The 115,343-nt window shown below is 45.4% G+C and carries 119 protein-coding genes, 1 pseudogene and 1 riboswitch (2 of these 121 running past the window's edge); of the genes and pseudogenes, 34 read left to right on the top strand and 86 right to left on the bottom strand.

What is annotated here, in order from left to right; genetic code table 11:
* From DIC78_RS15185 to DIC78_RS15155, 7 genes are all read right to left on the bottom strand, one after another.
* Positions 1-1,948, bottom strand: the start of a protein-coding gene (locus DIC78_RS15185; protein ID WP_127696523.1) for an amino acid adenylation domain-containing protein. Its footprint begins 5,192 nt before the window's first position; 1,948 of the gene's 7,140 nt are visible here — the first part of the coding sequence; the start codon lies at positions 1,946-1,948; its stop codon lies beyond the left edge, outside the window.
* An 18-nt stretch (positions 1,949-1,966) separates the two neighbouring features.
* The gene (locus DIC78_RS15180) at positions 1,967-2,902 is read right to left on the bottom strand and encodes an isochorismatase (RefSeq protein ID WP_095713986.1); all 936 of its coding nucleotides are present in this window, start codon (positions 2,900-2,902) and stop codon (positions 1,967-1,969) included.
* A 25-nt stretch (positions 2,903-2,927) separates the two neighbouring features.
* The gene (locus tag DIC78_RS15175) at positions 2,928-4,547 is read right to left on the bottom strand and encodes a (2,3-dihydroxybenzoyl)adenylate synthase (protein ID WP_106019490.1); all 1,620 of its coding nucleotides are present in this window, start codon (positions 4,545-4,547) and stop codon (positions 2,928-2,930) included.
* Between the two features lie 28 nt (positions 4,548-4,575).
* Positions 4,576-5,772, bottom strand: coding sequence for an isochorismate synthase DhbC (dhbC, locus tag DIC78_RS15170; RefSeq protein WP_127696522.1), 1,197 nt, complete (start codon positions 5,770-5,772; stop codon positions 4,576-4,578).
* 25 nt (positions 5,773-5,797) lie between these two features.
* The gene (locus DIC78_RS15165; protein ID WP_024122707.1) at positions 5,798-6,583 is read right to left on the bottom strand and encodes a 2,3-dihydro-2,3-dihydroxybenzoate dehydrogenase; all 786 of its coding nucleotides are present in this window, start codon (positions 6,581-6,583) and stop codon (positions 5,798-5,800) included.
* Between the two features lie 187 nt (positions 6,584-6,770).
* Positions 6,771-7,634 (bottom strand): ferri-bacillibactin esterase BesA, encoded by an 864-nt coding sequence (gene besA, locus DIC78_RS15160; RefSeq protein WP_106019492.1) that lies wholly within the window; start codon positions 7,632-7,634, stop codon positions 6,771-6,773.
* A 212-nt stretch (positions 7,635-7,846) separates the two neighbouring features.
* Positions 7,847-8,443 carry a sulfite oxidase-like oxidoreductase gene (locus DIC78_RS15155; protein WP_095713990.1) on the bottom strand — a complete coding sequence of 199 codons (597 nt, stop codon included), beginning with the start codon at positions 8,441-8,443 and terminating at the stop codon, positions 7,847-7,849.
* A gap of 100 nt (positions 8,444-8,543) precedes the next feature.
* On the opposite strand from DIC78_RS15155, the gene DIC78_RS15150 reads away from it, so the two are divergent.
* Positions 8,544-9,146 (top strand): biotin transporter BioY, encoded by a 603-nt coding sequence (locus tag DIC78_RS15150; RefSeq protein ID WP_024122710.1) that lies wholly within the window; start codon positions 8,544-8,546, stop codon positions 9,144-9,146.
* 71 nt (positions 9,147-9,217) lie between these two features.
* On the opposite strand, the gene DIC78_RS15145 is transcribed toward DIC78_RS15150, so the two are convergent.
* Together DIC78_RS15145 and DIC78_RS15140 are read right to left on the bottom strand one after the other, a co-directional pair.
* Positions 9,218-10,546 (bottom strand): Na+/H+ antiporter family protein, encoded by a 1,329-nt coding sequence (locus tag DIC78_RS15145; RefSeq protein WP_127696521.1) that lies wholly within the window; start codon positions 10,544-10,546, stop codon positions 9,218-9,220.
* 144 nt (positions 10,547-10,690) lie between these two features.
* On the bottom strand, positions 10,691-12,193 hold the full coding sequence (locus DIC78_RS15140) for a leucyl aminopeptidase (protein WP_095713992.1): 1,503 nt from the start codon (positions 12,191-12,193) through the stop codon (positions 10,691-10,693).
* A gap of 155 nt (positions 12,194-12,348) precedes the next feature.
* Between DIC78_RS15140 and DIC78_RS15135 the strand changes: the two genes are divergently transcribed.
* Positions 12,349-12,825, top strand: a complete 477-nt coding sequence (locus DIC78_RS15135; protein ID WP_044158979.1) for a divergent PAP2 family protein — start codon at positions 12,349-12,351, stop codon at positions 12,823-12,825.
* 32 nt (positions 12,826-12,857) lie between these two features.
* Here DIC78_RS15135 and DIC78_RS15130 read toward each other — a convergent pair whose 3' ends face one another.
* The 4 genes from DIC78_RS15130 to DIC78_RS15115 all read right to left on the bottom strand — a co-directional run bounded on the left by DIC78_RS15130 (position 12,858) and on the right by DIC78_RS15115 (position 15,532).
* Positions 12,858-13,517 carry a 3D domain-containing protein gene (locus DIC78_RS15130; RefSeq protein WP_127696520.1) on the bottom strand — a complete coding sequence of 220 codons (660 nt, stop codon included), beginning with the start codon at positions 13,515-13,517 and terminating at the stop codon, positions 12,858-12,860.
* A 104-nt stretch (positions 13,518-13,621) separates the two neighbouring features.
* Positions 13,622-13,942, bottom strand: a complete 321-nt coding sequence (locus DIC78_RS15125) for a YuiB family protein (protein ID WP_024122715.1) — start codon at positions 13,940-13,942, stop codon at positions 13,622-13,624.
* Positions 13,943-13,993: 51 nt separating this feature from the next.
* Entirely contained in the window at positions 13,994-14,137 is a 144-nt protein-coding gene (locus tag DIC78_RS15120; protein WP_024122716.1) for a YuiA family protein, read from the bottom strand.
* Positions 14,138-14,311: 174 nt separating this feature from the next.
* Positions 14,312-15,532 (bottom strand): NAD(P)/FAD-dependent oxidoreductase, encoded by a 1,221-nt coding sequence (locus tag DIC78_RS15115; protein WP_029441137.1) that lies wholly within the window; start codon positions 15,530-15,532, stop codon positions 14,312-14,314.
* 330 nt (positions 15,533-15,862) lie between these two features.
* Between DIC78_RS15115 and yumC the strand changes: the two genes are divergently transcribed.
* The gene (yumC, locus tag DIC78_RS15110; protein ID WP_024122718.1) at positions 15,863-16,861 is read left to right on the top strand and encodes a ferredoxin--NADP reductase 2; all 999 of its coding nucleotides are present in this window, start codon (positions 15,863-15,865) and stop codon (positions 16,859-16,861) included.
* A 40-nt stretch (positions 16,862-16,901) separates the two neighbouring features.
* Here the strand turns inward: yumC and DIC78_RS15105 are convergent, their stop codons facing one another.
* Positions 16,902-17,042, bottom strand: a complete 141-nt coding sequence (locus tag DIC78_RS15105; protein WP_024122719.1) for a hypothetical protein — start codon at positions 17,040-17,042, stop codon at positions 16,902-16,904.
* A gap of 279 nt (positions 17,043-17,321) precedes the next feature.
* Here DIC78_RS15105 and guaC point away from each other — a divergent pair, with 279 nt between their 5' ends.
* A complete protein-coding gene (gene guaC / locus DIC78_RS15100) occupies positions 17,322-18,302 on the top strand; it encodes a GMP reductase (RefSeq protein WP_106019496.1) in 981 nt (326 codons plus the stop codon).
* 53 nt (positions 18,303-18,355) lie between these two features.
* Here the strand turns inward: guaC and DIC78_RS15095 are convergent, their stop codons facing one another.
* The 4 genes from DIC78_RS15095 to DIC78_RS15080 all read right to left on the bottom strand — a co-directional run bounded on the left by DIC78_RS15095 (position 18,356) and on the right by DIC78_RS15080 (position 21,361).
* Positions 18,356-18,718, bottom strand: coding sequence for a HesB/IscA family protein (locus tag DIC78_RS15095; protein ID WP_010331733.1), 363 nt, complete (start codon positions 18,716-18,718; stop codon positions 18,356-18,358).
* Positions 18,719-18,796: 78 nt separating this feature from the next.
* Positions 18,797-19,651: a diaminopimelate epimerase gene (dapF, locus tag DIC78_RS15090; protein ID WP_095713996.1), complete on the bottom strand. Its 855-nt coding sequence runs from the start codon at positions 19,649-19,651 to the stop codon at positions 18,797-18,799.
* Positions 19,652-19,773: 122 nt separating this feature from the next.
* A complete protein-coding gene (locus DIC78_RS15085; RefSeq protein ID WP_127696519.1) occupies positions 19,774-20,988 on the bottom strand; it encodes a NupC/NupG family nucleoside CNT transporter in 1,215 nt (404 codons plus the stop codon).
* Between the two features lie 136 nt (positions 20,989-21,124).
* Positions 21,125-21,361 (bottom strand): YuzB family protein, encoded by a 237-nt coding sequence (locus tag DIC78_RS15080; protein WP_010331736.1) that lies wholly within the window; start codon positions 21,359-21,361, stop codon positions 21,125-21,127.
* A 263-nt stretch (positions 21,362-21,624) separates the two neighbouring features.
* Between DIC78_RS15080 and DIC78_RS15075 the strand changes: the two genes are divergently transcribed.
* Positions 21,625-22,692, top strand: coding sequence for an NAD(P)/FAD-dependent oxidoreductase (locus tag DIC78_RS15075; protein WP_127696518.1), 1,068 nt, complete (start codon positions 21,625-21,627; stop codon positions 22,690-22,692).
* Positions 22,693-22,712: 20 nt separating this feature from the next.
* Here DIC78_RS15075 and DIC78_RS15070 read toward each other — a convergent pair whose 3' ends face one another.
* Positions 22,713-23,039 carry a YuzD family protein gene (locus DIC78_RS15070; protein WP_024122724.1) on the bottom strand — a complete coding sequence of 109 codons (327 nt, stop codon included), beginning with the start codon at positions 23,037-23,039 and terminating at the stop codon, positions 22,713-22,715.
* A gap of 101 nt (positions 23,040-23,140) precedes the next feature.
* Between DIC78_RS15070 and DIC78_RS15065 the strand changes: the two genes are divergently transcribed.
* Complete coding sequence (locus tag DIC78_RS15065) at positions 23,141-23,476, top strand: NifU family protein (RefSeq protein ID WP_174754433.1); 336 nt, start codon at positions 23,141-23,143, stop codon at positions 23,474-23,476.
* A 39-nt stretch (positions 23,477-23,515) separates the two neighbouring features.
* Here DIC78_RS15065 and DIC78_RS15060 read toward each other — a convergent pair whose 3' ends face one another.
* The 5 genes from DIC78_RS15060 to yutH all read right to left on the bottom strand — a co-directional run bounded on the left by DIC78_RS15060 (position 23,516) and on the right by yutH (position 30,104).
* Positions 23,516-25,492: a S9 family peptidase gene (locus DIC78_RS15060; RefSeq protein ID WP_127696517.1), complete on the bottom strand. Its 1,977-nt coding sequence runs from the start codon at positions 25,490-25,492 to the stop codon at positions 23,516-23,518.
* Positions 25,493-25,600: 108 nt separating this feature from the next.
* Complete coding sequence (gene thrB / locus DIC78_RS15055; protein ID WP_101860004.1) at positions 25,601-26,530, bottom strand: homoserine kinase; 930 nt, start codon at positions 26,528-26,530, stop codon at positions 25,601-25,603.
* Positions 26,527-27,585 carry a threonine synthase gene (thrC, locus tag DIC78_RS15050; RefSeq protein WP_024122727.1) on the bottom strand — a complete coding sequence of 353 codons (1,059 nt, stop codon included), beginning with the start codon at positions 27,583-27,585 and terminating at the stop codon, positions 26,527-26,529. Before thrC ends, thrB begins: the two co-directional genes overlap by 4 nt.
* Positions 27,585-28,886, bottom strand: coding sequence for a homoserine dehydrogenase (locus DIC78_RS15045; RefSeq protein ID WP_044158994.1), 1,302 nt, complete (start codon positions 28,884-28,886; stop codon positions 27,585-27,587). The genes thrC and DIC78_RS15045 overlap by 1 nt, the downstream gene beginning before the upstream one ends.
* A 204-nt stretch (positions 28,887-29,090) precedes the next feature.
* Complete coding sequence (gene yutH, locus DIC78_RS15040) at positions 29,091-30,104, bottom strand: spore coat-associated protein CotNH (RefSeq protein ID WP_127696932.1); 1,014 nt, start codon at positions 30,102-30,104, stop codon at positions 29,091-29,093.
* Between the two features lie 153 nt (positions 30,105-30,257).
* On the opposite strand from yutH, the gene DIC78_RS15035 reads away from it, so the two are divergent.
* Positions 30,258-30,758, top strand: coding sequence for a phosphatidylglycerophosphatase A family protein (locus DIC78_RS15035; protein WP_024122730.1), 501 nt, complete (start codon positions 30,258-30,260; stop codon positions 30,756-30,758).
* Positions 30,759-30,784: 26 nt separating this feature from the next.
* Here DIC78_RS15035 and nucF read toward each other — a convergent pair whose 3' ends face one another.
* Genes nucF through DIC78_RS15020 form a run of 3 tightly spaced genes read right to left on the bottom strand, consistent with a single transcriptional unit; the run spans position 30,785 to position 32,319 of the window.
* Positions 30,785-31,555, bottom strand: coding sequence for a 5' nucleotidase NucF (gene nucF / locus DIC78_RS15030; RefSeq protein WP_044158995.1), 771 nt, complete (start codon positions 31,553-31,555; stop codon positions 30,785-30,787).
* A gap of 29 nt (positions 31,556-31,584) precedes the next feature.
* Positions 31,585-32,019 (bottom strand): DUF86 domain-containing protein, encoded by a 435-nt coding sequence (locus tag DIC78_RS15025; RefSeq protein WP_105953817.1) that lies wholly within the window; start codon positions 32,017-32,019, stop codon positions 31,585-31,587.
* A gap of 24 nt (positions 32,020-32,043) precedes the next feature.
* Positions 32,044-32,319, bottom strand: coding sequence for a YutD family protein (locus tag DIC78_RS15020; RefSeq protein ID WP_003228682.1), 276 nt, complete (start codon positions 32,317-32,319; stop codon positions 32,044-32,046).
* A gap of 112 nt (positions 32,320-32,431) precedes the next feature.
* Between DIC78_RS15020 and DIC78_RS15015 the strand changes: the two genes are divergently transcribed.
* Positions 32,432-33,061, top strand: coding sequence for a YhcN/YlaJ family sporulation lipoprotein (locus tag DIC78_RS15015; protein ID WP_101864115.1), 630 nt, complete (start codon positions 32,432-32,434; stop codon positions 33,059-33,061).
* A gap of 15 nt (positions 33,062-33,076) precedes the next feature.
* Here the strand turns inward: DIC78_RS15015 and lipA are convergent, their stop codons facing one another.
* Positions 33,077-33,973 (bottom strand): lipoyl synthase, encoded by an 897-nt coding sequence (gene lipA, locus DIC78_RS15010; protein WP_010331747.1) that lies wholly within the window; start codon positions 33,971-33,973, stop codon positions 33,077-33,079.
* 237 nt (positions 33,974-34,210) lie between these two features.
* On the opposite strand from lipA, the gene lytH reads away from it, so the two are divergent.
* Positions 34,211-35,191 carry an L-Ala--D-Glu endopeptidase gene (gene lytH / locus DIC78_RS15005; protein WP_106019502.1) on the top strand — a complete coding sequence of 327 codons (981 nt, stop codon included), beginning with the start codon at positions 34,211-34,213 and terminating at the stop codon, positions 35,189-35,191.
* 27 nt (positions 35,192-35,218) lie between these two features.
* Here lytH and yunB read toward each other — a convergent pair whose 3' ends face one another.
* The 7 genes from yunB to DIC78_RS14970 all read right to left on the bottom strand — a co-directional run bounded on the left by yunB (position 35,219) and on the right by DIC78_RS14970 (position 41,351).
* Positions 35,219-35,986 (bottom strand): sporulation protein YunB, encoded by a 768-nt coding sequence (yunB, locus tag DIC78_RS15000; protein ID WP_106019503.1) that lies wholly within the window; start codon positions 35,984-35,986, stop codon positions 35,219-35,221.
* A gap of 71 nt (positions 35,987-36,057) precedes the next feature.
* Complete coding sequence (locus DIC78_RS14995; RefSeq protein WP_010331750.1) at positions 36,058-36,363, bottom strand: YunC family protein; 306 nt, start codon at positions 36,361-36,363, stop codon at positions 36,058-36,060.
* Between the two features lie 64 nt (positions 36,364-36,427).
* On the bottom strand, positions 36,428-37,816 hold the full coding sequence (locus tag DIC78_RS14990) for a bifunctional metallophosphatase/5'-nucleotidase (protein WP_106022005.1): 1,389 nt from the start codon (positions 37,814-37,816) through the stop codon (positions 36,428-36,430).
* Between the two features lie 20 nt (positions 37,817-37,836).
* A complete protein-coding gene (locus DIC78_RS14985; RefSeq protein WP_101860000.1) occupies positions 37,837-38,658 on the bottom strand; it encodes a sulfite exporter TauE/SafE family protein in 822 nt (273 codons plus the stop codon).
* A 17-nt stretch (positions 38,659-38,675) separates the two neighbouring features.
* A complete protein-coding gene (locus DIC78_RS14980; RefSeq protein ID WP_106019932.1) occupies positions 38,676-39,524 on the bottom strand; it encodes a DUF72 domain-containing protein in 849 nt (282 codons plus the stop codon).
* Positions 39,525-39,561: 37 nt separating this feature from the next.
* Positions 39,562-39,909 (bottom strand): YunG family protein, encoded by a 348-nt coding sequence (locus tag DIC78_RS14975; protein WP_106022028.1) that lies wholly within the window; start codon positions 39,907-39,909, stop codon positions 39,562-39,564.
* A gap of 98 nt (positions 39,910-40,007) precedes the next feature.
* Complete coding sequence (locus DIC78_RS14970) at positions 40,008-41,351, bottom strand: allantoinase (RefSeq protein ID WP_127696516.1); 1,344 nt, start codon at positions 41,349-41,351, stop codon at positions 40,008-40,010.
* A gap of 180 nt (positions 41,352-41,531) precedes the next feature.
* On the opposite strand from DIC78_RS14970, the gene pucR reads away from it, so the two are divergent.
* The 6 genes from pucR (at position 41,532) to DIC78_RS14940 (ending at position 48,132) form a co-directional block, all read left to right on the top strand.
* Positions 41,532-43,127 (top strand): purine catabolism transcriptional regulator PucR, encoded by a 1,596-nt coding sequence (gene pucR / locus DIC78_RS14965; protein ID WP_059292619.1) that lies wholly within the window; start codon positions 41,532-41,534, stop codon positions 43,125-43,127.
* Between the two features lie 200 nt (positions 43,128-43,327).
* Complete coding sequence (locus DIC78_RS14960) at positions 43,328-44,623, top strand: nucleobase:cation symporter-2 family protein (protein ID WP_420867035.1); 1,296 nt, start codon at positions 43,328-43,330, stop codon at positions 44,621-44,623.
* 6 nt (positions 44,624-44,629) lie between these two features.
* Positions 44,630-45,922, top strand: a complete 1,293-nt coding sequence (locus DIC78_RS14955; RefSeq protein WP_127696514.1) for a nucleobase:cation symporter-2 family protein — start codon at positions 44,630-44,632, stop codon at positions 45,920-45,922.
* 13 nt (positions 45,923-45,935) lie between these two features.
* On the top strand, positions 45,936-47,420 hold the full coding sequence (gene pucL, locus DIC78_RS14950) for a factor-independent urate hydroxylase (RefSeq protein WP_127696513.1): 1,485 nt from the start codon (positions 45,936-45,938) through the stop codon (positions 47,418-47,420).
* Positions 47,420-47,773, top strand: a complete 354-nt coding sequence (uraH, locus tag DIC78_RS14945; RefSeq protein ID WP_127696512.1) for a hydroxyisourate hydrolase — start codon at positions 47,420-47,422, stop codon at positions 47,771-47,773. Before pucL ends, uraH begins: the two co-directional genes overlap by 1 nt.
* A gap of 281 nt (positions 47,774-48,054) precedes the next feature.
* On the top strand, positions 48,055-48,132 hold the full coding sequence (locus DIC78_RS14940) for a YjcZ family sporulation protein (RefSeq protein WP_072175780.1): 78 nt from the start codon (positions 48,055-48,057) through the stop codon (positions 48,130-48,132).
* 578 nt (positions 48,133-48,710) lie between these two features.
* Here the strand turns inward: DIC78_RS14940 and pucE are convergent.
* From pucE to allC, 7 genes are all read right to left on the bottom strand, one after another.
* On the bottom strand, positions 48,711-49,271 hold the full coding sequence (pucE, locus tag DIC78_RS14935; RefSeq protein ID WP_127696511.1) for a xanthine dehydrogenase subunit E: 561 nt from the start codon (positions 49,269-49,271) through the stop codon (positions 48,711-48,713).
* Positions 49,262-51,499 (bottom strand): xanthine dehydrogenase subunit D, encoded by a 2,238-nt coding sequence (gene pucD / locus DIC78_RS14930; protein ID WP_127696510.1) that lies wholly within the window; start codon positions 51,497-51,499, stop codon positions 49,262-49,264. The genes pucE and pucD overlap by 10 nt, the downstream gene beginning before the upstream one ends.
* Entirely contained in the window at positions 51,500-52,333 is an 834-nt protein-coding gene (gene pucC / locus DIC78_RS14925) for a xanthine dehydrogenase subunit C (protein WP_127696509.1), read from the bottom strand.
* Entirely contained in the window at positions 52,272-52,937 is a 666-nt protein-coding gene (gene pucB / locus DIC78_RS14920) for a xanthine dehydrogenase accessory protein PucB (RefSeq protein WP_127696508.1), read from the bottom strand. Before pucB ends, pucC begins: the two co-directional genes overlap by 62 nt.
* Positions 52,934-53,935, bottom strand: a complete 1,002-nt coding sequence (locus tag DIC78_RS14915; protein ID WP_127696507.1) for an XdhC family protein — start codon at positions 53,933-53,935, stop codon at positions 52,934-52,936. Before DIC78_RS14915 ends, pucB begins: the two co-directional genes overlap by 4 nt.
* A 217-nt stretch (positions 53,936-54,152) precedes the next feature.
* Entirely contained in the window at positions 54,153-55,403 is a 1,251-nt protein-coding gene (locus DIC78_RS14910; RefSeq protein ID WP_127696506.1) for a pyridoxal-phosphate-dependent aminotransferase family protein, read from the bottom strand.
* Positions 55,404-55,419: 16 nt separating this feature from the next.
* Positions 55,420-56,658 (bottom strand): allantoate deiminase, encoded by a 1,239-nt coding sequence (gene allC, locus DIC78_RS14905; RefSeq protein ID WP_127696505.1) that lies wholly within the window; start codon positions 56,656-56,658, stop codon positions 55,420-55,422.
* A gap of 456 nt (positions 56,659-57,114) precedes the next feature.
* Here allC and DIC78_RS14900 point away from each other — a divergent pair, with 456 nt between their 5' ends.
* Positions 57,115-57,981 carry an endonuclease I family protein gene (locus DIC78_RS14900; protein WP_127696504.1) on the top strand — a complete coding sequence of 289 codons (867 nt, stop codon included), beginning with the start codon at positions 57,115-57,117 and terminating at the stop codon, positions 57,979-57,981.
* 33 nt (positions 57,982-58,014) lie between these two features.
* Here the strand turns inward: DIC78_RS14900 and DIC78_RS14895 are convergent, their stop codons facing one another.
* Positions 58,015-59,118: an ABC transporter ATP-binding protein gene (locus DIC78_RS14895; protein WP_106019517.1), complete on the bottom strand. Its 1,104-nt coding sequence runs from the start codon at positions 59,116-59,118 to the stop codon at positions 58,015-58,017.
* 183 nt (positions 59,119-59,301) lie between these two features.
* Between DIC78_RS14895 and frlR the strand changes: the two genes are divergently transcribed.
* Entirely contained in the window at positions 59,302-60,030 is a 729-nt protein-coding gene (gene frlR / locus DIC78_RS14890) for a transcriptional regulator FrlR (protein WP_024122756.1), read from the top strand.
* Between the two features lie 24 nt (positions 60,031-60,054).
* Here the strand turns inward: frlR and DIC78_RS14885 are convergent, their stop codons facing one another.
* The 7 genes from DIC78_RS14885 to DIC78_RS14855 form a co-directional block, all read right to left on the bottom strand.
* Complete coding sequence (locus DIC78_RS14885; protein WP_127696503.1) at positions 60,055-60,909, bottom strand: fructoselysine 6-kinase; 855 nt, start codon at positions 60,907-60,909, stop codon at positions 60,055-60,057.
* 13 nt (positions 60,910-60,922) lie between these two features.
* A complete protein-coding gene (locus DIC78_RS14880; protein WP_059334818.1) occupies positions 60,923-61,825 on the bottom strand; it encodes a carbohydrate ABC transporter permease in 903 nt (300 codons plus the stop codon).
* A gap of 3 nt (positions 61,826-61,828) precedes the next feature.
* Positions 61,829-62,707, bottom strand: a complete 879-nt coding sequence (locus DIC78_RS14875; RefSeq protein WP_101859987.1) for a carbohydrate ABC transporter permease — start codon at positions 62,705-62,707, stop codon at positions 61,829-61,831.
* A gap of 57 nt (positions 62,708-62,764) precedes the next feature.
* Positions 62,765-64,033 (bottom strand): ABC transporter substrate-binding protein, encoded by a 1,269-nt coding sequence (locus tag DIC78_RS14870; protein ID WP_127696502.1) that lies wholly within the window; start codon positions 64,031-64,033, stop codon positions 62,765-62,767.
* An 80-nt stretch (positions 64,034-64,113) separates the two neighbouring features.
* The gene (frlB, locus tag DIC78_RS14865) at positions 64,114-65,100 is read right to left on the bottom strand and encodes a fructosamine deglycase FrlB (protein ID WP_127696501.1); all 987 of its coding nucleotides are present in this window, start codon (positions 65,098-65,100) and stop codon (positions 64,114-64,116) included.
* A 215-nt stretch (positions 65,101-65,315) separates the two neighbouring features.
* Positions 65,316-65,690, bottom strand: coding sequence for a nucleotide excision repair endonuclease (locus tag DIC78_RS14860; protein ID WP_024122762.1), 375 nt, complete (start codon positions 65,688-65,690; stop codon positions 65,316-65,318).
* Between the two features lie 102 nt (positions 65,691-65,792).
* Positions 65,793-66,911 (bottom strand): NAD(P)/FAD-dependent oxidoreductase, encoded by a 1,119-nt coding sequence (locus DIC78_RS14855; protein WP_106019521.1) that lies wholly within the window; start codon positions 66,909-66,911, stop codon positions 65,793-65,795.
* A gap of 158 nt (positions 66,912-67,069) precedes the next feature.
* On the opposite strand from DIC78_RS14855, the gene DIC78_RS14850 reads away from it, so the two are divergent.
* Together DIC78_RS14850 and DIC78_RS14845 are read left to right on the top strand one after the other, a co-directional pair.
* Positions 67,070-67,219 carry a hypothetical protein gene (locus DIC78_RS14850; protein ID WP_003240873.1) on the top strand — a complete coding sequence of 50 codons (150 nt, stop codon included), beginning with the start codon at positions 67,070-67,072 and terminating at the stop codon, positions 67,217-67,219.
* A complete protein-coding gene (locus DIC78_RS14845) occupies positions 67,219-67,491 on the top strand; it encodes a hypothetical protein (RefSeq protein WP_127696500.1) in 273 nt (90 codons plus the stop codon). The genes DIC78_RS14850 and DIC78_RS14845 overlap by 1 nt, the downstream gene beginning before the upstream one ends.
* 358 nt (positions 67,492-67,849) lie before the next feature.
* Here the strand turns inward: DIC78_RS14845 and DIC78_RS14840 are convergent, their stop codons facing one another.
* The 4 genes from DIC78_RS14840 to DIC78_RS14825 are packed head-to-tail and all read right to left on the bottom strand — an operon-like array spanning position 67,850 to position 74,372.
* Positions 67,850-69,466: a type I restriction-modification system subunit M gene (locus tag DIC78_RS14840; protein ID WP_127696499.1), complete on the bottom strand. Its 1,617-nt coding sequence runs from the start codon at positions 69,464-69,466 to the stop codon at positions 67,850-67,852.
* 18 nt (positions 69,467-69,484) lie between these two features.
* The gene (locus DIC78_RS14835) at positions 69,485-70,690 is read right to left on the bottom strand and encodes a restriction endonuclease subunit S (protein ID WP_127696498.1); all 1,206 of its coding nucleotides are present in this window, start codon (positions 70,688-70,690) and stop codon (positions 69,485-69,487) included.
* A gap of 42 nt (positions 70,691-70,732) precedes the next feature.
* Positions 70,733-73,789, bottom strand: coding sequence for a type I restriction endonuclease subunit R (locus DIC78_RS14830; RefSeq protein WP_127696497.1), 3,057 nt, complete (start codon positions 73,787-73,789; stop codon positions 70,733-70,735).
* Between the two features lie 4 nt (positions 73,790-73,793).
* Entirely contained in the window at positions 73,794-74,372 is a 579-nt protein-coding gene (locus tag DIC78_RS14825; protein ID WP_127696496.1) for a restriction endonuclease subunit S, read from the bottom strand.
* 864 nt (positions 74,373-75,236) lie between these two features.
* Between DIC78_RS14825 and DIC78_RS14820 the strand changes: the two genes are divergently transcribed.
* A complete protein-coding gene (locus DIC78_RS14820) occupies positions 75,237-75,452 on the top strand; it encodes a hypothetical protein (protein WP_240671123.1) in 216 nt (71 codons plus the stop codon).
* A 232-nt stretch (positions 75,453-75,684) separates the two neighbouring features.
* On the opposite strand, the gene sufB is transcribed toward DIC78_RS14820, so the two are convergent.
* The 19 genes from sufB to DIC78_RS14720 all read right to left on the bottom strand — a co-directional run bounded on the left by sufB (position 75,685) and on the right by DIC78_RS14720 (position 92,482).
* Positions 75,685-77,082: a Fe-S cluster assembly protein SufB gene (gene sufB / locus DIC78_RS14810; protein ID WP_024713611.1), complete on the bottom strand. Its 1,398-nt coding sequence runs from the start codon at positions 77,080-77,082 to the stop codon at positions 75,685-75,687.
* A gap of 20 nt (positions 77,083-77,102) precedes the next feature.
* Positions 77,103-77,546: a Fe-S cluster assembly sulfur transfer protein SufU gene (gene sufU, locus DIC78_RS14805; RefSeq protein WP_003222809.1), complete on the bottom strand. Its 444-nt coding sequence runs from the start codon at positions 77,544-77,546 to the stop codon at positions 77,103-77,105.
* Complete coding sequence (sufS, locus tag DIC78_RS14800; RefSeq protein WP_095714025.1) at positions 77,536-78,756, bottom strand: cysteine desulfurase SufS; 1,221 nt, start codon at positions 78,754-78,756, stop codon at positions 77,536-77,538. The genes sufU and sufS overlap by 11 nt, the downstream gene beginning before the upstream one ends.
* Entirely contained in the window at positions 78,756-80,069 is a 1,314-nt protein-coding gene (gene sufD, locus DIC78_RS14795; RefSeq protein ID WP_095714026.1) for a Fe-S cluster assembly protein SufD, read from the bottom strand. Before sufD ends, sufS begins: the two co-directional genes overlap by 1 nt.
* A gap of 17 nt (positions 80,070-80,086) precedes the next feature.
* Positions 80,087-80,872, bottom strand: coding sequence for a Fe-S cluster assembly ATPase SufC (gene sufC / locus DIC78_RS14790; protein WP_010331788.1), 786 nt, complete (start codon positions 80,870-80,872; stop codon positions 80,087-80,089).
* A 177-nt stretch (positions 80,873-81,049) separates the two neighbouring features.
* Positions 81,050-81,202 carry a YuzK family famiily protein gene (locus DIC78_RS14785; protein ID WP_010331789.1) on the bottom strand — a complete coding sequence of 51 codons (153 nt, stop codon included), beginning with the start codon at positions 81,200-81,202 and terminating at the stop codon, positions 81,050-81,052.
* Positions 81,203-81,394: 192 nt separating this feature from the next.
* Entirely contained in the window at positions 81,395-81,772 is a 378-nt protein-coding gene (locus DIC78_RS14780) for a carboxymuconolactone decarboxylase family protein (protein ID WP_038954281.1), read from the bottom strand.
* Positions 81,773-81,854: 82 nt separating this feature from the next.
* A complete protein-coding gene (gene metQ, locus DIC78_RS14775) occupies positions 81,855-82,676 on the bottom strand; it encodes a methionine ABC transporter substrate-binding lipoprotein MetQ (RefSeq protein ID WP_095714027.1) in 822 nt (273 codons plus the stop codon).
* A 13-nt stretch (positions 82,677-82,689) separates the two neighbouring features.
* Positions 82,690-83,358, bottom strand: a complete 669-nt coding sequence (gene metP, locus DIC78_RS14770; protein ID WP_010331792.1) for a methionine ABC transporter permease MetP — start codon at positions 83,356-83,358, stop codon at positions 82,690-82,692.
* Positions 83,351-84,376, bottom strand: coding sequence for a methionine ABC transporter ATP-binding protein MetN (gene metN, locus DIC78_RS14765; RefSeq protein WP_105991683.1), 1,026 nt, complete (start codon positions 84,374-84,376; stop codon positions 83,351-83,353). The genes metP and metN overlap by 8 nt, the downstream gene beginning before the upstream one ends.
* A 105-nt stretch (positions 84,377-84,481) precedes the next feature.
* Positions 84,482-84,588: riboswitch (SAM riboswitch) on the bottom strand.
* A gap of 114 nt (positions 84,589-84,702) precedes the next feature.
* Entirely contained in the window at positions 84,703-85,047 is a 345-nt protein-coding gene (locus tag DIC78_RS14760) for an SCP2 sterol-binding domain-containing protein (protein ID WP_024122772.1), read from the bottom strand.
* A gap of 107 nt (positions 85,048-85,154) precedes the next feature.
* The gene (locus tag DIC78_RS14755; protein WP_024122773.1) at positions 85,155-85,475 is read right to left on the bottom strand and encodes a thioredoxin family protein; all 321 of its coding nucleotides are present in this window, start codon (positions 85,473-85,475) and stop codon (positions 85,155-85,157) included.
* 11 nt (positions 85,476-85,486) lie between these two features.
* Positions 85,487-85,840: a toprim domain-containing protein gene (locus tag DIC78_RS14750; protein WP_167492250.1), complete on the bottom strand. Its 354-nt coding sequence runs from the start codon at positions 85,838-85,840 to the stop codon at positions 85,487-85,489.
* A gap of 77 nt (positions 85,841-85,917) precedes the next feature.
* Positions 85,918-86,154, bottom strand: coding sequence for a YusG family protein (locus DIC78_RS14745; RefSeq protein ID WP_010331799.1), 237 nt, complete (start codon positions 86,152-86,154; stop codon positions 85,918-85,920).
* Positions 86,155-86,209: 55 nt separating this feature from the next.
* On the bottom strand, positions 86,210-86,593 hold the full coding sequence (gcvH, locus tag DIC78_RS14740; RefSeq protein ID WP_010331800.1) for a glycine cleavage system protein GcvH: 384 nt from the start codon (positions 86,591-86,593) through the stop codon (positions 86,210-86,212).
* 66 nt (positions 86,594-86,659) lie between these two features.
* Entirely contained in the window at positions 86,660-87,016 is a 357-nt protein-coding gene (locus tag DIC78_RS14735; protein ID WP_024122775.1) for an arsenate reductase family protein, read from the bottom strand.
* A 111-nt stretch (positions 87,017-87,127) separates the two neighbouring features.
* Positions 87,128-88,912: an acyl-CoA dehydrogenase FadE gene (fadE, locus tag DIC78_RS14730; protein WP_127696495.1), complete on the bottom strand. Its 1,785-nt coding sequence runs from the start codon at positions 88,910-88,912 to the stop codon at positions 87,128-87,130.
* A 14-nt stretch (positions 88,913-88,926) separates the two neighbouring features.
* Complete coding sequence (locus DIC78_RS14725; RefSeq protein ID WP_127696494.1) at positions 88,927-90,102, bottom strand: acetyl-CoA C-acetyltransferase; 1,176 nt, start codon at positions 90,100-90,102, stop codon at positions 88,927-88,929.
* 10 nt (positions 90,103-90,112) lie between these two features.
* Positions 90,113-92,482, bottom strand: coding sequence for a 3-hydroxyacyl-CoA dehydrogenase/enoyl-CoA hydratase family protein (locus tag DIC78_RS14720; protein ID WP_127696493.1), 2,370 nt, complete (start codon positions 92,480-92,482; stop codon positions 90,113-90,115).
* Positions 92,483-92,657: 175 nt separating this feature from the next.
* Here DIC78_RS14720 and DIC78_RS14715 point away from each other — a divergent pair, with 175 nt between their 5' ends.
* Positions 92,658-92,801 (top strand): YuzL family protein, encoded by a 144-nt coding sequence (locus DIC78_RS14715; protein ID WP_010331806.1) that lies wholly within the window; start codon positions 92,658-92,660, stop codon positions 92,799-92,801.
* 27 nt (positions 92,802-92,828) lie between these two features.
* Here DIC78_RS14715 and DIC78_RS14710 read toward each other — a convergent pair whose 3' ends face one another.
* Positions 92,829-93,737 (bottom strand): proline dehydrogenase family protein, encoded by a 909-nt coding sequence (locus tag DIC78_RS14710; protein WP_106019527.1) that lies wholly within the window; start codon positions 93,735-93,737, stop codon positions 92,829-92,831.
* Positions 93,738-93,836: 99 nt separating this feature from the next.
* On the opposite strand from DIC78_RS14710, the gene DIC78_RS14705 reads away from it, so the two are divergent.
* The 4 genes from DIC78_RS14705 (at position 93,837) to mdtP (ending at position 96,686) form a co-directional block, all read left to right on the top strand.
* The gene (locus DIC78_RS14705; protein WP_010331808.1) at positions 93,837-94,082 is read left to right on the top strand and encodes a hypothetical protein; all 246 of its coding nucleotides are present in this window, start codon (positions 93,837-93,839) and stop codon (positions 94,080-94,082) included.
* A 12-nt stretch (positions 94,083-94,094) separates the two neighbouring features.
* Positions 94,095-94,427: a spore coat protein gene (locus DIC78_RS14700; RefSeq protein ID WP_101864080.1), complete on the top strand. Its 333-nt coding sequence runs from the start codon at positions 94,095-94,097 to the stop codon at positions 94,425-94,427.
* A gap of 173 nt (positions 94,428-94,600) precedes the next feature.
* Positions 94,601-95,047, top strand: coding sequence for a MarR family transcriptional regulator (locus tag DIC78_RS14695; protein ID WP_024122780.1), 447 nt, complete (start codon positions 94,601-94,603; stop codon positions 95,045-95,047).
* Between the two features lie 25 nt (positions 95,048-95,072).
* Complete coding sequence (mdtP, locus tag DIC78_RS14690) at positions 95,073-96,686, top strand: multidrug efflux MFS transporter MdtP (RefSeq protein WP_106019528.1); 1,614 nt, start codon at positions 95,073-95,075, stop codon at positions 96,684-96,686.
* 34 nt (positions 96,687-96,720) lie between these two features.
* Here mdtP and DIC78_RS14685 read toward each other — a convergent pair whose 3' ends face one another.
* Entirely contained in the window at positions 96,721-97,104 is a 384-nt protein-coding gene (locus DIC78_RS14685; protein WP_101859977.1) for a tautomerase family protein, read from the bottom strand.
* Positions 97,105-97,124: 20 nt separating this feature from the next.
* Positions 97,125-97,865: an SDR family NAD(P)-dependent oxidoreductase gene (locus DIC78_RS14680; protein WP_127696492.1), complete on the bottom strand. Its 741-nt coding sequence runs from the start codon at positions 97,863-97,865 to the stop codon at positions 97,125-97,127.
* Between the two features lie 142 nt (positions 97,866-98,007).
* Between DIC78_RS14680 and DIC78_RS14675 the strand changes: the two genes are divergently transcribed.
* Entirely contained in the window at positions 98,008-98,874 is an 867-nt protein-coding gene (locus DIC78_RS14675) for a LysR family transcriptional regulator (protein WP_127696491.1), read from the top strand.
* Positions 98,875-98,918: 44 nt separating this feature from the next.
* On the opposite strand, the pseudogene DIC78_RS14670 reads toward DIC78_RS14675, so the two are convergent.
* The 4 genes and pseudogenes from DIC78_RS14670 to DIC78_RS14655 all read right to left on the bottom strand — a co-directional run bounded on the left by DIC78_RS14670 (position 98,919) and on the right by DIC78_RS14655 (position 102,608).
* Positions 98,919-99,207, bottom strand: a pseudogene (locus DIC78_RS14670) (YusU family protein).
* A gap of 27 nt (positions 99,208-99,234) precedes the next feature.
* Positions 99,235-100,062: an ABC transporter ATP-binding protein gene (locus tag DIC78_RS14665; protein WP_081638363.1), complete on the bottom strand. Its 828-nt coding sequence runs from the start codon at positions 100,060-100,062 to the stop codon at positions 99,235-99,237.
* A gap of 215 nt (positions 100,063-100,277) precedes the next feature.
* On the bottom strand, positions 100,278-100,715 hold the full coding sequence (locus DIC78_RS14660) for a YusW family protein (protein ID WP_095714038.1): 438 nt from the start codon (positions 100,713-100,715) through the stop codon (positions 100,278-100,280).
* A 108-nt stretch (positions 100,716-100,823) separates the two neighbouring features.
* On the bottom strand, positions 100,824-102,608 hold the full coding sequence (locus DIC78_RS14655; protein WP_127696489.1) for a M3 family oligoendopeptidase: 1,785 nt from the start codon (positions 102,606-102,608) through the stop codon (positions 100,824-100,826).
* 135 nt (positions 102,609-102,743) lie between these two features.
* On the opposite strand from DIC78_RS14655, the gene DIC78_RS14650 reads away from it, so the two are divergent.
* Complete coding sequence (locus DIC78_RS14650; RefSeq protein ID WP_024122789.1) at positions 102,744-103,598, top strand: oxidoreductase; 855 nt, start codon at positions 102,744-102,746, stop codon at positions 103,596-103,598.
* A 77-nt stretch (positions 103,599-103,675) separates the two neighbouring features.
* Entirely contained in the window at positions 103,676-104,137 is a 462-nt protein-coding gene (mrgA, locus tag DIC78_RS14645; protein WP_024122790.1) for a Dps family protein, read from the top strand.
* Positions 104,138-104,177: 40 nt separating this feature from the next.
* On the opposite strand, the gene DIC78_RS14640 is transcribed toward mrgA, so the two are convergent.
* Positions 104,178-105,539 (bottom strand): S1C family serine protease, encoded by a 1,362-nt coding sequence (locus DIC78_RS14640; protein WP_127696488.1) that lies wholly within the window; start codon positions 105,537-105,539, stop codon positions 104,178-104,180.
* Between the two features lie 275 nt (positions 105,540-105,814).
* Here DIC78_RS14640 and cssR point away from each other — a divergent pair, with 275 nt between their 5' ends.
* The gene (cssR, locus tag DIC78_RS14635) at positions 105,815-106,492 is read left to right on the top strand and encodes a two-component system response regulator CssR (protein WP_024122792.1); all 678 of its coding nucleotides are present in this window, start codon (positions 105,815-105,817) and stop codon (positions 106,490-106,492) included.
* Positions 106,489-107,844, top strand: a complete 1,356-nt coding sequence (gene cssS, locus DIC78_RS14630) for a two-component system sensor histidine kinase CssS (protein ID WP_105953859.1) — start codon at positions 106,489-106,491, stop codon at positions 107,842-107,844. Before cssR ends, cssS begins: the two co-directional genes overlap by 4 nt.
* A 27-nt stretch (positions 107,845-107,871) precedes the next feature.
* On the opposite strand, the gene spxO is transcribed toward cssS, so the two are convergent.
* Positions 107,872-108,036: an anti-adapter protein SpxO gene (spxO, locus tag DIC78_RS14625; RefSeq protein ID WP_003221681.1), complete on the bottom strand. Its 165-nt coding sequence runs from the start codon at positions 108,034-108,036 to the stop codon at positions 107,872-107,874.
* 168 nt (positions 108,037-108,204) lie between these two features.
* On the opposite strand from spxO, the gene DIC78_RS14620 reads away from it, so the two are divergent.
* Entirely contained in the window at positions 108,205-109,080 is an 876-nt protein-coding gene (locus DIC78_RS14620) for a TetR/AcrR family transcriptional regulator (RefSeq protein WP_103671341.1), read from the top strand.
* Between the two features lie 37 nt (positions 109,081-109,117).
* On the opposite strand, the gene fumC is transcribed toward DIC78_RS14620, so the two are convergent.
* Together fumC and DIC78_RS14610 are read right to left on the bottom strand one after the other, a co-directional pair.
* Positions 109,118-110,506 carry a class II fumarate hydratase gene (fumC, locus tag DIC78_RS14615; protein ID WP_010331827.1) on the bottom strand — a complete coding sequence of 463 codons (1,389 nt, stop codon included), beginning with the start codon at positions 110,504-110,506 and terminating at the stop codon, positions 109,118-109,120.
* Positions 110,507-110,572: 66 nt separating this feature from the next.
* Positions 110,573-110,758, bottom strand: a complete 186-nt coding sequence (locus tag DIC78_RS14610; RefSeq protein ID WP_010331829.1) for a YvzF family protein — start codon at positions 110,756-110,758, stop codon at positions 110,573-110,575.
* A gap of 117 nt (positions 110,759-110,875) precedes the next feature.
* On the opposite strand from DIC78_RS14610, the gene DIC78_RS14605 reads away from it, so the two are divergent.
* The 3 genes from DIC78_RS14605 to DIC78_RS14595 are packed head-to-tail and all read left to right on the top strand — an operon-like array spanning position 110,876 to position 114,502.
* Positions 110,876-112,324 carry a spore germination receptor protein GerAA gene (locus tag DIC78_RS14605; protein ID WP_101859972.1) on the top strand — a complete coding sequence of 483 codons (1,449 nt, stop codon included), beginning with the start codon at positions 110,876-110,878 and terminating at the stop codon, positions 112,322-112,324.
* Positions 112,293-113,390: a spore germination receptor protein GerAB gene (locus DIC78_RS14600; protein WP_101859971.1), complete on the top strand. Its 1,098-nt coding sequence runs from the start codon at positions 112,293-112,295 to the stop codon at positions 113,388-113,390. The genes DIC78_RS14605 and DIC78_RS14600 overlap by 32 nt, the downstream gene beginning before the upstream one ends.
* The gene (locus tag DIC78_RS14595) at positions 113,387-114,502 is read left to right on the top strand and encodes a spore germination receptor protein GerAC (RefSeq protein ID WP_101859970.1); all 1,116 of its coding nucleotides are present in this window, start codon (positions 113,387-113,389) and stop codon (positions 114,500-114,502) included. Before DIC78_RS14600 ends, DIC78_RS14595 begins: the two co-directional genes overlap by 4 nt.
* A 7-nt stretch (positions 114,503-114,509) precedes the next feature.
* Here the strand turns inward: DIC78_RS14595 and liaR are convergent, their stop codons facing one another.
* Both liaR and liaS read right to left on the bottom strand, forming a co-directional pair.
* Positions 114,510-115,145 (bottom strand): two-component system response regulator LiaR, encoded by a 636-nt coding sequence (gene liaR / locus DIC78_RS14590; protein WP_106019536.1) that lies wholly within the window; start codon positions 115,143-115,145, stop codon positions 114,510-114,512.
* Positions 115,123-115,343 carry the 3' portion of a two-component system sensor histidine kinase LiaS gene (gene liaS, locus DIC78_RS14585; RefSeq protein ID WP_024122799.1) on the bottom strand. It continues 862 nt past the right edge of the window, so the window shows 221 of its 1,083 coding nt (coding positions 863-1,083); its start codon lies beyond the right edge, outside the window; it ends in the stop codon at positions 115,123-115,125. Before liaS ends, liaR begins: the two co-directional genes overlap by 23 nt.

Below are 115,343 nucleotides of genomic sequence, written 5' to 3'. Positions count from 1 at the left end.
CCAGCAGCCTGTCTTGTTCATTGAGAGAAAATGTCTCCTGCATAGACAGCAGAAAATTACTTAAACTTTTCAGTGTGACAACAACACCCTTTGGCCTTCCTGTTGATCCTGATGTATAGATGATATACGCCGGATGGGCAAGAGATACATGTACATTTGGGTTGTCGGCAGAATAACGCTTCACAATCTCTTTTGTCACAGGCAGATCCAGCACAAGCTGCGGTGCCGTTAGATCGTCAGGCAGAGTGTCTGCAATTTCCTCAGTCGTTATAATGCATGATGGCTTTGCATCCTTCAGCATGTATGAAATTCTGTCGGCAGGAAACTCCGGATCAAGCGGAAGATAAGCAGCACCAGTCTTTAGTACGGCGAGCATTGCAGCTACCATCTCGGAAGACCGCGGCAGGGCCAAGGCGACAAACTGCTGCGGTCCAAGCCCTTTTTCTATCAAAAGATGCGCGAGGCGGTTTGCTTGTTCATTCAGCTCTTGATAGCTTAATTGACTGTGATCGCAAATCAGGGCGATACGTTCAGGGGAACGGTCAGCCTGCTCCTGAAACATATCCGGAAGGCTGAGCAGCTGCTCGGATTTTGCTGTCTGATTCCATTCGCTTATGACCCGTGCTTTTTCTGCAGGCAAAAGAAATTCCATTTGCCCAATCAGCATGTCCTCACCGGCTGACGCCGTTTGTAAAAGCTGTAAGATCCGCTGCTGATGGACCTTTATTTCTGACTCACTGTATACTTCAGGATTGGCATCCACATCAATTCGCAGCCCGCTACCGTCTGTTCTGTCATAGACATTTATCGACAAATCATCAACAGGACCGGCTGACAGATTGTGCGTCGTTCCCCGGGCTCCGGCAAAGTCGAGACCGTAATCGAAAGGCATAAGATTAATTTGCGGGCCAAATAATCTATGATTTTCTCCTATTAGTTTCAGGTCCCGCCGCAGTTCCTCATGGCGGTATTTATGATGCTGCCGGATACTGCGGATTTCCCGGGAAATTTGCAGCACAAGCTCAGAAAAGCTCATCGAAGGACTCACAGACAGCCTCAGCGGGAGAAGATTCATCACCATAGCCGGAACATTCAGGGATGCCGATCCCATCCGTCCCATCATAGGCAGTCCGAGCACAACATCCTCAGAGCCGGTCATACGGTGCACATAAGCAGCTGATACCGCAATCACGACTTCATGCCAGCTTCCGGCGTAATAGCGCGCCGCCTCTTTCAGCGCGTTTACATCTGATGGCGGCAAATAAGCAGTCTGGCGCAGAAAGCTTTTTGAGGTTCTCGGCGCCCGTTCTGCTAAACTGACAACTTCAGGCTTGTCCGCAAAACGATTCAGCCAGAATTGCCGATCCTCTTCATATGTTTCAGACGAGCGGTACGTTGCGTCCTCCTCCAAAATATCCTGCAAAGAGCCGAAGGAACGATCATCAGCGGACCGCCCTCCTGCAAGTGCTGTATAAGCATGTGCAACCCGCTGAGCGATCAGAGAAAACCCAAAGCCGTCGATCGCTATATGGTGAATGCGCTGATACCAAAAGAAACGCTGTGGCCCGGCTTTAAACAAAGCTTCGCGGAACAATGGGTCATGCTGTAAATCGACCGGCTTTGCCAAATCAGCTTTCATCCAGTTTAAAGCTATCTTTTCCGGATCAGGCTCAGAGCTGACGTCAATGACTTGGAGCTGTACATCCGGTGATGGATTCATCATCTGCCAAGGCCCGTCCATATCTTCACCAAAGCGGACATGAAGTGATTCCGCTTCTTTTATCACGTGCCGTAAAGCTTCTTCAAAAAGAGAAATGTCGATTGGGCCGTTGATTTCTATATATTCGGCTGTATTGTAGATTGGATTATCCGGATCAAGCTGCTGAGCAAACCAAATACCGGTTTGCGCTCCGGTTAAAGAATATTGAAGATCTTTTGTATCAGGCATCCGTTTTTTTACCTCCTTTTATAAATAGTCCGCGTTTGGCAGCACTCTCTCAATGCGGATTGAAAGCAATTTCTGCCATTCTTCTATTGTCGGCCGTTCAGCCAGTTCAACGAATGTCACCTCGGCTCCTTCACGGCGCCATTGTTCAACTAATGTCATGATCCTTACAGAATCAAGTCCCCTATTCAGTAAGTCTTCATTATCTGCAATGTCATCAGGCGATTCTTGAAGAAGCTCAGCAATTTGTGTTCGGATACTCTCGCAGGTAAATATATGTTTTTCAGCTTTTTCTGATGGCTTTTGAGCCGCAGAAGGCGTATGTTTCAGCTGATCAAGCAAGCTGTCGGTCATCAGCGTAAACGCACAGCGCCCAGCCGCATAGTCAAGAGCCATTTTATGCTTGTCCCGTGAAAAGTCCGCAACTGCATCAGCAACAAAAAATGCTTCGATATCCTCCATAAACGCTTCACATGCTGTAACGAGACAGCCAATATGAGCATAAATTCCGGAGATGATCAGCTGATCGCGCCCCTGTTCACGCATGATCTCAAGCAGATTCGTTCTCTTAAATGCGCTGTATCTCCATTTTGTCAATACGAGATCATCGTCTTCCGGTGCAAGCTCGGCCACAATTTTTTCCTCGTAAGGACCGCTGCTTAATCCAGGGCCCCAAAAATCAGTCAGCAATGCCCGGTCCTCCGGATTTTGACTGCCGGGCTGCGCTGTGTAGACAACAGGTATCCCGAGCTGAACACATTGATCCTTCAGCTTGCGTATATTTGCTGAAAGCTCTGTTACCGGAGACGCTCCTGCTGTAAACGCGTCGACAAAATAGTTCTGCATATCGTGTATTAAGAAGACTGCCCGATTTGGATCAGGCACCCATGATACTTTGTTTGTTGGCATATCAGACGCTGTCGGCATTTGATACGGCTGAATGGCAGGAATAGCCATTTGAACACTCCCTTTCAAATCGTTTCTATTTTTTTGAACCTGCAAGAAGTTTTTCGGCGATCGCTTCGCGAAGCGCCTTTTTGCTTACCTTTCCTACCCCTGTCTGCGGGAAGGACTCAACAAATTCGATCCGGTCTGGAATTTTATATGCTGCAAGCCCGCGCTCTCTTAGAAAAGCTTTGAGTTCTGCGGCTTTCGGCGCTTGATCCCGGGGAATAATGAAAACACATGATCTTTCACCAAGAAATTGGTCAGGCATTGAGACCATTGCCGCATCATGCACAGCCGGATGCGCCAGAAGATGATTTTCAACCTCTTCAGCCGCCACTTTTTCTCCGCCGCGGTTGATTTGATCCTTTGCCCGTCCTTCCACGACAACATAACCGTCGGGTGTCAGTCTCACTAGATCGCCAGTGCGGTAAAAGCCGTCCTCGGTAAACGAAGCCGAATTGTGCTCATCAGCCTTATAGTATCCCCGGATCGTATACGGTCCCCGTGTCAGCAGGTGCCCCGTTTCACCAGGTTTCACGTCACGGTCCTGGTCATCCCACACACGTATTTCATCGTAAGAAGACATCGGCTTACCTTGGGTATTAACAATAATTTCCTCCAGGTCATCAAGCCTTGTATAATTAACGAGCCCTTCTGCCATTCCGAAGACCTGCTGCAAGGTGCAGCCGAATACAGATTTCACTTTGCGCGCGGCTTCAGCGCTGAATTTCGCGCCGCCTACCTGCAGCACTTGAAGGCTTGATAAATCGTCATCTCGTGAGGAAGCAGCGTCCATCCATACCATTGCAAGCGGCGGGACAAGAGCTGTTATTGTCACCTGTTCCCGTTCAATCAAAGGGAACGAGTCGTCCGGACTCGGAGAAGGAGATAAAACCACTTTTCCTCCAGCGTATAATACGCCTAGCACCCCGGGTGAGCTCAGCGGATAATTGTGCGCCATCGGCAATGCGGCCAAGTACACAGTGCTGTGATCAAGCCAGCAAACCTCCGCACTCATCCGCAGGCTGTATATATAGTCATCGTGGGTTCGCGGTATCAGTTTCGATAAGCCGGTGCTTCCGCCAGAAAGCTGGAGAAACGCCACATCCGAAGATTTTACTTCAGGCAGCTCGCCAGGTTCTGTATGCAATGCCTCAAGCGGCTGGAATTCCTCCGCCTCACCTGAGACAATGACGTGTTTCAAGGACGGCAGCTTGCTTTGAACCTGTCTGGCAAGTGTGCGGTAGTCAAATCCCGAATGAGAATCGGGGATGATATAAGCCTCCGCTTCAGCAAACTCGCAAAAATATGTAATCTCACTGCTTCGATGCGAGGGCAATGCAAAAACCGGGAGCGCTCCCAGCCGAAAAAGCGCAAAGATGACTTCAAAAAACTCCGCGATATTCGGCAGCTGCACCACTACACGATCCATTTGTTTAATACCGAGCTTCTGCAATCCGGCTGCCAGACGGTCAGCCCTTGTGTCAAGCTCTTGATAGCTCCAATGGGTGTCCCCGCATGTAATCGCGATACGATCGCCATGTTTGGCAGCCCGGTCTCTTAACATGTCTCCAAAAGTCTCACCGGCCCAGCACCCGTTCTCCCGGTACTTTTCCGCAAACTCCTTGGGCCACGGCGTAAATCCATTCAGCATGCTGTTTCCCTCCTGCATTTATTTCTGATCATATGTGATTGACACCCATTGCCCGAAGCATTGTCCGGAACTTTGCGGATGTCTCCTGGAGCTCGTCCTCTGCTTTTGATCCGGCTACAACACCGGCCCCGGCAAAAAGACGAAGTGAACGTTCTTCAGCCTCTGCACAGCGAATCGTAACGATCCATTCGCCATCGCCTGCATCGTCACACCAGCCTACCATGCCGGTGAAGAAACCGCGGTCAAAAGGTTCAATTTCCCGGATGGCTTCTCTTGCAAGGCCAGTCGGTGTTCCGCAGACTGCCGGCGTAGGATGAAGCGCGGCGGCTAGTTCCAGCGCGGTTACAGTCGGATCAGAAAGCTCTCCTTTAATGACACTGGACAAATGCCACATCGTCTCAGTTTGGATCAGCGAAGGCTTTTCCGGAACGTCCAGCGTCCGGCAAAAAGGCCGCAGCCCGGCGGCAACCGCATCAGCCACAACAGCATGCTCATGAAGATCCTTTGCGGAGGAAAGCAATTCATCGGCCCGGCGCTGGTCCTCAACAGGATCATCACTGCGAGGTCTAGAGCCCGCTAACGGATTGGATACCACCTGAGTTCCCATTCTCGAAACGAGAAGCTCCGGACTTGCACCGAGTAGTGTCCGATGGGAAGATGAATCATCTTGGCCGGATACATCGGCTGCAAAAGTATAACCATGTGTATTATGCCGCGCCAGATGGTGAAGCAGTTCTCCCGTTTGTATCGCTTCAGATGATGTCAGATGCAGCGATCTGGACAGGACAATTTTGCTGAGTGTGCCGTCAGCAATGCTTGCCAATCCTTGTTCTACACCTTTTTTATAGTCCTCCGGTGCAGGAACAGGCTGTATTTGATATGTATGTTCCCGCTGCTGTTCGATGTTGGCATGATCGAATTGAAGCGGTCCCGACCACCGTACCTCCTCCGGAACGACGAGCCGGGGCGATTTCAAATGATCAAATGGAACAGCTCCCACAACAACCGGACGGCTTTGCCCCGATTGCTTTGCTTTGTTAAGCGCCTCAGCAATGCGGCTGGGTAAGGTTTCTAATTGGTTTTGGCCGTCTGCATCCGGCACGGTTTCACTTATTCCTTTTCCAAGCAGCACACGGTGAGGGGAAGCCAGGAAAAAAGTGCCCGGCTGATAATCACGAAGCAAATGCTCCGCCTTTGTTTCAGATATAACGTTTTGTTCCAACATCTTCATAAACCTCCTTTGAGTTAAGTTATACGCCTAAGGTCGCGCCGCCATCTACACATAAATTGTGCATCGTAATATGGCCTGCCTGCTCAGAAACCAAAAAGAGCACGGCATCAGCAATATCCGAAGGCTGGGCCAGTTTTTTGAGCGGAATTCCCGTTTTAAATGTATTAAGCGATCCTTTGATGACTTGCTCTGCTCCATTTTCATCAGCCCATAAGGACCACTGCATGTCTGTTTCCGTTGATCCGGGAGAAACAATATTGCAGCGAATGTTGTATTCTGCAAGCTCAAGGCCAAGGCACTTTGTAAACATCACGGCTGCTGCCTTTGATGAGGCGTATGCCGCCATAGATGTCCTTGGCACACCGGCTGCATTTGATCCTACTGTTACAATCGAACCGGATCTGCGGTTCATCATATATTTGCTGACTGAGCGCGACGCGTTAAAAACACCAGTTGAATTCACTGAGAAAGTGGCCTCCCATTCCTCATCACTGAGAGAATGAATCAGCCCTGGCCGAAGCACACCCGCTACGTTCACCAATATGTCAATCGGGCCCATGTCACGTTCGATTCGAGCCGTGATATCGTCAATCGCCGCACTGTCTCTCACATCCGCCGGAAAGGCTTCGGCATGACATCCCTCGGCTTTGAGGCTGTTCACGACTTTTTCAAGCTTTTCTGGATTGTAATCAACCGCAGCAATGTGCGCCCCCTGACCGGCAAGCGTCCGCGCAACAGCTTCACCTATTCCTTGGGCAGCCCCTGTAATCAATGCGATCTTGCCTTCTATACCTCTTACATTCATTTCATCATTTCCTTTCTTCGCTTGTAACGCCAAAAATGACATTTTGCGAAAAAGACTGCTTCACCTTACCATTAATCACAATCAATTGATAATGATTATCATTATCAATTATAAAAATAATCATATCCTTATGTCATCCGACAGTCAAATATAATTTTTGTGACAAATATGGGAGCTGAGACAATTCTCAGCTCATTGATATGTGCGGGCCGTCAGGGTGAAGCGCGAAACGCAATGCCCTGCTGACCAAAACAGGAAGAACCGAAATATGTCCTTCTCCTGAAAACTCGCAAAATTCTGTCCGTACGCCTTGGTCAGTCAAAGTAGACAGCCGCTCGTAAAGCTCCTTCGCGTTATCGTTCATTCGGCATTTATGATGCTTTTCCAATTCTCCTGCCGCAAGCAGAAGATTGACAGGCTGATCGTTTTTCTTTAAACAGGAAACGAAACGCTCAGTTTCCTTTTCAATAAATGGTTTATTCCAATGAATGGACGGACTGCCCGCGATATACGTTTGGAATGCATCCGGTTTCGTTAAGAGCACCTGCAAAACGAAGAGCCCGCCAAGAGAGTGACCAAAGATCGTTTGTCTGTTTCTGTCAATCTCATAATCTTGTTCAATCTCCGGTTTGAGGTCCTCCTCAATAAACCTTAAAAAGTCCCCCGCTCCTCCATGCGCCGGCCATTCTTTGCCGTCAGGCCTTACCGGCAGCTCCGAGTAAGACGTAGGCATTGTAAAATCCCGGTGGCGCGCAGAAGAAAACGGTTCTGTTGTGTCATAGCCAATACCGACAATTACAGCGGGAATCACCCCTGTTTTCTCAGGACGGCGCCCTTGCACTCGAACAGCTTCCGACATTGTACCGAAGATAGAATTAGCATCGAGCAGATAAATAACCGGATAACCAGAAGGCGGCGGCTCTGTGCTCGGTTTTGAGATAAAGATCTGATAGCCGCGGCTGCCATTGCGTGAAGACATTTTACGCACTTCCGTTCCCGGAATGGTAAATGCGTTGTAGGTCCCGCCTTTAGCCCCATCTGTTTTTTTCATGCAGTACGACATTCCTCTCCTTAAAACTGGCTGCATTTATGATAATGATTTTCACTATCAACTAGACAACTCAAATAATAGGTTTTCTGGCAAACAAAGTCAACTTTTTCCTTAATAAAAAGGGCACCTTATCTAAATAAGGTACCTGATGACTAGCAATATGGAAATAAAATCCTGAAAAAGATGCTGATTATCCTACGTTTACTAGAACCTTAATCCCATGTAAATCTCTGATTCTGCCAAGGGTCGCCTCTCATATGATAGCCGTTCTGCTCCCAAAAACCAGGATGATTTTCTTTCGTAAATTGGATGCCGCGCAGCCACTTAGCGCTTTTCCAAAAATACAAATGAGGAAACACCCCTCGCAGCGGGAAGCCGTGTTCAGGCGTTAAAGGTTCGCCGTTATGCGCATAAGCGAGCAGTGATGTTTCAGCCAAAAAGTCATCGAGCGGCAGATTTGTCGTCCAGCCCTCTTCCGCGTGTAAAATGACATAGCCCGCCTCTTCTTTTACCCCGGCTTTCTCCGCAATATCCCTTGTCCTTACCCCCTGCCAAACGTTATCAAGCCGCGACCAGCCTGTCACGCAATGAATGTCATTTTCTGATTCGCACTGAGGAAAGGCTTTTATATCTTCAAAGCTTAAAAGCATCGGGTGATCAACCAATCCGTATACTTGCAGATTCCACTTCGTCATATCCTCATAATACGGAACGTTCCCCGTATGAAGCACAGGAAACGAAGTCGTCACATTTTGATTGGGCGGCACTCTTCCTGACTGATCTGCCTGTTTTATTTTTCCGAAATACATGCAAATCCTCCTTTTGTTAACCTAAATTATATTTATGTTGACAATCATTCAGATCTTTATTACTCTATGATTGTGTATGTAAACCTAAGGGGGAACAACGATGAAACAACCTAAACTTCGTGCGGGTGATATGGCGCTGATCGGCATGTTCGCCGCACTTATGGCTGTCGGCGCCAACATTACATCAGTCGCGCCCTTTTTGCAAGTTGCCGGCATTCCGCTGTCGATGCAGCCGTTTTTCTGCCTCTTGGCGGCTTTGCTTCTCGGCAGCAAACGCGCTGCTATCGCGATGCTTGTATATGCGCTTGTCGGATTGGCCGGGGCACCAGTGTTCGCTCAGTTTTCCGCGGGCTTCGCACCATTTGCAGGTAAAAGCGGCGGCTTCATTATCTCATATATTCCTGCAGCATTCGCAGCTGGATGGTTATTAGAACGCAAAATTCAGCCAAGTAAAATCCGTTTTCTGATTGCTTCTCTTATCGGAACGGCCATTATGTATATCATCGGCACCACCTATATGTATCTTGCGCTGAAGCTGTGGATTCATACACCGGTGAGCTACGGCACGGCTTGGGGCTTTATGACTTGGTTTATGGTAAAAGACACGGCACTGGCTGTGCTGCTGACGTTTATCGCACCTGCGATCTACCGCTCTATTCATAAAGCAACCGGCTTTAACAGACATCAAATATCGTCCACTTAAAAACCGTTCCGATGGACGGTTTTTTGAAATGATAAACAAAAAAGGCTCTCCCGTTAAGGAGAGCCTTTTTTCTATAAGACAAGCGCCGCAATCCAGCCAAAAATAACAAGCGGAATGTTATAAAAGATAAATGTCGGCACACAAGTGTCCCAAATGTGGTGATGCTGTCCGTCCGCACTCAGACCTGAAGTCGGGCCAAGTGTACTGTCGCTGGCAGGTGAACCGGCGTCGCCAAGCGCGGCAGCCGCTCCGATAATCGCAATCGTTGCCATCGGGCTGAATCCGAGCTGCATACATAGAGGCACAAAGATCGTTGTGATCACCGGAATCGTTGCAAAAGATGAGCCGATTCCCATTGTAATCAACAGGCCGACCAGCAGCATCAGCAATGCACCCAGCGACTGACTGTGCCCGATAATACCAGCTGATGTTTTGACCAATGACTCGACATCTCCGGTTTTTGTCAATACATTTGAGAAACCGGCTGCAACAAGCATAACAAATCCGATAAAGGCCATTAATACCATACCGTCAGTAATCAATGAATCCGCTTCGTCACGTTTCATTACACCGCTGACAAACAGGATAATCAGGCCGGCCAGCGCCCCCATAATCATCCCTTCTACTCCCAATGTCTGCGATAAATAAAGCTGGACGCCGAGTGACACTAAAATGGCGAGAACCGCGATTCCCAGGCTTTTTTTCGTATATGGAGATGCTTTTACACCTGAGATTTCTTTTGTTTCATACACTTTTGGTTTTCGATAAACGATTACTGATAAAATCAAACCGACAACCATGCCTGCAACCGGTATAATCAGCGCGTACGGGATATCGCCAAGCGGAACGTTTAAACCCGCATCGGCCATGTTGTCCTTCAGCATGCCTTGGAATATCTGGCCGAAGCCAACAGGCAGTACAATATAAGGAGCCGTTAAGCCGAACGTAATCACACACGCAATCAGCCTGCGGTCCATTTCAAGCTCATTAAAGATTTTCAAAAGCGGCGGTATCAGCACAGGAATAAATGCGATGTGAACCGGTACCACGTTTTGTGAAAAACAAGCTACGATTAAAATAATCAGTACGATAAGCACTTTAGACAGTGCCTTTTTTCGAGTATCTTCTTTGTTTCCAATTAATTTCACAGAAGCTTCCACCATAGCATCCGGAAGACCTGTTTTCGTTAAAGCCGCAGCAAACGCACCAAGCATAGCGTAGCTGACTGCAACGGTGGCATTTCCGCCGAGCCCTTCTGTAAAGGCTTTAACCGTTTCACCCAGGCCGAGTCCTCCTGTTAAGCCGCCGGCCAAAGCACCTATGATTAAAGCAATAACTATATTGACACGCAGAAGACTTAAGACAAGCATAAGCAGCACTGCGATTACGACTGCATTCATGATACCCCTCCAAAAATCCTTTAGTTTGCTAATGTAGTAGATAAATAAAGTACGAACGTATCGTATCATATTCATGATACTTTAGTCAACTAAAGATTTTGGAGAAAAAAACCCTGCCGCGAAATCGCAGCAGGGCTATATTTATTATGCTTTTGCGTCTTCTTCCGCTGTGAATCTTTCTGCCAGCGTAGCCAGTGTTCTTGCCATGACGCCGGTTGCACCGGACGGACCGAAGCAGCTTGCTTTACTTGAAGTTGCTGTGCCTGCAATATCAAGATGGACCCAAGGAGTCGTTTCAGCAAACTCACCTAGAAACGTTCCTGCCATAATGGCATGGCCTTCCCGTCCCGGTGAATTGTTTAAATCCGCCATTTGGCTGTTTTTCACACGTTTTTTATCCTTTTCTGTAATCGGCAGCTGCCAGATGGCCTCACCGCACTCTTCCGCAGCTTCAGCCACCCGCTGATAAAAGCTCTCGTTATTTGTCATGGCGCCGGTTGTTTCTGTGCCCAATGCCACAACAACGCCGCCGGTGAGCGTTGCCACATCAACAAGTACAGACGCGCCATGCTGTTTCGCATATGTAAGGCCGTCTGCAAGCACAAGCCTTCCTTCTGCATCCGTGTTAAGGATTTCAATTGTTTTTCCGCTTAATGACACGATGACATCGTCAGGCTTCATCGCTCCGCCTGAAACCATGTTGTCGGTTGACGGAATGACAGCCAGCACATTTTGCTCCGGACGAAGCTCGCCGATCGTTTCCATTGCGCCAAGGACCGCTGCCGCTCCTCCCATATCGGATTTCATGCCGACAATTCCTGTTTTCGTTTTAATAGAGTAACCGCCTGTGTCAAAGGTAATTCCTTTTCCGACAAGCCCGATAACGTTTTCCCATTCCTTTTTGCCCTGATACTTCAAGACAATCATTTTGGGCGGTTCGGCAGAGCCTTGGTTTACCGCAAGGATTGCGCCCATACCGAGCTCTTCCATATCCGATTTCTCCAATATTTCACACTCAAAATCATACTTCGCCGCAAGCTCGGACGCATAAGAAGCCAAGTCAGTTGCTGTCAGCATATTTCCCGGCATATTAACAAGCGTTCTCGCCGAATTTGTGCCCTGCCCGTATGCCCGGCCGACAAGAAGACCGGCCTGCACTTCTTGTGTATCTTCATCTGTGACGGCATAGATGGATTCAAGCTGTTTATCCGGCTCATTTGATTTGTGCTTATAATCCTGCACCTCATAAGAAGCAAGCAGGCAGCTCTCAGCTAATGCGTGAGCGGCATCCGCTGCGGGAACTTCTTCACAAATAAATGTGTCAAGCAGTACGGCAGCCTCTTGTTTTCTGTCTTTATGAATGGCTTGAAAAACATGGGCAAAGCTTTCCTTCGCCTCTTCAAATGAATAATTCGCCTCTCTTCCCAAACCGACGAAATAAATACGTTTCATACCAGCGGAGGACGGAGGGAATACTTTTGATACTTGATTCCGTTTGGCAGAGACATCACCGTCTTTCAGAAGCTGAGTCAGATGGCCTTCCAGTTTTTCATCAATTTCCTTTGCTTTGCCTGTCAGCTGGCTTTTTTGAAAAAGTCCGACCACTAGGGTTTCAGTATGCTCTAATTGTTGAACCGCATAAAACATAAGGCTTACACTCCTAACGTAATGGGTATTTGTAATGAACAATGGTATAATAGGAAAAACATTCTTTCCTTACATTTATTTTATCAAACAACAGACAAAGACCTGCTTTTTTCTTTTGTAACACGAAAGATTTTTATATAGAAAGGATGTCGCCTATGGAACTTTTTATGAATTTTCCTTTATTATCAAGCCTTGCTGCCATCATCTTTGCACAAGTCATTAAAGTGCCGATACAATTTATCGTATCCAGAAAACTGGACTGGTCGCTGGTGACAAGCACAGGCGGCATGCCGAGTTCCCACTCCGCAGCTGTTACGGCGCTCTCTACAGGCGTAGCTTTAGAGCATGGATTAGGTTCCTCTCTCTTTGCGGTTTCAGCCATTTTCGCCGTCATTACCATGTTTGACGCAACCGGCGTCAGACGTCATGCCGGCGAGCAGGCAACAGTCATTAATAAACTTGTGATTGATTTTAACCGTTTTGTGAATGAAGCAAAAGATTTCCCGAAAGCCGAAGAGAAAGAAAAACAAAAAAAGCTGAAAGAGCTTCTCGGCCATCAGCCAATCGAGGTCTTTTTTGGCGGATTGACAGGAATTTTATTAACACTGGCACTGGCATACTTTTTTCTGTAAAAAAATAACGCTTCAGCCGCAGCTGAAGCGTTTTATTCTTTCACTGTTTTGTAATGATTTCTGAACACCTGCAATGATTTTGTTTCATTAAGCTTTACCAGTTCATCCTCAGTGACTTTTCCGGTCCCCTTCTTAATTACATATACGTCCAGGGTTTTTTTGCCCCATTCATTGTAGACATCATGAACGGTTTCAAAGTACAGATCAATGCGGTTTCCTTTGATGGCAGATCCTGTGTCCGCAACGACGCCCAAACCATAGTTCGGGATGAATAAAATGGTGCCGATCGGAAAAACGGATGGATCGGCGGCAACCGTAGAGTATAAATCTCTTTTCACTTTAACACCTGAATATGTAAGCCCGTATAATGGATCACCAGGTTTTTTACCCGTCGATTCGACTCCCGCTGTATAGCCTGTAGCCGTTACTTTTCGCGCTGGATACTGGTTCCAGTCAAAGGCTTCTTCCAATGGTTTGTCTTTTGCTTTGGCTGCAGCGGACATCGTTTTTTCGTTTTTCTGCTGCAATGCTTTTAATGTCAGCCCTGTATTCTTCGAGTGCTTCTCATTATTTTCTTGTACCCATTTTGATAAGTCCTTCGCCTCTACTCCTGATATGGCTAAATATGTCGTGGCAAACGCGAGCAGAAATAAACAGGCCATCAGCAAATGTCTGATCATTTTCAACATTATTCACCTCTCCTCCGAATCATTGTTCCCAAATAGCGGGAGCAATATTCAAAACGGTGAATGCGCTGAAGGCACAAAAAAAAGCTTTCTTTAGAAAGAAAGCGGCATTAAAACATCTGATATCCTCTTTTTCTGAGCATGTTGATCGCTATGCCTGAGACAATGGCGCCGGCCAGACCGCTGGCTAAAATCAATACATCTGCAGCAGCTAACGATACGATTCTCTGAAACAGGCTGGCAAAGGATTCGCCTGGCGATTGGATATAGCTGATCAGCTTTTCCTTGCTGATTATAAAAAGGCATACAATCGGATAAATCACAGCCATAATCCAGGACATTCTCAGCAGCATGTTTAATAAGAAACCGATTCCAAAAAACAAAACAAAAAATAAAACAATTGAGATGATAACGACTGGCAGACTAATCAAAACCCCCACCCCCTGCGTTACTTTTAGTGTACCGCGGGGGCTTTTAAAAAGTCAACGGCTGGAAAATGAATGACTGTCTTTACCTGTCCCCTGACATGACGGACAAGTTTCTGAACCGCCGAGGATTAATTGAAAATACCCTTTCCCTGAGCAAAACGGGCATGCCTGTGAAGCGGTTGTCGTTGCGGTTTTCATCTTAGCATCACCTTTTTCTTAATTTTCAGATAATAATATCATACCAAGCTGTCAATGATAAAGTCAGATCATGTGACAAATCTTTTGATGTAAGCGGAAACATTTTTATTTTCCTCTTGTTCTCTTTTTATTTTGGCGTTTTTTAATAAAACAAAACCCGCGGAGAGCGGGTTTTTAGAAAAACTTAAACTTGCCTTTTTTCAGTGTGAGTCCGAGTCCGCCGATTAAAAACAGCGAACGGTTATCGATGACTTTTTTCATAAAAGAAGCCGGCGTGCCTTTCAGTTTTCTTCCGTACACGACTCCGACCGCATTATGCTCGCCGAGAGAAGCCACCGTTCCTTTTATATCAGGTTTGAATTCTTCAAGCTCGCCGCCCTTAATGAGTTTTGCAATGTTTTTAGCGACCGTAGTCCCTTGCTGCATCGCGATTTGGGCGGTCGGCGGATAAGGACGGTCAGTGTCTTCATTGATAAACAGCGAGCTGTCGCCGAGAATAAACACGTTGTCATGTCCGGGCGCGCGAAGATCAGGATTGACTTTCACCCGGCCGCGCATATTTTCAAAGCCGGCTTCTTCCACAATCGGATGTCCGCGGACACCTGCCGCCCACACCACTGTTTGCGATTTGATTTGCTCTGGCTCCTCATCTTTTTTGCCGACTGTGACTCCTTCTGCAGTACACTCTTGAACCGCCGTGCCGATTTTAAACTCAACGCCATTCTCCTCAAGATAGTGAACAGCATAATCGACAAGCTCGGGATCAAAGCCCGGCAATACGGTCGGCGCTGCTTCTACACAGATAATGCGTACAAGACTTCTGTCAACGTCATACTCCTTGCAGAGCTCTGGCACACGGGCAGCCAGTTCTCCAAGGAATTCAATACCCGTAAACCCGGCTCCCCCGACAACGATTGTTAACCTGTCCGGCCTTTTTTCAGCTTCGATGTTGTAAGTCGCAAATTGCAGCTCAATATGTTCCCGAAGGACTCGAGATGTATTGATATTGGCGATCGGAAACGCAAATTCTTTTAAGCCTTTAATGCCGAACGTTTCAGGTACCGCTCCGAGGCCGATAACTAAATAATCGTACTGCAGCTCTCCATTGGCAAGCACAACTTTCTTCTCGTCTATTTTGATTGCCTTCACGGTATCCTGTACAAAATTGACACGTGACTGGTTGATTACATCTTTTATCTGATAACGGCAGCGGTCATGATGGAGCGTACCGGCGCTCGCTTCGTGCATCCATGTCGTTTCGTAATGATAATTGTGTTTATTCACAAGCGTAATATCAGCATCATTCGGACCGACATGCTTCGTCAGCCTTGTCACTGTCATCAATCCGCCATAACCTGCACCTAAAATCACGATTTTGGGCTTATTCAATGCCATCACATCCACCTTCTCTTTTTTTTGCTGTTAGACGCATATAAAAATCATCATTTGTGTTATCTTCAGCTTATTGGCAGGATTTTATGAAATATATTGAAAAGTTTTTTGTGAAGTCCACACCCATAGCACTACTATCATGTGTATCCGGCTGGTTCATGAAACATTCAGAAAAAAGATGAATTCATTTTTTTCTTATCGTATCGGCCCGCGGGCATATGATCAAGAATGAATGCGCATACAATGCACTCGCAAATTTTTCTGCTGACTCGTCAATTTTAAGAGCAATATGGTATAATTAATAACAATTTTCATTTAGGAGGCAATTTTCGTATGCGAGAGGATACAAAGGTTTATGATATTACAATTATAGGCGGGGGACCGGTCGGCTTATTCACCGCTTTTTACGGTGGCATGAGACAGGCAAGCGTCAAAATTATCGAAAGCCTGCCTCAGCTTGGCGGACAGCTTAGTGCCCTGTACCCTGAGAAATATATATATGACGTAGCAGGATTCCCGAAAATCCGCGCCCAAGAGCTAGTGAACAACTTAAAAGAGCAAATGGCGAAATTCGACCAAACGATTTGTTTAGAGCAAGCGGTTGAATCTGTTGAAAAACAAGCAGACGGCGTGTTTAAGCTTGTGACAAACGAAGAAACCCATTACTCTAAAACGGTCATCATCACTGCAGGAAACGGCGCATTCAAACCAAGAAAGCTCGAGCTTGAAACAGCCGAACAATACGAAGGCAAAAACCTTCACTACTTCGTTGATGATTTACAAAAATTCGCCGGCAGACGCGTTGCGATTCTTGGCGGAGGAGATTCAGCGGTTGACTGGGCGCTTATGCTTGAGCCAATCGCAAAAGAAGTTTCCATCGTTCACCGCCGCGATAAATTCCGCGCGCATGAGCACAGTGTGGAAAACCTTCACGCATCTAAAGTGAATGTCCTGACTCCATTTGTTCCGACAGAGCTCATCGGAGAAGACAAAATCGAGCAGCTTGTGCTTGAGGAAGTGAAAGGCGAGCGCAAAGAGATTTTAGAAATCGATGACTTAATTGTCAACTACGGCTTCGTCTCATCTCTTGGACCGATTAAAAACTGGGGACTTGAAATTGAGAAAAATTCCATTGTCGTCAAATCAACGATGGAAACAAATATCGAAGGCTTCTTCGCAGCAGGTGACATTTGCACATACGAAGGAAAAGTCAACCTGATCGCAAGCGGCTTCGGCGAAGCACCGACAGCTGTTAACAACGCGAAAGCTTACATGGACCCGAAAGCTCGCGTACAGCCTCTGCACTCTACAAGTCTTTTTGAAAATAAATAATAAAAAAAGGAGTTTGTGTCAAGATGACACAGCTCCTTTTTTATTTAAAGATATTTATATAATTCATCGCAGTTCCGATAACCAGCGCAATCACAAGGGCTGCTACAACCCAGATCGTGGCCATGATAATGCGGTCTTGGATCTTTTGGGACTTCGGTGTTTGTTCTTCGTTTTGAGTCATCTCCACTCGCTCCTTTCACATATCCATGTCATAAAGAAAGCCTGGTGCTGTAGGACCAAGCTGTGCTGAACTTATATATTAGCGTTTTATCATCCGCTCTATGAGATCATTCGTTAAGACTATGATACCCAAACTCATCCTGAATGACAAGCTTCCGCACCTGAATCACATCCATCATCAGATAAATCGTTTGACATCCTCCCTAAAACAGAGTACATTATACAAGGCGAACATTTGGTATATATTCATTATAAATATTCGTATTTAGGAGTGGATTCTATGGAAAATGTGTTTGATTACGAAGATATTCAACTAATTCCTGCAAAATGCATTGTGAACAGCCGTTCTGAATGTGATACATCCGTACGTTTAGGCGGACGTACATTTAAATTGCCCGTCGTTCCTGCCAATATGCAGACGATTATAGATGAGAAACTTGCGGTTTCATTAGCCGAAAACGGCTATTTTTATGTGATGCACCGCTTTGAACCTGAAAAACGGATTGACTTTATAAAGGACATGAACGCACGCGGCCTATTCTCTTCTATCAGCGTTGGGGTCAAAGATGAGGAGTATGCATTTGTCCGTCACTTGGCAGAAGAAAATCTGATCCCTGAATACGTGACCATCGACATCGCTCACGGACATTCCAATGCCGTCATTGAGATGATTCAACACCTCAAAAAACATCTTCCGGACAGCTTTGTCATCGCGGGAAATGTCGGAACACCGGAAGCGGTCAGAGAGCTCGAAAATGCCGGAGCGGATGCCACAAAAGTCGGCATCGGACCGGGAAAAGTATGTATAACGAAAATTAAAACCGGTTTCGGCACAGGCGGATGGCAATTAGCCGCGCTGCGCTGGTGCGCAAAAGCCGCCAGCAAACCGATTATCGCGGATGGCGGAATCCGCACCCATGGCGACATCGCAAAATCAATTCGATTCGGCGCTACCATGGTCATGATCGGTTCACTATTTGCCGGACACGAGGAATCACCGGGACAAACCATTGAAAAAGACGGAAAGCTCTACAAAGAATACTTTGGCTCAGCCTCTGAATATCAAAAAGGCGAAAAGAAAAATGTCGAAGGCAAAAAAATGCACGTAGAGCATAAAGGCGCAATCATGGATACGCTGATTGAAATGGAACAGGATCTTCAATCTTCTATTTCTTATGCTGGCGGAACTAAGCTGGAGGCTATCCGCAATGTGGATTATGTCATCGTGAAGAATTCGATTTTTAATGGAGATAAGTATTAAAAATAAAAAAAGCCAAGTCAGCGGCTCGCCGCTTGACTTGGCTTTTTCTATTATTAGCACTCTTCTGGTTTACCTGCATTCGTCGCTGTCCTGAAAGAAGAACCGCAGCCGCATGAGGCGATGGCGTTTGGATTATCGATGGTAAAACCGCCGCCAAGCATGGATTGCTTAAAGTCTATAATAGTGCCGTTCATGATATCAAGGCTTTCTTTGTCAACGAGAACAGTAATGCCGTGCTCCTCAAACATACTGTCTGCTTCGCTTTTTTCATGCTCAAAGCCCATTCCGTATGAAAGACCGCTGCAGCCGCCGCCTTTAACGCCGACACGCAGAAACGCGTTTTCTTCTTCATGCTCTTTCATCATATCTTTTATATGCAAAGCTGCTGCTTCTGTAATTGTTACAGGGTTGCTCATTAATGTGAACCTCCTTTTAGAAACCGGATGTTGTCTTTTATTATAAACTTGATCGGCTCATTTCTCAAACTAGCTGTTTTATAAAAAATAGACGCCCTCACAAACAGTCTCTGCCGGACCTGTCATCATCACATGGCCGTTCTCTTTCCAATTAATGACCAAATCTCCGCCCGCTAAATGAACCGTAATGTCTTCATTTCGTCTTGATACGCCGTTTAAAACAGATGCGACAGCCGCTGCACAAGCGCCTGTTCCGCAAGCCTGTGTGATGCCTGATCCCCGTTCCCACACGCGGAAGTGCAGTTCATGCTCATTCACGGTTTCCACAAACTCGACATTCACACCTTCCGGAAATCTTGGATCTTTTTCAATCACCGGTCCCAGTGTCGTCAGCGGTGCCTGTTCAATATCGGCAATCGGAAAAACGATATGCGGATTGCCCATGGAAACCGCGGTGCCTTTTAGTTCAGCTTCGCCAAATGTCATTGTTTCATTAATGGTTTGCTCCTCACCGCCGCCAAGCATCGGAAGCTCGGCTTTTGTCAGACGCGGTTCACCCATATCGACAGTGACAACATTCACTTTTCCGTTTTCAGCTTGAACCTCTGCTTTCACAAGCCCGGAGAGGGTTTCAATCAGAAAAGATGTTTCCTCAACCAGCTTATGCTCATACGCGTATTTTGCAACGCAGCGCAAACCGTTGCCGCAGTTTTTCCCTTCAGACCCGTCATTATTAAAAATCCGCATTTTGACAGGTGCTTGATCTGAAGGACATATGAGGATCATTCCGTCGGAGCCGATCCCTGTATAAACGGAAGACACTTGAACCGCTATTTCAGACAGTTGTTCTTCCGGCAGTTGTTCTTCAAATTGATTCACGTATATATAGCTGTTTCCAAGTCCGTGCATTTTGGTAAATCGAAATGAGTTCATAGATGCCTCCAACTTTTTCTCTTTTTCTTAGTATAAAAGCTATTATAAACGGACACAATACAATTATCCCCCGTTTTTCATACATAAAAGCTCCTTGCAATGACGCAAGGAGCTTTTATCTTTTATATGAACATGCCGGCAATAGCCGCGCTCAGCAGATTGGCTAATGTTCCCGCCAGAACAGCCTTTAACCCGAGGCGTGCGATATCTGAGCGGCGGCTTGGCGCTAAACCGCCAAGCGTACCGAGCATAATCGCAATCGAAGAGAAATTTGCGAACCCGCATAACGCAAAACTGATAATCGTAGCGGTTTTTTTAGAAAACTCGCCGATGTGCGGACCGAAGTTAGAATAAGCGACAAACTCATTCAGCACCAATTTCTGGCCGATAAAGCTTCCGGCATGCAAGGCTTCATGCCATGGCACACCAATCATAAAGGCGATTGGAGAACACACATAGCCGAGGATAGATTCTAATGTGACATCTTTTAAACCGAACAAACCGAAAACACCGCCGAGAATACCGTTGACCACGGCGATTAATGCGACAAATGCAAGCAGCATCGCCCCAACGTTCAGCGCAATTTGCAGACCTGTTGACGCACCCTTTGCAGCTGCGTCAATCACATTGGCCGCTCCTTCGCCTTCATCCATTTTGAAATCGCCTTTTACTGTTTGCGGCGTTTCCGTTTCAGGAATGATTAATTTTCCGAAAACCAGACCCGCAGGAGCGGCCATGAAGCTCGCCGCGAGCAAGTATTCAATCGGAATACCGAGAAGGGCGTAGCCAAACAAAGTTGAACCCGCAACAGCCGATAGACCGCTCGTCATAATTGTAAACAGTTCAGAGCGCGTCAGTCCTGCAATGAGGGGCCTGATCACTAACGGAGATTCCGATTGCCCTACAAAAATATTAGCAGCAGCCGCAAGAGATTCCGTTTTGCTTGTCCCAAGAAGCTTCGACAATCCGCCGCCGATCACACGGAAAATGAGCTGCATGATTTTCAAATGATATAAAACTGCGATCAGTGCTGAGAAGAAAATGATAACAGGCAGTACACTTAATGCAAACGCCGGGCTGTCGCCGACTTTTAAAAGCGGCCCAAATATGAAATTGATGCCTTCATTCGCATAATCAATCAGAAGCTGTACACGGCTTGAAAACCATAAAAAAACAGCGCGTCCCGCTTCCCATTTCAACACGATGTATCCAAACGCCACCTGTATACATAAACCAACGATGACGGTTCTTATTCTAATATTGCTTTTCTTTTCTGAAAATAAAAACGCGATGGCGATTATCCCAACTGCGCCGAGCAGTCCCCAAAGAACATTCATGAATACACCTACACCTCTTAAAATTTATTTAAAACAAATCTTTTATACGATAACAATAATATTTTTTGATGTCTACACATTTTTTCAGTACTTTTGTACCGCAAAATAAAAAAGGGCCTGAGACAGGCCCTTTTCTTCAAAACATTGGGTTTTCTTCAATAAATGTATATATATTCTCAACAAGCTCAGCAGGTGTTTCACCCGTAACGACTTCTCCGTTTACTAGAGCGAATAGTGATTCCATACATTTCCCGCAATAGCTTAAACAGCCGTATTCAAGAACATCCAGATTCGGATCTTTCTCTAAAATCGCTCGGGCTTCCTGAGAGCCGTGAGCCAGATTGCTGACACAAAATTCAATCATTGGATTCATGCGGTTTCACCTCACATATGAACATTATCGCGAATTTTTCACTATTCGTCAAAGACAACGAACGCATTAAAATTTATTATCGTAACATATCATTCCTGCAATAACGTTTTACTAATTTGTGTTTTAAGGCTAATTTGTAGGTTATTTTGAAACTAATATTGTGATTTTAGATCAAATTCGATATAATTCTAGATGTTATTTTACAAAGTTCGTATTTTTCATCAATGTGTCTATCATACTCTTCGGGTTAAAGGGGAATTCAAATGAAAAAATTGGTCTTGATCGGCGGAGGTTACGGAAACATGCGTGTTCTTCATCGCTTATTGCCCAACCAGCTGCCTCATGATGTTTCAATCACGTTAATTGACAGAAATCCTTATCACTGCTTAAAAACAGAATATTATGCCCTTGCCGCAGGCACAATTTCTGACCACCATATCAGAGTGACGTTCCCAGAGCACCCTCGCCTGGATGTCGAGTACGGCGATATTTCATCAATTGATATTGCACAAAAACAAGTGCTGTTCCATGACCGCGAACCGATTTCTTACGATGACGCAGTGATCGGGCTCGGCTGCGAGGATAAATATCATAACGTGCCGGGAGCGCCCGAATTCACCTACAGCATTCAAACCATCGATCAGTCCCGCGAAACCTATCAAAAGCTGAACAACTTATGCGCCGAAGCGACTGTTGCCATTGTCGGAGCAGGCCTTAGCGGCGTTGAACTTGCAAGTGAATTAAGAGAAAGCCGTGACGATCTGAACATTATTTTGTTTGACCGCGGAGATCTCATTTTATCAAGCTTTCCCGAGCGTTTGAGCAAATATGTGCAAAAATGGTTCGAAGAGCACGGTGTCCGCATTATTAACAGGGCAAATATCACAAGAGTAGAAGAAGGCGTTGTGTATAACCACGATGACGCAATTTCCGCAGACGCCGTCGTATGGACAGCCGGCATACAGCCGAATAAAGTCGTCAGAGACTTGGATGTGGAAAAGGACGCACAAGGCCGTGTCGTGTTAACCCCTCATCACAATGTCCCGGGTGATGAACATCTGTACGTTGTCGGAGATTGTGCCAGCCTTCCTCACGCACCGAGTGCCCAGCTGGCAGAAGCTCAAGCAGAACAGATTGTCCAAATATTGCAAAAACGATGGAATGGTGAAGCCCTTCCTGAATCAATGCCTCAGTTTAAGCTGAAAGGCGTTTTAGGTTCACTCGGGAAAAAAGCCGGCTTCGGACTTGTTGCTGACCGGCCGCTGATCGGCCGTGTTCCGCGTTTGCTGAAATCCGGCTTGCTGTGGATGTACAAACACCATAACGGATAATAGCAGAACCGCTGATGAAGTCAGCGGTTTTCTGTATAACCGTATCTCTCCATTTCCTCATATACATCCTTCAATTTCGGATTGCCTTCTCCGACAATTTTATTTTCTACGAGGACGAGCGGATAAAAATATTCGTCATTTCTGATTTTTTCCGCAAGCTGTTTTACGTTTTCGACGTCAGGCGGCTCGTAAATGTCGATGTATTGGATTTCAAAAGGCTGATTCGGATATTTTCTTTTCAGCGCAGCCTCAAGCCATTCATATGTATCTTTAGCCGTCGGCATATTGACACAGCTTGCACAAACGGTTTCTGCCCCATATACGCTGAGCATGACTGTTTTGGTCATTGATAAGTGCCCCCATTTCTCTGCATTACATTCTTTCTATTAAGTATACAGAGACAAAAGACGTTTTTATAGAAAAAAACCGTTTTTGTGTTCAAGTCTGAATGTGCTATAATAATGGGAGCAATTCTGCAAACCAAACAATAGATTTTTATTGTTACACTGAATATAATGGTTTTATGACGACGAAAGGAGCGAATGTCATGACTGAAGTTGAAATGAAAGAACAGGTGCAGGAAGTACTGGACAAACTTCGTCCGTTTTTACTTCGTGACGGCGGTGACTGTGAGCTTGTAGACGTTGATGAAGGTATTGTTAAGCTTCGTCTTCTAGGCGCGTGCGGCAGCTGCCCAAGTTCAACAATTACGCTGAAAGCCGGAATTGAACGCGCTCTTCTTGAAGAAGTGCCTGGTGTAATTGAAGTAGAACAAGTCTTTTAATAAAGCAGCCAGGCTGATATTTGATCAGCCTGGCTTTTTTTATGAGAGATATTGGTCAAACCATGAGCTTATATAGGCCAGGCGCTTGATCCGCTGTCCCGGGTGTCCGCTGCGTGACAAATTATGCGACGCTTTCGGAAAACGGACCAGCACGGTTTCCTTGTCCATTTTTTTCAAGGCGATAAAAAGCTGTTCAGCCTGTTCAATCGGGCACCGGTCATCACGTTCGCCATGAAGAATTAAAAGGGGCGTCTCCACGTCTGCCGCATATTTTAAAGGGGAACGGTCCCACAGTTTTTCTGTATCGGTAAACATGTCATGCTCAAGCTGCCAGTCCGTGAAAAAATAGCCGATATCACTAACGCCGTGAAAGCTGAGCCAGTTTGAAATCGAACGCTGAGTGACAGCTGCTTTAAAACGATTTGTCTGCCCCACGATCCAGTTGGTCATAAAGCCTCCGTAGCTTCCGCCTGTGACCCCTATCCGCTCGGCATCTATCTGCGGGTCTCTTTTGATCGCCTCATCCACTGCCTGCATCACGTCCTGATAGTCTTTTCCGCCGTAATCCCCTCTGACTGCGTTCACAAATTCCTGTCCGTAGCCATGGCTTCCTCTTGGATTTACATAAACCACTGCATATCCTTTCGCCGCCAGCACCTGAAATTCGTGAAAATATGTATGCCCGTACATCATATGCGGACCGCCGTGTATATTGAGAATAAGCGGATAGTTTTTGCCCTCTGCAGCATGAGCAGGTTTCATCAGCCAGCCGTTCACCGTCATTCCGTCTTCTGTCACATATTGAATGTCTTCAGGTAACGAAATGAGGTGCTCGTCAACAAATTTGTCATTCGCATCAGTCAGCCGTTTTTCTTCCTGTCCAAGCGGAATGCTGTATAGCTCACTAGGTCTGCCAGGCTTTGTCACACTGGCAATAAAGCTTTGTTCGTCAGGATGAATGGAAAAGCTGTTGATATATTCTTTTTCTAACCGAATCGGATATACGAGTCCTTCTATAGAAACATAATAGATTCCCGTGCTGCCTTGTTCTGTGCCGATGACATAAAACCCTTGACTGTCTTTTGTCCAAACCGGGCGCTGTTCAGCTCCTCCTATCAGTGAGTCTCCAATCAACGCATCCGCTAAGTGAACGTCCAGCATATCAGTGAGACACGTAAGGCGGTCTAGCTCTATATCATAAAGCCACGCTTTTTCTAGCGTTGCATTCCGATATTCCTGTTCATGCCCAAGCAAAGCAAGGTACCTTCCGTCCGGCGAAAAAGAGCTGGGTCCGAATGAGCCGCGATGAGAGGTAATCAGCTTGAGATCTTCAGTCTCCAGCGATACCATGCAGACATCGTGCGGCTTGCTGGCATCATCCGTTTCAGTCAAATTAGCCGAAAAAACGAGAGATTTGCCGTCAGGAGAAAAAGCCGGATCGAAGTGGTCAGCTTTTTCATTAGTCAGCTGTTTTACCTCACCAGACTTCACGCTGACAAGCACAAGCTGCGCATACGCGCCTCTCGTCAGCCCTTTTCCATCCCGTTTATAGGCTAAACCATGCACTTCAACCGGTTCAAAGTTGTCGGGTTCCGTTTTCTCTTGATCATAAACACTTTCTTCATCTCCCAGGCTGACCGTGACAAGCACTGACTCTCCATCCGGAGACCATACCGGCTGAGACACGCCATACGGAATATCAGTCAGTTTTTTTGCCTCACCGCCTTCAGCGCTCATTATATAAAGCTGAGACACATCGCCATCACGGTCAGAAACAAACGCAATCTGGCGTCCGTCCGGAGACCATCTAGGATCAGTGCTTCGCTTTTCTCCGTATGTCCAAGAAGCGGACGTCCCGCTATCCGTATCATATACCCATATATTTGATGTATATGAATCTTTCTCTTTGTTTGCTTGTGACTTCACATAAGCCGCACGCTTGCCGTCCGGGGCGTATTGAGGGTCTGTCACCGAGACAATGGCTGTCATATCTTCGGCGGTCATCAGCTTTTTCATATCAATCTCCTCCTTTTTACATGTATTTCGTTTTTCTAAATAAAAATCCCTTTATATCAGGAAGAAAAAAAGCGTCCTCCGCTGACACTGAGGAACGCTTGGAATGAACTATACACTTTTCACTTGATAGAAAGGATTTCGCTCTATTATACTTCCCTCTTTCGGAACGGTCAAAGCGTCGACTTCACAATGCGGGAAATGAAGTGCGAGCTGCTCTTTCAGCGCTTCTCCTTTTCCTTTTTCGGTCATGACGAGAATCGTCGGGCCCGCTCCGCTGAGGGCAGTTCCATAAGCGCCTTTCATCTCGGCAACATGCTCCACTTTAGACAATTCCGGGACAAGCATCGCCCGATACGGCTGATGGAACATATCCTTTTTCATGATTTTTCCGACGAGCGGCCAATCCTTTGACATGATCGCCGCGATGAGAATGTTGCTGACGGCGCTGGCTTTTACAGCGTCCGCATATGGAAACTCTGCCGGGAGCACGTCCCGCGCGTCTCTTGTCAGCACCTCGTAAAAAGGAATGACAACCACAACATCAATGTCGGCATCCGGCACGCGGATCATTTGCGTCTCGTCGTCTTCATGCAGTCCGATCACAAGCCCGCCGACGAGAGAAGCGCCTGCATTGTCCGGATGTCCTTCTTCAAGGCTGGCTAAATGCAGCTTGTCTGCTTCGGAGAGCTGTAAACCGCATAATTCGTCTGCCAGTTCTATAGCCGCCACTATGGCCGCAGCACTGCTGCCAAGACCGCGTGCAAGCGGGATATCGCTCCACACTTTCACATGTGCAGGAGGCATTGCTTTTCCGTACATATCTGCCGTCCGTTTCGCCACTTGATAGATCATATTATCTGTACCCGCCGGGATTCCGGCGACTGTTTCTGTTTCAGCTTCAAAAGACCATTGATCGCTTTCAAAGACGGTCAGCTTTAAATACCTGCTGAGCGCCATTCCGACTGAATCAAAGCCGGGGCCTAGGTTAGCCGTGCTTCCTGGAACAGTGACAGAGAACAGCATGTCGGCATCGTTCATACACGGGCCGCTCCTTTTAAGTATTCGAGGATGCTGTCTTCATCAGTCGGCAGGGTGACCGGCTTCATTTCAGAAATGTCGACCGCTGTGTTCGGGTCTTTCAGCCCGTTCCCTGTTAACACAGCCACAACCTTGCTGCCTTTCGGAATTTCTCCGGATTTTACTTGTTTCAGCACACCTGCAATAGATGCGCAGGAGCCCGGTTCTGCAAACACGCCTTCTTCACGGGCAATCAGCTGATACGCATGAAGAATTTCATCGTCAGTGACTTCGTCAATTTTCCCATTGGACTCCTCAGCCGCTTTTACAGCTTTATCCCAGCTTGCCGGGTTTCCGATACGAATCGCTGTTGCCACTGTTTCCGGGTTTTCAATGACTTCGTTGCGGACGATCGCAGCTGCACCTTCCGCTTCAAAACCGCGCATTTTCGGAAGGCCAGTGCCGTTTTTCTCATGATATTCTTTGAAGCCCTTCCAGTACGCTGTGATGTTTCCCGCGTTTCCGACCGGAATCGCCAAAACGTCCGGTGCTTCGCCCAGCTGTTCGCATACTTCAAAGGCAGCTGTTTTTTGGCCTTCGATGCGGTAAGGGTTGACCGAGTTGACAAGCGCGATCGGTGATTTTTCACAAATTGAACGGACAATTTTAAGGGCATCGTCAAAGTTGCCGTCGATCGCAATGATTTCAGCTCCGTACATGACTGCTTGAGCGAGCTTGCCAAACGCGATTTTCCCGTTCGGGATGATGACAATACATTTCATATCGGCGCGGGCTGCATAAGCAGCCGCAGCCGCTGATGTATTTCCGGTTGACGCGCACATAATCGTGTCGTTGCCTTCTTCTTTCGCCTTTGCCACCGCCATGACCATCCCGCGGTCTTTAAAAGATCCAGTAGGGTTTACGCCTTCTGTTTTGACATGGAGCTCAATCCCGAGCTGTTCAGACAGCTTCGGCAAATGAATGAGCGGCGTATTGCCTTCATGTAACGTAAGCGCCGGTGTTTGATCCGTTACGGGTAAAAACTCTTTATATTGATGGATAAGTCCTTTCCACATTAGCTCCAACCGTTCCCTTCTACACGATATGTGCTTTTGACTTCTTGAACGACTTCCAAATCATTTAAGTTTTGCAGGATATCACTGAAATCAGCTTCTGATGTGTGGTGTGTGACGATGACGATTTCTGCTAACTCATCATGCCCCTTAATCGGCAGCTGAAGAATTTTCTCAAAGCTGACGCCCCGTTCTGAGAACACAGACGTGATTTTCGAGAATGAGCCTACCTCATCCTTCACGTGAATTCTCAAGAATTGCTGTGCATAAATATCGGACGGCGACTTCATGTTTTTCTCATATTGCGGCGCAACAAAGCTGTTGCCGGTTACGCCGAGACGCATGTTTTTCATGACAGCAACCAGGTCAGACACAACTGATGTGGCTGTCGGCATGCTTCCCGCTCCCGGGCCATAGAACATCGTCTCTCCGACAGCTTCGCCATACACGTAGACGGCGTTATATTCATTATGCACGGCAGAAAGCGGATGGTGATCTGGAAGCAGCGTCGGCTGAACGCTGACTTCAATTTTGCTGCCGTCACGCTGGGCAATTCCGATCAGCTTCATTGTGTAGCCGAGGCGTTTGCTGAAGCTGATATCCTCGTCTGTAATCTGGGAGATCCCCTTCACTTTGACATCTTCCAGATCGACGTTCATTGAGAAGCCGAGACGCGCCAATATTGCCATTTTCCGTGCGGCGTCGAGCCCTTCCACATCTGAAGTCGGGTCAGCTTCGGCAAACCCGAGATCCTGCGCTTCCTTAAGCACTTCCTCGTAAGGGCTTTTCTCTTTAATCATTTTGGTTAAGATAAAGTTCGTTGTTCCGTTTACGATTCCCATCATTTTAGTAATCCTGTCTGATGAGAGGCCTTCCTCTAATGTGCGAAGAATTGGAATCCCGCCGGCAACGCTGGCTTCGAAGTAAATATCACAGCCATTTTCCTTTGCTTCAGCTAGCAGTTCAGAACCGTACACGGCCATTAAATCTTTGTTTGCCGTGACAACGTGTTTTTTCGATCTCAAAGCGTCAAGCAAATATTGCTTTGTCTGCTCAACACCGCCGATCACCTCGATGATGACATCAACATCTGGATCGTCGATCACATCATATACTTCTGTCGTGAGCACTTCCTTCGGCAAATCTACTTCTCTTTTTTTCTCTACATCTTTCACAAGCACTTTTTTTATTGTAATTGGACAGCCAACCTGATGCATCAGCTTATCCTGATGGTCTTGAATAATTTTAACGACACCGCTTCCGACGGTACCTAAGCCTAAAAGCCCTACACGAATTGCTTTCAAAAAAACTCCACCCTTCTTCGGATTGTCCTCCCAAGAGAGACAATTGTTAACTCAACACAGACATATAAGTTACAAATATTATATAAGCCCATTTCTGTTTTGACAAGACAACAATCTGCTGAATTTTGCGAATGTAAACGCTTAACCAATTGATATGACAAGATTCTTTATTTTCTAATTATTTTTGTCGGATTTTCTCCTTCCTTACAAGCCGCCCTTTCCGAGCCAGCTGACAGGGGGGACAAAAATGTTCTGCGCTCTCATGTTCATAAACTCCTGGGCGGCATTCAGAAATTGTTCATAGCCCGAATCGCTGAGAATGTAGTCGAGCTGCTCTTCATAATAGTGCTTTTCCGATTCTGAAGAAATATAGTAGCCTTCCACGATTTCATAATAATGAAGCGGAAAAAGGAGACGGCTGTACAAAAGACGTTTCGAAAATGAAGACAGCGGTGTGATTTGCTCGTATTCCTGCAAAAAGCGAAAGCCCTGCCGGCTAAAATCATCACGATGATGCAAAAATGTGTGTCTCATATATTCGGCTAAATCGCGTGCAGCGTGGTCAAATACCCAGTCAGCCGGAATCCTGATAAGGGATTCAGAAGACCACGTATTTCTTTCCATCCTCTGATGGCATATTGTTCCTGAATCAGCCGCTTGCGGTTTGTCATCGAGCTCAGTATCGACTAAATATTGAATCGCGTTTTCTGATAGTCCTAAAAAATATGGAAACGATTCAATCATTTTTTTATCAAAGGGCTCGTGCGGAGGGGTATGAACCTTTCGCTGCCAAAACGCTTCAAGCTGATCAATGCGTTTTCCCCACAGGTCTTTCCACTGCCCGATTCTTCCGGCCTCCTTCACTTCGTACGGGTATCCTCTGCCCTTTCGATGAAACTCCGCCAGTTCTGTCCCTATGGAAAATGCCCGGTTTGAAAAAGGAGGAGCCGCCTTCAGCAGGGCATACGTTTTTCCTTCATGTTCAAAGGTCAGCTCGCCTTCTTTTGTAAAGATAAAAACGGAAACGTATGGGTCACTTTGTTCTTGTAAATACTGACTCATGTAATAAAGCTCCGCCAGCTCCTCATCTGAAAAATGGGAAACGGGAACAATCAAAAAGAAGGAATTCGGTGTTTGAAAGCATTGATACGTATGCTGATACATTGAAAGCTGCCTGATATGAATGCCGTATTTTTCTTTTATTGTGCCTTTCACAATGATCACCTGCCTGTTGAATTAGGGCTCATCACATCGTAGTCATACACAGGCGGAATTATGAATACATATTTTAATCCGACAAAGGAGCAAGAAAAAGTCGTAAACATCTCGTACGTTTTGTATAAACTAGTAAAAAAAGATTGGGTGAAGTTGATGTCAGATAAAGAACAAATCAGTCAGATGGAAGCCAAAGCAAGAGAACGGATGAAGGAGCGCGGCGTTGAGGTATCCGATATTGCCGAGCTTGTCTTTTTTCTGCAGAAAAAATATCATCCGGATTTAACCATGGATGAATGCACGTTGAATGTGAATCGGGTCCTCGCAAAGCGTGAGGTGCAAAACGCGATTTTAACGGGCATTGAATTGGACGTTCTTGCTGAGCAGAAAAAACTGTCTGAACCGCTGCAAACGATGCTGGAGATAGATGAAAGCCTATATGGAGTAGATGAAGTTCTGGCATTTTCCATCGTGAATATTTACGGGTCCATCGGGTTTACAAACTATGGCTACATCGACAAAGAAAAACCCGGTATCCTCGGCCGTTTAAATGATAAATCAACCGGCGAATGCCATACATTTCTTGATGACATTGTCGGCGCCATTTCCGCTGCGGCCTCCAGCAGGCTTGCACACCGCGCGCGGCATACAGAATAAAGGGCACCCTTTTGGGGCGCCCTTTTTTATATATGTTGAATCCACTCAGTCAGAGAATCAATAGCGTGAGTCGGTTTTTCCATATCGTCTGTCATATGCTCTCTTTTCGTTACGCCTGTGTGGACAAGCAGCGTATCCATCCCTGCATTAATGCCTGCCATAATGTCAGTCGCGTAGTTGTCGCCGACCATAAGTGTTTCGGATACATCAGTGCCGAGAACACGCATCGCCTGCTCCATGATGATGGATTCCGGCTTGCCGATAAATACCGGCTGCACGCCTGTGGATACGGTTAACACAGAGGTCAGTGAACCGTTGCCCGGCAGGAGGCCTCTTTCAGTCGGTATGGCAATGTCACCGTTTGTGGAAATAAAGCGGGCGCCATTTCTGATTGCGAGGCAGCCGACGGCAAGTTTTTCGTATGTAATCCCGCGGTCAATCCCTACAACAACAAAGTCCGCATCTTCCTCTGCAAAGGTCAGGCCATTTTCTTCAATCGCCTGGCGAATTCCTTCTTCCCCGATCACATACACAGACGCGTCTTTTTTCTGCTGGGCGATATGCTGGGCAGTCGCCATGCTTGTCGTAAAAACCTGCTCCTCTGTTGCCGGAATGTCAAAAGAGACCAGCTTGTCCGCCACCTGCTTCGGTGTGCGGGAAGAGTTGTTTGTCACAAAAAGATAAGGAATGCCGCGGTCTTTCAGCGTTCTGACAAATTCACAAGCTTCCTCGATTTTTTCTGTGCCGTTGTACATCGTTCCGTCTAAATCAATTAAATATCCTTTATATGTTTTCATTTTTAAACACTCCTGTGGCTTTCCTGTCGTTATTTAAACGCGGAAACAGGGCCCAGCTCTGTTTCCAAGTAGCTTCTGATTCGTTTCGGAAAGACTTGAAGGACCGCTAGATGCGCGGTGATCAGCTTGTAAAGCTCTGCACTGTCAGCGAGCTGGTATTGCTGAACCAATGTTTTTCGATACGCAATCAATTGCTTCAGCTCTGCCCCCTCTTCTTCCGTTACGACTTTTTCATCAACCAGTATGTCCATGATATCATCATAGCTGCCCGGGTCCCGCATAATAAAACCGTCAATCATGTCATTTCCTGTATCGAGAATGCATTCGATTAACAGGTGGCCGATGCGTTCAAGCGCGAGCCCCTCGATTTCGGATTTCCAGTCTGTTTGCGAATGAAACAGCGCCAGCTGACGCTCGAAGAACCCGAGTGTATGCTCTATCTTGTTTCTGTCAACAAAATACATGACAGCATCCCCTTTGTGTAATGGTTATTTTCTGATCCGTTTTAAGACAAAATACGCACAGCCGAAATTACAGTATTCGTAAATGTATTCGTCCAATGTGCTGATTTTCGTTTCAAAGGTCGCCTTTTGATTCTGGTCGTCAAAGAAGCCCTTGAGCCTGAGCTGGCCGTATCCCCAGTCTCCCACAATGTAATCGTATTTATTTAAAATATCGGAATAACGGGCTTTAAAAGCCTCTTCGTTGAAGCCGTCTTTGAAATTGTGCACCAGCTCAAATTCGGCATTTTGAATAAGAATCATGATCTCACCTCTTTTTCACTCATTCCTATCATAATTCATTGCCCCGTCCCCATCAATTGCTAAAGAATAATTCGTGTGATTTGGCTACCCTACACATAAGGAGGGATTACAAATGAAACGAACTGCTGTCAGCCTCTGCCTGATGACCGGGCTTTTATCCGGATGCGGAGGCGCAGGATTCAATAACGCTGAGCAGAATGCCCAGCATCAAAATGAAACCAGGCCCATTCATGTATCTGACCGCAATGAAGCTTTTAACAGGCATGATGAGAATGAACAGTTTGGTTATGTCCGCTATCAAAAAGAACAATTTGACGGCGAACAGCAGGAGACACCGGCGCCAGACCGTGAAGAAACCGCTCACATTATATCAAGCTTAACGGTTCAGCTCCCTCATATTCAAGATGCCGCAGCGCTTGTCACTGACCAAGAAGCGCTTGTCGTGTACAAAACCGATTCGAAAAACCGTGAGCTGACAGCTGATCAAGTGAAAAAAACGGCGGTTTCGGTGATTCCGCGTTACTATCATGTGTACATTTCCGACAATCCGAATCACATGCAGGCCATCAAAAATTACAGCAATCTCGGTTCCGGTTCAAGAGATGTCAGAGACATCATGTCGGGGACGATACAAGAAATGAAAACCTCCCCGCAAGGAAGCCCTGTCTCGGAAAACGAAAATGCAAATGGAGAAACACGCCAGGACAAGGAAACGAATAGGAATGACAAAAACGCCAGATGATCTGGCGTTTTGGCATTATGCTTGCGCTTGGCGTTTTTTAGATGCTTCGTTAACCTGTTCATCCGCATGGTAGGAGGAACGGACAAGCGGACCGGCTTCACAGTGGCTGAAGCCTTTTTGCATCGCGATTTCCTTCAATTCTGCAAATTCATCAGGGTGATAATATTTTTGGACTTTTAAGTGCTTCTTCGACGGCTGCAGGTATTGGCCGATTGCCATAATATCAACATTGTTTGCCAAGAGGTCGTCCATCACTTCGATAATTTCTTCTTTCGTTTCACCGAGTCCGATCATGATGCTTGATTTTGTCGGGATGTCAGGCTGCATTTCTTTCGCGCGGCGCAAAAATTCCAATGAACGGTCGTATGTCGCACGCGCGCGGACTCTTGGAGTCAAGCGGCGAACCGTTTCGATATTGTGATTCAGGATATCAGGGCGCGTATCCATTAACGTTTTTAAGTTATCATAGTTTCCGCCCATATCTGACGGAAGCACCTCAATTGTTGTGAACGGGCTTTTTCTGCGGATTGCACGGACAGTTTCCGCAAAAATACCCGCACCGCCGTCTTTTTGGTCATCACGCGCAACAGCTGTGATAACCGCGTGTTTCAGATTCATCAGAGCGACGGAATCTGCTACGCGTTCCGGCTCTTGCAGGTCAAGCTCAGTCGGAAGGCCCGTTTTGACGGCGCAGAAACGGCACGCTCTCGTACAAACAGATCCTAAGATCATAAATGTCGCTGTACGTCTTACTGCCCAGCATTCATGAATATTCGGACATTTTGCTTCTTCACATACGGTGTGCAGATTGTTTTCCCGCATGAGTTTTTTGAGTCCTGTATAATTTTCATTTGTATTTAATTTGATTTTGAGCCATTCGGGCTTTCTGAGGTGTTCGTCTTTCTTTGCCAATTCCCATCATCTCCAATATCCAATATACTCAATTTCTGACACGAAACATTCTGAAAACGAGATAGGTGCAGTTTTTTCATTTCTGCAACAAAAATAATGTTTTTCTAACTAAAGAAAGTCTTTTCTTTAGACACTTTAACATAGGAAAAATTTCTCGACAAGGGAAGATGATTACTGACATTTTCTCGCCGGGTTGCCGCAAACTATGTGTATTCAATATTGAAAGGAGATTATTTTGTGAAAGTTGTGTTATCTGCCCTTCTTCTCCTTTTGTTTGCATTTGAACCTTTTGCGTCTGGAAAAGAGCTTTCAGATCCGGTGCTTTCTAAACGGATGGGATTATATCATAAAGTCGAGGCTGTGACGCAGATTCCTTGGTACGCGCTCGCCGCTGTTGATCAATACGAGGAGAATGTGCGGAGCAACAGAAAGGATCTGCCTGACAAAACGGGAATCATCAGCATCTATGTACCGGACGAGATCTGGAGCGGACCAGAAAATCCGAATCCGAAAGACGATGCGCCGTTAAGCATAAAAGTGTTTGACGGAATCGGAATGGACGGTGACGGCGACGGGAAAGCCGAGGTCAGCAATGATGAAGACATTCTGTATACATTCGCACAATATCTGCTGTCGTACGGCACAGATGAAGAGAATATCCGCATCGGGCTCTGGAATTATTACCGCCGTGATCAAACGGTGGGAATCATATCCGAGTTCATGAAGCTGTTTAAGGCTTACGGTCATATTGATTTGGGCGAGCATGCGTTTCCGCTTCCGATCAGAACGGATTACAGCTACCGCAGCACGTGGGGAGACGCCCGCGGCTTTGGGGGAAGGCGGATTCATGAAGGAACAGATCTCTTTGCCCACTATGGCCTTCCTGTTAAATCCACCTGTTACGGCGTCATTGAAATGAAAGGCTGGAACCGCTTTGGAGGATGGAGAATCGGCATCAGAGATATTAACAATACGTATCATTATTTCGCCCATCTCAATGGGTTTGCAAAGGGCATTAAAACAGGGCAGATCGTCGAGCCCGGCCAAGTGATCGGGTCAGTGGGCAGCTCAGGATACGGCCCGCCTGGCACAGCCGGAAAATTTCCACCGCACCTGCACTATGGCATGTATAAGGATAATGGAAAAACTGAATGGTCGTTTGATCCTTATCCACATTTGAGAGCGTGGGAGCGCTATGAGTACAAGAAAAAGAAATGACGAAAGCCGCCTCATGAAAAGGCGGCTTTATTTGCTGTTTTTTTCATTTTTTGAATCATGGCTGTCTTCTTCTTTGCTGCTTGGAAGCTGGACAGAAGGCGTAACACCTGAACCGCCGCTTCCGTTATAAAATTGCGGCACTTCGCCCTGCACTGCTTTAATTGATACAGGAACATTATTGGTGACCACGGCCGTTTTGCTTGCGAACGGGATGATGACCTTCACTTTAATTTCTACGAAGATGCTGATATCAATAAGTGCGTTATTAATGCCGTATGGCTTTATTTTTGTTTTGACGTCCGTAAAGGCGTCACCGATTAAATTGAACCGGACCGGGATTTTCGGGCCGAGGTTTCCAAGAAGGCTGTTTCCTGTCACCTGTCCCAATGGGATGTTGATCATAATATTTTCACTGGCACCGCTGTGTCCGGTGTGGGTTTCCATCTCTTTCAGATGAGACTGAAGCTGCTTTGTCACCTTTGTTTTCACACTGTTTATAATCTGTGTATTAAAATCGATTGTCGTTAAATTTCCGTTTTCATCAGAATTCATTTGAAACATATCTTTCATATTTTCGCTGTCAGACATATAATCCTCAATCGAATCCTGAATCACCTCTGTTGCCACACGCTTCGTTTCCATTTCACCGATGCTCATTAATACCGGTTTAATAGAGCCGTTGATAATCCAAAGGCTGACTGTTGTTGATATGATAAAAAATACGAGTGACAGCAGCAGCACGTACCGGAAAGGCAAAGGTCCTCTCTTGCGAAGAGGGCCGCGATATCTTAGCAAGAAAATCCCCCCTTACATATCACAATGTATGCTTGTAAGGGGGGACATAGTAATAGCCGGGCCAATTTATTTTATTTCACCATTTTTAAAAGCGCTTCTCTGCCGCTCATGCCGGCATGAATGCCAAGATCTTCTGCGGCATATGTGACGGATTCTAAAGGGGCGTCTAACAGCTGGTCAATGGTTCGCACACCAACCGCCCGTCCCGCCACAATTCCACGCTCCTTTAATTTTTCATTCAGCAGCGCCACATCAAGCGCGCCGCACATAATGTATCCGTGATCATTGGAGACTGCCATGAAATTTGTTTTTGGAAGCTTTACTGTCACAGCTGTAAAAGGCTGTCCTTCGATCATAATCGGTGTCAGATTTACCACGTCAACCACTCCCTTCCTTCATCACTTTATGATGAAGGGCACGGCTTGTTGTGGGCTGACCTCCTTATTGTGCAAGCTTCCAGGCAAGCAGATCCCGCAAAAATTCCGGCATGAAATATTCTTTTACCTCGGCGTCGCGGATGATTGGAAACAGCCTGCCGAGCGTAAACATGTCAAGCACGGCCACAGCGTATTGTTTATTTTTATCTATGTCATCTCCGTTCAGCGTAATCCGGGTGACGTGCGTCATCCCATCGTCCAGCCGTTTTGTTTCGACATCGACACCCGCGTACACCATTTTCCCCATCACTTCTCCCCGGAAGCCCAATCCTTTAATTCGAAGCTGCTCCATCTGTTCCGAAGCGGCATGAACAATCGTTTCCTTCAGTTCCTCTCCCGTCAGGCGGACAGTAACCGGGTTGATGGGGTGAGGGCAGATGCGGTGCAGGTCAAGTTTGGTCACCGGGCCGGCTTTAAGCGGTCCGAGGATGACGCCGGAATTCACCATGCTGATGTCGGCTCCGCACCATTCCTTTAACGCATATGCCAAAAGTAAAGGCAGATCGGATTCTTCAAACCACTTGACTTCAGCATCTTGCGCAAGCTCCGCAACGGCAACGGACAGCTTTTCCTCGGCTTCACGTTCTTTTTCCTCAAGAAATGCTTTGGTTTCCGCCGATTCCCCTGTCCATTCAGCCATGTTTTGAACAGACGCTGTTTTGCTGATGATTTTTCGCTTTTCAGTGTCCATCGTGATGTCTACACAGCCGACATAGTTTCCGTATTTCTCAGCGCTGGCAAGCAATACGCCGTTGACCATCTGTCCATTTTCAAGCAGATGGTGAGTATGAGACTCGAGGATAACGTCAATCTCCGGAACCGCTTCAGCAACCGCTTGATCGTCAAGAATTCCCAAATGCGACAGGAGAACGATGATATCAGCTTGTCCTTTCACTTCCTGTATGGTTTCTTTTATACTTTCGAGCGCATCAGTAACAGTCCATTCCAGCTTGTCATATACGGGATAATACGGCACCGTTACACCTAACAAAGCAATGGTCATGCCGTTTCTCAAGGTTTTGATATGGTAAGGAACCGCCCAGGACGGGCGGTTTCCGTTTTTGTCATACAGATTAGAGACGATAACGGGAAAATCGGCATGATCATATAAAGAAGCAAGTTCTTCATGAGGAAGGGTAATCCCCTCGTTATTGCCGATAGCCGCTCCATCAATTTGAAGACGGTTTAAGAGGTCTACATTGGCTTTTCCGAATGTGGCCTCTGTCACAAAATGAAAACGATCAATATGATCACCAATATCAAAAACGAGCGTCTCTTCGCTGTGCAACTGATGTTCTTTTCTTTTTTGCTCAATATAATCTGTTATTTTTGGCCAATTTTCAAAATGGCTGTGCAAATCATTTGTGTGATATAAGCGGAGCTTCTCTTTCATATCATTCTCTCCCTAATCGTTCAGCTGAAAATGCCTTCATAAATGAGCTGGCAGCCGATCAAAATTAATACGATCCGCATAATCATAACGATCGTTTTCGTCTGCATTTTTCGGTTGATGGCGGCGCCAAGCCTTCCGCCGAACCAAGCGCCGGGCACAAGCGCGAGGGCGTACAGCCAATTCACATGCCCGGACATGATATGTGAAACAGATCCTGTCATAGAAGATAGGAAAATAATGAACATGGACGTTGCCACCGCAACCTTTGGCGGGAACAGAAATAGCAGCATCATGGCCGGAACCATCAGCGAGCCGCCGCCTATTCCAAAGAGCCCGCCTAAAAAGCCGACAACAAAGGCGATGGCAATCCCGACAGGCGCCTGATATGAGTAAGTATAGGGCTCTCCGGCATCATCCTGAAAAGTCCGTATTATTCCTCTGTGCTCTTTGTTTACCGGCCGCGCCTTCGCTTTCAGCATTAAGGATAATGAAATAAGAATCATAAATATGCCAAACCAAATGGAAAACGAGTTTGAATTAAAAAGCTTTGACACGTAAGCCCCAATAATGCTGCCGGGACCTGAACCGATAAAGAAAATGAGCCCGCTTTTATAATCAACCGTTTTATATTTAATATAAGCCAAAGTTGAGGAAAGACCCGTAAAAATAATGACCAGAAGCGAAGTCCCGATGGCGACCTGCGGCGTCACATCCTGAAAATACGGCGTCACCGCGCTTAAAAACATCATGGCCGGAACGATGACAATCCCGCCGCCGAGTCCAATCAAACTTCCTACCGTACCCGCAATAAATCCCAGTACGATCAAAATCACAAACGACATCAATCAAAACCTCTTTTCTAAAATAAATCGAGCTGTCTTGGAGAAAGTCCGGAGTACTCGATATCAAGCAGTTCAAGCATCTGCTTGCCGTTATCCGCGGCGTCTCCGCCGGAATTGTTGTTGAACAGGACAAATACATCTTTACACTGCTGCTGCAATGCGTTCAGATGCTTTTTCCAGTCTTCCAGCTCCTGTTTGTTATAGCGGTATAAATATCTGACCTCACGCCAGTTTTTCCCGCCATCAGGCTTCATCCAGCCCTGCTTATTGCGTCCGTGAAACCTGACGAGCGTTTTGTTTTCATCGGTCGCCCGCAACACAGTCGGGACACTTCCATCGCCGATTTGCGGTTCATCACATACGCTGTGAATCCAGCCTTCCGCTTTCATAAAGGAAAGCGTCTGCTCATAAAATGGCGGCGAAAACCAGGAGCGGTTTCTGAACTCAAGCGCGCAAGGAATATCGCCCATTTGATTTTTGCACCATCTTAAATAAGCGACATTTTCTTTCTTGCAGTCAAACCACGGCGGAAATTGAAACAGCACCATGGCGAGCTTATTGCTATGTAAATATGGCGTTAAGGACAGCTTAAAAGCATCAAACATCTCCTCTTTGGAGTCAAACGGAATGTCGCCGCGCTGATGCCCCGTCATGCCCTGATACGCTTTAATGATAAATTGGAAGGTTTCCGGTGTTTCCTTCACCCACTTTTCATTGTTGCGCGCCGGCTGAATCGCGTAAAAGCTCGCGTCTAATTCCACGATCGGAAAATGGGAGGAATAGGCCTGCAATTTTTTCTGGCTGGCCGTTTTCGGCGGATAAATGCTGTCATGATCCCCCCATCCCGTCAGTCCGATATAAATCACAATCATTCACCTCTCTTCCAGTTTATCACACGCGTTTTCAGGTTTCCTCGGAAATGCTGTTCATATTGCGGAAAAACGCTGAGCGCAGATGCTGATATTGTTCCTCATTGGTATCCAAAAACGCCTCCTCTCTGGAGGAAGGGATATTTTGGTACTCAATAGGCTCCTGAAACTGTTCACTCGTAAAGTCATACACAGCCCCATTTATGCTGTTATAAAAATGCCAGCTCCCACCGATCTTTGTTTTGAAAATATCGCCCCCGAATTGCTCCTGTATCACCAATGCCGTCACGCCGCATTGCCCGCATGCCGGGCATTCTTTCGTCCATTTGGAACTCGTATGCAGCGACCATGATTGATTTAGTATGTGTTTGATGTGTTCCATCATCGAAAGCCCCCTTTTTAAAAAGATACCACGATGATTGATTTTTAAAAACCAAAGTCACTGACATAAAAAAACCGGCAGAATTCAATCTGCCGGGCTTACGAAGGAACGACCAATGCTCCCTCAATTCCGCTGTCTGCTTTCTCCCCATCACTGTACACGCTCCGTCCTCTGCTGTAGGTGGCCGAGATGCGGCAGGGGAAAGTATGTCCTTCATAAATGCTCTGCTTATGTTTTGCAAACATCGTTTCTGTTGTGACTGTGTACGGCTCCATGCTGACGAGAACGAGATCCGCGTCCCGCCCCTCTTCAAGCCTCCCTTTTTGCTGAAGGCCGAATCGCTTCGCGGGTGCCCCCGCTGTCCATTCAGCAATGGTTTCAAATGGAATGTCCCGCTCAAGGGCCAGTTCAAGCATGGCCAATAAAGTAAACTGACCGCCGCTGATTCCGCCCCATGACAAAAACATATTATCCTCCCGCTTCAGAGAAGGACGGCAGGGGGAGTGGTCCGAGGACACCATGTCAATATCCCCCGCGATCAGCGTATCAATTAACGCCTCTTTTGATGGCTGCGATCTGAGCGGAGGGGCGCATTTTGCGACAGAGCCCTTTTCCCGTAAATCGTCATGGCTGAACAAAACATAATGCGGGCATGTTTCTACCGTTATATCCAATCCCTCCTGTTTCGCCTCCCGTATCAAGCGGACCGCTTTTGCTGTACTGATGTGGACAAAATGCACCGGACAGCCCGTCACTTTCGCATACTGAATCGTGCGATACACCGCTTCAGCTTCGGCTTCCTCCGGGCGGGAGGCCGCGTACGCATCCGCATTCACTTTCCCTTTATTCGCCCATTCCATCTGCAAAAAGCTTGTGATCGCATCGCTTTCTGCGTGAAGAGCAAGGATTTTTCCTGCGGCCGCAATTTCTTTCATGCCTTTGAGCAAGGTCCGTTCATCAACAGAGCGAAACTCCTCTGTGCCTGATTTTGATAAAAATGCTTTAAATCCTATCGCACCCGCTTCAGCCATCGGATGTATGTCATCAATATGACCGGGCACAAGGCCGCCCCATAACGCAAAATCCACCGCCGATTTTTGCCTGCCGATTTCAGCTTTTGCGAGAAGGTTTTCAGCCGTCACCGTGGATGGAATGCAGTTCAGCGGCATATCAAAATAAGTGGTGCAGCCGCCTGCAGCCATCATCTGTGAGCCCGTTTCAAACCCTTCCCAATCCTCTCTGCCCGGTTCGTTGAAATGAACATGGCAATCGACCGAACCCGGAAAAATATATTGCCCGCTAGCCTCCACAACTGGTGCCCCCTCTGCTTCAATTGCAGAACCGATCTTGGCAATAGTCCCGTTTTTCATTGCAATATCAGCTTCTTTAACACCATCCGGCGTGACTGCCTTTGCTCCTTTTATTACTAAATCGTAAGCCATACTGAACCCTCCCCTGTAAGGATGATGAATTTTTATGTCAGTTTATGTAACACAATCAGTCTATTTTCAACATTTTACTGTTACTATGATCGTATTACATCAGCAAAACAGCTAGAATTAATAATGAAATTTATTCATCTTAACCAATGGTTACTTTTTGTGAGAAAAGGAGAATGAGCTATGAATATTTTTGATGTGATGAAAATACCGGCTTACGAAAATGCAGTTTTAATTGCGGGCAAAGCAGGGGGAGAAAGAGAGGTTCAGCATGTCAACATGATGGATGCTCCTGATATCGCGGATTTTCTGCATAAAGACGAGCTGCTCGTCACCACCGCGTATCACCTGAAGGACAATCCTCACCAGTTATCAGAACTGATTCGGCAAATGGCAAAACGCGGCTGTGCCGGTCTCGGCATTAAAACAAAACGGTACCTGGAGGATATCCCGAAAGAAATCATTGACCTCGCCGATTCACACGCGTTTCCGATCATCGAGCTCCCTGAGCATATACGCCTCGGAGACATTGTCAACGCCACGCTGAGCCATATTCTTGATATGCGTTCAAACGAGCTTCAGCAAGCCATTTACGCACACAAGAAATTCACAAACCACATTATGAGCGGCAAGGGATTGCAATCTCTGCTCAAAAAGGTATCAGACCTCCTTCATCTTCCCGTGCTGCTCCTTGACCAGCATGCCAAAATGCTTTCTGCATCTCATCAGATTTCATTTGAAACCGAAAAGCTCAAAAGCACGCTGCACACCGTGTCCGGGCCGTTTTTCACTTGTTTCTCTTCGATCTCAAATCAGAAAACATATTCTGTCCTTCCTATCTATAATCATGAAAAAAGCTGCGGCTACCTGCTTATACCGGAAATGGTCCAAGCCGCTGATAAAGGATTGATTCTCACCATTGAACAGGCTGCGAACGTGATTTCCTTTGAGCTGCTGAAGGAAAACGCGCTGAAGCAATACAGCCGGCGGGCGCGGAATGAGTTTTTCAGTAATTTTATCGAGCGGTCGTTCTCTTCAGACGACGAAATCAAAAACCGGGCAAAAGAATTTAAGCTTCGCTGGGATCAAAAATATATGTGCATCGCCGGAAAGCTCGACCGGAATGACAGATCGATCAGCTTTACTGAAAATCAGCTGGCCTCTGACAGCGTATTTGAATTTCTTGAAGGCGAATTGTCTGCCTTCCCGTTTCCGCCTCACCTCTTTATTAAAGGAAATGTCGGCATTCTGCTGATCGAGGCGACAGACAGCTGGAGTGAAATGCACGCCTCAGTGATCAGCTTTTTAGAGCAGTTCCAGACACAGGTCAAAACCCAATTTAAACGGACATTGTCCTTTGGCATCAGCAACATTTGCCAAAAGCTGATCGATGTCCCGGACGCTTTCACAGAAGCGTCTGACGCTCTCCAATCAGGGCATTTATCAAGAAGCACGGAGTTTATCCAAGTGTATCACGCGAAAGATGTACCTGAGTTGCTCCGCCTGCTTCCGGTTGAGGATTTGAAGAAATTTTACAATTCCACTCTTCAAAGCCTGGCTGAAAAGCAGCAGGAGGATCAAAGCCTGCTTCATACACTGTCTGTCTATCTAGAGACACACTGCCAGATTTCCGAGACGGCAAAACGTTTGTACGTGCATCGCAATACGGTCATCTACCGCCTCGAAAAATGTGAAGAATTACTGGGCAAAAGCTTAAAAGATCCCGAAACGACAATGCGGTTGCGGCTTGCCTTGCGGATGCAGCGGCTGATTAGCTAGCATTTGTCACATGGTGTTACAAAAGAAATGGCTTTTCGTTACTTTCAGCAATAACGCTCCTATTTTTCAGCTACTGTATCCAATGACATCCCGCAAACGGCACGCTATCATGTTACTAAAGTTCACATGTAAAAGGAGGGACTGTAGTGAAACAAAAACCGTTTGCAGTGTTCACTCTTGGCCTGCAGCATGTGCTGGCCATGTACGCAGGTGCGATTTTGGTGCCTCTGCTTGTCGGCAGAGCGCTGAATGTAACGTCGGAACAGCTGTCTTACCTATTGGCGATTGACCTGTTAACGTGCGGAGCCGCGACGCTTTTGCAAACCTGGCGAGGAACGCACATCGGCATTGGGCTTCCCGTCATGCTCGGCAGCTCGTTCGTGGCCGTCACCCCGATGATTGCAATTGGTGCAAATTACGGCATTTCAGCGATTTACGGTTCAATCATCGCAGCCGGTGTCTTGATCTTCTTGTGTGCCCGTTTCTTCGGCAAGCTGACCGTGTTATTCCCTCCTGTCGTAACAGGAACTGTTGTCACCTTGATTGGTCTTTCTCTTGTTCCGACAGGTGTGAAAAATATGGCTGGCGGAGAAAAAGCAAACGGCAGCGCCAATCCCGAGTACGGTTCGCTCGAAAATCTTCTTCTTTCTGTCAGCGTCCTTATCCTGTTCTTAGTCCTCAACCGCTTTCTCAAAGGGTTTGCCCGAACGCTTTCCGTTCTGATCGGGATTGCTGCGGGTACTGCGGCGGCTGCCGTCATGGGCAAGGTCAGCTTTTCATCTGTATCTGAAGCCCCATTCTTTCAAATCCCGAAGCCGTTTTACTTCGGCGCTCCATCTTTTGAAATCGGTCCGATCATCACGATGCTGATCGTCGGAATTGTCATTATCGTTGAATCAACCGGCGTTTTTTACGCCATCGGAAAGATATGCGGCCGACCCCTAACCGAAAAAGATCTGGTCAAAGGCTATCGGGCGGAGGGGATCGCCATTATGATAGGCGGGCTGTTCAACGCCTTTCCCTATAATACATTTGCACAAAACGCCGGATTATTGCAGCTGACAAAGGTGAAAACGAGAAATGTCGTCGTCACCGCGGGCTGTATCCTTCTTTTCCTCGGGCTGATTCCTAAGGTTGCCGCTCTTGCTTCCTCCGTTCCCGCGGCTGTGCTCGGCGGCGCAACCGTTGTCATGTTCGGCATGGTTATCGCCTCCGGAGTAAAAATGCTCAGTACAGTGGATCTGAAAAACCAATATCATCTGCTGACCATCGCCTGCTCAATCGCACTCGGCATCGGCGCCAGCACAGTACCGGCGATTTTCGCAGAGTTTCCCGCTCCGATCCGTATTTTGGTCAGTGACGGCACCATCACAGGAAGCCTGACCGCGATCTTTTTAAACCTATTCTTCAGTTTGCGCGCCAGCAAGGAAAAAACCGTTCAGAAGGAAGAACTGCCGGTATTAGAAAACACACTTGTTTTAGAAAAAGAGGTGTAAATAGAGATGAAGGAACAGCAAAATTCCTTTCAGCTTTTGATGCTTGGGCTTCAGCATATGCTGGCGATGTATGCGGGAGCCATTCTCGTCCCTCTGATCGTCGGAGCTGCGATCGGGCTGAATACGGGCCAGCTGACATATTTAATTGCCATTGATTTGTTTATGTGCGGGGCAGCCACTCTTTTACAACTCTGGAAAAACCGCTATTTCGGCATCGGCCTCCCCGTTGTCCTCGGCTGTACGTTTACTGCAGTCGGCCCGATGATTTCCATTGGCAGCATATACGGTGTCTCAGCGATTTACGGTGCGATTATCGCAGCCGGGCTGATTGTCGTTTTAGCCGCGGGCTTCTTTGGAAAGCTTGTACGTTTTTTCCCGCCGGTCGTAACCGGCTCAGTCGTTATGATTATCGGCATCAGCCTGATTCCGACGGCGATGAATAATCTGGCCGGCGGTGAAGGCAGCAAAGACTTCGGCTCACTAGGCAACGTGCTGCTTGGCTTTGCTGTTACAGCCTTTATTTTAGTGCTGTTTTATTTCTTTAAAGGGTTTATCCGCTCCATTGCGATTTTGCTCGGCCTTGCAGCTGGAACGGCAGCCGCTTTCTTTATGGGAAAAGTCGATTTTTCTGAGGTCGCGGAGGCGTCCTGGGTTCATGTTCCTTCTATATTTTATTTCGGCATGCCAACCTTTGAGTTGCCTGCCATTCTCACCATGCTATTGGTTGCGATTGTCAGCCTTGTTGAATCAACGGGTGTTTACTTTGCTCTATCCGATATGACAAACCGGAAACTAACAGAAAAAGATCTTGAGAAAGGCTACCGGGCGGAGGGGCTTGCGATTGTGCTTGGCGGCATGTTTAACGCGTTTCCGTATACAGCTTTCTCGCAAAATGTCGGTATCGTTCAGCTTTCAAAAATGAAAAGTGTCAATGTCATCGCCATCACCGGGTTTATGCTGATGGCAGTCGGCCTGATTCCAAAAGCCGCGGCATTGACGACCGTGATCCCGAATGCAGTGCTCGGCGGTGCGATGATTGTCATGTTCGGCATGGTCATTTCTTACGGTATTAAAATGCTTTCCAGCGTCGATTTTGAATCACAAGGCAATCTGCTGATCATTGCTTCTTCTGTCAGCTTAGGGCTTGGCGCCACGACGGTGCCCGCTTTGTTTTCATCTCTTCCGGGAGCAGCTTCCGTGTTGACCGGAAGCGGCATTGTCATTGGCAGCTTAACCGCGATCGCACTGAACGCTTTTTATCAATTCAAACGGCCCCATAGCGCGGAAATAAATACGTAAAGGGTGATGGCTCATGTTCACGATTGACGACCTGAATCAAATGGATAGACAAACACTGACTGACACACTTGGATCTATTTTCGAGCACTCTGCATGGATTGCGGAGGAGGCCGCGGCACTCCGCCCGTTTTCCTCCCTTTCTGATTTGCATCAAAAAATGTCCCGCTTGGTCAAAGCTGCGGATCGCAAGACACAGCTTGAGCTCATCTGCAAGCACCCTCGCCTCGGCACCAAGAAACCAATGAGCGCTTCCTCTTTAAAAGAGCAGCAAAACGCAGGGCTCAGTAAGCTTGAACAGCAGGAATACGAGGAATTTCTCAAACGAAATGAAGACTACTATCATAACTTCGGTTTTCCTTTTATTTTAGCGGTAAAGGAAAAAACGAAACAGGAGATCCGCCAAGCTCTGCTGACAAGGCTGAAGAACAAACCAGAAACAGAATTCCAGCAGGCTCTTGAGGAAATATACCGCATCGCCCGCTTTCGTTTAGAGGACATCATTACAGAAAAAGGAGCGATTCAAATGAAAAGAACCATGTCTTACGGCAAAGGAAATGTGTTTGCATACCGAACGTTTTTAAAACCGCTCACAGGCATAAATCAAATCCCAGAGTCTTCTTTTACGGGCAGAACCAATACAGTTGTCGGCATTGATGTGACATGCGAAATTGGCGGAGATGCCTTTTTGCCGTCATTTACAGACGGAGATAATACGCTTATCGTGGCTACGGATTCGATGAAAAACTTTATTCAGCGCCACCTCGCTTCCTATGAGGGAACAACCACCGAGGGCTTCTTGCATTATGTGGCTCACAGATTTTTAGACACCTATTCTCATATGGATACGATCACTCTGACAGGTGAAGACATTCCGTTTGTAGCGATGCCTGCATACGAGGATGAAGAGCTCGGTATAAGCCAGCTTGTCTTCAGAAGATCGCGCAATGAACGCGCTCGGTCGGTGCTGAAAGCAGAACGAATGGGGGATACGATAACGCTGAAGGAGCAATACAGCGAAATCACGGATCTCCAGCTTGTCAAAGTGAGCGGAAACTCCTTCGTCGGCTTTATCAGAGACGAATATACGACTCTTCCTGAAGATGGCAATCGTCCGCTCTTTGTCTATTTAAACATCAGCTGGCGTTATGAACATGCGGAAGATGCATACGCCGCCGATCCCGCCCGTTACGTGGCGGCTGAACAAATCCGTGACTTAGCGAGCACTGTATTTCACGAGCTCGAAACGCCCTCCATTCAAAACTTAATCTATCATATCGGATGCAGAATATTAACGAGATTCCCGCAGCTCGCGGATGTCAGCTTCCAATCTCAAAATCACACATGGGATACAGTCGTCGAAGAGATTCCGGGCACAAAAGGAAAAGTCTACACAGAACCGCGCCCGCCATTCGGTTTCCAGCGGTTCACCGTGACGAGAGAAGACGCCGAGAAAGAAAAACGGAATGCCGGGGAAGCATTAGGGAGCCTGAATGCCTGATGGGAAAGCTGACAACGCATATCTTGGATTTAACCTGCGGCAAACCCGCGGCAAACGTAAAAATCGAATTGAAGCGGCTGTGCGAAGGTGAAAGCCTTCCCCTTGTCAAAGAGGCTTTTACGAATGAAGACGGCCGAGTCGACGCTCCGCTCCTTGCGGGAGAAGAGCTGAAGTCCGGGGAGTATGTGATGGAGTTCCATGCGGGGGATTACTTTGCGGAAAAGAAAGCGAACACGGCTGAGCCGTTCTTAACGATTGTAACAGTTCGTTTCCATCTTTCTGATCCGGAAGCTGATTATCATATCCCGCTTTTGCTGTCGCCGTTTGGTTATCAGGTGTATAGGGGGAGTTAAGAAAAGAGCCCGCCCGCTGGTGAGGCGGGCTCCGCAAATGTTTAGGGGTTGCTGGATCACTGCATAAATAAAAGACCCTCCCTATTGTGAGAGGATTCCTGCGAATTATGCCACATCCGGACCTCGTATTTGAGAGTTCGAGTTTGTTTTTAAATATTAAATTTATCGTTCTCTATTTCTACTTAGACTAAAAAAAATTTAAAATCAATTAAACTAGTATCACTATCAAGTTATCTCCATCAGCATATCATGTACTATCCTCTTTTAAGGGAGGTGAAGTTATGAGGTCATTCCCTTTGATCGTGGTGCTATTCATCCTATTAATCATCGTTGGCACTTCTTTCTTCGGTGGCTATTAAGAACTCACCTTACCCCATATCCGTCAGACGCCATAAGAATTCTTTATGGCGTTTGTTTTGCTATAGCGACAAGGTTTTGAGCAGGGAAATATAACACTCGCTCACAAATCCTCGTCCTCCATTACAATATGAGATGAGAGCGAGATGTTTTCCCACAACGCGGCCGCGTCTTGATCACGCTCTTCAATTAATCCCACCATTTAGAAACGCTTGTTAACGGATTTGTTAGTTTCTATCGGATCGATTTCTTCCGCACCTACAAAAAAATTTTTTCATTCCCTTTTCTCCAAAATGAATTATTTTATTTTTTCAATCGATTTAACAGGTACTTCCGGTGGATTGAGTATTAAGTCAATCCGTTGAACAGTGACAAAGACGACAGAAAAAATCAGGGAACAAAGAAAGGTTAGTAAAAGTATTTTCCACCAATTTAAGTTATTCATCATCTCTTCTCCCTCTTTCCTTAATTTGTAACATTACCCATTTCTAGTATCAAACACAACTAGGCAAAAAGTAAAGGGAGAAGAGGTATTTCATCTTCACGATCTGTAATTGAAGTTTATCCTTTATCGATTCGCTTAATTTTTTATATCCGGTGCTTTGCCGTAGCTGCGGGAAAAGTCCAATGACTGCCTTTTCCCACTTGCTAACTCTTTTCTAATCCTGCAAGCTGACCGCATAATCCCTCCATAACCGGTACACCGGCACAAATTGCCCGCCAGCCCTTCCTCAATATCTTCGTCAGTAGGTTGCGGTTTTTCCTGAAACAGAGCTTTAAGCGCAATCGTCATCCCGGGTGTGCAATATCCGCATTGGAAGCCTCCTTCCTCCAGGAAAGCGGTTTGGCAGATATCCAGTTCTTCTTTTTGAAGCCCCTCAATGGTTGTGATCGAATGGCCGTCCGCTTGGTATGCCATGGTCATACACGCATTGGCGAGCTTGCCGTCGAGCAGGACAGAACATGCTCCGCAACGGCCGATTCCGCAGGAAATTTTAGTTCCGGTCAGCTGGAATTCCGTCCGCAGAAGGTCACTCAAGCAAGCTGTAGGAACCGCATCAACCTCCCGCGCTATTCCATTCACGGTCATTCGGAACCGATGCTTTTTTACAGAGAAAGATCCTGCTTCTTTTACGTCCATTGCTTTATCCCCTTTCTGTCTATTTCATCAAGCAGCTCTTCACGCGAAATCGGCAGCTTGTTCACCCAGCAGCCGACGGCATCATGTACCGCCTTTACAATCGCCGGGGTGATGGCGATCGTTCCTATTTCTCCGACACCGCGCGGGCCATATGAGTCACCATCCATCAGCTCTTCTATCGCGGTCAGTTTCATTGCCGGAACATCTTTGATTCCTGGAATTACATACTGATCCAAATTCACCGCCGTGTAACGGCCGTCCGTCATTTTTGCTTCCTCCATCAGCGTATAGCCGAGCGCCATAGCAGCGCCGCCTTCGATTTGTCCACGATAGCCCTGCGGACTGACAACTGGACCTGCCGCAATGGCGTGCTCACAATCTATCACTCTGACATCGCCTGTTAATAGATCAATCTCCACCTCAACTGCAGCCGCTCCAAACGAGTAGAGAAAATGGCCGCCGACCACAGGATCAGGCGTTGTCGGAAAATCGAATGCTGTTTCCTCAGTCAAAGGGCCTTTTTCTGCCAATTCCTTATAGGTCACCACCAGATCCTTTGTATTATGCATCCGCAGCCCCCCAGCGCTGAAAATAAGTTGTTCAGGCAAATATGAGACCAATTGTGCGGCACGTTTTTTCAGCTGATATAGAAACGGTTTCTTCAAACGCTGGATCACGTGCCACACCATGCTCGTGCCGCGGGATGCTGTGGAGGAGCCTGACTTTGGCACTTTTGCGGTATCCCCGATGATAATGGAAATATCCTCCGCCGCGCAGCCCAGCTCTTCGGTGACAATATGTTCAATCGCGGCGAGGATGCCCTGCCCGCACTCTTCAAACCCAAAAGAAGCCGTGATTTTGCCGTCACTTGAAAGGGAAAGGCGCCCTCCTGCGGCATCCATCCGGCCATAGCCAAGCCCGCCCCCGTGCATGGTAATCGCGGCTCCAACACCTCTTCGTTTATAACGAGACGTCTGATGTTTTCTTTTGAGAATAGGAGATGCAGAAATGACGTTCAACACCTGCGCCGCTCCGTCAGTGGACGCAATCCGATGCTCAAGCGGGCCCAGGTCATGCGGTTTTCTGATATTTTTTCTTCGCAGTTCCAGTGGGTCGATGCCGAGCATGCTGCTGATTTGATCAAGGTGGATTTCCAGCGCGAAGGTGATTTGGTTGCCGCCAAAGCCCCGGAATTCTCCCGCCACCCCGTTGTTCGTAAACACAGAGATCCCTTCAGTGCGGGTATTCGGAATGCGGTACGGACCCGCGGCATGCTCGGCAGAAAAATCCAGGACTGCCGGTCCCAGCGTGGCGTAAGCGCCTGTATCGGCAATGATTTTCACATCATGAGCCAGAAGCTTCCCTGTTTGATCAGCCCCTGTTTTGATCGTGATTTTCATCGGGTGGCGCTTGATTCCTGAGCGTACAGATTCCTTTCTCGTCTGATGAATTTTGACCGGACGCCCGCTTTTACGGGCTAAAAGCGCGGCATACGGCTGAATATTCAGCTCATCCTTTCCGCCAAATGAGCCGCCCATCGGACTCGACACAACCCGAATTTTCTCTTCAGGAATACCAAAAATGCGGGCAAGCTGAAAACGGTCCTTGTAGCCGTGCTGAGTGCCAGCGTACATTGTAAAACCCCCGTCACGTTCTGGAACAGCTACGCCCCCTTCCGTTTCCATATACGTATGCATCTGCCGCGGCAGTTCGTAGGTTTCTTCAAGAATCGTGTGACACGATTGGAACCCCGCTTCCACATCGCCGTGCGAGAAAAACGCACGATGAAGGATGTTCCCGTCCGGGTGCAGCATATGCGCATCTGATCGGAGCGCTTTTTCCGGAGAATCAATGACCGTCAGCTTCCTGTACACCACGTGAATCAGCTCCAGCGCGGCTTCAGCAATGTCTTCCGTTTCTGCTGCGACGGCCGCCACTGCATCTCCGACATAACGTACTCTATCCTCGCATAGAACCGGCTGGTCAGGAATGACAATCCCAAAACGGTTGAAACCTGGAACGTCCTTATGGGTGACAACCGCTCGCACACCTTCCATTTCTTCAGCCTTTTTTGTGCAAATCGACACGATTTCCGCATGAGGATAAGCGCTTCTCAGAATTTTGCCATACAGCATCCCCGGAAAAGTGAGATCAGTCATATACTTCAATTCACCCGTGACCTTTTCCCTTCCATCTGGTCTTATTCTTGGCGGTTTGCTTATGCTCATTTATTCCCCTCCCTCAAACATCAGCTCGGACATGATGACGTTGGCAGCCGCTTTTTTTCTGTATGCCGCTGACACGAAAGCATCGGCTGAAAACGGCAGCTCCTTGATAAGTGTTTCGTACAGCTCGTGCGCCTCCCATTCAGGATCCATCCATTTCGCCTCGCTTTCTATTAATCTTTTCGGCCTGATATCGGCATGACCCGCTGCGAGGCGAATGTCACCGTCTTTCAGTAAACGTCCTGCCGCCACAGCAACCGCTCCGGTAAATGCCTGCCGCCTTCCCAGCTTGCGGAAAAACACACGATCTCCCTCTGGACGCGGGATGATCACACGCGTCACGATTCCATGTGAATACGCTTCACTGGAGATCCATTCAGCAAGCGGCAGCCTGACAAGCTCCTTCTGATAAACGATAAGCTCCGCATCAAGCACAAGCAGAAGCGGAATCAAATCCCCTATTTTACTCGATATGTTGCCGCCAATTGTGGCCCGGCTTCGGATTCCCGGAGCTGCAACAGCAAAAACTGCATCACATAAGCAAGCCAGATCCCGCTTGATGAGGCTGTTTTTTCTGCATTCATTCAGCGTGGTGAGCGCCCCGATCGACACATGGGTGCCGTCAGCGGTAATGCCTTTCATCTCATCAATGCCTTCAAGGCTGATGAGATGCGTTTTCGGAAGAATTCCTTTGTCCCATTGGAGCTGGAGCAGCGTGCTGCCCGATACTGCACACACATCTGGCGCAAGCTGCTCCAAAAGAGAAAATGCCTCATCAAGCGCTGCCGGCCTCCATAATTGAATGTTCGTTCGCGCTTGTGTCACTTGTCCGTTCATGTATTCGCCTCCTGACAGTGTCATATTCCTCCGGCGTATCAATATCTTCCAGTTCCTCGCACGCTTTCACTGCCAGCACCGCTCCAGTGCCAAGCTGTCCGTTTTTCAGCAGCCTGCGGGCACCCTCATCTCCCTTTAACTCCTTTACATATGGAAAACAGGCGGATGAGAAATAAATAGGCGGACTGAGCGTACGCAAAGATGCTGACACGGCAAACATTTCATGAGCCCTTGATATCAGGGCATTTAAATGATCGACAGAAAGCTGCGGCTGGTCACCCAACAGAATGACGACCCCGTCTGCCCCCATGCTTTCCGCTTTTTTCACCCCGCTGCTGACGGAATGCCCTTGGCCCTTTTCCGCCTCTTTACAGACATGCAAACTCCAGCGATCCAGAAAAGGCGGTGCTTGATATTGCTCCTCGATCCACTCAAGTGAAGCATGTTCTGTCCTCTCGACAATCAGCACATGGTCAAGACGGGATAATAGAGCTGTTTTTAATGAAGCCGATCCGATCGTTTCTCCTTTTAGCGGCAATGCCAGCTTGTTTGTGCCCATTCTCTCGCTTTTTCCGGCCGCCAAAAATACACCGATAATGCTCATGTAACCTCCAGCCGTTTTCGCGTTTGAAGGATTTCCGCAACGATGCTGACGGCAATTTCCTCTGGGCCTTCCGCGCCGATTTTCAACCCGACCGGACTGTAAAAATGCGCGGGCGGCTGTTTTCCATTCAGCAGCCGTTTCGTGCGGTTTTCGGAACCCAAAAGCCCGATATAATGAAGGTCCCGAGAAAATAAGGATTCAACGATGACTTGATCGTGCTGAAAATGGTGAGTCGCCACAACAGCGGAATCCTGAGGCGAAAATCCAAATTCACTGAGCATCTGCTCCGGAAAGGCAGTGATCAGCTGATCTGCTTTTGGAAAAAGAGCGGCTGTGCAATACGCAGGCCGCCAATCTGTCACAATGACAGAAAATCCGGTCTCAGCCGCCAAATTGGCGAGCGGTATCATATCTGGTCCCGCCCCAAACAGAATGAGACGCGGCTTCGGCTCAATACGCTGAAAAAAAATGTTTGATGATGGATCAAAATGCGGTACATGAAGCGCTGAAGCGGTGCGTTGAATATCTCGAAGCGGCACATCCGGCCAGTGCCCAAAATACCCGTTCTCTGACAAAAACAAATAACGCCCTGCCTGTGAGGATTCAATCTGTGTAACGGCTGTTACGGCTTTTCCTGAATGAAGGCAGTCTCTTACTCTTTCATAGTGCCGCTTTTTTTCCTGAGAGATTCGTTCCGCATAGATATGAATAACGCCATTGCAGCCGACTCCCATGCCCCACGAAAGATCGTCTTCAGCCCGCATGTCATAGGATATAAGCGCTGTCGTCAGCTGATCGCCGAGTTCACCGATTCTTTTGGATATATCCTCTTCCAGACACCCGCCGCTCAGCAAGCCGATTCTTTCTCCGTTTTTCTTAAAGAGCATGGTGGCGCCCGCTTTTCGATATGCAGAGCCTTCGACTTGAACAATGGTCGCCAGCACAGCCTCGTCCTGATCTTCCAGAAGCGCATCTAAAATCGTGTAAAAATACTCCAATGCCGCATCCCCCTTTCAAAAATTGCTGTAAGAAATAAAACGTCATTTTTATAGGTGCCTTGTATAAAGAATAGATGAAAAAAGAAAAAATGACTCATGCTCCGTCAGAAAATGCAACACAGAGAAAACGGATTTGTAAAAAGAGTCAAACGGAGAAAATCAGATTGGAGAATGAGCGAAAATGAAAAAAGCCTGCGGAATTCCGCAAGCTTTTTCTTTAAATCGCTGCCTGGCTCTTAGCATTTTCATATACATCAAGCGCGGCCTGAAGCGCTTTTCCCGCTTCGATCACAGCGCCGTGTCTGAGGAGCACAGCTTCTAATCCGGCAAGGACAAACAGTACGTTTTCTCTTCTGCAGCTGTAGCCCATCGTACCAATTCTCCAAATCTTCCCGGCTAAAGGGCCGAATGAGCTGGCGATTTCGATTCCGAACTGTGCCAAAAGCATATGGCGGACCGACTCTCCGTCCATGCCGTCCGGGATTTGCACACAGGTGACAACAGGCATTTTGCAGCTCTCATCCCCAAACAGCTTCAGCCCCATCGCCTTAATCCCGGCTATTAATGCGGCCTCATGGTATTGATGCCGCTCGAAACGTGCTTCGAGACCTTCATCAAGCACCAGTCTAACGCCCTCACGCAAGGCATAAAGCATCGTCGTCGCTTCTGTATGATGATTGAGCCGCCGTTCGCTCCAATAATCCTCAAGCTGGCTCAAATCAAAATAATTGCTGGTGATCGGACGATTCCCGGTAATCGGCGCCTTGTCTGCCTGAGTCGCAATTCCGCGTTCCACCTTTTTGCGCGCCGCAATGATGTCCGCCACCCGTTCATTATATGTAATCGGCGCCATCCCCGACGGAACAGACAAACACTTTTGCGTGCCGCCGATAGCTGCGTCAATGTTCCATTCATCCACTTTCACCTCGCAGCCCCCAATTGTCGCTACCGCATCGACAATAAACAGTGCATCCCAAGCACGGCACGCTTCTCCAATCGCTTTCAGCGGATGGATTCGGCCAGTTGATGTTTCCCCGTGCACCATCGCCACAATTTTCGGCTTCACTTTTTTCATTTCCCGTATAATAGCGTCAGGGTCAAAAACCGTTCCCCACTCACACTCAATCGTATGAACATTCGCCCCGTACCGCTCAGCGATTTCAGTCAGCAAAAAGCCAAAGCGTCCGTATATCGGAATAAGCACGTCATCTCCCGGTTCAATGACACTCGCTAACACCGCTTCGATTCCCGCCCGGGAGGTGCCGTCAATCGGATACGCCCAGCGATTTTTCGTTTGAAATAATTCTCGGAGCATCTCCATCGTTTCATTCATGATATCGGTAAACGCCGGATCAAATTGGCCGACAACCGGCGTGCTCATCACTCTTAATACACGCGGATCGACCTCTACAGGCCCCGGTGTCATAATCGTTCTTAATGGTGTACATAATTCTTTTCTGCCTGACACAGCCATTCCTCCTTCATCAGTAAGCCAGTTTGTATAATAAATTAGTCAATGTGCGGACGCCGATCTCAAGCTGACGTGCAGAAGTAAACTCCTTCGGCGAATGGCTGATGCCGCCTCTGCTCGGCACAAACAGCATACAAGCGGGGCAGCTCCTTCCGATCATTTGCGCATCATGCCCTGCCCCGCTCACCATTTCTTCACAGCTGATACCGTTTTCTGCCGCTGTCTCAAGAGCCTTGGCAGAAAGCGTTTCGTCCATCGGCACAGGCTCTATCCGCATATATTCATCAATCATGGCGTGAATCCCTTTTTTGTTACAAATGCCGTTGATGACAGCAGTCATTTCTTCATGAAAATGCTCCAGAACATGCTGATTTTGATGTCGAATATCGATTGAAAACTGCACCCGGCCAGGTATGACATTGGCCACATTGGGCTGCACCGTCATTTTTCCGCATGTCAGACGAAGCTCATCCGGCTGTTCTTCAGCGCGAAACAGCAGTTCATGAATCACTCGGCTGCTGGCTGCGAGCGGGTCCTTGCGCCACTTCATGGAGGTGGTCCCTGCGTGGTTGCATTCTCCCTCAAGCGTAATCAGATATCTCCTCTGCCCGACTATACTTGTCACCACACCGAGATCTCGTCCTGACATTTCAAGCGTCTGTCCTTGTTCAATGTGAATTTCAATAAAAGCGTTGATATCTGTCCTGTGCGCTGACGGATACACGCCTCTGCCAAAACCGTTGTCATGCATCGCCTCTTGTAATGAAACACCTGATCCGTCTCTCGGTACTTCCGCATGCTTCAATGACAAAGCACCCATCATATTCCCTGATCCCCAGTATGTCATCGGAAAACGGCTGCCCTCTTCCTCACATAAAGACACGGCCTCAAGCGTTTTTTTCGGCGCTCCGTATGTTTCTTTGAGCTGCTTTAAAGCAAGCATTGCCGCAAGCACGCCATATGAGCCGTCATACTTTCCCCCATTGATCACCGTATCGATATGTGAGCCGGCTAAAATCACTTCATCCGGAGACTGGGTGCCCTGAAGCCTTCCAAAGACATTGCCGACGTCGTCAAATCTGGCGTCAAGCCCAAATGCCGACATCTTCTCTTTCACGGCGAGCTGCGCGTCCATCCACTCCTTGGTGTACAAAAGTCTCGTCACTCCGCCATCAGCAGACGCACCGAATTGGGCAAGCCAATCGATGTAATCAGCGATGCCGCTTTCTACTGAAAGCCTCTGCTTTTCCATGTGCTTCCTCCTCTGGCCGTTATGGTGACTTCATTATAGAGGGAGGAAGACGTATAGTTCATCAGCACATAAACCAAAAAAACGTTTGTTTTTTGGTCATAATAACCAGCCTGCCATTCCATTTTAGGAATAGCAGCCAGTAAGGAAGAGAGTCAATAGGCAGCGATGGATTAAAAAAACAGCGAGAGGAAAAAGTGGTTCTAAAGATTTATTGTATGAACTAGCGAAAAACACGGGAAGGCAATGCTTTCAGTGAAGCAGCACTCGATCAAGGAACAGCGCTTGCCAAAACTCAGCGGGAGCAATAACGCGGACTAAAGCTCCTGGAACAATAGAGTTCCGCCTCCTCCAAAGTTACTAATTTACAAATTTAATAAAAAATATACAAAATGACACTTCTAACCTTTATCTCAATTTTAGATAATAGACATGATCTGATCTAAAGGAGGGCAAGTGATGACAAAAAAAGCAAGGTTTCTGCCGCTCGTCTGTGTATTACTGATTTCCGGATGGTTTGCGCCCTCTGCTTCAGCAAGCGCGCAAACCGGATTGAACCTGAATGGCCGTGCAGCTACTTCTTCCGCAGCCTCCGGAGGCATTCTCACATTAGTCTCTCCCGCTGCACCATACGCCGACACAGACACCTATTATGAAGGTGCTGAAGGAAAAAGCGGAGAGGCGTTAAAAAGCGCACTGCACCGCATCATTAGCGGACATACGATGCTGTCTTACAGCGAGGTATGGAACGCGCTGAAAGAAACAGATGCAGATCCGGCCAATCCGAATAACGTCATCCTGCTCTATACGAATGAATCCCGTTCGAAAAACCTGAACGGCGGCAATGTCGGGGACTGGAACCGGGAGCATGTCTGGGCGAAATCCCATGGCGATTTTGGTACAAGCAAAGGGCCCGGCACTGATATTCATCACTTGCGTCCAGCAGACGTCCAAGTAAACAGCGCCAGAGGCAACATGGACTTTGACAACGGCGGCAACGAGTATGCGAAAGCACCCGGAAATTATTATGACGGAGATTCTTGGGAGCCCCGCGATGATGTGAAAGGCGATGTCGCCCGCATGCTGTTTTACATGGCTATCCGTTACGAAGGAGATGACGGCTACCCTGACCTTGAGCTCAATGATAGGACAGGAAACGGCTCTGCTCCTTATCATGGAAAACAATCCGCCTTGCTTGAATGGAATAGGCAGGACCCTGTTGATGCCCGCGAAAGAAAAAGAAATGAAATCATTTATGAAAAATATCAGCACAACCGAAATCCATTTATCGATCACCCTGAATGGGCAGACGACATTTGGCCGTAAGAAAAAGGTGCTCCCCCGAAGGGAGCACCTTTTCTAATACACAGCCTGTTCCGTTTCAGCATCGAAAAAGACGGCGTGATCCATTTTCACCGCCAGCTGAATTGTATCGCCCGCGGAGATTCGATTGCCGCCATCCAGGCGAACCGTGAGCCGCTCGTTCCCGGCGCTGACATGCACAATCAGCTCAGATCCCAAATTTTCATTCACTTCCACCGTCGCTTTAAACACAGAATCAAACAGCCGGTCATTTCCAGTCATTTGTGCGATGTGCTCCGGCCGTACACCGAGTGTCATCGGTTGTCCGGCATAGCCTTTTTCCTTCAGCCGTTTTGCCTTTTCTTCAGGAATATGAAGCCGGATCGAAGGATTTGTAAAAAACAGCTCGCCATGCTGCTCTTCAATCATGCCTTTGAAAAAGTTCATTCCGGGAGAGCCAATAAACCCGGCCACGAACAGGTTTGCCGGATAATGATAGATATCATGAGGCTTGGCCACTTGCTGAATTTTACCTTCATTCATGACGACAATCCGATCGCCCATCGTCATCGCTTCAGTCTGATCATGGGTGACATAGAGAATGGTTGCTTCTAGCCGCTGGTGAAGCTTGCTGATTTCTGTCCGCATCGTCACTCTCAGCTTCGCATCCAGATTAGAAAGCGGTTCATCCATTAAAAAGACCTTTGGTTCCCGCACAATTGATCTGCCAAGCGCCACCCTTTGCCGCTGGCCGCCGGAAAGTGCCTTCGGTTTTCTCTTCAGCAAATGCTCAATCTCCAAAATGTTTGCAGCTGCATGCACCCGCTCGGCAATTTCTTGTTTCGGCATTTTTCTGAGCTTCAGTCCAAATGCCATGTTATCGAAAACAGTCATATGCGGATACAGCGCATAGTTTTGGAACACCATCGCGATATCACGCTCCTTCGGCGGAAGATCATTGACCCGTTCCCCATCGATGAAGAGGCTTCCTTCCGAAATGCTTTCCAGCCCAGCCACCATCCGCAGGGTTGTCGATTTGCCGCAGCCTGACGGCCCCACCAGCACCAAAAGCTCTTTATCTTTTACATCTAAATCAAAGTCCTTCACCGTTAATTGTGAATGATATGATTTTTTGACATGTTCAAATGTTAATGAAGCCATCAGAAAACTCCCTCCGTCTTTTTTTCTCCGTTATTTCGTCACTGGAAACAACTCGGTCTTTCTGTTATTTTTAGAGTAATCGATTCCCATATTTGCTATATTTCTAAAACAAAAAACGCAAATTTGTATTATAACGTCATAATACATTATAATATAAATAATAGCTTAAAAGGAGGCTACCCCTTGTTAAACAACGGAAGTTCAACACCTTTATACATTCAGCTAAAACAAATCATAACAGATGACATTAAAAAGGGCTTGTATTCCCCGGCTGCCAAGCTGCCCACAGAAAACGAGCTTTGCAGCAAGTATAATGTCAGCCGCATTACCGTCAGAAAAGCCATTCTCGATCTGGTCGAAGAAGGCTATCTGATCAGGCAGCAGGGAAAAGGAACGTTCGTTAAAAGCCCTAAATTGAAGAGAGAGCTGATCGCAGTAAACGGCTACTCGGAATTTATGGAATCAACCGGGAAAAAACCGAAGCATCAGGTTCTGTCCCATGAAATCATTCCAGCATCGAAACCGATCGCCGAAAAGCTTCAGATCAATCCCGAGAGCCCTGTCGTTGAATTAAAACGGATTTTATATAACGATGATCAGCCGCTCACCTTTGAGATCACGCATTACCCGCTGGACATGTTTCCTGCCATCAATACGTTTATTGCTGACGGTGTATCTATGCATGATATTTTAAAGCAGCAATACCAAGTTGTTCCCACTCACAATACAAAACTATTAAATGTTGTCTATGCCCAGCAGGAGGAAAGCAAATACTTAGATTGCGATATCGGGGATGCGCTGTTTGAAATCGATAAAACCGCATTTACCTCAAACGATCAGCCGATCTACTGCTCACTGTTTTTGATGCACACAAACCGTGTCACATTTACAATCAACAGTCCCTACACATGACAGGCATAAAAAACGAGACACTGCTTATAGTATTCTCGTTTTTTCACTGCTTCCCCCTTCCTCCAGGCGATAGGGATAGCCATAGCCAAATGCCCCGTACACTCCGCATGTTTTCGCAGCTGTTTCCGCTCCTTGGCGCAAAGCGTTCGTCATATCCTGCTTCTCACAAAACGCAGTCAAAAATCCCGCGATAAATGAATCTCCCGCTCCGAGTGTATCTATTATATCAGCTTCCACAATCGGCTGATGGTAGATTCGGTCCCCCGCAGACAGGATCGCTCCTTGCCCGCCGCGGGTCATGCAAACGATTTTTGCTCCGTACTCATGTGCCTTTTTGGCAAGCTGGCCGCACTCCGTCTCACTCAAATCGCTTCCTGAAAAGAACGCATACGTCACATAAGGACAGACCTTTTTCAAATACTCATCCTCTCGATTTGTTGAAAAATCAAAAGAGACCGGGATCAGCCCGCACAGCTGCGGCAAATCGTTCTCAAGCCTGCTGTACACACTGGTATGCAGCAGATCATGCCCGCTGATAAAAGATAAGTCCTTTTCCTGAAACACAAGACGGAGACGCGACTGGATGCCGCCCTTATTCGATCGGACAAAGATCCGGTCCCCCTGTTCATCAAGGGTAACGATTGCCATTCCGTTTTCCCCATGCGCCTGGCGAATAAAATCAGCGTTGACCTTTTCTAATTTCAGCACATTCAGCAGATGAGCCGCGGCTTCGTCATTGCCGACAATTCCGATATAAGAAGCCTCATGCCCGAGCCGTTTTGCAAGCACTGAGACATTTAAGGCATTTCCTCCCGGATAGAATGTTTCTTGATCCTGATAGTAGTCTACAACGTTGTCTCCAACAGCAATTAATTTCATTGTGCTTCCTCCTTTATCCTTTTACGCTTCCGCTTGCAATCCCGCGGACAAAATATTTCTGCATAAATAAAAATAGAATAATAATCGGCGCGGCAGAAATCGTTAATCCCGCCAGCAAGACGCCCCAATCCGTCTGCAGTGCATCTCGGAACTGCATCAGCCCCGCTGGAATGGTCCGCAAATTCTCGTCATCTATGAAAATAATCGCAAACATAAACTCATTCCACGTATGGTAAGCTGTCAGAATACCCGACGTCACTAAAATCGGCACACTCATTGGTAAGAAAATTCTGAAAAATACTCCAAAACTCGTACACCCATCTAAATAAGCCGCCTCTTCCAATTCTTTAGAAATAGAAAGAAAATAAGAGCGGATTAAAATGATGGTGAATGGAATCCGATAAGCCGCATAAGGTAAAATCAAAGCCCAATACGTATTGTAAAGCCCAAGCGACTGAATAATGGAATAAAGCGGCACAAGACTGACCTGAGGCGTCAGCATCAAACCGCCAAGACAAAGCACCAAAAAGAACCCTCTTCCTTTAAACTCGAACCTCGAAAGCCCGTACGCCGCCCATGCGCTGATAAAAACAGTAATCACACATGTCAGCGCCGTCACGATTACACTGTTCATAAAATAAGAAGAAATCCCCTGATTCCAGGCGGACACAAAGTTCTCCGGATGCCACGAAGACGGCAGCGACCAGCTGTTCTCAAAAATATCATCCGAGCTTTTAAAGGCGCTCATGACCATCCATAAAAGCGGATAAGCAATCGCGATAAGATAAAGAAACAGAAAAACCCATACAGACGTTTCTCCGATATACCATTTTCGCCTCGGCTTTCTTTTCACCTCGATGTGCCGGTCAGGCACAGGCTCTAATCTGAACGAATCTGTCTTCTTTTGAGGCAGCATCTGTTAATCCTCCTTTCCGGTTTTAAAGAACTTCATTTGCATGAGCGACAAAGCAAGCGTAATGAGTAACACAACAGTGGCAATCGCTGAAGCATAGCCCATCATATCCTTTGTAAAGGCGCTTTTATATAAGAATGTGCTTAATACCTCAGAAGCGTTTCCCGGTCCGCCGCCTGTCAAAATGTACGGCTCGTTAAACACTGTAAAAGCGCCTGTCAGCGTCATCACCACCGCAACAAAAGACATCTCTTTCGTCTGGGGAATGGTAATGTGAAAAAACTGCTGAATTTTCCCCGCACCGTCAAGCCGCGCCGCTTCATACAGTTCATCCGGTATTTTTTGAATAGACACAATATACAGCATCGCAATATAACCGACAGACTGCCACTGCGATACAAAGATGACAGAAAGCATAGCCGTGCTGTCCTCCCCGAGCCATGCCCTCGTCAGCTGATCCAGCCCGATTGCCTGAAGCAGCTGATTCAAAAGCCCCGTCTCAGGGTTGTAAATAAAATCAAATAAAAGCGCGATAACCGTCATTGAGATGACAACCGGCAAAAAGAAAACGGTACGAAAAAAAGGCGACCATTTTCTGACCAGCTTATCCTCAAGCACCGCCGCCAAAATCAAACCGCCAAACACCTGGCATATAATTGAGATCACTGCGTAGAGCACGTTATTCGTGAGGGCTTGATAAAAGACAGGATCACGAAATAATTCAACATAGTTCTTCAATCCGATAAACGTTTTTTCCGGAGAAAAAGAGCTCCATTGAAACAGACTGAGAAAGACATTCTCAAAAATCGGGATATAAACGAAAAGTAGAAAAACAAGAGCCGGCAGTAAAAACAAATAGGGGATTATTCTATTTTGGTTGACCAAGGATAACTCATCTCCTTTATAAAAAGAAAAGGTGCGTCGCTTCACCTTTTCTTTGATTTATTCAGCTGACGCCTTCACTTGCTTGGCTGCTTTTTGGACGGCTTTCATGACTTGCTCCGGTGTCATGTCGCCGCCAAGCATTTGCTGGACGCTTGTTAAGTACACATCTGCGATTTCAACATCTACATCCATATCGAACCACGGAACCATTGATTTGGCATCTACGATATGCTGAACGGCTTCACGCTGAATGGCTGTAGAATTTTCTTCGGTTGCCGTTCCTTGCACCGCACTGTATTTGCCAACGTCTTTAACGAGCTTTTCACCCATTTTTTTCGACGTCAGAAATTGCAAAAATTCCACTGCTTCCTTCGGATGTTTTGTTTTCGAAGAAATCATAAATCCTTCAGGCGCCCCCGTTAACGCTTCTGAAGATCCTTTTTGCCCGCTGATTTCAGGGAATGAGAACATCCCTAGATTCACTGGCTCGACCAGTTTGATTTCAGCCGTTTCCGCATATATCATCGCCGACTTTCCGCTCTTAAATTGCTGTCTCACATATTCATGGTCGACGGAATTTACATGTTTATTGAAGTAAGGCATCAGTTCCTGCAGCTTTTCAAGTGCTTTCACATAGCCTTCATCGGTAAATCCACCCGTTTTGGCGTTATAATCCTTTTCTCTTGTTTTTTCATCGACCATCCGCTGATTCAGCGTGCCGATATAATGTGAGATTGTCCAAGGTGCTTTTGTTCCGAAACTGATCGGCGTATAGCCATTTTCTTTCAGCTTCTTGGAGACATCGATGAGCTCATCCCAAGTCGCCGGGGGCTCTAAATTGAGCTTTTTAAAAATATCTTTATTATAGAAAAATGATTTAGCGTCCATTTGCCACGGCACGCCATATTGTTTGTTTTCATACGTAAATGGTGTAACTTGCGATTGAACGAGCTGCGATGACCAATCTGTATCATCTTTGTAGTAGGACGAGAGATCAAGTGCTTTATTTCCTCTGATAAATTTAAAAGCAAACTCGTCACTCCATGAGAAGTAAATATCAGGAGGGCTGCTGGTTCCCAGCATAACTTTAATTTTATCTTTATAGGAGTCATTCAAAACCGCTTCAGTTTGAATGTCGATATCCGGATGCTCTTTTTCAAATTCCTTTACAACCTCTTCAAAATACCTTTTTTCCGGCTCCTTCGGCCATCTGTGGAAAAATTTCAATGTCACCTTTCCATCCGCTGAACTGCTCTGGCTCGAACAGCCCGCAATGGTGAGCATACTGACAGCTGCAATGATCAAAAATAAAAACATTTTCTTCAAAGGGTTGGCCTCCTCTGGACATTAGACTATAATGTTATATAACATTATAGTCTAATGCATAATGGTTCCTCTTTTTCAGATCAATACTCAACTTTCCACATGTATCTTCTATGAGATAAAGGATGATTTCTTGCTTCTGCCAAAGCGTCCGCATAGCTTCTCAGCACACGGTTAAGAACAAGCGGAGCAAGGTAGCCTTTTACTGAATCGTCAATTGCAGTGAAGTCGTAAGATGCGGCATCAAGCACAGTCAGCTTTTTGCCATATTTTTTCGAGAAGGTAAGCGCCCGCTCTTCAAGAGGCCTTGTTTCATCTAAACCGAGCAGGATGATAAACGGCACGGATTCATCAATAATTTCAAACGGTCCGTGAAAATATTCTCCGGCATGAATGGCGTGGGAATGAATCCATTGCATTTCCATGAGAATGCAGATGCTGTAGGAGTAAGCGACACCGTAGTTTGCACCGCTTGCCATTGTATAAATGATGCTTTCTTTTTCATGTGCTTTTGCAAATTGCTGTGTGTTTTCAGCTTCCTGCTTAAGGGCTTCATCATACACAGCCTGCAATTGATCTAAACCTTCTATTGCTTGTTCAAATGTCGTATTGTTTTCTAATACCTGCAAAGCGCCGAAAACGATTTGATATAGAACGCCATAGTTCGTATTGATCGCCTGCGCCTCATCACCCCAGTCATATTGGGCGACATATTGCGCTTCCTGTGCTAAAGGAGACTCCGGCTTATACGTCATTGCAATCGTAAGCGCGCCTTTGCTTCTCGCAAATGCAGCGGCTTTTACCGTTTCCGGGGTATTTCCCGAATGCGAGCACAAAATGACAAGAGACTTTTCACCAAGCTGCACAGGGTTTCGCTGAATAAATTCATTAGAGCTGTAAAGGTCAGAGCTGATTGATTTTGACTCCCTGTCAAACACATATTTACTCGGATACATGATGGCCGAAGACCCTCCGCATGCGACAAAGAATACATGGTCAATGGTTTTTCCTTTCAAATCCTGCAAGAAAGCTTGAACCTCACGATTAACTTTTGCTGTGACCTGACTCAAATCCTTCACTCCTCATTTTTATTATATAACGTTATATAACATTATATATTGTTATATTAAAGTCCAGAGATAGGAATGTCAATATTATTTTCTGAAATTTCTCATTAATTTACTTAGATGATAGACAAAGGATCTTTGTGTAGAAAAATGCCAAATCAAAAAGCCAGAACTTAATATAAGCTCTGGCCTCGCTGTTCAATCCGCAGACTGACTTCTTATTTAAAAAATACCTTGTCTATATTATACTTCGAGTGCTGTGTATTGATGATATAGGTTTCGTAAATTTCTCTTTCCATTGGATCTTCAACTACACATACTTCAATTTTATAAACTTCGTCTCTGTGATTTTTGATCGGTGAGACAGTGTCTTCAAAATGCTTTTTAATTCTCTGTCTTAACTTTCTGGCTTTACCGACAAACAGCAGCTCATCATGAATGTTGTAAAACATAAAGATGCCGCCTTTATCCCTTGGTATCTGGTGAAAGTCAATGAACCCGTGAATCGCCTTTATTTTCGGTTCGTTATGATTGGCTGACTGCTGTCGCTCGGTGATCGTCACATTCGGTGCGGGTATATCAATTTTTATCAAAATCAGTTCACGTCCTCTTTTTCATTAAAGATAAATGCTAACACAGACAGGAAAGAAAAGCTAGAAAAGCTTTATTATATTTGTTTGTCATGCCTTTCATTATTATGCAAGCGCTCCGGCAAGATCATAAGGGCTAAGGTCTATTTCTGTCGGCTTTCCGAGAACTAGCTTTGCGAGCTCTGAACCGAGAAACGGTCCCATCGTTAGTCCCGACGCGCCTAAACCGTTAGCGGCGTAAAGTCCTTGAACATTCGGCACGGCACCCACCACTGGCAGAAACCCCGGTGTAAACGGTCTGAAGCCCACTCTTGTTTCAATGACTGTGCTGTCAGCAAGCCCCGGGGCTGCGGCAAGTGCTTTGCTCAAGACTTCATGCTGTCCCCCTGCTGTCACACGCAGGTCTTTAAGATCGGCCTCATTTTCATGGGTGGCGCCTGCTACAATTCTGCCGTCATCAAAGGACAGAATATACTGGTCATTCGGCGGCATCACCACCGGCCACGATCCGGTATCTGCGCCAGAGATTTCAAAATGCATAATCTGCGCCTTCTGAAAGGACACTTGAAAATGAATGCCCAGAGGCTTCATCAATTCATTGGCCCATGCCCCTCCAGTCACGATCACATTATCAGCCTCAAACTGCTGCTTGTCTGTTTGGACACCGGTGACTCTTCCGTTCCCAAAAAGCAAGGACGCGTTTCCTTTTACAATGACTGCACCATGTTTCTCGGCAGCGTTTAAAAGCGACCGGCATAGCGCCCTCCCGTTCACACGAGCGGCGCCGCTGATATGAACCGATTCATAGCCATCAGCTAAAATGGGAAACAGCTTTTTCGTTTCACTTGCGGACAAACGAGTGATGTCACCGATTTCCGGCGCATCCTCGCGTCTCTTATACGCCCGCTCCTCCATCTTATCGAGCTTCACTGCATCAGTGTGAATGCTGATCGCACCGACACGCTTGTATCCGGTGTCTGTTTCTCCGTCCTCTTCCAGTTGCTTGATTAAACCATTATAATATCGCGCTCCGCCCTTAGCGAGCTGATACCAATCCTGATTGCGGCGCTGCGACAGCCAAGGACAGACGATTCCCGCCGCCGCGTCAGTCGCTTGTCCCGGTTCATTCCGGTCAATCACCGTAACCCGGGCTCCTGATTTTGCGAGATGATAAGCCGTCGACGCACCTAGTATGCCTGCGCCGACGATGATGTAAGACTTCATATGCAAACACCTTTTCTTTTATAATATCTATTCATTTTACCAAATAGAGTGCTTTCCTTCGACCTTTAGCCCCAATGTGGAAAAACCGCGAAGTTCGTCCAATCTCTTCACTCTCCTATTGAATATCCTGTCACTATCAATAGAGAAAGGATGATACCATGAGCGAAAATCGTCATGAAAATGAAGAAAACCAAAAGCGCAATGTATCAGTTGCTAAAGTTGAAAACAGCGGCAATGCAAAAGTCGTAGTCAACGTGAATACAGATCAGGATCAGGCACAGGCACAGTCTCAAGACGGAGAAGAGTAATGAACGAGAATATCATTCCTATCAACAGACATGCTGCGGAAATGCCCAAAAATGGCTCTGTTATTGAAAACAGCGGCAATTCGGAAGTCCATATTGATATTCACATTGACACAATGCCGATTGCCTTTGCCATTTTATGCTCTGCATTAGCCGCAAAGCAGATGTCAAAAGAGGAATTCGACATGGCCTATACGCAATTACGAGAGATGAACAATGGATATCACAATGGCAACAATGTAAAGCAAGTCATCAATCAGGAGAATGAAGAGTAGAAACCGCGGGCCCCTCGGCCTGCGGTTTTCTTCTGCATACAAAAAGGACGCAACTGAAAACCAGTCACGTCCATTTTATAAAAAATTAACCGATTGAACCTTCCATTTCGAACTTGATTAAATTTGCTCGAAATGGGATGGACTGATTTACAACAAAACCGCTTAAACCTTTGATATATAGCCATTTCTTCAAATGGTTTAAAATGGATTATAATATCAAGTTGGCATGAGTATCGTACGAATTTGGCATGTGCTGAAGCCGTATACAATATCAGCTAAGTCCCCCAACTTACGCTGTTCCCAAGTGTTTGTGAAAAGAGCCAAGGTTTAAATCCTCCTTAGCTCTTTTCTAACACTATTATTTACCTAAAAGACTGATAAATTTACTCAGTTCTTCTTTGGCTTCATCGGTTGTCCCATTCAACTCGTTCAAAAGTTCAAACAATTTATCATATGAATTCGTAATATCAGCTTTTACTTCTGTCAACTCTTGAGCCACTTGTGAAAGTGGAATAACTTCTTCTTCTTCAAACGTGTCCACATACCGTGGAATGTTCAAATTGTAATCATTTTCTTTGATTTCATCCAAAGATGCCACATGAGCATATTTCTCAACGTCTTTACGGTTACGGTAAGTTTCAATAATTTTGTCGATGTTTTCAGGAGAGAGTTTGTTTTGGTTCTTTCCTTTTTTAAACTCATTTGAAGCATCGATAAACAAAATATCTTTACTCTTGCGAACTTCACGACCTTTGAATACCAGCACACAGGTTGGGATGCTTGTGCCGTAGAACAAGTTAGCTGGCAATCCAATAACAGTATCTAATAGATTATTGTCTATGATATTTTTGCGGATTTTACCTTCAGAGGCACCTCGGAATAGTACCCCATGCGGCAACACGATAGCCATTGTTCCTGCTTTATCTAAATGGTACAGTCCATGAAGAACAAAAGCATAATCTGCTTTAGATGCAGGTGCTACACCATAACCCTTGAAACGTGTATCTTTTTCTCGATCAACGTCTTTTGTATCCCATTTATGGGAATATGGGGGGTTTGATACGACGGCGTCAAACTTCAAAGGAATTTGTGTGCCATCTTTTTCAGCGAATGGCCAGTCAGCATCAAGTGTGTCTGCGCGTTTCAACTCCATATTGCGATAGTTAACACCATGCATCATCAAGTTCATGCGAGCTAAGTTATAAGTCGTCGTATTCAACTCTTGCCCGTAAAACTCAACACTTCCTTCTTCATCACCATTTGGTAATTCTTTTTGGACTGTTAAAAGAAGTGAACCCGAGCCCATTGTAGGGTCATAAACACGGAATTGACCGCCAGTACCATCTGCATCATCAGTTGCAATTTTTGCCAGGATTTGACTAACTTCATGAGGTGTATAAAATTCCCCGCCTTTTTTACCAGCATTGGCAGCAAATTGCCCAATCAAATACTCGTAAACGTCACCCAAAATGTCACGGCCTGAATCGTCTTTGAAAGTAAACTCGTTAATCATCAACACGATATCATTCAAAGCCTTTGCACGTTCGTTTGTACTTGAGCCAAGACGTGTGTCCCCAAGATTAACATCTGAAAATACATTAGCAAAGTCCGCTTCTGCGACTGCGTTACGTTTGGCATTTGTATTGAATGAGTCAAACATATCTTGAAAGTCACTAGCTTTGATTTTGTGATTTTCGATTTTTGATACGATTTTGTCCCAAGTGTAAGCTGGGTCAATCGCATATCCGATACCCTTGCTGATTTCTTCAAGGTAGTCTTCTTTTTCAGTGTCATCTGTCACTTCGTAGAACTCTTCCAAACCATTGATTTTTAAGTATTCATCCTGATTTTCCGATAAGTAGCGATAGAACATAAATGGTAAAATATAGTTCTTATACTCACTTGCATCCATTGTCCCACGCAGTTTGTTAGCCATTCCCCATAGTTTTGATGTAATATCTTTTGCATTACTCATTTATATAATCTCCTTTTCTTATACAAACATTTTTTGAAGCAGTGATTTCTTTAAATCTTTCAGCGAATTTAACTCATGCTGATGAAGCGTAATGGTATCGTCTAGTTGTTTGAAAAATGAACCTATTTTTTGTTGTTCTTCATAACTAGGAATAGGTATTGGCATTCTAAAAAAAGTCTCTACATGAATACGTTTTGCTTTTCTAGACCCATTAGCTATATTTCCTTGATATTTATAAAATCGTTCTAAAGCTACATATTCTAAAAAGAAATTAGGATTTAAATCATTTTTAAAATCAAATGCTGGAGAGTCTAATGTTGATTCGTAGCCGTCTAATTCATCTGGGACAATACCAAATGCTTGATTTAAAAAATCTAATTTCCCGTACATAAATTGTCCTGATTTTCTAATGTAATATTGAGTGGCTATGCTTCCTTTATATATTTCTTCTTTTAGAACTATTCCTTTTCTCCAAAGCTTAACTGTTAATTTTTTTGCAACTGATCCATCCGAACCTTTAATTTTGCTTTCTTCAAGGAATTCTCCGACCTCACGCTGTTCCCAAGCATCAGTAAATCCTACAAAGCGAATTTCAGGAACATTGGCTCCATCTTTCGGAAACATTTTTTGAAGCAGGCCTTTTTTCATATCTTTCAACAGTTCTAACTTACGCTGATGAAGGGTGATGAGGTTGTCGAGGTGATTGAAGAACAAATTGATTTTGATTTGTTCAGGAACAGAAGGAATAAAACACGAAACTTTGGAAAACGAATCCCAATACAGCCTTTTTCTGAAATCCGTGACTCCATAAGAAAAATTATTTATCTGGTTAATTATTTCATGTCGCCGTAAGCAATAATTCATAAATGGCGGAAATAATTTTTCATTAGGAATGGCTGTAATATAGGCAGGGCTTACCATTCCTTCTATTTTTGCTACGCCGATTGCTCCTTGCCAGGCACGCATCATGTTGAATACTAGATCGCCGGAGTGCACACTTTTATACAAGGATTTATCTTCACTTCTGCGAACTACCTTACCCAATGAACTGCTGTCTAATTCACCTTTTGAAATACCGTGATGAATTGAAACCGAAAGAATTGGTAAAGAATTATTACCTCTTTCGTTTCTTTCCGTGTAAACCTCTCCCAACTTACGTTGTTCCCAAGCGTCAGTATATCCTGCGAATCTAAATTGGGGTGAATTTGTTATTTTATCGCTCATTTCTGATCTCCTTTTTGTAGTCTGCATAATTTTATCACTTGACTATTCTCCCTTCTTAATTTCGTCAGCCATTTCGTAAAATGCCTTACGAAATTCAATTCGGTATCGCACCCAAGTTAATTCTGCAATCTTTTCAGCTGCAATTTCTTTATAATCAGCTCTTGCGTCATTCATAATTGCGGTTAACTCCCCTTGTTTATCCATATCCTCTTGACCTAATCGGTGTTTCTTAATCAAGTTTTCAAGTTCTTTAGGCTTTGTGCTATTATCAAGCCCCCAAGTACGGATGAAATTCGTTACAAGTCGGATATTCGTATCCTTTTGTGCTTTATCCATAGCTTGGTTCATTTTTTCAACACTTCGAGGTGCTGGATAATGATCAAATTCAAACTCTTTTGAGAAAATCTTAGATACAAAATGACTCACCTTAGATTTTTCTTTTTCATTGTCAGACTTGGCGATTTCAACTTGGATTTCATCACGTGTACTTTCCGCTTTCGACATTTCGTTCGCATGAACTTCGTCAGCCATCCGGGCGATCAAATCAATCAAAAAATCATAGTTGATGGTCACATCGTGAATATGAACCATAGAGAGATTAACCTGCGAAATATCAATGTCTTCTCGCTTCGCACGTCGTTCTTTCAACTCACCAGCAATGACAGTTGTTAAAATGACTTCCTGCTCTTCAGTAATACCTAAACGTTCATAGAACTCTTCAGGATTATCATAGGCAGAAATAGGATTTTGGTCATCATCTACGGTATATTGTTTCAACTGACTCAATAAACGATTATACTCTTTCAGATTCTCAAAGACTTCATCCTGTGCTTTTTCACTTGGTGGTAATTGTATAAAATCGTCTGTGAGTGTGGAAAGCTTCTTGATGACTTCTTGCATCTCAGCTTGGACCTTGCTAAATGGTTTGGAAGTGATACCAGACTCTTCGTTGCCTTTCTTCAATTCTTCAAGTGAAAGTTGTTCGTCGGCAGATGCACGATTTGAATAAATAGCAAAAGCCTTATTCATTTCATACTCGTTTTGCTCCGGCCAACGATAATTCACGACATTTCCCCAAGGCTTATCGACAACGTTATGTATTCGATTTGTACGTGAGTATGCCTGAATCAAGTTCCCACCTTTAAGTGTTCGGTCAATATAGAGCGTATTCATCTCAGGAGCATCAAAACCGGTCAAAAGTTGATCCACAACAATGACCAAATCTAAATAGTTGCCATCATCAGCTGTCTTGTTCAAACGTCGTGCTAAGTCTTCTGTGTAGGCTTTAACTGTCGTCATATCAAAAGCTGTGCCAAACATTGCGTTATAGGCTTTGATGGCTCTGTGTAAGTTTTCGTTCGTTTTCAGTTGATGAATACTATTGGATGTATCTGCCGAGAAACTCACCGCAACTTTTAATCGTTTATCTGCTGGACGATTCGCATTCTCTTCCGCAAACTTATCGAAGTATTCCATCGCTCTTGGTGTACTTGCTTTGTTACCTCCTACATGGACTGTAAATAAGGCATTATATTTGCGATCATTTGAACGTTTCTTCCAATTATCAAAGATGTCTTTCACTACTAACTTCACATGTTCTGGACTATAGTCGTAAACACTTCCACGAACATTATCATCAATATCATCTTCGGTAGGATCTTCGGGAGCCTCGATTGTTTCCTTAAATTCAACGTTAAACCCTAAGACATTTTTATCCGCAATCGCTTCTTTAATGGTATATGCATGTAATAGTTCTCCAAAGATTTCTCGTGTTTCCGGGAATTTTGGTGTACCAGTATAACCAATCCAAGCAGAATTAGGAATTGCTTTTCGAATCGTTTCAAGCATCCCTTCATTTTCGGTACCATTACCAGTTGATCGGTGGGCTTCATCCACGATAAAAAGAATATTTTCATTAAGTGGCTTGAAGCTGTCCCGCGCTACATAACGCGACATTTTTTGGATACTTGTCACAATGATGTTCTTGTCGCTTTTCTTCGTTAGTTTGCGATGAAGGTCTGAGATATTGGCTGTGTCACCCACCACACCAGTTTTTCCTTCAAAACCAGCAACAGGATCATAGGCTTTATAAGCATCAGCTGTTTGGTTGGTAAGCGCGATCCGGTCAACCAAGAAGATAACTTTATCTACATTAGATAAACGGCTTGCAAGCCACGCTGTCTTAAAACTTGTGATTGTTTTACCTGAGCCTGTTGTGTGCCAAATGTATCCTAATTTACCATCATCATAGCTAAAGTCAAACTTTCTAACTTTATCAAGCACACGCTTTGTGGCATAGACTTGATAAGGACGCATGACTTTAATACTTTCTTTGTTTTTTGTACCATCAAGTACCATGTAGCGTGTTGCCAAATCATGAGCCATTGGAATGGACAACACCTTATCCGCAAACGTCCTCCATGAACGAATAGGACGAGCATCATCTTCGTTTTGCCAGTTGAAAGCAAAAGCTCGGTTAAAGTTTTGAAGTGGGGTATTTGCCATATAACGTATATCAAACGGTGTCATCGCGATTAAAATCTGCAAAGTTGAAAAGATACCGCTTAATTGTTTTTCAGCAATATACTGTTCCATCTGATTTAAAGATTCTGTAGCGCTGTGAAGTGCTTTCTTTAATTCGATTTGAATAATCGGCAAACCATTAATAAGCAATGTCACGTCAAACCTGCGATTCGGCTTACCATCAACTACTTTTGGCCGTTTAATTTGATTCACCACTTGATAAACAGTGTTCCCTCCGCCCACTTGAGCTTGGTCGAATACGGTCAAAAACACATGCTTACCATTGTCAAGGTCGACTTCAATTTCAGAAACACCATTAACGCCATACAAAAACTGTCCGGCATGGTAAGGTGATTCGATACTAGTGATGATTTTCTTCACCTGGTTAAATTCAGTGACAGACAAGGGTTCATCTAAACGAGCGCTATTGTTTTGTTCTAGGATTACTTTAAAGTTATCCCAGAGTTGTTCGGTTGTTTTGATGTCCTTTTTGTATTCCCATTGTTTTACTCCACCGATTTTGGTCAAATAATCGATAACTTCATTTTCAAATTCTAATTCCGATTGACTTTTCATTTGATTATTTCCCCTTTAATGTTTCTTCTATTATTGAGCTCGAAAACTGCTCAATCAAGTCCGCATATATGTTTAACTTATTTTGTAGCTTCAGTGTTTCTACGTATATAGCGCCTATTTTCTTCTGTTCCTCGATCGGAGCAACAGGAATGATAATTTCCCCAAGAGCACGAAGCGGAATTCTTAGAATAGGGCCACTCCCCTGTAACTCCCTTTCTTTTTGTCGCTTTACATCTTTGTAAGCATTAAACAAATAAAGAAAATATCCCTCATCAAGTCGTTCGATATCAAACTCTATTTTGGTAAAGTTTAGAGACAACACTTTACCAACATTATTTTTACCGACAATTGTTGCTAGCTGTAATGAGTTACTGATAACAACATCACCTTCATTTAACGATAGGTTATTTTGAAATAAAGGTTTTGCCTCTTCTTCAACTGCTACGTCCTCACGATTATAATCAGCTTCAAAAGACGCTTGGTCATAATAATTTATTTTTTGAGTTTCAAACTGCTTTTGTGCTCTTGTTGGATTAATACCAGGAACGAATGTTACGAATTCATTTAATTTTCTTTTCTCCAAATAAATCGCCCCTAATCACAGAAATTATTTTTTGAAATATTTATATATTACATATTAAAACACATCGAGTTTGCTTCGTCAATGATAATATGAAATATTTATATATTTCATTATTACTTTAAAAAATGCCTGCTGAAACTATTTTATATCCTTGTTTCTTCACTCTTCCGCACCAACTTGTTAAACCATCATTGCAAAAATGTATCCCCTATTCAACGTTATTTTGTTTCCACAAACGACATCAAACCGCTAAAACCAAATTACTCATGATTAATCTCAAATCCCACAAAACAAACAAAACCCTTGAAATCACACCATAAGCGATTCCAAGGGTTCAACTATCATATTTTCGTCAGCAATATGACTGTCTCCTCATGACAGGTGTGCTGATTGTTAAAACTGAATTATTGATGATTGATGTAGCTTTGTTCACTTAAAACAAGCCGTATTTTTTGGATTTCACCATTATATGGATAAAAATGAATAATAAGGTGGTTTAACATCATATCCTAGACTATTTTGTGTTAATAAAAAGGTGGGAAACGTGATTAACCATCAATTGAAGTATTAAAAAAGCTTAGAAGTTCCATACGAGGGTTTGATGAAAGCAGCAGGATATATGAATTTAAATATAACTATGCAAGGTGAAATAACAGAAGATATTATTGAGCATATACAGAAATTACCTGAAAAGTTTGAACAACGGTCATGCTACGAGTTAGAGACGAACGATTGAAACTTGATCATTTATTAGATTCTAATGATCCACTATTTTTTAAGGACAGGCTTCTGACAACAGAAGAAAAATCAAAATTAAGGGCCTTATCGAAATTGCTTTAAAGGATTGAAAGGGGAAAAGGCGTCATGGCAAACTTCAGAAAGTTAGCCAGTGGAAAATGGCAGGCAGAGGTACACAAGGATGGAAAATTAGTAAGCCTTACAAAAAAGGAAGCAGCAATAGAAGCAGCAAAAGTTGAAGAAAGAAAATATTATGGACAAACAATAAATGATCGCAATATGCTTTTTGATGAAGTTGTGAAAAATCGGCTTGAGGATAAAAAAGCAAATGTAAAGGAATGAACCTTTGTTCAGCTTGAAGCAATTTTAAAAATTACATCGCTTGGAGCATAAAACCATCAAAACAACAGCGGACACTTATCTAGATATCACAGAAAAAATAGAAGAAGACGAACTTCAAAAGTTCGCCTCCTACACTAAAAGATAAGGTCAACTTGGCACGAATTTGGCACGCCACCAAGTTGGCACGATATAAAATCCCTCAAACCCGCAATATATAAAGGTTTTCTCGATATTAACCGATTGAACCTTCCATTTCGAACTTAATCAAACGGTTCATTTCAACTGCGTATTCCATTGGAAGCTCTTTTGTGAATGGCTCGATGAAGCCCATTACGATCATTTCAGTCGCTTCTTCTTCGGAAATACCGCGGCTCATCAAGTAGAAGAGCTGTTCTTCAGATACTTTAGACACTTTCGCTTCGTGCTCCAATGAAATGTTATCATTTAAGATTTCATTGTAAGGAATTGTATCTGATGTTGATTTGTTATCCATAATGAGCGTATCACACTCGATGTTGGAACGGGCGCCTTCCGCTTTACGTCCGAAGTGGACAATTCCGCGGTAGGTTACTTTCCCGCCTTGTTTAGAGATCGATTTTGATACGATTGTGGATGATGTGTTTGGTGCAAGGTGAATCATTTTCGCACCCGCATCCTGATGCTGGCCTTTACCCGCAAGAGCGATAGAAAGCGTCATACCGCGCGCGCCTTCGCCTTTTAGGATACAAGCAGGATATTTCATTGTCAGTTTAGAACCGATGTTGCCGTCGATCCATTCCATCGTTGCGTTTTCTTCACAGATCGTACGCTTCGTTACAAGGTTGTAAACGTTGTTCGCCCAGTTTTGGATCGTTGTATAACGGCAGTAGCCGCCTTTTTTCACGATGATTTCAACAACCGCACTGTGAAGAGAGTTTGTTGTGTAAACAGGTGCCGTACAGCCCTCAACGTAATGCACGCTTGCTTCTTCGTCAACGATGATCAGTGTACGTTCGAACTGACCCATGTTTTCAGAGTTGATACGGAAGTAAGCTTGAAGCGGTGTCTCAACCTTCACGCCTTTTGGCACATAGATGAAAGATCCGCCGGACCAAACAGCTGAGTTCAGCGCCGCAAACTTGTTATCAGTCGGCGGAATCACTTTTGCCCAGTGCTCACGGAAAATATCTTCATTTTCTTTCAGCGCGCTGTCTGTATCTTTAAAGACGATGCCTTGCGCTTCAAGATCTTCTTTCATGTTGTGGTATACAACCTCTGATTCGTACTGAGCAGAAACACCCGCAAGGTATTTTTGTTCAGCTTCAGGAATCCCGAGCTTGTCGAATGTTTGCTTAATTTCTTCAGGAACTTCATCCCAAGAACGCTCTGAACGCTCAGACGGTTTTACGTAGTACGTAATTTCGTCAAAGTTCAGTGAGTTTAGATCTCCGCCCCATTGTGGCATTGGCATGTTGTAGAAATGTTCAAGTGATTTCAAGCGGAAATCAAGCATCCATTGAGGCTCTTCTTTCATGCGAGAAATTTCTTCTACGATTTCTTTTGTCAATCCGCGCTCTGAACGGAAAATGGAAACGTCCTTGTCGTGAAAACCATATTTGTATTCACCAATATCAGGCATTTTTTTAGCCATCCATTTTCACTCCAATCCTTTTAATTGCCGCCCTCTTCTTTAGCGACTCCTTTTTCAAGTGCCTTCCATGACAGGGTTGCACATTTAATACGGGCCGGGAATTTTGAAACGCCTTGAAGGGCTTCAATATCACCCAGATCTATAGAATCATCATATTCTTTCCCTTGCATCATATCTGAGAAAATCTTAGACATGGAAAGGGCTGTTTCAATATCTTTCCCTTTAATCGCCTGAGTCATCATCGAAGCGGATGCCATTGAAATGGAACAGCCTTCCCCTTCAAATTTCGCATCTTCCACGATGTCTCCGTCAAGCTTCATTGTCAGCCTGATTCGGTCGCCGCATGTCGGATTGTTCATATCCACGACGATGCTGTCATTCAAAACCCCTTTGTTGCGAGGGTTTTTGTAATGATCCATAATCACTTGTCTGTACAATGTATCTAAGTTTGCATTAAAAGACATTTGTAAAATACTCCTTTGTCTTTTGAAGAGCTTCCACAAGCTTATCAATCTCTTCCTCTGTATTATACAGATAAAAGCTTGCTCTCGCAGTAGCAGTTACATCCAGCCATTTCATCAGCGGCTGGGCGCAATGGTGACCCGCTCTGACAGCAATCCCTTCCGCATCAAGTACGGTTGCCACATCGTGCGGATGAACATCATCAAGGTTAAATGTGATCAGCCCGGCACGCTCTTCCGGTCCGTAAACCGTCACGCCGTCAAGCTGACGGAAGCGTTCAAGCGCATAAGCTGCAAGCTTGTGCTCGTGGCGGGAAATCTCATCAAGACCGATTTCTTCGAGAAAATCAATTGCGGCACCGAGACCGATTGCTCCAGCAATAATCGGAGTACCCGCTTCGAATTTCCACGGAAGCTCTTTCCAAGTTGATTCATAAAGCCCGACAAAGTCGATCATTTCACCGCCGAATTCGGCAGGCTCCATGTTTTCCAGCAGGGCTTTCTTTCCGTACAGCACACCTACTCCGGTAGGGCCGCACATTTTGTGGGAAGAAAGCGCAAAGAAGTCGCAATCGAGATCCTGCACGTCAATTTTCATGTGGGGCGCGCTTTGTGCACCGTCCACCACAATGACAGCACCATTGTCATGAGCGATTTTCGCCATTTCTTTTATCGGGTTGATCGTGCCGAGAACGTTAGACACATGAGATACCGCAACAATCTTTGTATTGCTTGTGACCGTTGCTCTGACGTCATCTAATGAAATCGTGCCGTCTTCCTGCAGCGGAATATATTTTAATGTGGCGCCAGTCGCTTTGACAGCCTGCTGCCACGGAATGATATTCGCATGATGCTCCATATAGGTGATGACCACTTCATCACCCGGTTTGAGGTTAGCGCGTGCATAGCTTAGCGCCACCATGTTCAGTGATGTGGTCGTGCCTTTTGTGAAAATAATCTCAGCCATTGACTTCGCGTTAATAAACTTGCGGACTTTTTCACGCGCTCCTTCATAACCGTCTGTCGCTCTGGTTCCAAGCGTATGGACGCCCCGGTGAACATTGGAATTGTATTGGTTATAATACTTATCCAGTGTTTCAATGACAGCACGCGGCTTCTGGGAAGTCGCCGCGCTGTCGAGATAAACGAGATCATGTCCGTTCACTTGCTGATGAAGGATCGGGAACTGTTCACGAATATCTGTGATATTCATTACTTCACTTTCCTTTCGATAACAGAAACCAATTGTTTCTTAACGCCTTCAATCGGAAGTTCGTTAACTACCGGCGCAAGGAATCCGTAGATGACTAAGCGTTCTGCTTCTTCTTTCGCAATCCCGCGGCTCATCAGGTAGTAAAGCTGAATAGGGTCCACACGGCCGACAGATGCCGCATGTCCTGCAGTTACATCGTCTTCGTCAATTAAAAGAATAGGGTTTGCGTCTCCGCGCGCTTTTTCGCTGAGCATCAGCACACGGGATTCCTGTTCCGCATTCGCTTTAGAAGCGCCATGTTCGATTTTGCCGATTCCGTTAAAGATAGAAGAAGCGGAATCCTTCATCACACCGTGCTTCAAGATATATCCTTCAGAAGCTTTACCGAAATGAATGATTTGTGTCGTGAAGTTTTCTGTTTGCTCTCCTCTTCCGACAACAACCGTTTTCGTGTCGCCGTAAGTGCCGTCACCGTAAAGGTTTGTTGTGTTTTCGGAAATGGTGTCGCCATCGTTCATGAGGCCGAGAGCCCACTCGATTTTGCTGTCGCGTCCGCGCGCAGCACCGCGGCGATTGACATAAGTTGTCACGCCGGAAGACAGAGTATCCACCGCACCGTATGTCACACTGGCATTATCACCTGTGATAACCTCACTGATAATATTGAATACAGCATCTTTCGGGTTGACCGTGCTGATGTAGTTTTCTACATACGTTACTGAGCTATGGTCTTCCGCCACAATCAATACGTGGTTGAATAGAGCTGTATCGTTGCTTTCGTGGACATAAACAGCCTGAACCGGCGTCTCCACCTGAACATTTTTCGGAACATAGAGGAATGCCCCTCCGTTAACAAGAGCTGCGTGAAGTGCAGTTAATTTATGCTCATCAACCTTCACGCCGTCTTTCATAAAGTATTTCTCCACTAAGTCGCTGTGCTCGCGGGCAGCAGTCAAAATATCAGTAAAGATGACGCCTTTGTCTTTCAATTCCTGAGAAAGAGAAAGGTATGCAGGCGTCTGATCACGCTGTACATATAACGTTTTATCTTCGTTTTCGACATCGATCAGCGCTTTTGCTTCATCAGTCAAATCTTCTAATGAAGAAAGCGGCTCATTATCAACTGTATGCTTCGCGAAGTTCGTGAAGTTCCAGTTTGTGATTTTTGTTTTGTCAGGCTTCGGCATCGGCAGATCCTCAGCTTGTTCAAGAGCCTGTAAGCGCAGGTTTTTCAGCCAGGCAGGTTCTTGATGCTTTTCGGAAAAGCTTTTGAGATACTCCTGATCTACGGATAGTTTTGTATCTAGTGTCATATTAATCCCCCTAACGCTTACGCTTCTTGGCCTACAGTTTCGTCTTCAATGCCAAGTTCTTTTTTGATCCAGTCATAACCTTCTGCTTCAAGACGCTGTGCAAGCTCTGCACCGCCGGATTTTACAACGCGGCCTTGCATCATAACGTGAACCACATCAGGAGTGATGTAGTTTAACAGACGCTGATAGTGAGTGATCATCAGGCAGCCAAAGCTTTCGCTGCGCATTTTGTTGATCCCTTTTGATACAACTTTCAGAGCGTCAATATCAAGACCTGAGTCGATTTCATCAAGGATGGCGATTTTCGGTTCAATCATCATCAGCTGAAGGATTTCGTTGCGTTTTTTCTCCCCGCCTGAGAAGCCTTCGTTGAGGTAGCGCTGAGCCATTTCAGGGTCCATTTCTAAGAACTCCATGTTTTCGTCCATTTTGCGGATGAATTTCATAAGAGAAATTTCATCGCCTTCTTCTCTGCGCGCGTTGATCGCAGAACGAAGGAAGTCGGCATTTGTCACACCGCTGATTTCACTTGGGTACTGCATTGCAAGGAACAAACCTGCCTGCGCACGCTCGTCCACTTCCATTTCCAGTACATCTTTGCCGTCAAGCGTGATGCTGCCTTTCGTGACTTCATATTTAGGATGCCCCATAATAGCAGCTGACAGAGTTGATTTACCAGTACCGTTCGGTCCCATTACGGCGTGGAACTCTCCGCCTTTTATTTCAAGGTTTACCCCTTTTAAGATCTCTTTCCCTTCGATTTCAACGTGAAGATCTTTGATCGTTAATGTTGAAGCAGCCATATCTATACCTCCAAAAATATATAATCATTATTCTCATTTTATTCTCATTCTAATTTTATAACAAATGAAAAGTAAATACAACTTTTTATCGTGCCTTGCACATTTCTCAAGTTTAACAAAGTTCAGCACTTTATTAAAGCAATTGAAAAAGAAAAAGAGTGGATTCCCACCCTTTTTTTAAAGACCGATTTTCTCATTAAGCTCCGCAGAATACCGCTTGCATTTTTTATATTCAAGCTCTCTCTGCCGCTCAACTTCCATTCTTGTATCCAGCCGGCGTCCGTATTCCTCGTACCCGATTCCATGCGACAGCTGCATCGCTTTTTCCATTTCTGACGTATAATCGAGGTCCAGTCTGTCCTGGCTGCTGCAAATAATGAATCAATCCCTTCATTTATTTACTACTATTGTATCAGCTCTGCGACCGGCGCTGCAAAATGGATATGGCTTGATATAACAACGGATGAGACGAAAGGACCCTTTGAGTTGAAATGAGAATCGATTTTCGGAATATTCCTTCTTCTAATGCGTAGTGTTTCCAAATTCCTCTATGCACTGCTGGACAACTGTCACACCTTGGCTTAGGGCAGCTCCGCCTCCGAATGCCGCCGCCACACTGACAGCTTCAAGAATGTTTTCTTCCGTCGCTCCTTGGTCAAGACAGCCTTTTGTGTGATAGATCATGCAATATTCGTCCTGAGCATTGATGGCGATCCCCAGTGCAATCAGCTGTTTTTCTCTTTCTGTTAGTGAATTAGCTGCAAAGCATTGTTCGGTAAATTCGTTAAACTTTCTTCCCATCATCGGCATCTTCTGTTCAAATGTGCCTAAACTTTGTTTATATTGTTTTAGCGCGTCCTGCATGCTTCCTCTATCTTGATTCAAAGAAAATCCCTCCATCTGTTTAACATTCCTTTTTATTATGAACAGCTTTAAGGAAAATACCCAAAAAACCCCGGATTTCTCATCCGGGGTTTCAGTCTTATTCAGATACAGGAAGCACAGCTCCGTCATATTTTTTATCGATGAAGTCTTTGATCTTTTTAGAGTGAAGAACTTCCATCAGCGCTTTGATTTTTGCAGAATCCTCTTCGCCATCTCTCACTGCAATGATATTGGCGTAAGGGTTATCTTTTGTTGATTCCACTTCAATCGCGTCTTTTTTAGGATTTAATTTATTTTGGATCGCGTAGTTCACATTGATGAAGGCCGCGTCTCCTTCTTTGTTTTCATATGCTTTTGCCGTTAATTCAGGCGCTACTTTTTTGAACTGAAGGTTTTTCGGGTTTTTCTTAATGTCTTTCAGTGTTGCATCGACTGTCTCCACTTTGGAATCAAGTGTAATTAATCCTGCATTCTCAAGCATTGCAAGCATACGGCCTTGTTCAGCGACGTTATTTGTCAGGATAATTGTCGCACCGTCGGGAAGATCTTTTAATGATTTGTATTTTTTAGAATAAATACCGAATGGCTCTAAGTGAATCGCGCCGGCATTCACAAGTTTATAATCTTTGTTTTCTTTCATTTCTTGCTCAAGGTAAGGAATGTGCTGGAAGAAGTTCGCATCCACTTCTTTATCAGCTAAGGCTTTGTTGTACATTTTGTAATCACTAAGCACTTTCACTTTCAGTGTGTAGCCTTTTTCTTTTAACAATGGTTCAGCTTCTTTTAAAATTTCTGCATGCGGTGTTTTTGTAGCTGCAACAACAATTTCTTTCTTGCCGGATTCAGCGTTATTAGAACCGCAGGCAGCCATAACTCCTGCAAATACAAGCAGTAATGCACCTAAAAATAGCTTTTTCAATGTAAATCCTCCCTTATCGTTTGTCTATTATATTTGTTATGACATCACCGATCATTTGAATAATGAAAACGATGATTAAAATAAATACAGTAGCAACGAAGGTCACATCAGTATTATTAGACTGATATCCTTCTACATATGCAAGGTTTCCAAGGCCTCCTGAACCGATGGCGCCCGCAATTGCCGTTGAGCCGATCAAAGCGATGGCCGTAACCGTGATCCCAGAAATAAGGGCCGGCATGGATTCCGGAAGCAACACTTTGAAAATAATCGTTGATGTTTTGGCTCCCATTGATTTCGCAGCTTCGATGACGCCTTTATCCACCTCGCGCAGCGCAATTTCAGCAAGCCGCGCGTAAAACGGGGCTGAGCCGATGACTAACGCCGGAAGTGCCGCGTTCGGCCCTAAGATGGTGCCGACTAAAAACTTCGTAAAACCTAGTAATAAAATAATTAAAATGAGGAACGGAATAGACCTGAATACATTGACAATGGCCGCAATCACAGTGTTGACCGCTTTGTTCTGCCAGAGGCTCCCTTTGCTTGTGAGAAAGAGCAGCAGACCGAGGATCACCCCGATGACAAAGGCAAAAACCAAAGAGATCAGCGTCATATAAAGCGTCTCGTATGTCGCGTTCCATAATTCAGTTACATCAACGTTCGGGAAGTATTTTTCAAACATTCGTGATCACCTCTGCTTTCACCTGTTTGTCATTAATAAACCGGATCACGTTTTGCACTTCTTCCTCGTCACCGTCAATATGGATGAACAATGAACCGTATGCTCCGTCCTTCGTCTGCGAGATTTTCCCTTGCAGAATATTGACACTGACATTGAAGTTTCTGATCATCTCTGTAATCAGAGGCTGTTCAGCCGCTTCGCCGACAAATGTGAGCTGAACCGTTGTTCCTGACGCTTTTTCGTCAAGAAGATGCTGAAGCGTTTCTTTTGTTTCTTCAGGCTCAGTCACCTGCTGGACAAATCGTTTTGTCATTTCTTCCTTCGGATTCTTGAAGACATCGAGAACTTCTCCTTCTTCAACAACCTTTCCGTTTTCCATGACAGCGACTCTGTTGCAGATTTTGCGGATGACATGCATTTCGTGTGTGATCAGCACAATCGTCAAACCGAGTCTTTCATTAATATCGGACAAAAGATCCAAGATTGAATCAGTTGTTTGCGGATCTAAAGCTGATGTCGCTTCATCACAAAGGAGAACCTTCGGATTGTTTGCGAGCGCTCTGGCGATTCCGACCCGCTGCTTTTGTCCTCCGCTCAGCTGGGATGGGTAAGATTTTTCTTTTCCTTCTAAACCTACCAGTTTAATCAGTTCATTGGCACGCTTGATCCGCTCGCTTTTTTTCACCCCGGCAATTTCTAAAGGAAACAGGATGTTATCTCTGACAGTTCGCGACCAGAGCAAATTGAAATGCTGGAAAATCATACTGATTTCATGGCGTGCTTTTCTTAAATTGCGTCCGTTTACTTCATTAATCTTTGTTCCCGCCACTTCCACGATTCCTGAGCTCGGTTTCTCAAGTCCGTTCAGCAGACGGATTAAGGAACTTTTACCAGCTCCGCTATATCCTATAATTCCAAAAATCTCACCTTTTTTTATGGAAAGCGAGACATTTTGGACAGCATTGACATCTCCATGTTTCGACTTATACACTTTTGAAACATCCTGAAGATTGATCAAAGCGATCACCTGCCTTAACACTATTCTAAGAAATCTTCCGGTTTTTTCTGCAAAAGAAAAGCCTTTCTGCATACTTGAGCAGAAAGGCTTATATAAAACGCCTTTCTCTCATCTTTCAAAGCTGAACGCTTCGTGTGAATTGGCACCATTTCAACAGTGTTGATGGTTGCCGGGCTTCATAGGGCACTTCCCTCCACCTCTCTTGATAAGAGAAATATATAGTCTTTTTCGTCCGGAAATTCTTAATGTAGAATAGCATGGCGAATGATAAAATGTCAATAAAATAAATGATGTCAACTTTTACTATTATAATAATTTACTATTTTTCAATTCTTTAGAATCCTCTGAAAAAAACCATTAGTCAGCCACAGAATGGCTTCCAGCTTTAACAGCGCTCTGAATGAACCCTTTACCTTTAGGCTTCCGCTCTGGATCAGGTGCTGAAGGGAAATGTCTCCATGCAAAAGATCAATGATTTCTGTTTGGTTTCCATAAAAGGTCAGGTTGGACGTGTGGGGCGGAGAAATCTTTTTCATTTCCCCTTGTTCGTTTATTGAGACGGTTAAGGCTTCTGTTTCTCCTTGGAAGGTAATGAGCAATGTTGAAGTGTTCAAAAGGGGTTTTAAAAACAGATGCTGGTAATCATCTTCTAAAACTTCCGCTTTCTCCATTTGTACAACCTCCTATTTGTTGGTCATACATACACATTTCTCTCCTCAGCGCAAGAACCCCTTTATAAAACGAACGACAATTTCATTGGAATGCGCCGAGAAAAATGTCATAAATGAGATGCAGAAGATGATTTTTGTTTGATCAGCTCATATAAGTAAGAAACGGAATGAAACGCATACCCTCTTTCAATTACTTTCCCGCCCTTAAACAGCAGAAAACAAGGGACGCTTTCAATTTGATATGCTTTAGCAAACGCCGGTGAATAGTTGAGATTATTTTTATAGAAGGCGACAGACGGAAGCATTTCTTCGACGACTGTCAGCATTTTGCTTGCCAGCTGGCAGGTCCCGCAAAACGGAGTATATAAATATAGGAGATACACATCATCAGTAATGTGTTCAAGTTCTTGTTCTTGGAGTTCTTTCATACTATAACACCTCAGGTCTTTCTTTCAAGAAAAATCGTATGGACATTCAGATTTGCGCTCAGCAATACAGATGCTATATGGTGTCTGGGCGCCGCCGCGACTTCCTTATAGGCTTTGTCGATATGTATATGGAAGGCTTCATTAAATTCCCTTTTCAGCTGTTTTCTCAATTTCTCGCCCGATTCATCGGCATCAACCAAAATATAGACGTCCTTCTCGTAAAGCTCGTCAGCCAATTCCTCCAGCTTCAGCTGGCTGATTGTTCCGTTTGTGCAGATAATGCGCACTGGCTCATTCAGGACGCTTTCAATCTTTTCTTTATCTGATTTCCCTTCAACAATCAAGACTTTTTCCAGCTCGTCCATGTTCATCTGCTTCACCTGCCGCGTCAAATTTGAAACGTTCAGATTGTAAAAGAAGGCAGTGAAATTCACCGCCAACATTAACACCAGCCGCTTTCGTAGTCACAATCCACATATTTCTGATCGTCTCCTGAAACCACGTCGGCTGTCTTATAAAACTTTTCATTTTCATAGGTAAAACCGGACTTAAGCTCATATTCATTCATGCCTGTCATTTGGCCGATCATCTCATCTTCATGATATAACGAGAGCCGGCCATTTTGAAAGCGGCCTGTCACATCATTGGTGACATCGAGCTTTTGTTTGCTGAAAGCCATATTGGACACCTCCCATAGCGTTAGCGTATCCAATTGCCTGCTCAGCTATCCGGTTTTAGTCTTGCTGTGTCATCTCTTCGTATTGCTCTGCTGTCATTAGTTTTTCAATTTCAGACGCATCAGACGGTTCAACGACGATCATCCATGCTTTTTCATACGGAGATTCGTTGACGAACTCCGGGCTGTCATCAAGATCTTCGTTTACTTCCACTACAGTTCCGTTAATCGGTGCGTAAAGCTCAGATACCGTTTTTACGGATTCTACACTTCCGAAAGGCTCGTCCGCTTTAATTTCAGCGCCGACTTCAGGAAGCTCAACAAACACGATATCTCCGAGCTCGGATTGGGCAAAATGGGTAATGCCGATTTTGGCTTTTTCTCCTTCAACTTTTACCCACTCGTGTTCTTCTGAGTAACGCAAATCTTTAGGTATGCTCAATTGAATCCCTCCATTTTTTACAGCACTACAATAAGAAGATACCACACTTTTCGAAAAAAATTTACATCATGACCAGTTTTCTTCAAATTGATCTTCTTTAAAGCCGACTGTCACTTTTTCGCCGTCTGTTGTGAGCGGGCGCTTGATCAGCATTCCGTCTGAAGCCAGCAGTTCAAGCTGTTCGTCTTCTGACATATGATACAGTTTTTCCTTCAGATTCAGTTCACGGTATTTCATGCCGCTTGTGTTGAAGAATTTCTTTAAATCCAGCCCGCTTTTTTCATAAAGCGATTTTAGCTCCTCTTTGCTTGGAGGCTGTTCTGCAATATGTATTTCGTTGATTTCTTTTCCGTGTTCTTCAAGCCATTTTTTCGCTTTGCGGCACGTTCCGCATTTAGGGTACCAGTAAAAAGTTAACGACATCTTCTTCCCCCTCAATAAAATAATCGAGGTTATTTTAACACAGTTTGTTTTAAAAACCTAAAACAGTGCTTCATAAAAAAAGAGCTCCGGATGAGCGGAGCTCCTTGGGACTCAGACAATATATTTTTCTGCCTCGAACACACCCGCTGCCGCTTCACGTTTTTTCCGAATGACATTTTTAGGCGTCACGCGTGTCAGCTTGCGGAGAGCCGAGAGCATCATACGGAGAGAATCCCCTTCTTCCATTGCTAGTAAAGATTCTTTCGCATGGGCTTCAATTTCGTTAAAGGCTTCTTGAACGAAAATTTCTGTGTACAGCAGCTTTTGCGCTGCTTTATCGCTTCCTTGCGCGGCAATGGCCTTTTCCGTTCTGAGCACGGCTGATTCCATTGCATATACATTGCTGACAATATCAGCAATGTTTACGAGGATTTCTTGTTCGCGGTCGATCGCTTTTCCGTATTTTTGCGCGGCAAGGCCCGCGGCGAACAGGGCGATTTTTTTGGCTTGCTTGACGATATATTTCTCTTGCTCTAATACGCCGGTGCCCGGCTCCTCAGGCATAAGCATCATGAGTTCTTCTTGAAGCGCCTGTGCCTTTTCAAAAAGAGGCAGCTCGCCTTTCATCGCTTTCTTCAGAAACGTGCTTGGCACGATTAACCGGTTAATTTCATTTGTTCCTTCGAAAATCCGGTTGATCCTGGAATCCCGATAGGCTCTTTCCACCTCATACTCCTGCATAAATCCGTAGCCGCCGTGGATTTGCACGCCTTCATCGACAATATAATCAAGCGTTTCAGAGCCAAACACCTTGTTGAGAGAGCATTCAATGGCGTATTCGGCAATGGACTTCGCAATTTGTCTTCCGTCCTTTAGGTCTTCAGCTGTAAACTGGCTCATATTGTCTTCAAACAGTCCGACAGTTCTGTACACAGAGCTTTCCATCGCATACAGTCTTGATGCCATCGTCGCGATTTTTTCCTGGGTCAGCGAAAAGCCTGCGATCGGCGTTTTAAATTGGCGGCGCTGATTTGCGTAAGCTGCAGACAGCTCGATCACCCGTTTGGACGCGCCGATCGTTCCTACTGCCAGCTTGTAGCGGCCGATATTTAAAATATTAAAAGCGATGACATGCCCTTTGCCGATTTCTCCAAGAAGGTTTTCCTTCGGCACCTCAGCCTGATCCAAAATAAGGGTTCTCGTCGATGACCCTTTAATTCCCATTTTCTTTTCTTCAGGTCCGGTTGATACGCCCCGAAAATCTTTTTCTACAATAAAAGCGGAAAACTTTTCGCCGTCCACTTTGGCGTAAACGACAAAGACATCGGCAAAAGCTGAGTTGGTAATCCACTGTTTTTCTCCGGTTAATACGTAATGCGTTCCAGCTTCATTCAGCACCGCTGTCGTTTTTGCGCCTAACGCATCAGATCCGGAACCCGGCTCAGTCAGTGCGTACGCAGCGATCTTTTCCCCAGAAGCCAGATCAGGGAGATATTTTTTCTTTTGCTCTTCCGTTCCGAAGAATACGATCGGCAAGGAACCGATGCCGACATGTGCACCGTAAGAAAGTGAAAAGCTTCCCGCACGCGAAAATTTTTCAGTGATCAGCGCCGAGCTGATTTTATCAAGGCCCAGCCCGCCGTATTCCTCGGGAACATCGGCTCCGAGAAGCCCTAGTTCTCCCGCTTTCTTCAAAAGCCGGACGGAATGTTCAAATTGATGGTTCTCAATTTCATCTATATGCGGCAGAACGTCCTGCTCAATGTAATCCTCCGTTGTTTTCGCAATCATTTTATGCTCGTCGGTGAAATCCTCCGGTGTATACATCTGATCATATGTGACATCCTCGATTAAGAAGCCGCCGCCTTTTAGTACTTCAGCCGTTTTTTTCGTCATTTGTTTTTCCCCCTTTAGCATAATTCAAATACGCCGGCTGCTCCCATCCCGCCGCCGATACACATTGTGACGACTCCAAATTGCTCGTTTCTCCGTTTCATTTCATGAATCAGTGAGAGTGTCAGCTTTGTGCCCGTACATCCAAGCGGGTGCCCGAGTGCGATAGCGCCCCCGTTGACATTCACTTTCTCCTCATCAATCCCCAGCTCCCTGATGACTTGGATGGCTTGTGATGCAAACGCTTCGTTCAGTTCGAACAGCCCGATGTCCTGCAATTGAAGCCCGGCAAGCTTCAGTGCGCGCGGAATGGCTTCCACGGGCCCGATGCCCATGACTTCCGGCGGCACCCCGCCAACTGCAAAGGAACGGAATTTGACAAGCGGCGCCAAACCAAGCGCATCCGCTTTTTCGCGATCCATCAGCATGACAGCCGCCGCCCCGTCACTTGTTTGCGAGGAATTTCCGGCAGTGACTGTCCCGTCAACGGAAAAGGCCGGGCGTAATGTGCTTAAAATGTCTGTGGTCGTTTGCGGGCGGACACCTTCATCCTGAGAAAAAACAGTATGTTTTACCTGCGGCTTATGGTTTTCGCCGATTTCTGTCACCTTGACTTCGACAGGGACAATTTCATCTTTAAATTTCCCCTCTGCAAGAGCTTTGGCAGCTTTCTGGTGGCTGCGCACGGCAAAAGCATCCTGATCTTCACGGGAAACGCCGTATTTTTTCGCAACCTGTTCTGCTGTGTGTCCCATGCTCATGTAATACTCCGGCGCTTTCTCGGCTAATGCGAGGTTCGGACGGGTCACATGCCCCATCATCGGAACCTGTGACATAGATTCCGCTCCGCCTGCAATGGCCGTATCGTAGGCGCCAAGCATAATTTTTTCTGCCGCATATGCGATGGACTGAAGACCTGAGGAACAGTAGCGGTTGACCGTAATCGCCGGCACCGTATATGGCAGACCCGCAAGCGCGCCGATATTTCTCGCCATATTGAGCCCCTGTTCTGCTTCAGGTGTTGCACAGCCAATAATTAAATCGTCAATATTGCCCTCATAGCCGCCTGCTCGTTTCAGCGTTTCTTTCACGCAAAGGGCTCCCAAATCATCCGGGCGAACGGTGGCCAATGAACCTTTTTTCGCTTTCCCTACCGGTGTTCTTGCTCCTGCCACAATAACTGCCTCTTTCATAAACTCCCTCCTAGTTCCGTAAAGGTTTGCCTTTCACCAGCATATGCTGCATTCTCGCTTGAGATTTCGCCTCGCCTGCCAGACTTAAAAACGCTTCTCTCTCAATTTCCAATAAATACTCTTCATCCACCTCTGTTCCGAACGGCACTTTTCCGCCGGCAATCACAAAAGCGAGCTTTTTAGCGATTTTCATATCATGCTCAGATAGGTAGCCGGACAGCTTCATTTGCTCTGCACCGAGCAGAAGCGCGGCATAACCTGTTTCCCCCGCCACCTTGACCTTTTCTTTTACAGGCGGCCGCCAGCCGGTATCGTATAAAGAGGCGGCTAACTGCTTTGCATCGTACAGGAGGTGATCCTGGTTAGTGCTGATACGGTCAGCCTCTTTTAAAATGTTCAGTTCCCGAGCCTCTTGGGCGGAAGTTGACACCTTAGCCATTGCGATCGTTTCAAATGTTTTCATGGCCGCATTCATCGGATCAAGACCGCGGCGAAGATGATTGATGTACAGCTCTTTATTGCCCCCTCCGCCAGGGATAAGGCCGACTCCTGATTCTACAAGTCCCATATAGGCTTCGCTTGCCGCTTGTATTCGTGCAGCAGGGAGACACACTTCCGTCCCTCCGCCGAGCGTCATGCCAAATGGAGCTGCAACAACAGGTTTCGCGCTGTATTTGATGTTCATCATTGTCTCTTGAAAACGCCGTATCACCAAATCAACTTCCATAAAGTTGTCATCCTGTACTTCCATTAAGATCATGGCGAGATTGGCGCCCACACAGAAATTTTTGCCTTGATTGCCGATGACAAGCCCTTTGTAATTCCGCTCTGTTTCTTCCAAAGCTCTGTTGATCATTTGAATGATGTCGAACCCGATGGCATTGCTTTTCGAGTGAAACTCGAGAAGTGCCACATCGTCTCCAAGGTCGATCAGGCTGGCTCCGCTGTTTTTGGCAATGACGCCGTTTGTTTCTTTGACCGATTGTAAATGGATTCGTTTCTTGTTTTCTTTTACAGCTCTGTATTCGCCGCTTTCGTAATAAAGCACTGTTCCGTTTTCTCTGATGTAGAAGGTCTCATTCCCTTTGTCCAGCATATCTTTTATCCAGCCGGGAATCTCCGCTCCAAGCTGTTCAAGCTTTTCCGCCGACTGTCTGAGACCGATTGCGTCCCAGATTTCGAATGGCCCCAGTTCCCAGCCGAATCCCCATTTCATGGCTTGGTCAATTGCATGAATATCGTCGGCGATTTCTCCGAGAAGCTGGGCTGAGTAAAGCAGCGTTTGCGACGTGATATTCCACAGCAGCTGGCCAGCCCTGTCTTCCGAATAAATAAGCGCTTTCATTTTGGCTTTTGTCCCTTTAGCTTGCTTTGCCGCTTCAAGAGCCGGCGTTTTCATCTTTGTCCGTTCTCCGTAAGTAAGCGTCATCGGGTCTAGCTCATAAATCGTTTTTCCTTCTTTTTTATAAAAGCCTTGACCGGATTTGCTTCCGATCCAGCCTTTTTGCAGCATGTCATTCATGAAGTCAGGCAGGCGAAATACTTCTTTTTCGTCTCCCTCTGCTTTGTCATATACGTTTCGGGCGACGTGGGCAAACGTATCAAGGCCGACAACATCCAGCGTTCTGAAGGTTGCGCTTTTCGGTCTTCCGATCAGCGGGCCTGTGATGGAGTCGACTTCTCCGACCTGATAGCCGCCTTTCAGCATTTCTTGAACCGTAATGAGAAGTCCGTACGTCCCGATTCGGTTTGCGATAAAATTTGGTGTGTCCTTTGCTGTGACCACACCTTTGCCGAGGACATTTTCACCGAAGGATGTCATAAACGCCAGAATGTCAGGATCCGTTTCCTTAATCGGAATGATCTCCAGCAGCTTTAAATATCGCGCCGGGTTAAAAAAGTGTGTTCCAAGAAAATGAGCTTTAAAATCATCAGACCTGCCTTCAGCCATTGCCTGCACTGAAATGCCGGACGTGTTGCTCGAGACAATGCTGCCCGGTTTCCGATGCTCATCCACGAGAGAGAAAATCTTCTTTTTGACCTCAAGATTTTCGACAACGACTTCAATAATCCAATCAGCTTCCTTCAGCTTCTCAACATCATCTTCTAGATTGCCGGGAGTAATATAAGCGGTATTTTGTGCTGACGTAAGAGGGGCAGGCTTTTGTTTCAGCAGCTTTTTCACCGCAGATCTGCTCAGCCTGCTGCGCACCTCCGGACTTTCCTTGGTCAGCCCCTTTTTCTCCTCTTCCTTTGTTAAATCGTTCGGCACAATATCAAGCAGCAGGACCGGAATTCCGTTGTTAGCCAAATGCGCAGCAATACCGGAACCCATAACCCCCGATCCTAAAACGGCTGCTTTTTGAATGTGTTTGTGCATGAGACATCCCCCTTGAACGTTGAATGAATAATCATTCATTTTTTGGTCAAAAAAAATGGAAACCCGTTTCTTCTTTCATCATAAAAGATTTTTGTTTCGACTTCAATAGCTAATTTGTTATTTTTTTGTATGAAGCAGATAGAAGACGGGAAACTTAAACCCGGAGGTGAAGGGAATGGTGCGAGAGAAAAAGAACCCGTCTTCAGCAGCAGTAAGCGCGGCGAGCGTGAAAGGAGATGCCGGTCCGACACAGCATTACGGCGGAGGAAAACGGACAAGCCAAAATCAGCAGTATAAGAAACACAACATGGAACAATAACAATGCAGCTGCGGTTCGCGGCTGCTTTCACTTTTTGAAAATCCCTTTTAACACAAAAGCCGCATTTGCGGGTCTTTCGGCGATTCTTCTCATAAAGTAGCTAAACCAGTCGGTTCCATACGGGACATATACACGCATCTTGTACCCTTCCTTCACGAGTTCCTTCTGCCGCTCCGGCCTAATCCCGTAAAGCATTTGAAACTCGAATTGTGACAGCGGGATTTGATGCTCGGCAACGAGTTTCTTCGTAAACGCAATGATGTCATCATCATGTGTAGCGACGGCAGTATAGTTCCCGCTCAGCAGATGAAGTTTAATCAAGCTCTGAAAGTGAAGGTCTGTTCCTTTTTTATCAGGGAATGCAACGGCCGCAGATTCCTTGTAAGCGCCTTTGACAAGTCTGAGATTCGGCTTCAGATCGTGCAGCTTTCGGATATCTTCTGCAGCCCTGTAAAGATACGCCTGTATCACCGTACCCAGCATGTCAAATTCCTGCTTGCACTGCCTGTAGATGGCAAGCGTCTGTTCATAATGTGAGTAGTCCTCCATATCAATCGTCACAGCCACGTCATTTTCCTTCGCAGCAGATAAAATGTCACGCAAATGTGAAACGGTCAGCTCTTCTGAAATATCGAGCCCCAGTGACGTCAGCTTAAGGGAAAGCTCGGAATCTAACCGGTGTTCGGCAATCGCTTGAATCGCCTTCTTGCATTCCTCTGCGACTCGACTCGCTTCTTTTTGTGTAGCCGCATACTCGCCTAAATAATCAATGGTTGTGCACAAACCGGATCGATTCAGCTTTTTAATGGTCCAAACAGCCGATTCAATCGTGTCCCCCGCGACAAATCTCCGCGCCCCCAGCCGTGATCCGTATGCTTTGGCAAGCTTGGTGAGCGTTTTATTTTGAGATAAGAATAAAAACATATGTCTCAACATCCAATTCCCTCCTGACGATACAGCCTTCTTCAAAACACCTGTATATAACTCCCATACTGAAGGAAACATAAAACGAATAGAACGCAAAGGAGGATTACAATGAACAATCAGCAGCAATCTCAAATGCCGCCCTCTGTTATTTCGACAAAGGATCATTTGTATCTGAATGACATGCTGAACTGGAATCTGCTCGCGATGAAAAAAGCGCATTTTATGGCGCAGCAGTGCCAGGATCAAACATTAAAACAAGAACTAGACCGCGTCGGACATATGCATCACGATCACTATCAAAGAATATTAAAGCACCTGCAGCCAGGACAGCAGCAGTCCGGCTATATCCAATAAGGAGGCGCCAAAATGAATCAGCAAAATCAGAAAATCAGCAACCCGCAAACACCTGTGCCGACTACATCAGAAATGAATGACAGAGATTTCGTCAATGAACTTTTGACAACGGAAAAATACATGACCACTGCGTATTGCACTGCTCTGCACGAGTTCAGCCATGAATCTCTCTATCAGGATATTCAATCCATTTTTGATGAGTCACAAAAAGCGCAAAGAAAACTGTATGATCTCATGTTCCAATATGGATGGTATACTGTTGAAGCAGAGGACGCCCAAAAGCTGCAGCAATCCTATCAAAAGTTCCAGCAAACCATTCAGCAGCAGTCTCCTTATCAGCAATAAAGTTCCATCAATCAGATCCGCAAAAAGGGTATGATGTGCTTTACTGGCATCTATCCTTTTTTTGTGTGTAAAATCAGTTGACTTTTTATTAACGCTTATTTATATTTAATAAGCATTAACTATTTCAATACATTAAATATAAACACGGATTATATTAAAGAGGAGAAATGAAGATGAAGAGTGCGGATCAGTTAATGTCTGATATTCAATTATCGCTTCAGGCGCTCTTTCAAAAGATACAGCCTGAAATGCTGGATAGCATGGAGAAACAGGGGATTACCCCCGCGCAGCTGTTTGTGCTCGCAAGCTTAAAAAAGAATGGCAGCCTTAAAATTTCTGAAATTGCCGAACGGATGGAGGTCAAGCCAAGCGCGGTAACGTTAATGGCAGACCGCCTTGAACAAAAAAATCTGATCGTCAGAAAACACAATACCCAAGACAGGCGAGTCATTAATATCAGCCTTACCGATGAAGGAGACAGAAAGTTCGAGGACGTTTTGGCGGGCAGAAAAGCCATAATGGCACGATACCTTTCCTACCTGACCGAAGAGGAACTGCTGCAGGCAGCGCATATGACGAAAAAGCTGGCACAAGCCGCTGCCGAAACCAATGAAAAGTAAAATAGGAAAAGAGGAAACGGATGAAATGAGTAATGAAGGAAAACAATCAAAACGGACTTTATTAATAACAGGCTTAATCATTGCCATGTTTTTCTCAGCCCTTGACGGTACCATTGTCGGAACTGCCATGCCGAAAATCGTCGGAGATCTTGGCGGTTTGAGCATGATGACCTGGCTGACTACGGCGTATTTGTTAACATCAACAACGGTCGTGCCGATTGCCGGTAAATTAGCGGACTTATTGGGGCGCCGGATCGTCTATGTATCAGGGTTGCTTATTTTTATGGCTGCTTCAGCTCTGTGCGGAATGGCCAACAATATGACAGAATTGATTATTTTCCGCGGTTTGCAGGGAATTGGCGGAGGTATTATGATGCCGATGGCCATGATTGTCATTGGTGACTTATTTACAGGGAAACAGCGTGCCAAATTCCAAGGGGTCTTTGGAGCCATTTACGGGCTTGCCTCTGTTATCGGGCCGCAAATCGGCGGCTGGATCGTTGATTCATTAAACTGGAAATGGGTTTTTTACATTAACCTTCCTGTTGGAATTATCGCAGTTATTTTTATTGCCAGAGGATTGCAGGGCCGTAAGCAGACCGGTCCGATCAACTTTGATATCGCCGGTATTTTCACAATGATTGTCGGGGTTGTCAGCCTTCTTCTCGCCCTAAGCTTCGGCGGGAAAGATTACGCATGGGGTTCATGGCAGATTCTCGGCTTGTTCGCGCTCGCACTGATCGGAATTGTGAGCTTTATTATTGTTGAATCGAAAGCGAAAGAACCGATCCTTCCAATGTATCTATTTAAAAATAGAACATTTACGTTTTTGAACCTGATCGGCTTTTTTATGAGTATCGGAATGTTTGGCGCGATTACGTTTGTTCCTTTCTTTATGCAAGGAATTGTCGGTGTAAGCGCATCTGAATCAGGCACCATTATGACACCGATGATGATCTCAATGATCATCACAAGCATTATCGGCGGCCAGCTTGTTTACAAAATAGGAATTAAACCGCAAATCATAACAGGCATGCTGATTATGGCTGGCGGATTCCTTCTGTTAACCACTTTGGATTTAGACACGAGCAAACTTGTCGCAACATCCTATATGGCCATTATCGGTCTTGGAATGGGTCTTGTTATGCCGATTCTGACGCTGGCTTTACAGGAAAGCTTTTCGAAAGAGGAGCTTGGGGTCGTCACCTCTTCCAGCCAATTCTTCCGTTCTATCGGGGGCACATTCGGCATTACCATGCTGGGCGCTGTAATGAATGCCAGATCCGGAAGCTTGCTGACTGATAAACTGGTTCCATATTTAGACTCGCTCCCGGCACAGGCAAACGCCTTTGCATCTCAATTAAAGGGCATGATTGACACAAATCCGCAAGGGCTGCTGCAATCACTGTTCAGCCCGGACGCAATTAAACAAATCCCTGCGGCTTTCTCATCCCATATTATGCCGATATTAAAAACATCGTTGATGGATTCGCTCCACAGCGTGTTTTATACAGGCCTGATCTTTATCGCAGTCGGAGCTGTATTTACCTTATTCTTAAAGCCTATTAAGCTTTCGAATAAGAAAACGGATGAACAAAAGGAAAAAGCGGCACAAGCCGTTGAATCCCCTTCTCATTAATAGAGCGCCCCGCGGACATAACCGCGGGGCTTTTTTATTCGATCATCTGGGCCCTTCCGTTTCCGAAGGACCAATCCTCATCCTGATTTCCGGCCAGTATGATAAACACATCTTCTTTTCTTACACTGAGCTCCGAATGAATCCGGCTTGCCACTGAATGGTAAAACGATTTTTTCTGTTCTGTTGTTCTTGAATCTTTCAATGTAAATTGGATGTAAATCAGTTCATCTGTACGCTCTACCTGTAAATAAGACGGATCATAAAAAAATTCGCTTTTTTGGTATTGCCGGATCACTTGAAAGTAATCATCAGCCGGTACATTGATTTCTTCGATCATAGACTGGTGAATGGCTCTGCTCAGTTTTTGAAGCCATTCTTTGCTTCTCCCCGCTCGTAAATGAATCTGTACAAATGGCATCTCTCACGCCGCTCCTTTCTTTACATCGTCTGGCCGCTGTCAATCGTGATGATTTGTCCTGCCAGGGATTCCTGTTCAAGCACGGAACAAATCAGCCGTGCCACATCACTCGCTTCAGCAATTCGCTGCAACAGCAAAGTGCCGCTCATGTTTTTCATTTTTTCTTCACGCCCCGCCCACCATCTTGTCGCGACAGCTCCGGGTGCGACACCGCACACTCTGATTTCTGGCGCCAAAGCGTGTGCCAATGATTTTGTCAGGCCGTGCACCGCTGCTTTTGACACAGCGTAAGGCATAGAAGAGCCCGCCCCGGTTGACCCCGCGATACTGCCGATATTAACGATCGCCCCAGCCTTGCTTTTTTTCATGAAAGGAGCCGCTGCTCTCGCGCAAAAAAACATTCCTTTGACATTGACTGCATACAACTCGTCCCATACGTCCTCTGTCGCGGCGTCGAGATCACTCATTGGAATATGCCGTGTAATACTTGCGTTGTTGATTAAAACGTCAATCGTGCCGTATTGCTTTACTATCGCTTGAACCATGTCCTGCACTTCACTGTTTTTGGACACATCGGCTTGGATAGCAACGGCCTGCCCGCCCTCGCTTTTGATGATTTCTGCTGTTTCCTCCGCCTGAGCTTGCGAGCGTGAATAATTCACCGCAACAATCGCTCCGCGTTTCGCTAATTCAATGCATGCTGCTCTTCCTATTCCCGTGCCGCCCCCAGTGACGAGAGCTGTTTTGTTTTTAAGATCCATTGCCGCCACTCCTTGTTGTTTGTATATATTTTGAAATCTAAACTGCTGATTCTATTGTAATGGAGGTTTGGTGTTACGTATAATGATTGTTAAAGATACTCGATATCATTTAGATTGATATCAAAAGAACGGGGGATTCAACATGGAAAGCGGAGATCTGCGTGTGTTTCAAATGGTAGCCCGTGAAGGCACAATTACGAAAGCCGCACTGCTGCTTGGTTACGTGCAGTCAAATGTGACGGCCAGAATTCAGCAATTGGAAGCTGAGCTCGGCACCACCCTTTTTTTGCGCCATAATCGAGGGATGATACTCTCTTCTAGCGGAAAGCTTCTGCTGGATTATACGGATAAAATTATCGGGCTGCTGGATGAGGCGTCCCAAGCGCTCTCTTCCTCAACTGAGCCGAGCGGACAGCTGATGATCGGTTCCACTCAGACAGCCGCCGCAGTCAGGCTCCCAAAACTGCTTGCTTCGTATTATGAAGAGTATCCAAACGTACAGCTGTCTTTAACAACAGGGCATACACAATTTTTAATCGATAAAGTTCTTCGGTATGAACTCGATGGAGCGTTTATCGGCTGTGAATGCAATCATCCTGAGCTTCAGTCCTTCCCCGCATTTGAGGAGGAGCCCGTAGTCGTGTCCGCTTCTTCTGTGTCCTGTGCAGAAGAAGCGATCACAAAGCCGATTCTCGTTTACAGCACAGGCTGTTCGTACCGAGATACCCTTGAAAAATGGCTGCACTCCGTCGGCGTCACACAGCCGGTGATTATGGAGTTCGGCACACTTGAAGCGATTATAGGCGGGGTAACAGCGGGCCTTGGCATCTCATTGCTGCCGCGGACTGTTGTACAAAAACACGAGTCTGAAGGTTCGATCCGATTGTACACGCTCCCTGAACCTCTCAGACAGATGAAAACGGAGTTTATTTTCCGGAAGGATTCGTTTATCAGCAGCGCGCTGCGCACCTTTATGGATTCCTTCGCACCAAATGAAACAGCCACATAACAAAAAGCAGTCTGCCGTTCATGAGCGGCAGACTGCTTTTTAGCCTATTCTTTGTTTCGATGCTCTTCGTTTAACTGTTTGATATGCTGTATGATGTCTTTCATGCCCTGCTTTGCGTCAGGATATGTAGTATTCCAATGCTTAGCGAGCGGAGGCATGCTTTTGGCGATATGCGTGTACAAAATCCACTGCTTCACGTCTTCTTTTAGCTCATTGTTTGATTCACCAAGCAGAAGCTCAGTATATTTCTCCAACAATCCATCCAGCTGTTCTTGCAGTTTTTGTTCCATTTATACATCTTCCTTTCAAAAAAACAGCAAGGAGCTTTCTCATTGATGAAAGCTCCTTTAGCCGTGTTATTTATCCATGTGATGTGAAAGCCGCTTCCCGGACAATGCATCTGCCCCGGCCATGAGGAATGCAAAGAGGCGTTCCGAACAGCGGGTCCTGTGTGACCTGACAGTTCATAGAAAACACATTTTGCACCAGATCACAAGTAATGACCTCTTCCGGACGGCCTTCAGCGTAAATCTGTTTATCTTTAATAGCCACAAGGTGATGTGCGTAGCGGCACGCTAAATTCAAATCATGGAGCACCATGACGATCGTCCGCTGTTCCTTCTCATTCAGCTCAAACAGCAAATCAAGAATTTCTATTTGATGCGTCATATCCAAATACGTTGTCGGTTCATCCAGAAGTATAATATCCGTTTCCTGGGCAAGCGTCATCGCAATCCAAGCCCGCTGGCGCTGTCCGCCTGATAAGGAATCGACGGCGCGGTCAGCCATATCTTCCAGCTTTGTGGCTTTAAGTGCTCTCTCAACAGCTGCCTCATCCTCTTTTGACCACTGTTTCAGCCAGTTTTGATAAGGATATCTTCCCTGCTTTACAAGCTGATGCACCGTCAGTCCCTCCGGAGCAGAAGGCCCCTGCGGCAGGATGGCAAGCTCCTTTGCGACTTCCTTTGTCGGAAGCTTGGCGATCGCTCTTCCTTCCAATAGCACAGAACCGCCTCTCGGCTTCATCAGCCGCGCCAACGAACGTAAAAGTGTCGATTTTCCGCAGCCGTTGCTGCCGATAAATACGGTAATTTCACCTTTTGGAATCGTTAAATTCAGTTCATCAATAATAACGGCATCCCCGTACCCTAAGCTCAGCGTTTCTGTAGAAATTGCACTCATACCCATAACCGCTCCTTTTTGCTGGCTTTTTAGCAGCTCTATGTATCGCACGTTTTATATAGACATGCATGTAAGTAAATTGTCATCAATGCAAGTGATACAATATTCAGTCTCTGATATGGTCATATATCCCTCATTGTAGCAGAAAACAGTGACTTTGAAAATCATTTTCAATTAGTTTTCTGGTCAAAAATGGCGGTTATGGGTTTTTCAGCACATGATTATTTTTTAATTTCTCTGACAGCGCCGTTCTTAAGCTTCAGTTTTAAGTCGATATGATCATAGTGGCTGTCAAGGTTAAAAGCCGCCAGCACACTGTGAATCACTTCCTTTTCAGCCATTTGATCTGTCACGGATAGCTCGCTCAGAATCATTTTCATCTCATCCAGCGCTTCTTCTCCCTCTTGATTGATGCCTGAGAGCTTATCTTGTATTTCTGCTGTTTCATGAGTTCCGTTTTTTTCGTATATCCCTTCATAGCGATTATGCTCACCGTCACCATAGCTGACGCGAAGCGAGAAATTGCTGTAAGGAACAGATTTCATATGAGTAACTGCCGTATTTTCTCCTTCTGCTTGCTGCTGTTCTTCATTGAGACGGCAGCCCGCAATCAGAACAACTGCGAGACAAACGGCCCCCGCCGCTCTGATCAAATGCATAATGGTTCCCCCCTGTAGAATTCCATTTCTTTTAGGTATGTCCAAGGGATGGAATCCTCATTCAGAGAAAAGAGCAGAAAAAGCCGGGCTTCAGCGCCCGGCTTTCCTTTATGAATCAGTCATTTGCAAAAAGGCTTCGGCGTCCTGCACTCCCAGCTTGATGGCATTTTCCCAAAAGTCTCTCTTCGTGATGTCTGCGCCTAAATGCTTCATCGCTAAATCTTCTACAGTCATGGATGCCGTATCACGCAATAGCGCTATATATTTCTCTTCAAACGTGTTTTTTTCTTCAAGCGCCAGAGCGTAAATACCGAGAGAAAACAGATAGCCGAACGTATAAGGGTAATTATAAAACGGCACTCTCGTAATATGAAAGTGGAGCTTTGACGCCCAGAATAGCGGATGATACTCGCCTAAAGCGCCGCAGAACGCTTCTTTTTGCGCTTCTTCCATCAGCTCGTTTAAACGGTCCGCCGGCACAATTCCCCGCTTTCGTTCCTCGTAAAATCTCGTTTCAAATAAAAACCTCGCATGGATATTCATAAAGAAAGCAACGCTTCTTTGCACTTTATCCTCCAGAAGCACAAGCTTTTCTTCCTTTGTTTCCGCCTGATTGACAGTCGCGTCTGCCACAATCATTTCCGCAAAGGTTGAGGCAGTTTCCGCTACGTTCATGGCGTAGGATCGATTTAACGGCCTTACATTGAGCATCGATTCCTGATGAAAGGCATGCCCGAGTTCATGGGCAAGCGTTGAAACGTTCGAGGCACTGCCGGAAAACGTCATGAAGATACGGGATTCCCCGCTGTCCGGAAAGCTCGTGCAAAAGCCGCCGACTCTTTTTCCGCTTCTGTCCTCGGCTTCAATCCAGCGGTCACGGAACGCCTTTTCTGTAAAAGCGGACAACTTTCGGCCGAACGTGGAAAATTGGCTGACAATTAAGTTTGCGGCTTCATCGTATGAATATTCCTTCCCGGCAGACCCAATCGGTGCCTCAACGTCATACCAATTGAGCTTTTCGAGTCCAAGCATGAATGCTTTCCGGTTGAGAAACTGAACGAACGGCTGCTTATTTTCAGTAATGACCTGCCACATCGTATCCAGCGTTTCTTTTTTCATCCGGTTGATTTGCAGCGGCTCCTTCAGAACGTCCTCCCATCCTCTCGCTTTGTAGGTTTCCAGCCGGAACCCCGCCAAATGATTCAGCGTGCTGCTGAAAATATCCTGTTCCCGCTCCCAAGCTTGATTGGTGCGTTCAAAAACGGTTTTTCTGACATCACGGTCCTGAGAAGACATCATGTTTTCCGCCTGTCCGACAGATAATTGTTTTTCCTCAAACGGAATGGTCATTTTTCCGACAACGATATGATATAAATCATCCCAGGCATGATAACCGTCAACCGCAAGGCTTCCAATCAGTTTTTCTTTGTCTGGGCTGAGCTTTTCCGCAACCCGTTCTCTTCTTTCATTTAATATGTATGATACCTCTCGCAGTCCAGGTGTTTTGAGCAATTCTTCCCACACGCCTTGATCAATCTCCACAAGTTTATGATCCAATGTGACAAGGGAAGACTGAAAATCTGCGACTAGCTGATGCATGAATGATTTATGTTCATTCGCTTTCTGATCGCTAATGTTCTGTGCCTGAAGACAAGAGACAAAAGCACCGGCCTGCTGCAGCTTTACCGAATTTTGTTCAAATGCATCAAGCAATGCGGTCAGCCTTCCAGCATCATTAGATGTTTCTGGCGCCTCAAATGCATCTGTCATGTCTTGAAATGCACGCAGGCTTTGTGACAGCTGTTCAATATATCCCTTGAATTCTTCTGACTGGCTCCCGCCTTTAAAAAACGAGTCCAGATCCCATGTTTTGTTTACCCCTTGCAATCCCATGACTCAAAACCCCTTTACTTATTTGATTTTATTATAGAACAATTCTGAATTATAGTATAAAAATTTCTTTTATAGGCGTCATTCTCTGTGCATCATTGTACAATAGCTGTAGCGCCGAACAGGAGGATATGGAAAATGAATAAAAAAATAGCTATCGTTACAGGAGCGTCTAGCGGTTTCGGTCTGCTGGCAGCAGTCAAACTGGCTCAGTCATTTTTCGTCATTGCCACAGCAAGGCAGCCCGAGAAAGCGGAACAGCTGCGCGGTTTAGCAGCAAAACATCATGTAGCTGACTCCATTCACATCACCGCTCTCGATGTCACTGATGAACACTCGATCGAAGCCTTTGGAAAAACCATAAGTGCGTATGCCCCAATTGATTTACTCGTCAACAATGCGGGGACAGCTTACGGAGGATTTATCGAGGATGTGCCGATGGAGCATTTCAGAAAGCAATTTGAAACGAACGTTTTCGGATTAATCAATGTCACAAAAACCGTCCTTCCTTACATACGAAAGCATAGCGGGGCAAAGATTATAAACGTAAGCAGTATCAGCGGTTTAACCGGATTTCCCGCATTGTCGCCTTACGCCTCTTCCAAGTATGCATTGGAGGGGTTTTCAGAAAGCCTGCGTCTGGAGCTGCTTCCTTTCGGCATTGAAACCGCTCTGATCGAGCCAGGCTCATACAAAACATCGATCTGGTCAACATCGTTATCGAATCACATGACTGTGCCGGCTGACGATTCAGCTTATCATCAATACTATAAAAAGATCCTTTCTTATGTTGAAAAAAATGCCGATGAAAGCGGAGATCCCCAAGAGGTTGCCGACCTCATTTATCAATTAGCGATGAAACAGCGTTTAAAGAAATTGCGTTATCCGATCGGAAAAGGCGTCAAGCTCACCCTGTTATTCCGAGCGCTTTTTCCTTGGTCCGCATGGGAGTCTATCCTGAAGAAAAAACTATTCAGTCGATCTAAATTATAATTATTATAATTTAGTATTGATTTTTAATTAATACGTGGTATAATTAAATTAACAGATCACAAGGAGGACGTAAGATTATGAAAACCGAAAACGCAAAAACAAACCTGACATTAGTTGAGAATTCAATGAACACCCAATTATCAAACTGGTTTCTTCTATACTCCAAGCTGCACCGTTTTCATTGGTATGTAAAAGGACCTCACTTCTTTACATTGCATGAAAAATTTGAAGAACTGTATGACCACGCGGCGGAAACTGTGGATACGATTGCTGAGCGCCTGCTGGCTATCGGAGGACAGCCTGTTGCCACTTTGAAAGAATACACTGAGCAAGCATCTATCACAGACGGCGGAAACGAAACGTCAGCTTCAGAAATGGTCCAAGCTTTGGTGAACGACTACAAACAAATCAGCAGCGAGTCTAAATTCGTCATCGGCCTTGCGGAAGAAAATCAAGACAATGCGACAGCAGACTTGTTTGTCGGATTAATCGATGAAGTCGAAAAACAAGTGTGGATGCTTTCCTCTTATTTAGGCTAAAAAAAGCTGAACCCTCTTCGGGTTCAGCTTTTTTTGCTATTTAGCTGCTGAGGCTTTCTGTCTGCTTGGTCAGTGTCACGTTCAGGTTTTTCGTTTTTCCGTTTCGTATCACTTGAATTGTTGTTTTATCTCCGACTTTTAAATCTTTATATAGAATTTGACGGATATCCGCACTGCTTTGGATATCTTTGCCGTTTAATTTGACAATCACATCCTCAGATTTCATTCCTGCTTTAGCCGCCGGTGAATTGGATTGAACTTCTTTGACGTAGACACCTTTGCTCAATTGATCGCCAAACAGGCCAAGTGTGTTTTCCTGGTACGTTTCAGGAACTTGTGACATATCAATCATTTGCACGCCTAAGAATGGACGTTCCACTTTTCCGTTTTCAAGAAGCTGGTCAACAATTGGCTCTACATCGTTGCTTGGAATCGCAAAACCGAGTGACTCAACCCCGTTTTCACTTACTTTCAAACTGTTGATACCGATCACTTGGCCGTTTGAATTGATTAACGGGCCGCCGCTGTTCCCCGGATTGATTGCCGCGTCTGTTTGCAGCACATTCATCTCAACCGTACCTTGAGTCGTATCGACATCAATCGTCCGATTAAGTCCGCTGATGATCCCTTGTGTCACTGTTCCGGAGAACTGCTGGCCGAGCGGGTTACCGATGGCGATGACTTTTTCACCTGTGCGCAGCTGCGAAGAGTCACCGAAACTCGCCACTTTTTTGACGTTCTTGCCGCTGATTTCCAAAACAGCCAAATCTGTAATTGTATCGCTTCCCACAAGCTTGGCTGTCTCCGTTTTACCATTGTACAGAGTAACAGTCAGCTTATTCGCTCCTTCCACCACGTGGTTGTTTGTAATGATATATGCTTTGTTATTGTCTTTTTTGAAAATGACCCCTGACCCCGTTCCGCTTTCACTTTCTGAGCCGGAGCTGCCTTCTGTACCGAATGTGTTATTTTGAGAGGTTTGGATATTTGAGATTCCGACAATTGTCGGCTCTAAGTCCTCTACCATATCAGCCACGTTGGTCGCGTTTGTCACAGGTGTCGTTGTAAAGTTGTCTGATTGCACCTGTTTATTTGCGGAAGCCGTCTCGGTCGTCTGATTATGGTCAGACGGCAAATAAGGCGCGATGCCGAGCATCAGTCCGCCGCCGATGATCCCGCCTAAAATCGGGCTCAGCCATGCGGCTCTCCGCTTCTTCTCTTTTTTTACAGCTGTTTCTTTCTTCTCCATTTCTAAAGCGGAAGCCGTTTCTTTTCGTCCCGCTTCATCAGAATGAAGCGGATCAAGCAATTCTTGTTCAGGATGCTCAATCAGCTTCCGGTTTTCTGTATGTGAAGGTTCTGTGTGTTGTTCCCCGTTCTGGTCATCACGTCTGTAATCCATATGCATACACTCCTTATTCGGTTTTCGTTTATCGTTACATATTCATCGCATGTACAAGTTCAATTGTCCCAATAATGAGGAGAAAAGCAAAGCACCAAAATAGAATATGTTTGATCATCCTACATCTTCCCCGCTCTTTTCTTTTCCTTTCTTCCCTTATACACATCATAAACAAACATTGTGGGATAAAAATGAAAAGAATATGTGAAATTATGAAAATTGCCTGCCGTATGTTAAAACTAGTTTATAATGACGTTGAAAGGATGTGAAGAGCCTTGTCATATACCATTTATCTAGTTGAGGATGAGGATAATCTGAATGAATTGCTGACGAAGTATTTAGAGAATGAGGGCTGGAACATTACATCTTTTACGAAAGGCGAAGACGCCAGAAAAAAAATGACGCCGTCTCCCCACCTGTGGATTCTCGATATCATGCTGCCGGATACTGACGGCTATACATTAATAAAAGAAATCAAAGAGAAAGACCCTGACGTGCCGGTCATTTTTATTTCCGCACGAGACGCCGATATTGACAGAGTGCTTGGGTTAGAGCTTGGAAGCAATGACTATATTTCAAAACCATTTCTCCCGCGGGAACTGATTATACGTGTGCAAAAACTATTGCAGCTTGTCTATAAGGAAGCGCCGGCCGCACAAAAAAACGAAACCGTCGTCTCCTCCTATCGGGTCGCGGAAGACGCCCGTGAGGTCTATGATGAAAACGGCAATTTGATTAATTTAACGTCGAAGGAATTTGATCTCCTCCTCTTATTTATCCATCATAAAGGACATCCATATTCCCGTGAGGATATTCTCGTCAAGGTATGGGGACATGATTACTTTGGAACTGACCGCGTTGTTGATGATCTTGTCCGGAGGCTGCGTAAAAAGATGCCTGAACTCAAAGTGGAGACCATTTACGGGTTTGGCTACAGGATGATGACATCATGAAAAACAAGCCGCTCTCGTTTCAAATATGGGTTGTTATCTCCGGCATCCTGTTAGCCATATCGATTTTATTGCTTGTTTTATTTTCAAACACGCTGCGTGATTTTTTCACCAATGAAACGTACACCACCATTGAAAATGAACAGCATGTTCTGACTGAGTACCGCCTGCCTGGTTCAATCGAAAGGCGCTATTACAGTGAGGAAGCCACGGCGCCGACGACCGTGCGCTCTGTACAGCACGTGCTTCTGCCCGAAAATGAAGCGGCTTCGTCAGACAAGGATTTACGAATCCTGTCGTCTGATTTTATCCATAAGGTATACCAGCTGGCTGATAAACAGGAAGCCAAAAAGAAACGATACAGCGCTGAAATTAATGGCGAAAAAGTGTTTTTTGTCATTAAGAAGGGACTTTCCGTCAACGGGCAATCCGCCATGATGCTGTCCTATGCACTCGATTCTTATCGGGACGATCTGGCCTTCACCCTGTTCAAACAGCTGCTGTTTATTATAGCGGTTGTCATTTTATTAAGCTGGATTCCGGCGATTTGGCTTGCGAAATATTTATCAAGGCCTCTCGTTTCGTTTGAAAAGCACGTCAAACGGATTTCAGAACAGGATTGGGATGATCCTGTCATAGTGGATCGGAAAGATGAAATCGGCAAATTGGGCCATACCATCGAAGAGATGCGCCAAAAGCTCGTGCAAAAGGATGAAACAGAAAGAACCCTTTTACAAAATATTTCTCATGATTTAAAAACACCGGTTATGGTGATCAGGGGATATACCCAATCCATTAAAGATGGGATTTTTCCTAAAGGAGATCTTGAAAATACAGTAGATGTCATTGAAGGCGAAGCCCTTAAGCTGGAGAAAAAAATAAAAGATTTATTATATTTAACAAAGCTCGATTACTTATCTAAGCAAAAAGTACAACATGAAACATTCAGTATTATGGAAGTGACAGAAGAAGTCATTGAAAGACTGAAATGGGCGCGAAAAGAATTATCATGGGGAATTGATGTAGAAGAAGACATTCTCATGCCGGGTGATCCCGAGCAATGGAACAAGCTTCTGGAGAACATACTGGAAAATCAAATCCGCTATGCCGCAACAAAGATTGAAATCATCATGAAACAAGATGATCGGAATATCTTTATTACCATCAAAAATGACGGACCGCACATTGAAGATGAGATGCTTTCCAGCCTTTATGAGCCTTTTAATAAAGGGAAGAAAGGCGAATTCGGCATTGGGCTCAGCATCGTAAAACGTATTTTAACTCTTCATAAGGCGTCTATCTCAATTGAAAATGACAAAACGGGTGTAACATACCGCATAGCAGTGCCAAAATAGACTGTAGATGTTTTTGCAGTCTATTTTTTATGTGAAAGAATAGCCGTTAAAATCTCTGTAATTTGTTTTGAGCGGCTGTTTGCATTGATGAACCCATTTTTTCTCTGACAACGTCTGCTTCGGATATTTGACTTTTTCCACTTTAATTCCTCTGTTTCGCAAGCGGCTGATCATTTCGTCCAATTCTCTCATTTCAGATTCACCCTTTCGCTTGAGCTTTGACCGTTCGGTCATCTCAATTTATAATATAAATAATACATGATAAAAAAACAAGTTACAATAAGGTTAAATTTATAACGTACGGTATGACTATATGGTCATATCCTATGTAGGCCTCAGGCTCCGAAAGGGTGGAACCATTTGAAGGAAAAAGAAAAGCTGATTATTGAAACAGCCATTAAACTGTTTGCCCAAAAAGGATATAACTCAACATCGGTTCAGGAAATTGCCAAAGCATGCAAAATTTCTAAAGGCGCTTTTTATATTTATTTTCCTTCTAAAGAAGCGCTGCTATTGTCTATGCTGAATTACTATTATGATAAAACGTTTACCCGTATTTTAAATATTAAAACGAAAGGCGACAGCCCCAGAACAGCTTACCGCAAGCAGCTTACCGTGTTCTATGAAAACATCCTTGAACACAAAGACTTTATTACAATGCAGATGAAGGAAGGTTCTCTGCCTTATACGGATGAAGTAGAGCAATACGCGAAAAAAATCCGCCAGACTTCCCTTCAATTTCACATTGACAGTCTGTTAAACATATATGGAGAGAAAGCTGAACCTTATACAGCGGAGCTTTGTTTTCTAATAGAAGGAATCAGCCAGATTTACCTGGAATGCATGATTTTGCTCGGGTATACTGTGAAGCCGGATCAATTAGCAGATATCGTTATTAACCGAATTGATGATATGGTCAAAGGCATGTCTGAACGAAACGATGAGCCTTTCATTACATTAGAAGAAGCAAGCTCTTTATTCGGGCCCCTGTCTCACGGACGGCCTGACCCGCTGACTGAATCGATTGTGAAAAGCCTTCGTGAAAAAATAAAAAACTTGAACACAAACTCCTCTTTTGAATTATCGGAGAGCTTGGACATACTTGAAGCAGAAATGAAGAAAAAAACACCGAAGCTGGTGATCATAAAAGGAATGATCCATAATCTGATGGAGTCGGAAGCTCTCGCAGAGGATGCCGAGCAGCTTACATATCTCTTGAAACAGCAATATATTTAGAAGAACGGCTGCTTGACAAGCAGCCGTTTTTTCTCTATTACGCCTTTGGTTTTACCATATCTTCCGGTTTCACCATTTCGTTAAATTGTTCCTCTGTCAGCAATTCAAGCTTCAAAGCCGCTTCTTTCAGCGTCAATCCCTCTTTATGGGCAAGCTTGGCAATTTTTGCGGCATTTTCATATCCGATATGCGGATTCAGCGCCGTAACCAGCATTAAAGAATTCGACAAGTTTTCCTGAATCGTTTCTTTATTTGGCTCGATACCGACAGCACACTTATCATGGAAGGAGTTCATTCCGTCACTCAGCAGCTGCACGGATTGCAGGAAGTTGTAAATGATCACAGGTTTAAATACGTTTAGTTCAAAGTTCCCCTGACTTGCGGCAAAGCCGATTGTCGCATCGTTCCCCATAATTTGCGCTGCGATCATCGTCAGTGCTTCACTTTGTGTCGGGTTCACTTTTCCAGGCATAATGGAGCTGCCAGGCTCATTTTCAGGAATGACAATCTCCCCGATGCCGCAGCGAGGCCCGCTCGCAAGCCATCTGACATCGTTTGCGATTTTCATTAAATCAGCGGCAAGAGCTTTTAAAGCGCCATGTGCATATGTGATTTCGTCATGGCTTGTCAGCGCATGGAATTTATTCGACGAGCTGTTAAACGTTTGACCTGTCAGTTTCGTGATCTCCTCTGAAACAAGCTCTCCAAATTCCGGGTGAGCATTGATTCCTGTTCCGACAGCTGTACCTCCGATTGCAAGCGCGCGCATTTTGTCTGTCGCTTCTAAAATCATTTCCTTCGAACGATCGAGCATGTGCACCCATCCGCTGATTTCCTGTCCAAGAGTCAGAGGTGTGGCATCCTGAAGATGCGTACGTCCGATTTTCACAATATCATTGTATGCTTTCGCTTTTTCGTCTAACGTATTGCGAAGCTGATCAAGCGCAGGCACAAGCTGTTCATAGACAGATAAAACGGCAGCAACGTGCATCGCTGTCGGGAACGTATCGTTTGAGCTTTGGCTGCGGTTAACGTCATCGTTTGGATGAATCGTTTGATCAGAGTTCTTTTCTTTTAATAACGCAGTCGCACGATTGGCCACCACTTCATTCATGTTCATGTTGCTTTGTGTGCCGCTTCCGGTCTGCCATACAACAAGCGGGAAGTTATCATCGTATTTGCCTTTGAGCACATCATCACAAACTGCTGCAATGGCTTCCGCTTTTTCCGCATCTAGATTGCCCAGGCGTTTATTAGCGATCGCCGTGCTGCGTTTCAATATTGCAAACGCCTTCACAACACGCATCGGCATTTTTTCAGAACCAATCTTGAAGTTCTCCTTGCTTCGCTGTGTTTGGGCGCCCCAAAATTTATCAGCAGGAACTTTTACTTCTCCCATGGTGTCTCTTTCAATTCTGTAGTCCATTTTATGTATCCCTCCATAACGGTTGCTTCAATAGATCAAATTCGCCAGTGATATAAAAAATCCTTTTTATTTTTCGATCTTGGCAGATTTTAATTTTAATTCAAGATATACGCGGGAGTCCTTTGAATATTTGTACTTCGGATTCGTTCGTCCGTACTCCCTCGATGTATAAGAGACATCGTAATGCTTTTCAAATGATTTAATGAGCTGTTCTATTTCTTCTTGTTTTCCTGCAAGTCTTACCTGTGCCACTTCATATCCTCCGCTTTCATAAAAAAACTTCTGCCATAAAATACTGTAACACAGTATATCATTTTTTTAACAGGAAAAGATAACCTCTACTAAGGTTTTGGACAAGAGGTGACCTCGTTGGAACAAACAGAATTTAAGGAATATATACACGATAATTTAGCATTGGTGCTTCCAAAATTAAAAGAAAACGATGATCTGGTGAAAAATAAAAAAATGCTGGCGAACGGACTTGTTTTTTATTATCTCTACTTTAGTGAATTGAATGACCAGCAGAAGGTTTTGGAATCGATCAAAACCTTAATCAAGGATGAGGAGACACTCACGATTGACCAGGTCAAAAAACGCCTCGACCAAATTGACGCAAGGCCAGTAGAAACGTCCGAAAAAACGGTTAAGGAAATTCTCAGCGGCAATTGCGCGGTGTTTGTTAATGGACTCAACAAAGCCTATATCCTGTCCACAGGAAAGAAACAAACAAGAAGCCTGACAGAGCCGACAACTGAAAAAGTGGTTCGCGGACCAAAGGTTGCGTTTGTGGAGGATATCGATACAAATCTTGCTCTGATCAGGCAAAGGACCTCTCATCCGAAACTCATTACCAAAAAAATCATGATTGGCGATAACAAACTGAAGCCGGCGGCGATGATGTACATTGAAGGCAAAGCAAAAAAGTCCGTTGTGAAAGAAGTAAAAGCGCGGCTTAACAATATCAAACTGGAGGATATCCAGGACAGCGGAACGCTTGAAGAACTTATTGAAGATAATAAATACTCGCCGTTTCCGCAAATTCAAAATACGGAAAGGCCCGATAAGGTGTCGTCCGCCCTGTTCAACGGCCGGGTTGCGATTTTGGTGGACAGTTCCCCATTTGTGCTTTTGGTGCCGGTTTCACTCGGTGTACTGATGCAATCTCCGGATGATTACTACGAACGCTGGATCTCGGCATCCCTCATCCGGTCGCTGCGTTTTGCTTCTATATTCATCACCTTGTTTTTGTCATCGATTTATATCGCACTCGTGTCATTCCATCAAGGGCTCTTGCCCACCGCGCTCGCCGTCACAATTTCAGCAAACAGGGAAAACGTGCCGTTTCCTCCGATATTTGAAGCCTTGCTGATGGAAGTGACGATCGAGCTGCTAAGAGAAGCCGGGCTGCGTCTTCCCAACCCACTTGGCCAGACGATCGGCCTCGTCGGGGGTGTCGTCATCGGACAAGCGGCGGTAGAAGCGAATCTCGTCAGCTCGATTATGGTGATTGTCGTCAGTGTCATTGCCCTTGCATCCTTTACCGTTCCCCAATACGGAATGGGGCTGTCTTTCCGGGTGCTGCGTTTTATTTCGATGTTTTCCGCCGCAATACTCGGGCTGTACGGGATTATTTTATTTATGCTGGTCATTTATACGCACCTTACGAGACAAACGAGCTTTGGATCTCCGTATTTTTCGCCAAATGGATTTTTCAGCCTGAAAAATACAGAGGATTCCATTATCCGTCTCCCAATTAAAAACAAACCAAAAGAGGCGAATAATCCAAATGAGCCAAAAACAGACTCCACTCAAACTTAATACCTTTCAAGGTATTTCTGTTGTTGCAAATACAATGCTCGGTGCTGGTCTTTTAACATTGCCCCGAGCGCTGACCACTAAGGGTAATACTCCTGACGGCTGGATCTCGCTGATATTAGAAGGTGTCATTTTTATTTTTTTCATTTATTTAAACACGCTCATTCAGAAAAAACATCAATATCCCTCACTGTTTGAGTATCTGCGGGAAGGGCTTGGGAAATGGATTGGCAGCATCATGGGGCTTTTGATCTCCTGCTATTTTATCGGAGTGGCCAGTTTTGAAACCAGGGCGATGGCTGAAATGGTGAAGTTTTTCCTGCTGGAGAGAACGCCGATTCAGGTCATTATTTTAACGTTTATCTGCTGCGGCATCTATTTAATCATTGGGGGGCTAAGTGATGTTTCGCGGCTGTTTCCCTTTTATTTAACGATTACGATTATTATTTTGCTGATAGTGTTTGGGATCAGTTTTAAAATTTTTGACATCAATAACTTGCGCCCTGTTTTAGGTGAGGGCTTGGGACCCATTGCGAACTCCCTAACTGTCGTTTCCATCTCTTTTTTAGGAATGGAAGTGATGCTGTTTCTTCCTGAACATATGAAGAAAAAGAAATACACATTCAGATACGCGGCTATCGGATTTCTGATTCCGATTATTTTATATATCCTGACGTATATAATCGTTGTCGGGGCTTTGACAGCTCCTGAGGTGAAAACGCTGATCTGGCCGACCATTTCTCTCTTTCAGTCTTTTGAGCTGAAAGGCATATTCATTGAACGGTTTGAATCGTTTTTGCTAGTCGTTTGGATTATTCAATTTTTCACAACGTTTGTCATTTACGGGTATTTTGCCGCTAACGGGCTGAAGAAGACGTTTGGATTATCGACTAAAAAAAGCATGGTTCTCATTGGCGCGGCTGTCTATTATTTTTCTTTGTGGCCGGATGACGCCAATCAGGTCATGATGTATAGCGATTATCTCGGATACATTTTCGTCTGCGTGTTTTTACTTCCCTTCATTCTCTTTTTCATTGTAGCTGTCAAAAGGAGGATTACAGCAAAATGAAAATCCGGATTTTATGTATTTTCATATGCACCCTTTTGCTGTCCGGATGCTGGGACAGCAAGAATATCGAAGAATTAAGTTTGGTGATCGGAGTAGGCTTAGACAAGCCGGATGATCATAATTTAGAACTGACCCAGCAGATTCTTGTGCCGAAAAAAATCAGTTCAAAGGAAGGCTCTTCATCTGATCCGACACAGATTGCTGTCACAAAGGGTGAAACGGTTCATCAAATGATGAGAACGTCGGCATTAAAGCACAATCCTACATTTTCCCAGCATTTACGTCTCATTTTATTTTCCAAGGACGTGCTTGCTGATATTGGAATGGACTCGATCATTAATCAATTTGTCAGAGACAACGGGACAAGGCGGAGTTCGTATGTGTTTGTCACCGATGGACGCCCGAAGGACATATTTAAAATGAATGATCAAGGCGAGCCCGCATCCAATGTGATTTATGATCTGACAGAGAATGACAAGGTCACCATCAGAATGATGGAGCCTGTTACATTGGGGGAGATTTCAGAACACTTGACCTCTGACGATTCGTTCCTCATTCCCCATGTCGGTGTGGAAAACGGCAAACTCGCAATAAACGGAGCTGCTATCATAAAAGATAAGTTATGGAGCAGAAATTTAACACCGGGTGAAGTTCAAAATATTAACTTATTTACCGGCGCGGTCAAAGGCGGCGTCATTGATTTGAGACGTAATGGCTATCTTTTTTCTTACGAAGTGTATTCCAGCAATCGAAAGGTCAAGACATCCTACAAGGACGGAAAGTTTACATTCACCGTCACACGCAATATTGAAGGGCGTTTATCCGAGGACTGGAATCCTGATGAAGATTCGTTTAAGGATTCATATATCAAAGATATTGAAAGAACAGTCGAAAAACGATTAAAAGACACAGTCACAGCATTTATTAAGGGCACGCTGCAGAAAGAGATCAAAACAGACGTGACCGGACTGGGAAACGAAGTCAGAATCCATTATCCTCAGAAATGGAAAAAGATCTCAAACAAATGGGATGATTATTTCAGCAATGCGGAAATAGAATATCATGTCAATGTGGTCGTCAGAGACTTCGGAACGAAGGGCGCGTCCAAATAACGGACGCCTATTTTACGAGGTGATTGCGGTGTGCGTAGACGGCTGCCTGTGTCCGGTCGCTGACATCCAGCTTTGATAAAATATTGGTGATGTGGGTTTTGACTGTTTTGATCGTGATAAACAGCTCCTCCCCAATTTCTTTATTTGTTTTTCCTTCTGCAATCAGACAGAGAATCTCAAGCTCCCGTTTCGTGAGGGATTCATGCGGGTGCGCGTTTTCCCCTGAGTGGCGCAGCCGGGATAATACTTTCCCCGCCACTTTTGATTCAAGCTTTGGCTCTCCCTTGCTTGCGGCACGGATCGCATCAGCGATTTCGGCCGCTTTTGACGTTTTTAATAAGTAGCTGAGCGCTCCCGCTTCAATGACCGGGTACACTTTGTCATCATCAATGAAGCTTGTGAGCACGATAATTTTCGGATCGGAAAGCTTCTGGCAAATTTGCTTTGTCGCTTCAATGCCGTCCATGCCTTCCATGACAAGATCCATTAAAATCACATCAGGCTTTAATTCAACAGCAAGCTGTACACCCTCGCTGCCATCAGATGCTTCGCCGATGACATCAATATCGGGCTGTGCTTCCAAAAAAGCGGCGAGCCCCATTCTGACCATTTCATGATCATCAATCAACAATACTCGAATCACGTTCGTTCTCTCCTTTTTCTTCCGGGAAAATCGGGACCTTTACTTCGATTTGTGTGCCTTTTCCTTCAACCGAAATTACCTCGGCAACTCCGCCGATTTCGCTTGCACGTTCTTTCATCGAATTCAAGCCATAGGATGACGCTTTTACCTGGTCCATCTTAAATCCTTTTCCGTTATCAATGACCTTCAGCCGCAGCT

The sequence above is a fragment of the Bacillus halotolerans genome (assembly GCF_004006435.1).
Taxonomy (GTDB): domain Bacteria; phylum Bacillota; class Bacilli; order Bacillales; family Bacillaceae; genus Bacillus; species Bacillus halotolerans.
The sequence above is the reverse complement of the archived record's forward strand: the minus strand, read 5'-3'. Positions and strand labels throughout refer to the sequence as shown.

Coding starts and splice junctions, on each gene's coding strand:
- DIC78_RS14955 (WP_127696514.1), top strand. CDS start 44,630: ATGAAGGAACAGCAAAATTCCTTTCAGCTTTTGATGCTTGGGCTTCAG.
- DIC78_RS14700 (WP_101864080.1), top strand. CDS start 94,095: ATGAATCAGCAAAATCAGAAAATCAGCAACCCGCAAACACCTGTGCCG.
- DIC78_RS14985 (WP_101860000.1), bottom strand. CDS start 38,658: ATGTCGTTTGTGATTTTGATCGTACTGGGATTTATTGCGGGTACGGTA.
- besA (WP_106019492.1), bottom strand. CDS start 7,634: ATGAAAAAAACAGATGGGGCTAAAGGCGGGACCTACAACGCATTTACC.
- DIC78_RS15155 (WP_095713990.1), bottom strand. CDS start 8,443: ATGTATTTCGGAAAAATAAAACAGGCAGATCAGTCAGGAAGAGTGCCG.
- DIC78_RS14710 (WP_106019527.1), bottom strand. CDS start 93,737: ATGTTGAGACATATGTTTTTATTCTTATCTCAAAATAAAACGCTCACC.
- metP (WP_010331792.1), bottom strand. CDS start 83,358: ATGTTTGAAAAATACTTCCCGAACGTTGATGTAACTGAATTATGGAAC.
- fumC (WP_010331827.1), bottom strand. CDS start 110,506: ATGGACTACAGAATTGAAAGAGACACCATGGGAGAAGTAAAAGTTCCT.
- DIC78_RS14720 (WP_127696493.1), bottom strand. CDS start 92,482: ATGCACAAACACATTCAAAAAGCAGCCGTTTTAGGATCGGGGGTTATG.
- DIC78_RS15070 (WP_024122724.1), bottom strand. CDS start 23,039: ATGACCAAAACAGTCATGCTCAGCGTATATGGGGCAGAAACCGTTTGT.
- DIC78_RS14665 (WP_081638363.1), bottom strand. CDS start 100,062: ATGGGTATGAGTGCAATTTCTACAGAAACGCTGAGCTTAGGGTACGGG.
- DIC78_RS14685 (WP_101859977.1), bottom strand. CDS start 97,104: ATGCCATTTGTACAGATTCATTTACGAGCGGGGAGAAGCAAAGAATGG.
- pucD (WP_127696510.1), bottom strand. CDS start 51,499: ATGAGCATAAGCAAACCGCCAAGAATAAGACCAGATGGAAGGGAAAAG.
- cssS (WP_105953859.1), top strand. CDS start 106,489: ATGAAAAACAAGCCGCTCTCGTTTCAAATATGGGTTGTTATCTCCGGC.
- pucC (WP_127696509.1), bottom strand. CDS start 52,333: ATGAACGGACAAGTGACACAAGCGCGAACGAACATTCAATTATGGAGG.
- DIC78_RS15150 (WP_024122710.1), top strand. CDS start 8,544: ATGAAACAACCTAAACTTCGTGCGGGTGATATGGCGCTGATCGGCATG.
- DIC78_RS14595 (WP_101859970.1), top strand. CDS start 113,387: ATGAAAATCCGGATTTTATGTATTTTCATATGCACCCTTTTGCTGTCC.
- mrgA (WP_024122790.1), top strand. CDS start 103,676: ATGAAAACCGAAAACGCAAAAACAAACCTGACATTAGTTGAGAATTCA.
- DIC78_RS14705 (WP_010331808.1), top strand. CDS start 93,837: ATGAACAATCAGCAGCAATCTCAAATGCCGCCCTCTGTTATTTCGACA.
- DIC78_RS14975 (WP_106022028.1), bottom strand. CDS start 39,909: ATGGAACACATCAAACACATACTAAATCAATCATGGTCGCTGCATACG.
- DIC78_RS14845 (WP_127696500.1), top strand. CDS start 67,219: ATGAACGAGAATATCATTCCTATCAACAGACATGCTGCGGAAATGCCC.
- DIC78_RS14830 (WP_127696497.1), bottom strand. CDS start 73,789: ATGAAAAGTCAATCGGAATTAGAATTTGAAAATGAAGTTATCGATTAT.
- DIC78_RS14655 (WP_127696489.1), bottom strand. CDS start 102,608: ATGGGATTGCAAGGGGTAAACAAAACATGGGATCTGGACTCGTTTTTT.
- allC (WP_127696505.1), bottom strand. CDS start 56,658: ATGGAAAAGCAGAGGCTTTCAGTAGAAAGCGGCATCGCTGATTACATC.
- sufU (WP_003222809.1), bottom strand. CDS start 77,546: ATGTCTTTTAATGCAAACTTAGATACATTGTACAGACAAGTGATTATG.
- sufS (WP_095714025.1), bottom strand. CDS start 78,756: ATGAATATCACAGATATTCGTGAACAGTTCCCGATCCTTCATCAGCAA.
- thrC (WP_024122727.1), bottom strand. CDS start 27,585: ATGTGGAAAGGACTTATCCATCAATATAAAGAGTTTTTACCCGTAACG.
- DIC78_RS14640 (WP_127696488.1), bottom strand. CDS start 105,539: ATGGATTACAGACGTGATGACCAGAACGGGGAACAACACACAGAACCT.
- fadE (WP_127696495.1), bottom strand. CDS start 88,912: ATGACGAAAAAAACGGCTGAAGTACTAAAAGGCGGCGGCTTCTTAATC.
- DIC78_RS14725 (WP_127696494.1), bottom strand. CDS start 90,102: ATGAAAGAGGCAGTTATTGTGGCAGGAGCAAGAACACCGGTAGGGAAA.
- DIC78_RS14650 (WP_024122789.1), top strand. CDS start 102,744: ATGAATAAAAAAATAGCTATCGTTACAGGAGCGTCTAGCGGTTTCGGT.
- DIC78_RS15180 (WP_095713986.1), bottom strand. CDS start 2,902: ATGGCTATTCCTGCCATTCAGCCGTATCAAATGCCGACAGCGTCTGAT.
- DIC78_RS14760 (WP_024122772.1), bottom strand. CDS start 85,047: ATGGAGAAAGCGGAAGTTTTAGAAGATGATTACCAGCATCTGTTTTTA.
- pucE (WP_127696511.1), bottom strand. CDS start 49,271: ATGGACGTAAAAGAAGCAGGATCTTTCTCTGTAAAAAAGCATCGGTTC.
- spxO (WP_003221681.1), bottom strand. CDS start 108,036: ATGAGAGAATTGGACGAAATGATCAGCCGCTTGCGAAACAGAGGAATT.
- sufC (WP_010331788.1), bottom strand. CDS start 80,872: ATGGCTGCTTCAACATTAACGATCAAAGATCTTCACGTTGAAATCGAA.
- DIC78_RS14835 (WP_127696498.1), bottom strand. CDS start 70,690: ATGAGCGATAAAATAACAAATTCACCCCAATTTAGATTCGCAGGATAT.
- yumC (WP_024122718.1), top strand. CDS start 15,863: ATGCGAGAGGATACAAAGGTTTATGATATTACAATTATAGGCGGGGGA.
- DIC78_RS14755 (WP_024122773.1), bottom strand. CDS start 85,475: ATGAAAGAACTCCAAGAACAAGAACTTGAACACATTACTGATGATGTG.
- pucR (WP_059292619.1), top strand. CDS start 41,532: ATGAATATTTTTGATGTGATGAAAATACCGGCTTACGAAAATGCAGTT.
- DIC78_RS15035 (WP_024122730.1), top strand. CDS start 30,258: ATGTCAGATAAAGAACAAATCAGTCAGATGGAAGCCAAAGCAAGAGAA.
- DIC78_RS14895 (WP_106019517.1), bottom strand. CDS start 59,118: ATGGCTTCATTAACATTTGAACATGTCAAAAAATCATATCATTCACAA.
- DIC78_RS15065 (WP_174754433.1), top strand. CDS start 23,141: ATGTGCTATAATAATGGGAGCAATTCTGCAAACCAAACAATAGATTTT.
- DIC78_RS14880 (WP_059334818.1), bottom strand. CDS start 61,825: ATGCTGCCTCAAAAGAAGACAGATTCGTTCAGATTAGAGCCTGTGCCT.
- DIC78_RS15080 (WP_010331736.1), bottom strand. CDS start 21,361: ATGAATCCAATGATTGAATTTTGTGTCAGCAATCTGGCTCACGGCTCT.
- guaC (WP_106019496.1), top strand. CDS start 17,322: ATGGAAAATGTGTTTGATTACGAAGATATTCAACTAATTCCTGCAAAA.
- nucF (WP_044158995.1), bottom strand. CDS start 31,555: ATGAAAACATATAAAGGATATTTAATTGATTTAGACGGAACGATGTAC.
- DIC78_RS14990 (WP_106022005.1), bottom strand. CDS start 37,816: ATGAAAGAGAAGCTCCGCTTATATCACACAAATGATTTGCACAGCCAT.
- DIC78_RS15115 (WP_029441137.1), bottom strand. CDS start 15,532: ATGGCATTGAATAAGCCCAAAATCGTGATTTTAGGTGCAGGTTATGGC.
- sufD (WP_095714026.1), bottom strand. CDS start 80,069: ATGACACTAGATACAAAACTATCCGTAGATCAGGAGTATCTCAAAAGC.
- DIC78_RS15175 (WP_106019490.1), bottom strand. CDS start 4,547: ATGCTGAATGGATTTACGCCGTGGCCCAAGGAGTTTGCGGAAAAGTAC.
- DIC78_RS14750 (WP_167492250.1), bottom strand. CDS start 85,840: ATGGACGAGCTGGAAAAAGTCTTGATTGTTGAAGGGAAATCAGATAAA.
- DIC78_RS14695 (WP_024122780.1), top strand. CDS start 94,601: ATGAAGAGTGCGGATCAGTTAATGTCTGATATTCAATTATCGCTTCAG.
- DIC78_RS15095 (WP_010331733.1), bottom strand. CDS start 18,718: ATGAGCAACCCTGTAACAATTACAGAAGCAGCAGCTTTGCATATAAAA.
- DIC78_RS15075 (WP_127696518.1), top strand. CDS start 21,625: ATGAAAAAATTGGTCTTGATCGGCGGAGGTTACGGAAACATGCGTGTT.
- DIC78_RS15105 (WP_024122719.1), bottom strand. CDS start 17,042: ATGACTCAAAACGAAGAACAAACACCGAAGTCCCAAAAGATCCAAGAC.
- DIC78_RS14970 (WP_127696516.1), bottom strand. CDS start 41,351: ATGGCTTACGATTTAGTAATAAAAGGAGCAAAGGCAGTCACGCCGGAT.
- mdtP (WP_106019528.1), top strand. CDS start 95,073: ATGAGTAATGAAGGAAAACAATCAAAACGGACTTTATTAATAACAGGC.
- DIC78_RS14840 (WP_127696499.1), bottom strand. CDS start 69,466: ATGAGTAATGCAAAAGATATTACATCAAAACTATGGGGAATGGCTAAC.
- DIC78_RS14680 (WP_127696492.1), bottom strand. CDS start 97,865: ATGGATCTTAAAAACAAAACAGCTCTCGTCACTGGGGGCGGCACGGGA.
- DIC78_RS15020 (WP_003228682.1), bottom strand. CDS start 32,319: ATGATTCTTATTCAAAATGCCGAATTTGAGCTGGTGCACAATTTCAAA.
- DIC78_RS14850 (WP_003240873.1), top strand. CDS start 67,070: ATGAGCGAAAATCGTCATGAAAATGAAGAAAACCAAAAGCGCAATGTA.
- dhbC (WP_127696522.1), bottom strand. CDS start 5,772: ATGTTGGAACAAAACGTTATATCTGAAACAAAGGCGGAGCATTTGCTT.
- DIC78_RS14735 (WP_024122775.1), bottom strand. CDS start 87,016: ATGTCGTTAACTTTTTACTGGTACCCTAAATGCGGAACGTGCCGCAAA.
- thrB (WP_101860004.1), bottom strand. CDS start 26,530: ATGAACGATGCCGACATGCTGTTCTCTGTCACTGTTCCAGGAAGCACG.
- DIC78_RS15140 (WP_095713992.1), bottom strand. CDS start 12,193: ATGTTTTATGCGGTTCAACAATTAGAGCATACTGAAACCCTAGTGGTC.
- DIC78_RS14715 (WP_010331806.1), top strand. CDS start 92,658: ATGGTGCGAGAGAAAAAGAACCCGTCTTCAGCAGCAGTAAGCGCGGCG.
- DIC78_RS14600 (WP_101859971.1), top strand. CDS start 112,293: ATGAGCCAAAAACAGACTCCACTCAAACTTAATACCTTTCAAGGTATT.
- DIC78_RS15060 (WP_127696517.1), bottom strand. CDS start 25,492: ATGAAAAAGCTGATGACCGCCGAAGATATGACAGCCATTGTCTCGGTG.
- DIC78_RS15120 (WP_024122716.1), bottom strand. CDS start 14,137: ATGAAAACCGCAACGACAACCGCTTCACAGGCATGCCCGTTTTGCTCA.
- DIC78_RS14785 (WP_010331789.1), bottom strand. CDS start 81,202: ATGGAAAAAGCGATGCAGCTGTCGCATGGAATCGGGTACGAGGAATAC.
- DIC78_RS15145 (WP_127696521.1), bottom strand. CDS start 10,546: ATGAATGCAGTCGTAATCGCAGTGCTGCTTATGCTTGTCTTAAGTCTT.
- dapF (WP_095713996.1), bottom strand. CDS start 19,651: ATGAACTCATTTCGATTTACCAAAATGCACGGACTTGGAAACAGCTAT.
- DIC78_RS14745 (WP_010331799.1), bottom strand. CDS start 86,154: ATGGCTTTCAGCAAACAAAAGCTCGATGTCACCAATGATGTGACAGGC.
- sufB (WP_024713611.1), bottom strand. CDS start 77,082: ATGGCTAAAAAAATGCCTGATATTGGTGAATACAAATATGGTTTTCAC.
- uraH (WP_127696512.1), top strand. CDS start 47,420: ATGGGAAAGCTGACAACGCATATCTTGGATTTAACCTGCGGCAAACCC.
- DIC78_RS15135 (WP_044158979.1), top strand. CDS start 12,349: ATGGAACTTTTTATGAATTTTCCTTTATTATCAAGCCTTGCTGCCATC.
- DIC78_RS14855 (WP_106019521.1), bottom strand. CDS start 66,911: ATGAAGTCTTACATCATCGTCGGCGCAGGCATACTAGGTGCGTCGACG.
- pucL (WP_127696513.1), top strand. CDS start 45,936: ATGTTCACGATTGACGACCTGAATCAAATGGATAGACAAACACTGACT.
- DIC78_RS15015 (WP_101864115.1), top strand. CDS start 32,432: ATGAAACGAACTGCTGTCAGCCTCTGCCTGATGACCGGGCTTTTATCC.
- DIC78_RS14885 (WP_127696503.1), bottom strand. CDS start 60,909: ATGAAATTAATTGCTGTTGGAGACAACGTTGTAGACTACTATCAGGAT.
- DIC78_RS15165 (WP_024122707.1), bottom strand. CDS start 6,583: ATGAATGTAAGAGGTATAGAAGGCAAGATCGCATTGATTACAGGGGCT.
- DIC78_RS15085 (WP_127696519.1), bottom strand. CDS start 20,988: ATGAATGTTCTTTGGGGACTGCTCGGCGCAGTTGGGATAATCGCCATC.
- DIC78_RS14900 (WP_127696504.1), top strand. CDS start 57,115: ATGACAAAAAAAGCAAGGTTTCTGCCGCTCGTCTGTGTATTACTGATT.
- DIC78_RS14820 (WP_240671123.1), top strand. CDS start 75,237: ATGGCAAACTTCAGAAAGTTAGCCAGTGGAAAATGGCAGGCAGAGGTA.
- pucB (WP_127696508.1), bottom strand. CDS start 52,937: ATGAGCATTATCGGTGTATTTTTGGCGGCCGGAAAAAGCGAGAGAATG.
- DIC78_RS14940 (WP_072175780.1), top strand. CDS start 48,055: ATGAGGTCATTCCCTTTGATCGTGGTGCTATTCATCCTATTAATCATC.
- DIC78_RS14780 (WP_038954281.1), bottom strand. CDS start 81,772: ATGGAGGGATTTTCTTTGAATCAAGATAGAGGAAGCATGCAGGACGCG.
- DIC78_RS14960 (WP_420867035.1), top strand. CDS start 43,328: ATGTACGCAGGTGCGATTTTGGTGCCTCTGCTTGTCGGCAGAGCGCTG.
- DIC78_RS15025 (WP_105953817.1), bottom strand. CDS start 32,019: ATGTATTTTGTTGACAGAAACAAGATAGAGCATACACTCGGGTTCTTC.
- DIC78_RS14675 (WP_127696491.1), top strand. CDS start 98,008: ATGGAAAGCGGAGATCTGCGTGTGTTTCAAATGGTAGCCCGTGAAGGC.
- DIC78_RS14660 (WP_095714038.1), bottom strand. CDS start 100,715: ATGCATTTGATCAGAGCGGCGGGGGCCGTTTGTCTCGCAGTTGTTCTG.